Source organism: Chryseobacterium aurantiacum, from assembly GCF_003020585.1.
In the GTDB taxonomy this organism is placed as follows: Bacteria; Bacteroidota; Bacteroidia; order Flavobacteriales; family Weeksellaceae; genus Chryseobacterium; species Chryseobacterium aurantiacum.
This window is the reverse complement of sequence record NZ_PXUE01000002.1, coordinates 288,358-403,700: the sequence shown is the minus strand read 5'-3', so window position 1 is coordinate 403,700 and position 115,343 is coordinate 288,358. Positions and strand designations below refer to the sequence as shown.

The following is a 115,343-nucleotide window of genomic DNA, read 5'->3' as shown; positions in this document are numbered from 1 at the left end:
CAAAGCATACTGAGCAGGGGCATTTGCACTATAGGAAATATATTGCTGATGGCTCCTGAATAAGGTGGTCAATTCCTCAGAAGCAAGCATGTAACTTACTTTCCAGCCTGATGTATGAAACATTTTGCCAAAAGAAAAAACACAAAAAGTTCTTTTTCTAAGCTCAGGATGAATAAACGAACTGTAGTGTTCAGCTTGATCATAACAATAAGTGTCATAAATTTCTTCTGAAATTAAATAGATTTCCTGATCCTTAATTAGCTCATAAAGTTGATTCCAGTCTTCCTGTTTCCAAATTTTTCCGGTTGGATTTTGTGGAGAATTGACGATAATAGCCTTGGTTTTTTCAGAGATGCAGTTTTTAAAAAGGTCCCAGTTTATTGTAAAATCATCTTCAAGATCATAATAGACGGGAATTCCCTCATTCATTACTACTGAAGGCCCGTAGGTGTAGTAAGATGGTTGAATAATAATAACTTCATCATTCTGATTTAAAATAGATTTAAGGGCAGTATATAAAGCAAAGGTTGCACAAGGAACAATGGTGATTTCATGAGCTTTAAGTTGGATTTTATTTTCCCGTTTTGCATTAAAGGCCACAATTTTTTCGATCAGTAACGGGCTTCCGGCAAGAGGTTCATAGTTATGAGTATCGAGGTTGGCAGATTCTTTTAAAAATGATTTCAATCGCTCATCAATATCAAAATCCGGAAGTCCCAAAGAAAGATCAAAGCTCCCATGTTTGGAAGCCATCTCAGACATTTCCGTAAAAAAGGAATAATGGGTAAATCCATGAATTTTTTTCATTCATATTGTATTTTGTCAAATATAATGAAAAACAGATATTGTTTTGTTGGTATTTTTGAATATTCGCGTGTTGTTTGCTGTGTTTTTCTTGAATATATTTAAAAATCATCATTAAGTGAGCTTCAATTTGTAAGTTTTCCTTTAGATTCAATAAAAATTATTATTTTTAAGAAATTTATTCTTTATGAAAAAAATACTTATTCCGCTATTCTCGATAGCTGTAATGGCCAGTTGTGGAACAGCAAAGGTTTCTGATGGAGCTTCATCACACCCTGTCTCTACAAAACATAACAAGGCATTTACAGATGCTTACAATATGATTAAGGCTGATGATCTGAAGAAAAACCTGTATGTAATTGCTTCTGACGAAATGGAGGGCAGAGATACAGGAAGTAAAGGACAGAAAAAGGCGGGTGAGTATATTGTTAACTATTATAAGAGCTTGGGAGTTTCTCACCCAAAGGCACTAGGATCTTATTATCAGAAAGTTCCGTCAGAATTTATGAAGAAAAGAGGCGGTGGAAACCTTCCTGATTCTGAGAATATCCTGGCTTTCATAGAGGGAAGTGAGAAACCCGAGGAAATTGTTGTAGTTTCTGCGCATTATGACCACGTTGGAACAAAAAACGGAACGGTATACAATGGTGCTGATGATGACGGAAGCGGAACCGTTGCTGTAATGGAGATGGCAAAAGCGTTTCAGCAGGCTAAAAAGGCAGGCAAAGGTCCTAAAAGATCTGTTCTGTTCCTGCATGTTACAGGAGAAGAGCATGGCTTATTTGGTTCAGAATATTATACAGACAATCCGGTTTTCCCTTTAGCAAATACGGTTGTAGATCTTAATATTGATATGATTGGGCGCGATGATCCTGCCAATAGAGGAAAGCAATATGTATATGTAATAGGTTCAGACATGCTAAGTTCTCAGCTCAAAGTAATTAATGAAGCAGCTAACAAAAGAACCAATAACCTGGAGTTAAATTACAAATACGATGATCTTAATGATCCGGAACAATTATACTATCGTTCAGACCACTATAATTTTGCGAAAAACAATGTTCCTGTAGCATTTTTCTTTGACGGAATTCATGAAGATTATCACAAGCCTACAGATGATCCTGAAAAGATTGACTATAAACTTTTGGAAAAAAGAACCCAGCTTATTTTTACTACAGCCTGGGATATTGCTAATAGAGCAGACAGAATTGTAGTTGACAGAAAACAATAAGAATTTAAAATACTAGGGAAAACAAAGACATAAAGTTTGTAAGAAGAGCTTTTTGTCTTTGTATATCCCCCAAATAATGAATATAACCATTCGTGAAGCCAGAATAGAAGATATTCCTCAGATTCAGGTGATAAGAAATTCAGTAAAGGAAAATACATTATCTGATCCGGGCCTGGTTACAGACAAAGATTGTGAAGAGTTTTTGTTTGAAAGAGGAAAAGGATGGGTAGCTGAAGAAGCTGATCAGATTGTTGGTTTTTCAATAGTAGATTTGAAAGAAAATAATGTCTGGGCGCTATTTCTGCATCCTGATTTTGAAAAGAAAGGAATAGGAAGAAAGCTTCACAATATGATGATGGATTGGTATTTTGGACAGAAAAAAGACAATATCTGGCTTGGGACTTCACCAGGAACAAGAGCAGAAGCTTTTTATAGAAAATCCGGATGGACTGAGATTGGAAGCCATGGAAAAGGAGAAATTAAGTTTGAAATGACCTTTAAAGACTGGGAAACAAAAATATTATGACACCAAAACTGAAATCCATAAGACCCTTTATCGGGGCACAAGATTTTGATATCAGCAGACAATTTTACAAAGATCTGGGGTTTGAAGAAGTTGTTCTGGAGGCCAAATTATCACTGTTTATAAGAGAAGAAATCGGTTTTTACCTTCAGGACTATTATGCGAAAGACTGGGTTGATAATACCATGATTTTTATGGAAGTTGTCAATACAGATGAATTCTGGAATGAGCTTCAGTCTCTGGGGCTTACAGAAAAATATGAAAATGTAAGACTTACTCCTGTAAAAACGATGGATTGGGGAAAAGAATGTTTTGTACACGATCCCTCTGGAATATTGTGGCATTTTGGTGAATTTTTTAGAAGAGAAATATGATTTACGCTTTCGATACCTACTATTACGAGGATTATGCCAATACGGTGTGTATTGCGTTTAATGACTGGACCTCCGAAAGAGAAATAGAAACCTTTACTGAACAAACAGACATCAATTCCGGTTATGAAAGTGGTGCATTTTATAAAAGAGAACTCCCATGCATTCTAAGTTTGTTAAATAAGATCGTATTAAAAGATGGTGATGTGATCATTGTTGATGGCTATGTTACTCTTGATGATCATGGTAAGATTGGTTTGGGTGGGCATCTCTATGACGTTCTAAAAGAAAAATTTGCAGTGGTGGGAATCGCCAAAAATGAATTTACCACTCCCGATTCCCAAAGGAGAAATGTGTTTCGTGGTGAAAGCAAAACACCATTATTTATTACAGCTAAAGGCATTGACGTAGACCAGGTTAAGCGTCATGTGGAACAAATGCACGGAGCTTACAGGATGCCAACCTTATTGAAAAAGCTGGATCAGTTAAGCAGAGATTAAAGATTCAATATCTTACCGGAAAGAGAGAGGATTTTTTTTAAAGCGCCAATATACCGATTGGTATAATTTGCTTATATTTGTATTTCTCTCCAATCAAAGGAGATTTTTTTTAACCAAAAAAATACCGATCGGTATTTAAATAAGTGAAATATGAAAGACGCATTTATCATTGCATCAAAGCGAACTCCCATTGGAGGTTTTATGGGGAGTTTATCAGGGTTTACAGCTCCTCAACTGGGAGCTATAGCAATACAGAATACCTACAAGGACATATTGAAATCTCCCGAATATACAGACAGCGTTTATATGGGAAATGTTTTAGGAGCAGGAGTGGGACAGTCACCAGCGAGACAGGCCGCCATTTTTTCCAAAATTCCGGAAGATAAGGATGCTACTACGATCAATAAGGTTTGTGCCTCAGGAATGAAAGCCACGATAGCAGGGGCTCAACAAATCCAGCTTGGCCTGGAGAATATTGTAATGACTGGTGGTATGGAAAGCATGAGCAATGTTCCTCATTACAATTATCTGCGTAAAGGACAGAAACTAGGAAACGGAATCCTTATAGACGGGCTTATCAAGGATGGTTTGTGGGATGTTTACAATGATTTTCATATGGGAAGTGCTGCAGAATTAGGCGTGAAAAAATATGGACTGACAAGACAGCAATTAGATGATTATGCACTACTTTCCTATAAAAAAGCACAAGACGCAGCCTCTGGTAATAAATTTAGTAATGAGTTAATTAGTATATCAATTGAAGGAAAGAAAGGGACAACGGTTATAGATAGAGATGAAGATATAGACAAACTCATTCCTGAAAAAATATCACTTTTGAAGCCCGCTTTTGAAGACGATGGTACCTTAACAGCTGCTAATTCAAGTAACCTGAATGATGGAGCTGCTGCGTTACTGCTAGCGTCCTCAGAGGCAATAAAAGAACATGGATTTAAGCCGTTAGCAAGAATTGTTGCCTATGCAGATGCAGCCCAATCTCCGGAATGGTTTACCACTTCTCCGTCTATTGCCATTCAAAAAGTGCTGAAACAGTCTGGTCTCACCTTGTCGGATATCGACTATTTTGAAATTAATGAAGCCTATTCTTCCGTAATTTTATCCAATCAGCAAATTCTGGGATATGACTTAGATAGGGTAAATATCTATGGAGGAGCCGTAGCGTTGGGACATCCCATAGGGGCTTCAGGAGCCAGAATTATAGTAACTTTGGTAAACGTCTTACGTCAGGAAAGAGGGCGATATGGTATTGCAGCCATCTGTAATGGAGGTGGGGGAGCTTCAGCGATTCTTATTGAAAATATGAATTAAAAAAGAGCATTTTAGTACCGCTAAACAAAAATAGGGTATTGCAATAGAATGGATACAGGGAATAGATTAAAGCTGATGAAGTTAAAAATTCGGAAATTTATACTCCAAAAATGGTACTGGATAAGCAAAAACACAGTGAAACTATTTCCATTTAATTATTCCACGAAATATTTTTTTGATAAAGATTTAAACATAACTAATCCAAACTAATTGATAATTATATAATTAGTTTGGATTTTATTGATTGTTTAAAAATGAAATTATTGCAAATGTTAATAAACTGACAAATGTCATTACATTCTTATTTTTATTGATTCTAAATAAATATAAATTTGCCTCAATCAAATTAAGAACTTCATGAGAAAATTAACTACTCTTTCTGCTGTCATTTTATGCGGACTAATGGATGCGCAATATTGCACTCCTGCATTTCAATATGGTGCCAGCAGCAACATGATAAGCAATGTGACCTTTGGAAACATTAACAATGCATCAACTACGAATTCGTCCACAACTCCGGAATATGAGGATTTCACTTCAATTTCCACAGACCTGGTAGCAGGAAATTCATATCCTATATCTGTAAAAGGGCCGTCCAGTACGTTTCCAAGTGATGTAGTGGTATACATTGACTTTAATCAGAACGGAAACTTTGATGATGCTGGAGAAAGCTTTTTTATAGGGAGGCTGGCTGCTGCTAATCCGGCAAATGCTTTTACGATTGATAGTTCAATCACTATTCCATCCAATGTATCCGGTGGGAGCAAAAGAATGAGAATTCTTAAAAATACAAATGTATCAGCTTATTCTGATCCTAATGCTCAGAATTCAATCAATTCAGCTTGTGATCAGGGGCTAAGAGCAGGGCAGACTGAAGATTATACAGTGAATATTTCAGGAGGAAGCCCGGGATTCCCTGCGCCATACTGCGGTTCGGAAAACGTAACAACCCTTACAGTAAGCGAAATAAGCAGGGTAGAATTTGTAGGACTCACAAATGAAAGCCCTATTGATGGAAATTCATCGGTAATAGAAGACTTTACGGGAACCGTTTTCAATGTAAACCGTGGAAGTGGTTATCCAATAACAGTTACAGGAGGAACTCATGGGCAGGGCACAGTTTCTGCTTATGCCTACATCGATTTTAATCATAACAATCAGTTTGATGCAGATGAGAAGTTTAATCTGGGGTACTTGGATAATTCAGATCCTGTTTCCGGGCATCAATCGGGAGTAACTTCCGAAACGATTACCATTCCAGCCAATGCATTATTGGGAACAACTCGTTTCAGACTAGTAAAAGCTTATGAATCCAGTTCATGGATGGGAACTTTGGAAAATTTACCATGCCCGTCAGGTTGGTTTATTGGGCAGGCAGAGGATTATACCATCAATGTACAGCCGGAAAATCTTTCAACTACAGAGGTTTCAAAAGATTCATCAAAGAGTATTAAAATATATCCAAACCCTACTACAGGTTCTGTAACGATCAAAATCAAAGAGGGGTTGGAAAAGTATGAGGTCTACAATATTTCAGGGCAAAAACTTTCGGAAGGAACCTCTGAAATTGTGAACATGAACAATTTTGTTACAGGTACTTATCTCCTTAAAATCATTACAAAAAATAAAAATATAATCACTGAAAAGGTGATCAAAAAGTAAACACACATATCATATCTAATCATATCCATATCAATTTTTGTTTTTTTAACCGGCAGATTACATCTGTCGGTTTTGTTTGAATAATAGGGATGATTAATCAGATTCCAAAATATCAAGAAGATCCTGCTTAGATAAGCCTTGAAGCTTTTTTCCATCTGTTTTGAGTAGGTTCTGAGCCAATATCGTTTTCTTTTTCTGCAGCGTAAGAATCTTTTCTTCCACCGTATTTGAGCATATCATTCGAACAGCAATCACATTCTTGGTCTGTCCTATACGATAGCTTCGGTCAATAGCCTGATTTTCTGTAGCAGGATTCCACCACGGGTCTATTAGGTAAATATAGTCAGCTTGGGTAAGGTTAAGCCCAACACCACCGGCTTTTAGACTTATTAAAAACACCCTGATATCTTCATTTTCCTGAAAATTAGCTACCTTTTTGCCCCTGTCTTTGGTTTGGCCGGTAAGATATTCAAAAGGAATCCTATGGCGTTCCAGTTCAGGTTTTAGCAGGTCCAGCATTCCTACAAATTGTGAGAATACAAGGATTTTATGATCTTTCGACTTTCCAAGGATTTGTTCCATGAGAATCTCAATTTTAACGGCATGTTCACCGGAATAGCCCTCTTTAATAAGTATTGGGGAATTACAGATCTGTCTAAGCCTTGTAAGGCCTGTGAGCACATGCATGCTGTTTTTATTAAGATCATCGTCATCATTTGCTGCTATAAACTCACGAAGCTCCTTTTCATAGGCATCATAAATCCTACGCTGTTCGGCATTCATTTCACAGTAGATAACTGTTTCTGTTTTTTCCGGAAGTTCTTTTGCTACTTGTTTTTTGGTTCTTCGGAGAATAAATGGCTTGATCTTTTGCTGAAGCTCCAAGGCCCGTTTACTGTACTCAAACTTATCAATAGGAATGGCATAAATATCCTTAAAATACTGTTTGCTTCCCAATAATCCGGGACAGGCAAATGAAAGCTGGCTGTAAAGATCAAAAGTGCTGTTTTCAACAGGGGTACCCGTTAGTACAATCCTATTTCTGGATTGGAGTAGGCGCGCTGCCTTGTACCTTTCTGAATTAGGATTTTTAATGGTCTGAGACTCATCAAGGAAAGTGTAGTTAAAGGTAAAAGTCTTCAAAAATCGGATATCCGAAAGCAACATACCGTAGGAGGTGAGAATGATTTCATAATCTGGAAAATGCGCTGTGGATTTCTTTCTGTCGGGACCATAATGAATTAAAGTTTTTATAGATGGTGCAAACTTACTGATCTCATCCTGCCAGTTGAAAAGCAGTGAAGTAGGGACAACAACAAGATTGGTGGTGTGCCCGCGTTTTTCTCTCTGAGATAAGATGAATGCAATAATCTGAAGAGTTTTTCCCAGTCCCATATCATCGGCAAGGCATCCTCCGAAATTAAATCCGTCCAGGAAATTAAGCCAATTTAATCCGTCATGCTGATAATCCCTTAGTTCTGCATTTAATCCAGCAGGAATATCTATTTTGGGGATATCTTTAAGCGCTGAAAACTGAGAAGAATAGGAGGTAATTTCATCCCATGTCTCTGTACTCAGTACCTCTTTTTCAAAAAGTGAAGAAACTTCTGTAAAGTTGATTTTTGGAATTTTTAATAATTCTTCATCAATTTCTCCTGCCTGAAAATAAGCAGCAATCTTGTCCATCCATTCCTCAGGGAGAATTCCCAGGGTTCCATCATCCAGCTGAACAAATTTACTTTTATTACGAAGGGTTCTGTGAAGCTGTTTTAGAGTAGCTTCTTTTGGTCCAAATCCAACTTTTAGCTTCGCGTTAAACCAGTCTAATCCGCTTGTAATCTGTATGTTTATTTTTGCGCGATGTGGGTTTAACTTATTGTTTTTTAATTCGTTGAAGCCCAGTATGATGATTCCCTCATTTCTCCATGTTTCAAAAGCTTCAAGAAACCAGTTATCGTCCAGAAATTTATCTCTGTGGAGATAAAAATAATCATAGCCGTCCATCTGCTCCTCAAAATCAGGATGCTGTTGCATAATTAAAGAAGTAAAGCGCGCCTCGGCTGCCTCACTTCTGTCTATTTTAAAGATGTTTCCGTTTTGGTCGGTATCGAAAATCTGCTTTCTGGAATAGACAGGAACTTCAACCTGGCCATACTTCATTACAGGTGTTATTCCAATATAATTTTCCTGTTGACGGAGATAAACCACTCTTTCAGTCTGATAATTCTTGTCTTTAAGTTGTACTTTCGTTGCGGGCTGTATATAGCTATAATTGATATTGATACGTTCTTCTATATTGGATAAAATATTCTGCATGAAAGCTTTATATTTGGAAGAATGCACCAGTAAAATTTCATTGTTTGTCTTAAAAAACTTGATGATTCTGAGGATGTCCGGATGATCTACAAGACTGAAAATGTTGTTGTTATAAACAAAATACTCGTTTCTGATGATAACATTTTTGAAAGGTACAGAAATATCATTAAATAATAATTCTCCTGTAATTTCGTAAAATGGATCTTTCTTAAATACAGATAGTTGTACCTCTGCATCTAAAGTATTAAGTTTAATGGTTGTAAGCGACTTTGAGGAGACGGTTTCAGCAATATCCCTGTCATGATAATACACATCAAGACCCAACGGATTTTGTACAATCAGTTTTAAAGCTTCCAATTCGGCGGAATTATATTCCTCATTGTAGTTGTTATGAAAAGAAGCAATGGCTGTATAGAATTTAATCTCCAACGGTTTTTCTGCTTTCCATATCAGTTGCATGGCATCTACAGAACTTACAGGATTTTTAATTTTTCCTGTCTGGGTTATTTCGGCTTCCATTAACGAAAAGACGAGGTGATTGTAGTACCGGTGTTTTCCTATCACCAATATCTGTTTTTTACCGGTTTCAAAAAGCGCCAGTTCATCTAATTTGGAGGGTTGCTGAGGAAGAAGCTCTTTTTTGAAAAGGAGTTCATCCATGGGAAGCATTTCCTTAATTTTAGGCTGTATTTCAAGTTTCCCATCTATGTATTTCAACTGGAAATAAAGATCAAGATCCGGTTCATTTTCCAGACCATATCCTTTTGCTTTTGGAATCAGTGTTTTTCTTCGAAGAGTATCATCAAAGAAGATCCTGTAGTTTTTTTCCTCCAGAATACAATGGATAATTTCTGCCTGATGTAAACAGAGCTGATCTTTGGAATGGTTACAGGTACATGAACACAGCAATGAACTGCCTATGCGGCTTATAGTGACTATAGGGAAGTCCTCCAGAGAGGTATTCTTTGTAAATGTCCCAATATTATTTTCTATGGTCAAAGGATAGATCTCACGAAAATTCTTCATGCCAACAAAGGCACTTTCTGTGGTATGTTTCAAAAGATCATATACGGAAAGTGTACTGAGATTGGTGTTTTCAAGGATATATTCTGCCATAAAAATTGATAAAGGCAAACTTACAAAAAACAAATGAATGGAAATACTTCCGATGCTGTGGCTATTTTAGTCAATACATCAGGCTAATCTATTTTTGGACCGCTTTTTTTTGTATAAACTGGATGATTCTGCCCTGGTATTAATCCGATAATTTTGAATAATAAATTATACAATATGAACGAAAATAAATTAACGAACCGAACCGGAGCACCTGTGCCAGACAATCAGAATATTCAAACTGCCGGACGCCGTGGTCCCGCTTTATTACAAGACGTGTGGTTTTTAGAAAAAATGGCTCATTTTGACCGTGAAGTAATTCCGGAACGAAGAATGCATGCCAAAGGATCAGGTGCGTATGGGGTTTTCAGGGTAACCCATGATATTACCCGCTATACAAAAGCAAAGATCTTTTCTTTTATTGGAAAGGAAACTCCTTTATTTGTTCGCTTTTCTACTGTAGCTGGTGAGCGTGGGGCTGCTGATGCAGAAAGAGATATCCGTGGTTTTGCCATAAAATTCTATACAGAAGAAGGAAACTGGGATCTTGTAGGGAATAATACACCTGTTTTCTTTCTTCGTGATCCATTAAAGTTTCCGGACTTAAATCATGCTGTGAAAAGAGATCCCAGAACCAATCTCAGAAGTGCTGATAATAACTGGGATTTCTGGACTTTATTGCCGGAATCTCTTCATCAGGTTACCATAACCATGAGTGACCGCGGCATACCCAGATCTTACAGGCATATGGATGGTTTTGGCAGTCATACTTTTAGTTTTATTGATGATAAAAATAACCGGGTCTGGGTCAAGTTTCATTTTAAAACACAGCAGGGGATCCAAAATATGAGCAATGAAGAGGCAAAAGCAATCATTGGCAGTGATCGGGAAAGCCATCAGAAAGACTTGTATGAGAGTATTGAGGCTGTTCATTTTCCTAAGTGGACAATGTATGTTCAGATCATGGAGGAAAAAGATGCCAGTAGCTATCACATTAATCCGTTTGACTTAACAAAAGTTTGGCCTCATGGGGATTATCCTCTTATTCCTGTAGGAGAACTTGTATTGAATAGAAATCCATCCAATTATTTTGCTGAAGTTGAGCAAGCCGCTTTTAATCCTGCTTCTATAGTGCCGGGAATAAGCTTTTCGCCGGATAAAATGCTTCAGGGGCGTTTATTTTCTTATGGAGATACACAGCGGTACCGATTAGGGGTTAACCACCACCAGATTCCCGTTAATGCACCTAAATGTCCATACCACTCTTATCATAGGGATGGTGCCATGAGAACAGACGGGAATTTTGGAAGTACAGTAGGGTACGAGCCTAATAGCTTTAATCAGTGGCAGGAGCAAAATGATTTTAACGACCCTTTTTTACCCATTGATGGCGCTGCTGGACATTGGGATCATCGAGAAGATGCGGATTATTTTTCTCAACCGGGAAATCTTTTCAGGCTGATGTCTGATCAGCAAAAAAATATTTTATTTAAAAATACGGCAGAGGCAGTGGGAGGTGCACAAAAGTTTATACAAATTCGTCATATCAGAAACTGTTATCGGGCTGATCCTGCTTATGGAGAAGGGGTTAGCAAAGAACTTGGATTATCTATGTCAGAAATTTTTGATTATGAGGGGTATGATATGAAGAAGATGAATGCAGATACGATGTAAAGAAACGTTTATTAAATATTGATTTTTAGCTTCGGAAACAACCTTATGTATTTTCGGAGTGAAATCCTTTAGTTTGAATGAGCAACTAAAGGATTTTTTTGATTCCATACTTTTTATTTTGGATCCATCCATTTTGGCTACATGTTTATCCGTTTTGGCAACTTTTGTCGTTCTTAGGTTCCTGAACTTTGTCCTGTAATTTTAAACAAGAAAAAATGAAAACAATTTTTATAACAGGTGCTTCTACAGGATTAGGAAAAGCAGCTGCCAAATTATTTCAAAACAAAGGATGGAACGTCATTGCTACGATGAGAAATCCGGAAGCAGATACAGAATTAGCTTCCCTGGAAAATGTGACCTTGCTTCCTTTGGATGTGACCAACCCTGCACAAATTCAATCAACCATTAAAAAATCTCTTGAATTAGGAGATGTAGACGTAGTCTTCAATAATGCTGGATACGGGCTTATCGGGCCTTTGGAAGCACTTAGTGATGATCAGATCGTAAAACAACTGAACACGAATTTATTAGGTGTTATTCGTGTTACACAGGCATTTATTCCTTATTTCAGAGAAAGGGAAAACGGAACTTTTATCTCTACAACTTCAATAGGTGGCTTAATTGCTTTTCCGTTGGGATCAACTTATCATGCTACAAAATGGGCATTGGAAGGATGGAGTGAAAGCATGGCTTTTGAACTTAATAGGTTCGGAATAGAGATCAAAACTGTTTCTCCAGGAGGTATCAAAACCGATTTTGTAAGCCGTTCTCTGGATTCTGCAACCAGCCCTGCTTATGAAGAAATGATTAATTCTTTATTTTCAAGTATGGAAGGTATGATGGAGGCTGCTTCCACACCGGAACAGATTGCAGAGGTGGTATATGAGGCTGCTACAGATGGCAAAAAACAACTAAGGTATGTAGCGGGTGAGGATGCAAAGCTTCTTTATGCCCAAAGGCTGGAACTGGGAGATGAAGCTTTCAGAGATCAGTTGGGAAAACAGTTTATTTAACAATTTTCGTAAATATACGGTGTTGATTATGTGGTTTTTACATATTTTTTTTAATCGAAAAGTTTATACCTTTACAACATGGAAAAGAAAGAAAATAGTCCTATGAAAATTTCATCCATATCGGAATTGCACAATTTGTTGCAGCTTCCGGGTCCGCTTCATCCATTGGTAAGTCTTATGGATAATGAAAGGATGAGCATCAATAATGACTTGATGGGTAAAAGTTTTTTATTGAATTTTTATAAGATTTCCTACAAATTTTCCATGAACGGAAAGAAAATGGGCTATGGACAGGGATATTATGACTTTAATGAAGGAGGAATGATGTTCACGGCACCGGGGCAGATTCTCTCTCCGGAAGAAAATGCAGAATATTGTGGATATACACTTGTGGTACATCCGGATTTTATCAGAAACTATCCTTTGGGAAAGACGATTAAAAATTTAGGATTCTTTTCCTATGATACGAATGAAGCTCTGCATTTGTCTGACCACGAAAAAAGTATAATAACCGGACTTCTGGACAGCATCAAAAATGAACTGAACACTGCGATTGATGAAGTAAGTCAGGATGTAATAGTGTCTTATATTGAGGTTCTTCTTAATTACAGTAACCGTTTCTATAAAAGACAGTTTATTACAAGAAAAGCTGTAAATAGTGATTTTCTGACTAAAATGGAAACAATACTTGAAGGGTACTTTAATGAACAGAAAACTTTAACTCACGGACTTCCTACAGTTGACTTTCTGGCCTCAGAACTGCACCTTTCACCCCATTATCTGAGTGATATGCTGAGAAACCTTACCGGACAGAATGCCCAGCAGCATATTCATGAAAAATTGATTGAAAAAGCCAAGGAGTATCTTACAACAACAAACTTCTCTGTATCCGAAGTAGCTTATGCATTAGGATTTGAACATCCGCAATCCTTTAATAAGCTATTTAAAAGGAAAACAGAAAAAACACCGTTAAATTACAGACAGTCATTTAACTAAATATAAAAAATGCCCAGCTATTCTGCTGGGTGTTTTGTTGTAGAGCTGTTGGTAGAATAAAAAATGCCTTAGGTAGATGAAAATACTTTTTTAGGAGTACAGCTCCTTACATTCAATATAAAAAAAGCAATCACCAATCTTAAACAAAAAAAATATGAAAAAACTAACTCTTATCTTATTTCTTGCAAGCGGAATAATGGCTTATGCCCAACCATCCATAACAAGAGCAGGCGTTGATCGAATTAACAGCATCATTACCCTTAAATCTGAAGATGTAACGGGAACCACTATTACAGCAGGTCCGGCAGGAGCTAATGTTAACTGGGATTTCTCAGGATATACAGGTACTAATACTCTTACCATTACAACAAAAACATGCCCCGGACAGTCTAATTGTTTTAGATTTCCCACGGCTAACCGGATTACGGCACCTACCGGTATAGAAACTAATGACTTTAGTATTATGACAGATACTGAAGCAACGATGTTAGGGTCTCATTCAGGGCCTTCATTGGGAGATGTGACAACCACGTATGTCAATCCATTGATTGAATATAAGTTTCCGGTTACCTATCTACAGCAATTTGATGATACCTATGAATTTAACAGCGTCTCCGCTGCCATTGGAAATACCAATGAAACAGGACAGGTGAGCCAGACTGTGGATGCCTATGGAACCATAATAACTCCTACAGGAACCTATACGAATGTGTTGAGGATAAAAAGAATGAGAACAGCCACACAGATTATTGCCAGTACACCTGCTCCTATTACCGCCACCTATACCAATGAGTCCTATCAATGGGTGAGTCAGACAGCGGGAACGGTATTTAGTTTTGCCATCAACACTTTTGTTCTTTTAGGAAATACAAATATTGCAAAAACAGTATCCTATCTTGAGACAGAAGTATTGTCGACGATTGATCTGGATAGTAAAAAAGCTGAAATATTAGTATATCCGAACCCGAGTACCGATTTTATTACTCTGGGATCAAAAGAGGAGATTAAGAAGGTTAGCATTTCGTCCCTTGATGGTAAGGTAGCTTTAAAGGCTGAAAATCCAACGAATATTAACATTTCAAAGCTTCCGAAAGGAGTTTATATTCTTCATGGTGAATTCAAAAACGGGGCTTCTGTCTCCAAGAAAATCATTAAAAAATAAGAAGTAATTTTTATTGAGTTAAATAAAAACAGGAAAATCATACTTTCCTGTTTTTTTGTGCCTAAGTTCCTTTTAAAATTGATGAATAGGGAATGAATTATCTCTATTATAAAAAGTTGTATTTTAAAATGAATGAAACCATTTAGCTTATGTTTTTAATGGATTCTATTTTCCATTTATCCTTTTTGACAAGGGTATATCTATACGTCATCCCGCAGTTTTTCAAATGAAATTCTATGTTGCAGGATTGTTCATTGATTGGTTTTACCGTGAATGGTATGCTGTCAATATTTTCTAAATCAGATTGATAATCATCCTGTGTCATAAAGAAATAATCATAGTCGAAACCAAACGGAGGGCCGTCATTAGCCGGGTTTTGTTTGAAATATTCATTTCCATCCACATACCTTTTTTTATAAACAGATAGAAACTGTTGAGAAAATAAATCACTGCTTTCCAGAAACTTAATTTCTTTATCCACTTCATCAAAATCTATAGAATAATTGGATGGAGCGTCATTTTCATTCTGAGGTCCACCTTTTATGGAGTTGAAACTGTAGATTTTATTTTCGTTTTCTTTATACCATTTCAGAAAAGTCTTTACTGTTTCAGCCGGGGAATTATCCTGAACTTTTTGAATGGAAACGGCAGTATTTTGAGGCTTTATGGAATCTTGTACTACTGATTTTTTTATAGCATCTTCTTTTTTACAATGAGTAAACACCATTAAGACAGTAGATAGTAACAATGTTTTCCTTAGCATACCTATTTTTTAGACCTCAAAAATACGAAAATAAAAAAGCTGGGCAGAGGGACAAAATTATTTTTTAATTCTGTAATTTTCTCTGTAGGTATTAGCTGTAATTCCTGTACAACGTCTGAAATATCGACAAAAAAGTGAAGAATCTACAAACTGCAACTGATTGCTAATCTCCTTAATGGAAAGCGGGGTCGTTTTGAGGAGTTCTTTGGCCTGTTTTATCACCCTATAGCTAATCCATTGCTTAATGGGTTTTCCCGTTTCCTTTTTGATAAAACTGCTTAAATACTGTGGCGAAAGATGCAGCTGATTGGAATAAAATAAGACACTTCGTTCCAAATGCCCGTGTTTATTCAACAGTTCAAAAAAATGTTCTACAATATCCTGACTTCTGGTTTGCAAAAGGCTATTATTCCTGATAATGGGTAGGTAAAGCTTTGAAACCAGCTCGAGAAGTGCGTAGAGCAGATATTGTACAGATTCTACAGTGCTTTGTTCCTTTGTTTTGGAATGATAATCCTGTATTAAAGTAACGGTAGCCCAAATCAGCTTTCTTGTTTTGTTTTCTATTACCATCACAGGATGGAACTTGATTTCGTCACTGGCCAAAAGAACTGTCAGAAAGCTATAGGTACTGATGAAGTCCAGGGAAATATAAAATACGGATAATTCAAGATCATTACTGCATGAAATACCTGACAGATCCGTATCGGGTAAAAGCATAATGATGGAGCTGCTTTGTATATGAAACGGAAAAGTATTGATATGAAGATCCAGCTCTCCGGAAGATACAAAACAAAGCAGTAGTTTATTAAGCTTACTGGCTTTTTTGTAAAAGCTACAGAGGGTGTCTGCCTTATATTCTTCAATACATAATCCTTCAAATTTTGGTTTAATATCTATCATCATGCAGGTAGATTATTTCTTGGAATGGTTAATGCTTTTATCACTTGAATTACTGTGATCAAATGTAAGCAGTTAATTTTTCTTTTTAAATGTCTTGTTTAAAATGGAATATAAAATATCAAAAATGGAATATATTTTATTGGATGAGTGTGACTAACTTCGCCAACGGAAATTTTAATCAAAATTTGTTATAATGCACGATAGAGAAAACTCTGCCAAGAGAATGCCGACAGCCTGTTTTTTACTTTTCTTTGCCCATGGACTCGTTTTTTCTTCCTGGGCGAGCCGGATTCCCATTATTAAAAACGCTCTTTCCATTAATGAAGCTGAATTGGGAACTCTTTTGCTTTTAATGCCGATAGGGCAGCTTTCTACAATGGTTTTGGCGGGAAAACTAATCAGTAAATACGGAAGCAGTCAAATTATTAAAAGCTGCTTTTTATTATATCCCGCTTTTCTTTTGCTGATCGGGCTGGCTCCCTCTTATTGGGTTTTGGCTGCCATATTGTTCTTTTTTGGAGTTACCGGAAATATGTGCAATATCGCCATCAATACACAAGCCATAGAAATAGAATCCATCACCAAAAGAACATTGCTGTCATCCTATCATGGAGCATGGTGCTTTGCAGGATTAATTGGAGCGGTGGTTGGCCTATTGATGATTAACCTGAATGTAGGCACATTTTATCATTTTGTACTTACTTTTGTCCTTGTGTTTTCCATTTGGTTTTATAGTAAGGGACATTTAACGAATATTATTCATAAAGTAGAGCCTCAAAGGCAGTCAATTTTAAAATTTGTTAATCCAACATTAGTAGGATTAGGAGTCATTGGATTTTTGAGTATGGCTATTGAAGGGGCCATGTTTGACTGGAGTGGGGTATATTTTCAAACCATTGTAAAGGCACCGGAAAAATTGGTTATTCTTGGGTATACGAGTTTTATCCTGATGATGACTCTTGGGCGTTTTGTAGGAAACCGCGTAATTGAAAGGTATGGGAAGAAAATTGTTCTTCAATGCTGTGGTATTCTCATGAGTGGTGGTCTTTTTCTAAGTGTTTTCTTTCCGGAACTATGGATTTGTATTATTGCTTTTATGATTATAGGCCTAGGCAGTTCTCTAAGTGTACCTTCAGTTTACAGCACTGTAGGAAAAGTGAGCAAAGTGGCACCAAGTATCGCCTTATCCTTTGTGTCCAGTATTTCGTTCCTCGGATTTTTGATAGGACCGCCGTTAATTGGTTACATCGCTGAATGGTTTGATCTAAGATATTCTTACGGCCTTTTTGCCTGCTTCGGAATATTATTGGCCATCATGGCAGGACAGATGAAGGTGTTTAGAAATAAATAAGAAATAACTCTTAACGAAGAAAGAACAGCCTGCTTTCAGAATATCAATAATTTTGAAAGCAGGCTGTTTCTATTTTTATATCCAATTCTCTATCAGATGGAACCATAGCGCTTTCTCTTCGTTGATAAGAAAGACTGCTGATGATTTTCTTTTGTTTGTAATTCTTTCCGTAGTCTGAGTTTCGACGTATGTTGCCAGTCCGTGATGATCAGAGTGATGTACTTCTATATTTTCAACTTGTACTATACGTTCCGGAAATTTTCCAAAAACCGTTGGAAGCCAATCAGAAAATTGAGATAAAATAACAGGATTTCCATCTCCGTTACTCATTTTGAAATCTGGAGAAAATCCTGAAAGAAGTTGTTGATAGAGTATTTCCTGGTTCTCTGCTTTTCCCTGAAACCATTTTTCAATATTCTGATGAAACTCTTTTACTTCTAGGATGATTTTTTCTGTGTTGTTCATAGATTTAAATGTATAATTTTTAATTTTAAATAAAGCCTTTTATATTAAAGCTGATCCATGTATTTTCTTAACCTGATATTGCCCCATATTCCCATAATCTGAAAACCTCCGATCATCGCAATTGTCAAAGAGAATGCCTCAGAAAAGCCTATTACATTTATCATATTGAAAAAAAGAGTTCCTATTATGGCGCCTCCGCTTACACTGCCTATCTGTATCCCAATACTTATGAGACCTGAAGCCTGTCCGGCTTTATCTTTAGTGATAAGGGAAATGGCTGTCCGCATCATAACAGGCATAATGGTTCCATGTCCTAATCCCGCCATGAATAAGGTAATATTGGTGATAAAAGAAGGTTTTTGCTGAACGTAGAAAGCCAATGCACTGAGGATAAATCCTGCCATTAATAGTCCCAGCCCAATGTAGGTTATCTTCTGAGGAGTAAGTCTTAGTTTTGAAACCATAAAAGGTCCCAGGAAAAAAGCAATTCCATAAGGAACAATAGCAAGCCCTGTCTGCATAGAGTCTTGGTGCAAGAACTGTTGAAGATAGTAAGGATAACAAATAAATAAGCCCGCCGTAAAATTGTAAAAAAAGATGATGAGAAGGCTTAATGCAAAAGGTTTATGTAGTAAAAGTGTCGGATCTATAAGTACTGGTCTCGCTTTTTTCATTAAATATCTTTCGTATTTAAAAAAAACGGTCAATAGAGCGATACCTGCAAACAGAATACAGAAAATCCACCACGCCCAATGGTATTTTTGTCCGAAGATAAGAGGACATATAAGCATAAGTAAAGCAAGAATTAATAACAGTGAACCTGTAAAGTCAATTCCGGAATGGGTGGCTTTATGATTATTATCCATGCTAAAATGAATCCCTATAATGCAGATAACCGTAATAGGTACATTAACAAGAAATACCATTTCCCAGGAAAAGCTTTGCCAGTGCATACTGAGAAGAAACCCGCCAAGCAGTTGGCCAATTACAGAGGCTAATCCAAATACCGAACTGAAAAGACTTACAGCTTTTGGCTGTTCCTTATCACTGAATAAAACTTTTATAGAAGCTAAAACCTGAGGGGCAAGAAATGATGCACCAACTCCCTGAAATAATCGGGAAATAATTAACCAAGTCATGGTAGGTGAAAAAGCACAGGCAAGGGATGAAAATAAGAAGATGTACAAACCTGTCATAAAGATTTTTTTTCGTCCATAAAGATCACCCAACTTTCCTCCGCAGACAACTAAAGCAGCATAGGTAAGTCCATAGATCGCAATCATCATTTGCAACTGATGATCGCTGGCTTTCAGAGCATTTTTTATGGAGGGTAAAGCCATATTGACAATAAAGTAGTCCAATGGTGAAAGAAAAGCGCCTGCTATCAGAAAATTGAGCGCCTGCCATCTTTTCGGATATGTATTCATAATTTTTTTATGCAAAAATAACCTCTTGATGTTCTGTTAAAATTGTACTTTTGGAGGAAAATATAGTGCGCTATGAAAGGGTTACATCTCGAAAGTATTGAAGTGAGAGAAATAAAGCTTAAGGATGAAGAGATTATTCTGAAAACTAAATCTTTTCTTTCATTTGTGTATGTTGTAAAAGGAAAGGAAAGCTTTTCATTATTCCACAGCAGGAATCTTATCATTTTGAAAGTGAAAATGCAGCACTGATCAGTATTGAATGCCCCATTGAATTTATCGATAAAATACGTCTGGAAGCAGATCGTATTGAAAGTTGTGAAAACCTCTATAAACTACAATACATAAGCAATAATTACCATGCACGGGCAGGATGTGTATTTCGAAATAAAAATGATGAAAGTTTTGCCGAAGCTCTTATTTTGCAAATTGCAAGAGAGTTTAAGAATAATGCAGAAGATTACTTAATCATCCGTAACTGCATTTCAATTTTGCTTAACCTTATTGCCAGAAATATTATTCAGAGTGAGACTTCAGACCTGCAGGAGAACAAAAAGGCATTTTCTATTATGAAGATCATCGCTTATATTCAGCAGCATATAAAAGATAGAGACAAGACAGGAATTCAGGCGATTGCAGATCATTTTGGTATTTCCGGAAACTATTTTGGAGAATACTTTAAGCAGCAAACCGGAATTTCTTATCAGGATTACCTATTAGATTATCGTCTGAAGCTGGTTGAAACCTATTTGCAATACAGCAGTGTAAGATTGAGTGAAATAGCCTATGAACTTCAGTTCAGCGATGAGAGTCATCTTTCAAAAATTTTTAAAAAATACAGAGGAGTTACGCCAGGAGAGTATCGAAGGAATCATAGATGAATATTAACTAGAATATTTATTTTTTCTGAAACCATTGTATATCAGGATTTTATTTTAAATTTACGTAGTCAACTATATAGTTGACTGTGTTTTATATATTTACATCAAATTTTTTAAAATGGATTTTGATTTTATTAAGGAATTAGGGTACAAGGCATTGGACAGCAGGCTAAAAAGAATCAGTGATCGGATGTCTCATGATGTCAGAAAATTCTATAAAGAGTTTGGAATAGACGTAGAACCCAATTGGTATCTTATTTTTATGCTGCTTCAGAAAAAGGAAGAAATGTCTATTACAGATATTGCCGAACCTTTGGGATATTCTCATCCGTCAGTGGTTGTTATTATAAAGAAAATGACAGAAAAGGGTTATTTAATTATAAAAAAAGATAGCATTGATAAACGAAAGCAGCTTGTTTCATTATCCCCAAAAGCTATAGAAATGCTTCCTCAGTTGAGGCAAATCTGGGACAGTTGTGAAAAAGCTATTTTACAGCTTTTAGTAAATGATCTGTCCATTTTTTCTTACTTAGATACAATAGATCAGGAATTAAAAAATGATTCCTTTCATCATCGTTTTAAACAGGAATACTTAAAATCAATAGACTCATGAAAACACTTATCGTATTTACCGCATTATTATTTTCTAACCTCATGATTTCTGCTACAGAAACGAAGATAATGATAAGAGCAAAGGCTAGGGATGCTAAATTTATAGGAAGTTCCCTTGGGGGAGCCCATATCATTGTGAGAAATAAGCTGAATCAAATGATTTTAGCCGAAGGAAATACAACAGGAAGTACCGGAAATACGGATCTCATTATGAAGACTCCCAAAGTAAGAGGTAATTCCATTGCAGATGATCAGACAGGGGGATTTATGGCCACAATTGATATTGATGAACCCACATTTGTTAATATAGAAGTGATCTCACCACTCAACAGTAGACAGGCACAAGCAATAGTAAGCACAGAACTATGGCTGATTCCCGGAAAAAATATTTTAGGAGAAGGAATCACTCTTGAGATCCCCGGATATATTATTGATATTCTAAAACCCAGAACCCACCAATATATTGGACTGAAAACCATTAAGGATAAACCCTTTTTGTTTCAGGCAAATATTGTTATGATGTGTGGATGTGTAATAGAAAAAGGTGGCGTTTGGAACTCTGATGAGATTGAAGTGAAAGGAATACTTAAAAAAGACGGGAAATTTATAAAGAATATTGACCTGTCTTGGGTTTCTACTAACCTATTTGAGGGTAGTCATATCATCAATACCGCAGGAAACTATGAGCTTGTGCTGTATGCGTACCATGAGAAAACCGGAAATACAGGAGTAGATAAAGTGAACTATGTAGTTTTTGAATAGCCAATGAAATATCAATTATTTATGAGAATGGTTAAGGATAGATTAAGCTAGAAACCGTATACTTAAAGATTACTAAATACATTAATAATAGCAGCAATAAGCTCCTTTTCCACAGGAGGGTTGGAAGAGGCTTCCGGTACAATTGCCCTCAGATTACACTCGTCATCACGCTCGAAAACTACTTCACAGCCATTAACATCAACATAGAATTTGTAACCGTGAGAAAATGTTGCCAGTCGTACATTGAATGTGAGATCTTTGCCTTTATAAGTTACGGGTAATTCAAATTCTTCCATTAATTTCTTTTATATACACTTTTTACAGGGTGCAAAGATACAATGTTATTGCTTATTTATTGATACAGGTTGGAGCAGAAGAATCTTCATTGCATATATTTTCCAATGCAAATACAGTAATAGAATCAATAACCGCCGTTTACTTCCAATTACACTACTGAAAATGTTCTTCGTATAGAATAGTCTTTTTTTATTTCGTAAGCAGTTGACAATCAGTAAATCTTACTTTGTTGTTTGACGTTACAGATGATAATTTCGAATCTTAAAAGCCTTTTTACCGAAAAAAGGACTAGTATTTCCGAATTTATGATCAAGTAGATGAATAGAATGAAAACTAATTTTGCTATAGGAAATCAACAATAAAAACCCAACATTTTATATGGAAAGGAGGAATTTTTTTAAAATAGCAGGTTTGGCTACTATGGCCGGCCTTATAGATACTCATTTTAGCTGGGCTCAGAAAATAACTGAACATGGACAAAAATACATTAATGACGAAGAGAATGGCAGATTATTGATTAAAGGAGCTCAGATTATTACTATGGATCATAGAAATACAAGACTTTTGGGAGACATTCTCATTCAAAACGGAAAAATAGAAAAAATAGCCGAGCATATTCAGAGCGAAAATTGTAGGATTATTGAGGCTGACGGAAAATTTGTTCTTCCCGGATTTATTAATACACACAATCATATGTGGGAGGGTATTACCAGAGGTTTTTCTGCAACAATGACTATGCCAGAGTATATGGATTGGCTGATAAAGAAAATTGGTCCCGCATTAACTCCTGAAGACGTTTATCTTGGTACTTTGATTTCAGCACTCGAACAGGTTAATGCAGGAGTAACAACAGTATTGGATTGGGCACATGCCACTAATTCTCCGGAATATGCAGATGCAGGAGTAGATGCTTTGCAAGAGTCCGGAATAAGAGCTGTTTTTGCTTATGGCTTATTAGGTCCGGCTTTTCGTTATCCTTACTCAGAAAAACAAGGAGGAAAAAAATATCTTGAGGACGTCTACCGAATGAAAAAAGAAAGACTTACTTCCGGAGATGGATTAGTAACACTTGGTATAGCAACCACAGTACCGGAACACAAAGACATTAATAAACTAAAAACAGAAGCCCGGGCAGCAGAAGAATTAGATGCTTTGTTGACTATGCATATTGGGCCATTACCTTTCAGAGATATCGGTACAATGAGAATTGCGGATCTGCATGCAACAGGAGTCATCAATCACCGGTTCAATTTCGTGCATGGAAATGATATTACTGAAAGAGAATTTCATTACATAAAAGATAGTGGCGCTTCACTCTCTGTAACTCCTGAAGTAGAATGGCAAATGGGGCATGGAGTACCTCCTTTATTACAGTCATCACAAGCCGAGATTACTCTGGCCCTTGGTACTGATGTATCTGCAAGTGTAAGTAATGATATGTTTGCTCAAATGAGGTCTGCCTATTCCACAACACTTGGAATGGCTCATCAAAAAGCAGTTGGAGAAAATAAACTCTTTGAACAAAAGCTTCCCGTTACTTTAAATGATATTTTGGCAATGGGAACAATAGGTGGAGCGAAAGCCCTCGGTCTGGATCACATGACAGGAAGTTTGGAAGTTGGAAAGCAGGCAGATATTATCCTTATAGAAAATAAAGCAATGAATATGATACCTGCCACAGACCCCATTGCTACTATCGTTCTGCAGGCACACCCTGGTAATGTGGATACCGTAATTATAGGAGGAAGAGTGCTGAAAGAAAAAGGAAAACTTTTGCAACATCAGATTGATTCAGATGCTATGTTTAGTAAAATTCAGACTGCTTCTGACAGATTATACACTAAAAGTATAAAGTCACAATAAATCTTAATTTATTCGAATAAATTAAGTGTAAATTGTAATAAATATAATGCGTTGATGACAAAACCAATTATTCCACTTCTTACGATGCAAGAGGTACAAAAATTATTTGAACCTAATATAGTATCAAAACCAAAGTTGGACTCTGAAAAAGCTCTTGAGGAGCATTCATCCTTTTTGCTGTTAGAAGTTTCAGGAAATAATAAAGAATCCATTGTTTTCCGGGCTGAATATAATGCTTTGATATTATGCATTTCCGGAACCTGCGACAAAGAAGTTGGGATACATTCCTTTACCATGAAGCCCGAAAGTATTCATTTGGTGAGAGCAGGGCAGCTGCAGAGTTTTAGTAATCAGACAGAAGATGTACATTGTTTTATTCTTTGTTTTTACACCCATATTTGGAAAGATTTTCCAGTAGTTTACTCTACAATGGAAGAAATGCTGAATCTGGATAATGAACAAGCACCCAATTTTAACTTAGATAGCCATGCTTTTGAGCAGATTTTTCAACGATACAAGAAGATTGAAAGAGAGCAGGAGCAGAAAGATCCTTTCTACAGTGCTGTGTCAGGCTTAATTATTCTTGAGGTTTTATACCTTATTAAAAGATCAACTTTACTGAATCTTACAAAAGAAAAAGAAAAGAAACGTTCTGCGCAACAAGATAAATGGCTAGCTTTCAGAAAATTGGTAGAAGAGCATTTTCAGACTCATAAATCAGTTAAAGAATATGCCAGCCAGCTAAATATCAGCCCTAAATATTTAAACGAAATAGTGAACAGGGAAACCGGAAGTTCTCCCACAAAGCATATACAGCAGCGTATTCTTGCAGAAGCTCGGTACCTGTTAGCTTTTACTGATATGTCAGTTAAAGAGATTGCTTATTTACTGCAATTTGAATCTTCCACCTACTTTGGAAAATTTTTTAAGAGAAAAACAGGCAGCTCACCCTCTGCCTTTAGACAAAAGAAAAATAATTTTCCATATTAATAATCAATGAACTCTTTATGATGTTATTTAAGTCAATTACCATTACTTTAAAGCAAAAATAGAGGGCTAGATGAAAAAGTATAGTTCCAATACTGAATATTTTCAATAATAATGAATACCTTTATCTTTTGCATGCAAAGATTCTAGATATTACTACATTTTAAGCGTTCTAGACTTGTAAATGGATGCTAGAAACTTTATTGAATTTTTGATTATTGATGAACAAATCGGCTATATTTTTAATTTTCTTTTTAAATGGTTTTTTCTTTTTAAATGCACAGGAAAAAAAAGACTCACTTTATTACAAGATAGAAGAATTTTCGGATAAAAGAAAAGTTACCAAATTTATCCATCGTTTGATATTCCGAAGGGAGGCTGATTCTACTTCTGTTAAATCCAGAACAGAAAAAATGCTGCAGGAGACTTATAATAAAAAGTACATCCGAAAGATCAGGGTAGAAACCATTGATCCCTTTGGATATGACTCTAAAGACGAAAAGGAAAAATTAAAATGGTACGATTGGTTTAAAGATCATCTTCATGCTGCCACAAGAGCTTCTACAGTTAATAATTATTTACTTTTTAAGGAAGGTGAAGAATATAATGCACAGAAACTCTACGAATCTGAACGTTTACTGAGAGCAGCACCCTTTATCAACAGGGTTAATATCAGTGTTTCTGACAGTACCTCCGGTAAAGACTCTATAGACGTTGTGGTAAGAGTTCTTGATTCCTGGAGCTTAAAGCCAAGAATCAGTTACTCAGGAAGCAAAATTGGTTTAGGGGTCACTGAAGAAAATGTACTGGGATTAGGCCACACCCTTGATTTCCTTTATAGAAATGATTCCAAAGAAAAGCAGGATTATCTTTTGGGAAGCTATACCACCTACAATCTTTTCGGTTCATACATCAATGCCCAGATTTTGGGAGAAAGAGATTTTTTAAGAAATGAAAGGGTTAATTTTAATTTTAGGAGAGATTTCTTCTCACCTCTAACCAAATGGGCGGGTGGCTTTACATTCGAATACTTTAAACGAAATGTTTTACTTCCAACAGATACGGATACTAATAATTTCCCTGAAGTTCAGATTAAAGTTTATAGTCAGGATTTATGGGGTGGTTATCAAATTCCGATTTCATCTGATTCTAATGAAAAAGTTTCCAGTAATATTGCTGTGATAGGAAGGTTCCAGAATTATCAGTATAAAGACAGTCCGGGAATTGACCAGTATAAATACTTTAGCTCCTACAACAGTTTTCTGATGTCTATTGGATTTATCAACAGAAAATTTTCAGTGCAGAAGAATATTTTCCAATATGAGCTGCCGGAGGATATTGCCTATGGTAATTCATTGAATCTTACTGCCGGAGCTTTATCAAGAAGCAAAGAAGTAAATCCTTACGTAGGAATTTCTGCATCCTATGGTAATTTTACGAAACTAGGATATTTCACTATAAAAGCACAGTTTGGAAGATTTTTCAATGAAGATAATCAAAATCGTGAATCTTTTCGTCTGGACGGAACCTACTTTACAAATCTTATGGATTGGAAATTTGCGAAAGCAAGACACTTCTTTTCTCCCACTTTAGCGTTGGGAAATCCACAGCATAATTATTCCTATAAAGACAGAATCAATCTTACTTCTGCAGATGAATTTCCTATTTACAATTCAGACTATATCGGAACTAAAAAGTTGGTGTTGAGATATCAGCTTCAATTGTTTATTAATAAAACCTGGAAGAATTTTCATTTCAGTCCTTACCTCACAGCAGCAGCAGGCTGGTTGGGTATGCCAGACGATACACTGTTTAAAACAAAGACAAACACGAAAATAGGGATTGGTGTTTTAATTAATAACCCGTATCTGGTTTTCAACAGGATTCAAATTTCTTTCACGTATTATCCACGCGTTCCTTTTGATAATAATTCTGCTTTTGATTTTAACAGCAATCGAAATAATCTGCTTCCGCTAAATAGTTTCACAACAGATATCCCTCATTTTGTAAATTTTGGAAACTAATCATCTTCTTGCTGAGGTAATTTTTACTTCACTTTAGATTTTAATAATATGAGACTCAATGATACGTCTCATGCAAATGAAAAAATGACAGTTCGATTCAATCAAGGCCATAAGACCGAAAAGAATCGAACTGTCATTTAATATGGAGTGGATGCTCCCTGAGAAATTAATCTTAAACGATCTATTTCTTCGGATTTAGAGAGAGGTTATCCATGTAAACAGCTTGATGTACACCATTCAATAAAACCTTCAGTCCCAAATGTGAGTCTTTCTTTAAAGTAATAGTTACTACTTTTTTCTCTCCCGTTATTTTTGAAGGTTTAGCTATTGAAACATAGGATTTTGTATCAGAAGGATTGTTTATAGAGAAAAGCTCCAGTGTTGTTTCTCCTCCGTTATCAGAAAGATCAAGAGAAAGAGTATAGGTTCCTGCCTTAATTTTTGGGGTTACCAAATACATATTTTCTCCTGGGCTGTTCATTGAGTAAAAAGTAATCTTTTTATCATTGGCATAAAGCATTGCTTTTCCAGACTGAGCAGTCCAGCATTTGTTAATATCTTTCCATGTATCAAAATTTTCTACAAGGGTAGATACCGTTTTACACTGTGCATTGGCTGTTAGAAATCCGCCTAATACAGCTATTCCCGTTAATAAGAGTTTTTTCATGTATTAAAATATAAAATTGACAAGTAAAAATAGGTAAAAAGACTGTATGGGTAAGATCTTGTTTTTATGATTTAAGTTAGGTTTATAGGATTCTGAATTATATTTCTTTGTCAGCATGCATTGCCATAAAATATAGCTGATAATCGGGATTGTCTTATTCTTCAATTCTCTCTAATATTGGTTAATATGATGAATAATATTTCAGAGCATGAAAACAATAGCATTTAGTTTTCTTTTTATGTTGGTATCCGCTACGGCTTGTACCCAAAAAAAAGAGCATTCCCCATTAATTTCTCCAAGAATGAAGCCCATCAATAGTGTTCCTTTTTTAACGAAGCAAAATGATTTTATCTATGTAGATAAAACAAGTTTGAAACCAATTACTAATCAAAAGTTTAAAAGAGCATCGGTATATACGCCTACAGGTTTTGCAACAGTTGGAAATGAAAAAAATGAATATGCAGTTATAGATGAAAATGGAAAAATAATTTTGAATTTTTCAGAGGAGGACATTCACTTAAGTGTTGTAAATGGACTTACATTTTATAAAAAAGATATTGAATACGAAAAAAAAATGCCTGTCTGGAAATGGGATTGGAATATTATGGGCGGTGGTGTCAAAAAAGAACAAACCTATCATAAAATAGAGATTGGAGTTTTAGAAACAAAACAAATCCTATTGGATGAAAACATTCCTTATCAGGATAAAAGTTATTATCTGAATTTTGTTTCAGTAGATGAAAATCACATTTTTTGGAATGGAAATCTTTACGAAATTAGAAAAGGCCGTTTAAATAAAATAGAAAAAAACATTGCTGAGCTGTTAGAGAATAAACGTTCTATTAAAGCTTCAAATACAGATTTTTCAATATATGAATTGGGTCAGAAAAAAGCAATTCACAGCGGTATGAAAGGAATTGAAACCATTCAGCTTCAGTTTGGGAAAGAAACCATTACAATGACTGATATTAATAAAGAACGCTATCAACCGGAAATTCCTAAACTTTTAGTAGACAGTAAAAACAATGATATTTATCCTTTTCCACAATATGAAAAGGTATTTCCGAAAGAAATTATAAAGGCAACAGCTTCGCAGATCGACTTTATTAAAAAAACTTCCCTGGTGTATTCTATAACCAATTCTCCATATTTTTTATTGGGAGTTTTTAACTATGATCATGAGATCTGGGCGTTTGATTGGCTTTATATCGATACCAAAGGAAATGTTGTAGATACCATTGATAAATATAATTTTAAGGTTTTGGACCAGGTCGGGTATATGGTATGGCCAGACCGAAAAATGATTATACCCAATCAATTCATTAACAAAAATTGGAAATTCGGGAAAATAAACTCTTATCGTGGTATGAATGATCTGTATCTTATTCGAATTGAAGATGAAAAACGAGTAAGAACCATAGGCTTGTGGAATAGCGACAAAAATAGTTGGGAGATAAAGCCTGAATATCATAATATCTCAGTTTTGGATGTAAAAGAAGAGATCTATGCTCTTCAAAAAGAGGAAAATGGCTTGTACACTCTTTATGATAATAAGACCCAAAAAAAATTGGGATCCAAAGCTTATAAATCCATTAATTCTGATGGTTTGGTGAATGCCGGATTTAGTTCTCAGGAAAGTATCTATTATTATATTGATATCTATTCCGGGAAAGAATACAAAGAATAATATAAACAGGCCTACCATTACTTAAATAAATCCAACAACTAAATATTTGATTTGAATATGCTTTCATCCGCAGATTTACACCTTGAAAGAGCATTGGTTCTCATTGCCTTGATTCTTTTTTTTGGCGCAGGGTTTTCCTGTATGTTCATTATTTTTATTATTAATTCTGTAAAAAAGAAACAGAAAAATATACTCTATTATGTCTTTTCATTTCTAATTTCCGGAATTATTGTATTAGCTTTAGTCGCATTTTATTTTTATGTGATGTTAATGGGATAAACCGAAATCCATACATCTTGAATCATCTGCCAGAAACAAAATTCAGAATATATTAAACCTGATCTAGCACAAATTATATGTTTCTGGACAAGATATAAAGAAAATTAAATAAGAAATTTTAAATATGACAACTATGAATTTCAGAAAGCTATTACCCGTTATTGCTTGTGCTATAAGTGTATCATCTTTTGCACAGATAAGAACAGGAGTATATTTTTCTTCAGATAAAAAATACAATGAAATTATTGAAGATCTTGGAAATCCCTTACCAGGAAATCCGGTGATGATTGTACAGTCATTTGTGCCTAATCATGGAAGTTATGTTTGGTTTTTGAATGAAAGCAAGTCTGAGAAACCTGCTTATTTGGATGAAAGTCCAAAAGATTTGCATGCCGGGATTTTTCTGGAAGATCATGGCGGGCTCATTCCGCAGATCACCTTTAAAGGCTTTGCAGGAGGTCTGGCACAACCTAAGTATCTCATTAATTTCTGTGAAATTGGTGATGCAGACAATGATGGTTTTCCTGAGTTTTATCTTACTTATTTTGAAGAATCTGACGGTTTAGATGCCAAGCCCCTGAAAGTCATTGTCTATACCAATAAGGGTGAAAAAACATTTTCGAAATCAAAAATCACCGGATGGATTCCATTTCAGGAAGAAGATCAATATCGTGAAGAAAAAGATGCCCAATTCAAATTATTACCTAAAGCAATAAGGTTGAAAGCCGAAAAAATATTGAAAGACGCCAAAAACGGAATGAACTAGAATACTTATGAAACTACCCAACCAATGGCATCACTTTATCAAAACATTTCAGAAGAAATTTGATTCTGAAATAGTAGATGATATTGTACACATTTTTCAAGATGAAGAAACCATCAACGAACGTTTTACTACCCATGAGTTTGAAATATATTTACCTGATTATATTCCGGTAGCTGACGACTCTGGAGGTCAGCTAGCTGTAATTTCTAAGAATGATAGGGATACAAAGGTATATCTTACCTCATACGGAACATTGCAGGAAAAAGAGTTCCGAATATTGGATCGTGATCTATTGCATTGGATGCAGCAAAAATTTCCTTTTGATCAGAAAGAAAGTGAAATGACGGAAACGACAGCAGAAGAGCAAGCTGTATTTGAAAAAGAAAATGATTGTCTGTTGCAAAAAGTGAATCAATTTCCATTGCTCCTGAATTTCTGGAAGAAAACCTATTCAATCGAGAATTTATGTCTGCCGGAAAATTATCCGGTAATAGACAATATTTTGGCGTTCCAAGAGGGATATGCTTTTAGTTCTGTTGTAACGGATAAATTAATAGGAGAAAAGGCTGGAGACTTTAAAGAAAGCTGGTTAGTGATAGCTAGCAACTATTTTGCAGATCCTTTTTTTATTGATTTTAATGAGGTACAGAAGAAGTTTCCTGTATATTTTGCCTATCATGGTGCAGGAAAATGGACTCCTATACAAGTTGCGGATAATATCAGCGAATTTCAAGAAATACTAAGCAAGATTTTCGAAAATAGATTTGATAGAAACTATCTTGATTCTTTTCTAAAAGAGCTAACAATTTCAGGCAACGAGTTTTGGGATGAGGTGTACCAAAATGTATTAGATATGCCGGATCGTACAGAAGAAGAGCAAAACGAAAAGAGTGACGAGTCAGACTGGCGCGAAGCCGAAGTTTACATCATAGATATAGGTCCCAATAAAATGAAAATTATTTCTTTATTAAAGGAAGCATACAAATTATCAGGGACTGAAGCTCTTCAAATGAGTAAACAAAACCGAATATTATACCATAAAGGTCCTTACAAGTGGATACAATCAAGTGTCCGGGAATTAGAGAATTTAGGAGCAACAATAGAAATAGTCATGCTATAGATGTAAGGGTGATAATGTTGCTGCCCTGAAATTCTGTTTACCATAAAAACCACCGTTTTCAGGGATATTTTCATCTGGCATCTTTTGTTACTTTTAACTCACATATTTTTAAAAGTAAAGCGGTGAAATATTTCATAATTTTAACTTCATTTTTAGCATTGTCCGGCTGTAAAACCGGTGTGCAAAAACTGAAAATTTCTGCCATTTATACTGAACCCAAAAAAGTTACCAGAGAAATTCCTGGAACAGATTCAACACATATTTTTACCACTCGTACAGAAGTTACAGAGCGACTGGCTCCTATGATTTTTATGCTTTCTAAAAATGCTGAAATGCTCAAATTTCGTATCCAGGGAAATATCAGTTCCAGTGGGCATTCCATTCATCAGATAAGAAAAATTCGTTTTGAAAAAGGAGAACAAAATGGAAATTACATGACCCTGAGGTATTACGTGGAGATTAAAAAAATGCCCGGCAAAGAAAGTGCTAATGTACAAGGATATAACTATACCAAAGATGAGGCCTACAAAATACCAGATGATGTCAAATTAATAAAAATAGAATTGTACGAGGATAGGATCAATGAGATATCAGATACGAATCCCAAGCTTATAGCCGAACCAATCTTTAATTTTTTTGCAAAAATCTAAATACTTGAAAATGATAATACGTATTTCGGAACGTAAAGTAAGATGCCCATTCTAGGAAGCTCTACAACTATGGTATGGTTTCAAAAGCAGGAGTTCAAGATTGCGACTAATTTTAGAATTATTTTTAAACGGAATGAGGGCACTCTTATCGAAAAATATTAAGTTATGAGTAAAAACAATAATAAGATAAATCTTACTGAAGAAGAGGCTGTAAAAATAATTGTTGAGCTTGACCGGATTGTCGTTTCATTCGACAAAATAAAAAGTCATTTTGCAGAAGAAAAGGATATCCAGAAATATGATAAGACCCTCAGTGATTATATTGTTAACGAAAAAGTAAATCAGACACTGGCACAAATCAAAAGTTTATTATCTTCCAAATTTTCACTTACGATAGGTGAGGATGAAGCATGTAGCAGGAATCAATATTGGTCTCCGGAAGATAAAGAAATTCCGTCCCTTTCATCAAATTTTGAAAATTGGCATGAAGAGAATTTATCAACACTTACTTATTCTATAATTAATGATTTTAATTGTCTCTATCAGCTTTTAACCAAGAAAAAACAAAATATTTATGCCTTTGCTTTGGTATTGGATGATGATTGCATAACTGCTTATTCGGTAGTTTCTACAAAAGAAAGTCTAAAGAAACTTCATAAAAATAAAGAATGGGACGCTCCGGAATGGTGCTGGGGTGTAGGAGATGGCGATGTGAAAGAGGGAGTAAGCAGTTTTATTGAACAGCTTTTGAAGCATTATTGGAATAATATTGCACCATTATTTAAGCAAGGTTTTGATTATGCTCCGGAACGTCAAAAAAATCTACAGTTATTTACAGATGCCATGTGTAGGGCCAAGCATGAACTTGTGAAAAAATATGGCAATGAAGTTGAAAAGATGGCTTTTTACATAAGTATACCGGGAGAACCGATTGTAGAAAAAAACAGTGCACTAGCCATTAATAATAAAGATAATACGAAAGTAAAAGAGCTATTGGATAGCTTATACATTTAAAAACGGAGTACTTTCTGCAGATTAATTTGAAAACAAAATTCAACAAAGCGGAAATCAAATGTATTTTACTTTAAAAATATCCATTTTTATATGAATATGAAATTAATAGATTGTACCAACCATAATTTACAAACATTTGGAGTGGTTTGCGGACATCTTAAGACCAATGGAAAGAATTTAGGCTTCAATGAAGAAGAAGTTGAAGACCAAAGGAAACCCGATGCCTGGTGCAATGATTGTCATGAGCGTTGGCAATTCATGAATCAATCTGAAATAGAAAGAGAGCAATGGGAAGAGATATGCGATTTTAAAGTTGTATGTGGTGTTTGTTATGAAAAAATTAAAGAAGAAAATCAAACGGTCAATAATTTTGACGTAGAAGTTTTGCCTGTTGAAAAAATTGAAAATCAGCTTTCAAGACAAGAATATTCTACCATGGCAGCCGAATATTTCCCGGTGTGGGTGCCTGATTTGTATGTAGAGATGATTTCAACTCTTGATACACAAGTTATTTCTATAGAATCAAAACTATTGAATGTAGAAGAAGCATTGAAGATCAATTTATATAGAGAAAAAACAGATGAATGGATTTTTGCAACAAGCACAGGCGAAGATTATTGGACGTTTGATAGGGAGCAAAACATTATTTATTATGAAAGATTAGGTGATGAATTCGTTACAAAAAAAATGAATATTCATTTTGATCAATGGTTACAACTTTGTTTTGTTCTGCAAAAATTAGATCGTATTCAGGAGAAATATCTGGTTACCATTGCCCTTCAGAAAGCATTACAACAAAGCTTTTCTATCATCAATCCGGTATTGGCTGACCACTTTAAAAATATTATTTAACGATAAATGTCTGAGAAATACCGGAAATATTTAGAAAATCGGGTTAAAACATGCCTATGAATACTTTACAAGACTTAGAAAAGGAATTTAATTTTACTTACCCTGAGCTGTATAAACAATTATACGATGACGGGATGATCATTGACGATATAGGCTGGAATACTGATGTTCTTTTTTCTACGTTAAAGGAAAATCCTCCTTTGCTTTTATTTGGAAACGATATCGAAATTTGGGAACCCATCTCTTTTCGTGAAGGAATCAGGGAAATTATTCATCATGAGGTCTACGACATCGACCCCAAATACCGAATGGTTCCTTTTGCAAGCAATGGAGCGGGTGATATGTATGTTTTTCAATTGGATAAGCAGGTGAATGGAGAAGTTCCCATTACCTTTTTTCGGCACGACTCAGACGCTGAAATTGTAGCAAAAAACCTTCAGGACTTTATCTTTAGACAGCTTTTGGAATCTTTAACAGAAATAGATGAATATTCAATGTTCTATGAGGATTCTGAAGAGAAAATCAAACAAAATCTGGATAATCAGCTGAAGACACACCGTAAATATTTAACACCCGAACATGCTGAAATTCTGGAGAATGTTCACCAACGTGATATTTTTGAATATACCTACAAAAATAATGGTAGCGAGTTCAAAAGGAATGGTCTATTAACTTTTGATGAATTTGAGAAACTCATTAAGCAGGAAATTGCTTTTGAAAAATTAAATACAAAATTTGATTATTGGAAATAGAGTAGTTGACTCAATAATTATAAAAAACACAATGATGAAAAAGAATTTTGTCCTCCCGTTTTTGAGTGTCTTGTTGATTATCCTCTTCAGTTGTAAAAATCCGGAAAGAAAAAAAACAAATTTCCAGAATTATCTGAAAAACACCAACTGGATTGTTGATAGTGGTGGACTTATGACCCCAGATGGCGAGAAAACCTATGATTTATCCAAGAGAATAGATAATGCTATTATTTTCAACTTTCATGCTGTAAATTTTTTGGATGAAGAAAAATTCAAAAGTTATGACGCATGGCAATGTGGAAACGATTGCTTCACAGAGGTATATGGCAGATATTATTTTACGGAAGCCAACCAGATAAAAATGGAAGTAGATAGTATTAGAAAATCTGAATTCTGTGATGTACCTACCCAAATTTTTAAACCATCAAAAGAGATGTTTTTTAATCTTGTAAAAGAAAAAGAGAAATTACAATTAGTAAGAAAATAAAATGACGTTTCAAATGTCAAATTTCAGTATGATATGAAAGATATAAGAGAGGGATTTAACCACCATAAAGTTATTCTGAAAATAAAACAAAAAATTGAGAATCACTATTCTGATAAATTTACATATGCTATGCCTGATTGGGCTATGATGAGTGCTGCCCCTGATATTATATCCATTCTTACTATTCATAGTGAAGAGGGAGTACAGATAGCAAAACAAAAAGTTAATTTTCCAGTTGATTTTTATAACATTTCCTCTGTTGTAGACTATGTAGATTTTTTATCTCATCAAATGAATACTCAGAAAGAAATAATAGGATATGTAGTTTTTTATAATAAGAATACGCTCATTATAAAAGATCCCAATTATTTGCAGGATTTGACTGCATTTCAAGAAAATGAACTTAACAAGTATAACCAGGCTCAATCACAAGTTGATATTTCTCTCATGCTTACAGACCAAAATTGGGACGAAGTAAATGTACTTGATGATTTGTTAAGCTAGATGGAATAAATACACTTCAGTTAAAATTTAAAAGAAAATAGAATGACAGATTTAATAAGAATATTCCCTGCTTATGAAGCCGTATTTTATGATGACATTGAAAATCATAAAAAATATTTTCTTCCGATTTGTTCAATTAATTTAAAGATGATTGATCCATCAGAAGATCAATGGCTGCATATTGTTTCTGTAAAGGAAATTTATGACGGTTGTGTCGGGGAAGATAAGCCGGAATATCACACACAATTTACCAAAGCCGATATGTTTGGCTTTGATGTTATAGACGGCAAATACAAATTTGATGCAGATTGGAACTATTTTTCAGCACACACCGTTATTTCTCCGCAAGATTATGGAAACAATTATTCAGATTTGGAAATTGAATACAATATGAATGATGCGATGTATCAATTAAAGAAGGAATACTACCAAAAACATAATAAACTTTATGATAAAGATTTCAATCGGCCGGGTTTAGAAGTCTACGACATTCGCCGTTTAGAGCGTTTGCGTAAGCTTAGCGTTGAAGATTTGGAAGAAGACAAATACTCAGAATATGCAGAGGAACGGTTACAAAATAAGATTTTCGGTATTTTTGAAGAACTTAATATCAATGCGCTCCCCTTAGAAGAATGCAATTTCGGAGGTGAAAACCTCATTGAAAAACCCTTTAAAACCGATGGAACCCTGATGGATTATATTGCATGTCTGGAAGGCTATGATTTTCAACAAAATTCGGCAGACCAAGTGTTTTTATTTTATGACAAAGAGATTAAAAAGGCTGTAATTTGTTTAGAATACACTTAATCTGAAAGAAAATTCAACTTTGCAAAATATATAAGAGAAATAGTAAATGGAGAATAAAGAAACCTGGATAGACGGAAATACGCTTTTTTATAAAGATCATGGTAACATTGAAAATACAAATATTAATGCACTAAAATATGCTTATGTACAGATTTTAGGAGACGTACCCTTTCTGTTTATTTTTACAGATCATCAACACTATATCTCTACTGAACTGCATGGTTTTGAGGAAGTATATCACGAACTATCGGATCGTTTTCATTTTGATGACGAAACTTTTTTTGCCGTACGTAAGGCCAGAAAAGAAGATGATAAAGTGAAAATTTGGGCAAAAAAAATGCCTCAGAATTATAAAATCCTGAACGAGTATCTGAATGATGGTGATATTGGCTATGAAGTATATGCAGAGCCCAAACAGATGATTTCCTGGGATACTACCTATGAACAATTGGAAGCATTGGGTTGTGTAGAAGCTTATTTTACCGACTTCGGGGCTAAATATTTAAGATTCAAATATCCGGTTAGAATAGAAGGTATTCTTATTGATCAATTGGAAATATATACAGACAATGTCAGTACTAATCGCCCTGTACAGGAGTTTTTCGTAAATCTGTACGATGAAACCAATACCGATAAAAGCTACAAAAAACTACGCGAACTATGGATTGATGACGATATTGATATTAATAAGTACGGTTATGAAAGAGACGACCAATGTTACCTGCAATTTGCTTTGGTAGACGGTATAAGTGCTTCTATTTGCTATACTTATGATAAGGAATATGGGTATGATGATGGAAGTACATCGCTTCATTTTTATAACAAAAGACAATACAAGTATTTTTTAGAAAATAAAGAATATGAAGAAGTGATGGAAATTTCCGAATTAATATCATTCCCCAATAAATTAGAGTTAAGCGTTAAGTATATTGATAATGATGGAGTTAAACATATTCCACTTAAAGTAAAAGAACTGCTGCAAGAAAAAAGTGGTATCTGGCTGGACCGTGTTAATAATAAAATCGGATTTGCGGGAATAGATACTGCATTGATTTTAGATCTTGAAAACATTAAATATTTTACCTTTCAGAATGTTCTTCCCGCAAAAGGAGCAGGGTATGCAGATCTTATTGTTCATCTTAAAACAGAAAATTATTTGTATGTTTTTACAGAGGATACCTATTTCTTCGATCAGTTTGCTGCGCAATTGGAGCAAAGGACGAAAAGGGCGGTTGAAATCCCCAAAGCGTATTATAACTGTTAAATCATGTAATAGGAAGCACAGCTAAAGAAAGCCCCGATCACTTATCTTTCAGAGTGATGGGGTAGAGTCCTTACAAAGTTTAGCACGTCTTACCAGTCTGGAAGAACTAACTATTGAAAAGGCAAATTGGTGGATAAAAATATTTCTTTTCTCGATAAATCCCAAATCTGGAATACAGCATCGAAAATCGGAAGCTTTGGTGCAGGAAATAATAATTAAAAGTCTTGGAAAGTCTGTATTTTGATTTTCTTAAGCTTTAAAAACAGCCTTGCCATGGCTAATAAAATTAATTAATGATGGATAACTTTCAAGTCAATTTTCCTGTAACATACCAATTACTTTGCGCTTGGTTTAGCGACATAGATTATGAAGATATTACCTATGAAGAGGTGATTGGGAACTATAAAAAGGTAACAAAGAAACAGAACTTAGATTTATTAAAATTAGAATTACCAAAATTAAAAAAGGAACTAGATAAAAATAAGATTGATCATCAATACATATCTCATCTTTCGAATATTTATTTTGAAAATAATGATGATGTATTGAAATGGCTGAATGAGATATTGATCTATCTGGATGGAAATTAAATAGAAAATCTTTCGCTGTAGAGCAGGGTTTTCAAAATAGATTAGCGGGTATTTTGCCTATATTTACGTTCTTTAATTCAATACAATTTAATAGAGATAAGGGTTTGATGTACAGGTTATTATTTATATTTACTTTACTTATTTGTCCGTTTTTTGCTCATGCACAAGATGCATTAAGCAAATTAGAGAAAGAATATAACAATGCTTCAGACAATACAACAGAGCAGTTAAATCTGGCTCCCAAGTACGCTACAGCCTTATTTTTCCATAGCTTTAAATCCAGATCTTATCAGATTTTAGAAACCAATATTCGCACCGCAGTACAACAAACAGATGGAAAATACGCTACCATTTTATATGCTGTACAGGCCATGAATTATCGATTGGACAATAAAGAAACTGAATCTTTAAGAAGTCTGGAGACAGCAAAGAAATATAGCTTAAAGACCAGTAGTAATGAGGCTAAAGGCTATTTTCAATATGCAAAGGGTTGGATTCTAACGCGTAACAATAAAACCACAGAAGCCGTTGCTGCTTATCTAAAAGCTATTGACTATTACGAAAATTCGCCAACAACATCTACACTCTACGGAAGGTTTGGCAACGTAGCCAAAGAGCTGTCTGCCATTTATTCTAATCTGAATGAATACCAACTGGAAGAAAAATACAGCAAGCAGTTTTTGTTGCTGGCATCCAAACAAAACGATCCCAATCTTACTTTCGATGCGTATATGCGAATGGGTTATGTATACGAACAAAAATACGATCAAAATCCATCGAATATAGACTTAAGAAATAAAGTAGAGCAATATTACTTACAGGCCATTACGCTTTTCAACAAGCGTAAGGATGCCATGCTCAACAAAAGCAGTCTTTCCTATGCAGCCATTAATTTAGCCAATCTGTATACCGGTTTTGATCGGGATAAGGCCATGCAATATGCCCAGTTAGCCAATAATGTAAGCCTTGAAACCGGTGAGGCTATTCATATTGCTTCCTCATTTGGGATTATGGCTGAGCTGGCCATGCAAAATAAAAATTATGACCTTGCCAAGTCTTATTTTCTCAAAGCCTCCATGGAAATTGGAAAAAGTCCTGTTAGAGATCAGAATATAGAATTGTCTATTTTGGAATCTCTATCTCGAATTAGTGAAGAACAAGGGAACTACAAAGAAGCGCTGGCTTATTATAAAAGTTATGTAGATAAATATCAAAGTGTCTATAATCAGGAAAAACTGGATATTACCAAAAGACTGGAATCGCAGTTTGAGAAAGAGCGACAAGAACAAAAGTATATTAAACTTCAGTTGGAAAGTGATAAAAAAGCACAACAAATAAGTTTGATGAACATCCTTCGGAAACAACGTGAGCAGGTTTATAATAACTTAAAGCTGGTAGAAGAAAATCAGCGGGAACGCCTAAAGTTTTCTGAACTTGAATCCGAAAAAAGAGCACAGCAGCTTCGTTTATCAAAATTGGAAACAGAGCAGAAAAATAACGATATCAATACTATTAAAAAGCTTTTAGCCTACAAGGAAAAGATCAATACCTATTACGCCATTTTCATTTTTATCTTCATCATTTTGATTGTCTTATTGCTTTACGCTTACAGACAGCGTGCCCATTCTATGAAGCAAAGAGATGAACTGCATGCTTTGGCGCTTGAAAAAGAGAAACAGAATTTAAAAATATCCACCCTTACCGCATTGCTTGAAGGACAGGAACAGGAAAGGGGGCGTTTGGCCCGTGATCTTCATGACGGGCTGGGAGGTTTGCTCTCCGGAACCAAACTTCAGCTGTCTTATTTGGATCCTTATAAAACTGAAACCATACAAGACGGAATTTCAAAATCGATTGGCCAGATTGATGGCGCTGTAGAAGAGCTGAGACGTGTAGCCCACAATTTAATGCCTGATTTACTAATGAAATATGGTTTAGAAGTAGCCATTCAGGAGTTTGCTTCCCGGATGTCCAATGCTACGTTAAATATCCATACTGAGTTTATCAAATATAGCAATTCCATATCACAGGAAAAACAATTGCTGATTTACAGAATCATTCAGGAGTTGGTCAATAACGTTATAAAACATGCCGATGCTTCTGAAATTATTATTCAGATAAGTGAAGAAGAAAACGCCTTAAACGTAACAGTAGAGGATGATGGTAAAGGTTTTGACCATGCAGCCTTAGACATGAGAAAAATAGCAGGTTTTCATAATATAGAATCAAGAGTCCAATTTTTAAAAGGAACCATGAACATCATTTCCGAATTGAATATTGGGACCAGTATAGAACTTCAAATTCCTATTCATTAAACATGATAAAAGTAGCCATAACAGATGACCATCCCCTTCTATTGGAGGGACTGAAGAATATTTTAGGAAATAGTGATACAATAGATGTAGTAGATTGCTTCAGAAACGTTTCCGAAATGAATGCAGGTTTAGCAAAACAAGCTATCGATATTTTATTGCTAGACATTAATTTGGTAGATACCAATAGCATAGAACTCATAAAACCTTTAAAGAAAAAGTACGGAAACCTCCAGATCATTATGCTTAGCGTTCATAACGAGCTGCCGGTCATTAATAGTACATTGTCTGAGGGCGCCTTGGGATACATTCAGAAAAACGCTTCTGTTTCCGAAATTCTGGAGGGAATTAATACCGTCTATATTGGTAAACAATTCCTATGCTCACAAACCAAGCTTATTTTGGATAAAAAATCCTCAGACGGATTAAATCAGGTTCCGAAATTAACAAGAAGAGAAAAGGAAATTCTAGCAGAAGCAGCAAAAGGACTTACCACCAATCAAATGGCAGAAAAGCTCTTTATCAGCCCACACACCGTAGAAAGCCACCGAAAGAATCTTATCGAAAAATTTCAAACATCTAATCTTAGCTCAGCCATTAAACTGGCCATAGAATATGGCTTAATCATCACATAAAATAAAAAGGCCTGCTTTCGTAATGAAAGCAGACCTTTTCTTATATAATCAAATAATTAGGTGTGTAATAATTAATCTTTGAACCTCAAAGCAGCCTGGAATAGGTTTTTCTTTCCTATTAAATCATATTCTTCATTATATACAGGCTCATACATGAATAGAAAAACACTTCCGTCAAAATCTTTTAAATTAACAGCCTGATCTACCATAACATCATAAAATCTTGTAATGGTACGTGTAGCCGTCCATTGCTTTAAGTTCCCTTTTGGAGTTTTATCAAATCTATGATCTTTTGCATCCGTATAATACCAATATGAAGGTGCTGAATCCATCAAAAAAAGTTCTTTGTCCTTATTGTATAACTCTTCCGCCATCCCTGTATTCTGAAACCATGGTACCTCTTGATTGTAAAGACCTAAAGCTGCTGCATAAATATCCTTATTCGTAGTGGCTCCAATTAAAAAACCTTCCAGATTGGTCGCCGTAATTTCAAATACGAAAGCAGATTTTTTTAGTTTATAAACATCATTTACAGGTTCAATTACTTTTCCGTCCTGCTTAATCACCACTTTTAATGACTGTGCAAAAGCCATTAAGCTTAATAGAGAAAAAAGAATGGTTAAACTTATTTTTTTCATGGTATATCTTTAAAATAACTGGGGCAAAGATATTGTACTTTAACGCCATAAACACTGGCCGGTTTCAGGGGTTTTTTATTTTATTTTTAACCCAATCTCTCTCTGAATGTATCCAACTGCAATAGATGATCACAAGTTTCATTAATTGAAAAGATTAGCTTTCAGCTTAATTCTGATATAAGCTACCTTTTGCTTTTTGTCTTTCGATGGAGCTGAGTTGGTAGGATAAACTTCTGCATAAAAGGTGTCATTATCTACCCAAAAGGCTTTTGTTTCATCGCCTATTTTAAATTTAGTAAAATTTACATACAAAAGACTTTCCTGATTATTTTTTTGTTCAAGGTATTTACTCACTTCAAAATCACTTCCTACATCATTGTTGGAAGAGAAGTAAGAAATCCAACTTTTATTAGGAATAATCTGAGGATAGCCCCCAGTGAAAATTTGAAAGTTTGATCCGGATTTTATATTATAAAAAGAATAATACACATCTGAAACTTCAACCGAATTTTCTTTGAACACTTCCAGATGCAGAAAAGGTGATTTTCCTACATATTCATTGGATAATGTACCATCTTCTGTAGATACATTTTCGTGTTGAACAATGACGGTTTCTTTACCATTTTCGGTGTTTATCCAGTTACCGTCTTTCAGTTTTATATAAGGGTTTTTTACTAAAGCTTGATCAATCCGGTTTCTAGCAGCTGTCTTAAATTCCTGTTCAGAAACCTCCGATATCGTACCATACTTATTGAACGATTTATTTTTTAAATCCTGAACATTTTTAAAGGTGCTGCTTCTGATCTCGTATAAATCCACACCTTGTAAAGTCAAGTCAAATGCCGCTGTAAATTCGGATTTTAAAACGAAGGCTTCAATGCTATTCGAAATATTATTATTAATACTATAATGAATAGAGTAGAAGTCATCAAATTCTTCAAACCCATAATAGTTATCGAATTTATTGTAAGCAATTTTCATGTGAGCCGCATCCTTATTCGGAGCTACAAAAAAACGGATAGAATTAAGTTGAGTAGATAGTTCAAAAGGGACCTCTAATACATTATCTACCCCTTTTATTTTTTTGAAATCAGCAAATGTTATGGCCTTTTGAGGAGTTGCCACTTCTGTTTTTGTAGCTTCTGATGTTTTATTTTGTGGATTGCAACCTACAAAGGCAACCAACATAGATGAGATAAAAAACTGATATGAAATGTTCATGTGTTATATTTTTAATCAAATATATCAGCAATCAAATTAGCGAACAACAAAACCTTTCAATATGAGGGAAAATTGGCTGAAAACAGGGAGGTTTTGAGAGGTTTATCTACGACTTTCGCTTCAGAAAGTCAAACTTTGTGAGATCTATCACTTAATTCGGTATTCAGGGAATGTTTCCTGCTCATTCTATGTTTAATAAATAATGGGAAAGCTTAGTTTCCTTGTCAAGAATAATTTTGTTTTTTATTCTTGTTTTGTACACTCTTATTGTTCCCGTAGTTATATTTTCTAGAATGGAAATTTCCTTAGAAGATAAGCCCATCCTGAAATAAATACATAGTTTTAACTCTCTGTTAGTTAGCGTCGGATAGAGGGTTTTGAGTTTCATTAAAAATTCCTGGTTTTTAGTATCGCATTCAAAGCTGATATTTTGACTTTTTTTGTCAATATTCATGAAATTATTGGCTTTTACGAAAAGGTCTTTTAATGTTTCTTGCTGAGACTTTACACAATTTGTTTTTTTTATTTTTTTTAAGTCTTCCAAAATAGCTTTTTCAGTTTCTATTTTCAAGTTTAGTTTTTGTTGCAGCTCCTTTATTTTTTCTTTTTGAAAAAGTATATCCTCCTCAAGCGTATTTTTTTTGTTTTCCAGTACTATTTTTTCATTCATGATAATGCTTATTTCCTTTTTAAATTTATCCTGAGCTTTTAAGAAAGTTAAGGCTGATAGAATAAAAATGATAATCAATGGAAACTCCCATTTCCATTTAATCAGATATTTGGGTTTCTTCTTTTTTTCTTTATTAGAATGAGAACTATTTCCTGCATCATTTATATAGACTAGGATGCCTGTTTTGTTATCAACCTTTAAGGTTTTTTTCTTTTTTTCAAAGCCTGGCTTTTGAACCAAAAGACTTGGTGACGAGACTCTTAATAGATCATCGAGGTGAATAGGTGTCATCATCTTTTGATGATCAGTCAGAGGATTTTTGAGATAATGACCTTTTGATGTGCTAGGGAAAAAACTATCGGTGGATAAAAAATCTAGGTTGAAAAATAAACTACAAAAAATTACAAAAAGATTCATAGGATTAAACGGTTTCAAGAAAAAGCAATATTAAAAAAAACTTTTAAATAAATAAATTATAATTATAAATTGTTGTTTATATTTTGAATTGTAAATCGTTTTGTTTGTTTAATATGTAATGAATATTATTTATTAATATATAATGTGTATTGTTAATGTTTCTCTGATTTTAATCCGTTGATTTTTAATTTTTTAAATAATAAACTGATAACATTTTTTGACTGAAAAAATGATTTTTGCTAACAATGATTAACATCGAATTTGTCTAATAATCCATTTTTTCGAAATTATTTTACGAAAGAAAAAGTAGAAAACTAATCAATTATTTTATGGGAAATTTATACCAGAGTTGTTTAAAAATCAATTCAGAGTTAGTAATGCTAGCGCCTAGCAAATCCAAATGTTATGATCCTGTCAGCTACGATAGGTACTTTTTGGACAAAAGAGTCGGGGGAATTCAAAATTTCATATGGGTTAAAAATTGTATAATTTAAAATGGATGAAGTAAAATGTTGTCAAAACATAAAGAATGTGCCTACGACATTTGATATGTTATATTTAATACCTTATTTTGCTATACAAATGATAATGTACGATGAGAAAATTTAACTTATTAATCTTAATAAACACTTCCCGGTCTCGCAAATAGGTAAGGCATTGCTTCCTATGTTGTGATATTTAATGATTGTTAAAATGTAAAGTATGCAAATTTTATGTTGCGGTGATAATTGCTGTCAAATGATGCTTGAACACTGTTATTAATAAATGATACTCCATTTTAATCCTTTCTTACGGTCTTAAGGTAAAGGCCAAATAACGCCATTTTTTATAATGAAAATATATAGGAAGTAATATCTGTCTATAGCTTTACTGTGCGAACAAGTTAAATTATTGTCATAGAACTATGTTATTAATAACTTTTTAATTTTTTAAACAGTGGAAATATATAAAACAGTTAAGAATATTCGAGAAAATAGAAAAATTTCTCAAGATTATATTGCCTTTGAACTCAAGCTTAATCAATCTCAGTATAGCAGAAGAGAAAAAGGAGATATTCCTTTTAGTGCCATTGAGATAGAAAAAATAGCCTATATCCTAGGGATTAAAGTGTCTGAATTGTATGATGGAGAACAACTTATAGATAATATTGGAAAAAAAAATATACAAGAACAAAACGAAGTCTCTTATAAGATTATTGAAAAGTATGAAAAAATAATCGAGGAAAAACAGGTTATTATTTCATTGCTGAAAGAATTTATTGAAGAATTAACCAAACATAAGCATTAAATAACCATTGAAAATGAAAAAAGGAAATTTCAAAGAGATTCATATGGGAAACCTGATTAGTACACGTGTTTCCGAATGTAAAATTGAAATAGATCGTATTTGTAATTTTTTTAAAACCGATGTTAGGAAAATAGAGGACATGTATCAGGCAGAAAGCATGGATAGTGCACTTTTGTTAAAATGGTCCAAGTTACTGGAGTATGATTTTTTTAGAATCTATTCCATGCATCTTATTCTTTATTCTCCCTCTTCTTCTCTTCCCAATACCGAAAAGAAAAGCGGAAAGCTCCCTCAGTTCAGGAAAAATATTTATACACAAGAAATCATAGAATTTATCATTGAACTTATAAAAAAAGGAGAAAAAACAAGATCAGAAGTGATACAGGAATATAGAATTCCTAAATCTACCCTGCATAAATGGTTCAGTAAATATAATAACGAAGAATCTCAAGTGAAAATATCAGAGAATAAAGATATAGCATAAAGAAGCAGTCTACCTACACAATTATAATGTTACAAAATATATGATATGGAAAAATTTTTATCACCAGATTACAGAAGAATTTTTAATGATATCCTTGAAAAAAAATGTCCTGAAAAAAGAGATAGTTGCCAATCTGTATTGGGAAAAAAAGAGCTGTCAGTACTGGATGTTATCCGTCTTAATGAATTGATATTCGGGAGAGGGAATAAAGACAGCTTTATAATGAATCAGAAGCACAAATCTTATAATGAAACAGCGATTATTAAGATTTTAAATTATCAAAAACAAAACAGGCTCAACAATAAACAATTGAGTCTGCATTTTAACCTCAGCAGGAATACAGTCACAAAATGGAGGAAAATGTTTAAACTAGTATAAATAAGATAATAACAAAGAAGACATATACCTTAGTGAAGAAAATGTCTCCTCTTAAAAAAATTGAAGTACAAGGATGTAGCTCATATGTAAGAGATAGCATTCGGGTATTTTAATATACAACACAACACACATGATAAGAGAGAATGGTTTACCTTTAGTAGTTACCTCTCAAAAGGAAGCCGGCTTTATGCCGGTTTTTTTTTGAAGTACCATAGTATTATGTGGTATTGTGAATATTCGCTGAATGCTGTGTAGGTATTATATAATTGTTAATAAATAATCTTAAAAAATGTTAGTAAGACATAAATAATGTGTATTTGACATAGGATATGTTACGTTGAATTTAGTCCTTTGTGTTATTATTTAGCAATTGATTGGGTTGATTTCTGAATAAGATTATTTAGAATATGAAATGTAAGTGCAACCAATGAAACCTTGAAGATTTTTTAGATTAATGATAAGCATAATAGATAACATTTCATTTGTTGAAAACTGGAAGTAGGATTGAGGAGGTAGATTGATCTCATAATCTCCTCTCTTATTCCAGGCTAGGTTGATGATATAATATTGTAAATAATAGAACTGTAAAATAAAGGTAAAAACACAATAACTGATAAAATTATTTAATACAATAAACCATGAACTTAAGTAATATGAAATTTATGCAGATCTATAGAATTGTACTTATTGTGTTGTCATTGCTGCTAGTGATTACAATTGTTTTCTTAAATCTTTTTTTTGAAATAATAGGGTTATCCGCTTTTGGATTAATATTGTTGGCGCTGATTATTTTCACGCATATTACCATAAGACAGATATTCGAATATAATAGTGAGGGAGAGGTTTTGATTATTAGAAACAAAAATATTTTTACTGGAAATAATAGATATAGAGGGCTTGATGAATTTCCTAAAATACTTGTCCGTCAATATAAATTGCAAAAAACTTTCCTTAAAAAGAAACTATATATATCAATAAAAGGAAGATCACGGGTAATTATTTTGAATTACGATGTCACTTTTGTAAAGACACAAAAATTAAAAGAGTTAGAAGATGATCTTAAAAAGTTAATAGGCTATGAAGCAGCTTAAATTTAAATCCATATTGAGCTCTTTGTATAAACCATCTAAGAGATATGATTATCCTATTTTGTGATTTTTAGATTAAATAAGTAAATAATAAGGTTTTCATTCATGGTTTTTTAGAGTATAGGGAGAAATCTTTTTTCCCTATGCTTTTAAAAATTAAATGGCTGAAATGATGACAAGCTCTAAGTAACTTTTAAATAAAAATAAAAAGATATTAATTTTTTAAAATAACTCAAATTATGAATAAACAGGCTTAAAGGTATGGAGCCACAGAGTTTATACGAAAAGTGCTCTGTTTTTAATTAATAGGTTATAAAAAAATAATTCTAGATTCTGCAATAATTACAATTACTTATTGAATTACTTCTAATTTTCTATGTAGCATAAGGGATATCCATCTTCCCTTATGCTTTCCAAAAGCTAAAGAAAAATTGAAATAGATGTATTTTAAAATTCCTTTATGCCTTTCATAGAAAGTAATCTTTTTTAGATGGATATGGGCAGAATCTAAAATGATAAAATAAATGCAATTAACACAATGAAATATTTCTTTGAAGATAGAACGTAATAGTTTTTTGGGAATAGCAATACCATTATTGAGAATGTGAGCTATTAAGCCTAGGTGTCATTTAGGCAGAATGTGTAATAAATTTCTTTTTTTTTGATCAGTATAGGGGTTAATATTAATTTTCCCCCTATACTTTTAAAAATGGAAAGTTCAAATCTGATATAGAAATAGGATGTATGTACAAAGCAAGTATCCTGATTAATGGAGGAGAAATATTTTTGAAGGTTGAAGTTGGGCCTGCAGTTCATTTTAATTTGAAAAAACTCCAGGTTTTATAATGGGCTTTAGAAAATGTTTATAATATTAAAAAAGCAATAATGAATAGAAAATTTATTTTAGGTTTAGCCTTTCTGATGGCTCATACAAACCTCCTTTTTTCACAGGAACAAGGATTGTGCGGAGCAAGTGAGGTTAACAGACAACTGATGCTTAAAGATCCCTCCTTTAAAAAGCGAATCGAAGACTTTGATAATGAACTTTCAAGACGGATTAAATCAGGGAAAATGCATAGAACAATAACAACCCAGGAATATGAAATTCCTGTTGTTGTACATGTTATCACTCCTGGTGGAGCTTTGGGAACATCAAACAACCCCAGTGATGCACAAATTATCAGTTGGGTGAATAATTTAAATAGATTTAATGCAGGAGACACTACACTGCCATTGGTTCTTCCTGCAGGGTCGGCTGTAATTCCTGTAAAGTATACTCTTGCAAAAAGAGCACCCGACTGTACGGCAACCAATGGAATTGTAAGATATGATGCTTCTTCTAATCCTGCCTATGTAGCCTATGGAAATGATGATACAAATGGTGCCTCAACGGCAACAATCAATTCCTGGAGCAGATGGGATCCTGTTAATTATTTAAATTTATATTTAGTTCATAAAATGTCAGGAGGGAAATCAGGATGGGCAACCTATGCGGGAACAGCTCCTGCACAGGATAATGTCTTTATGACTTTATCGGATGTTGTGAATGGCAATGTCTATGTATTCAGCCATGAGCTGGGACATTCTATGGGGCTTGATCATACATGGGAGGGGCATTCAAGTGCCTGTACTTCTGTGTCAATCGAAAGCGATTGTACCACACAGGGAGATAAGGTTTGTGATACGGAGGTGAGCTCTGCTTCTACTACCAATCCGTGTATAACCAATTCAGATATAAATCCTTGTACCGGAGTTAATTATCAGGGGGTGCAGTATAATATCATGAACTATCATGGTTGGTCATGTACCTACACTTCTAATAAAAAGTTCACCCAGGGTCAGAGTGATCGTGCTGTAGCAAAAGTTTTAGAATTTAGACAATCCTTATTAAATTCAAAAGGAGCAACAGCTCCTGATCCTAATATTACCCTGACATCCGCCTGTATTCCGCCGGATGCAACGAATCCTGGTACCGGAGCAGGTGTGGGAGTACAAAATGTGAAATTTGGCAGTATTGATTATACCACAGGAGGTCGCTCCTCTGCTAATGGATATAATGATTACACTATGCTTTTTTGCAAAACGAAGTTAATTCATACGGATTTAACCGCAGGATCATCTACACCGTTAAATGTAAAGTTTAATAATGGCTTTCTTACAGGCAATAAGGTAAGAGTTTATATTGATTATAATAACAATGGAGTATTTGATACTGCAACAGAAACCGTATTGTCTTCTAATGCAGTTAATTATTATTCAGTAGTGACGGCTAATATTATTCCTCCCGCCTCGGCTGTTCTTCCTAATACTCCCTATGTAAGGATGAGAGTGATAGGGGATCTTGGTAATGCCAGTAATGCTGCTATGGCACCATGTAATGCACGATACAACGGTGAAGTTGAAGATTATATGGTCAGAATATTACCCGCTGTTACACTCAGTACTGCTGACACTACTAAAGATAAAGAGGCTATAGACATATATCCTAATCCTGTAGCCGATAAGTTAACAGTGTCAGCTCCAAAAAATACAATTCAGAAAATAGAAATTATAGATGTTTCCGGGCGGTTGATAAAAACAGTCTCTTCCAAAAACAGCGAAGAGGTAATAGACACAAGTTTTCTCTCACAAGGAAATTATGTATTGCGGATATCAACTGATAAAGGAGTGTTTTATAGAAATGTAATTAAAAGATAGGTATTGCAGAGTATTCATGGAATAGGGATGATGATAGATGCAATCATGATATCCTGCCCAACAATCAGGCAGATATAGAACAGTATGTAACATTCAGATATTTTTTTAATGCCCAATAAATGATGAAAAACAGTTCCCATTAATTGACAATAAGCAGAGTGAAGTTTATTGGGCATAGTTTGGAAAAGATCCTTGATTGGATGCCATGACATTTTGATATCCTGTGCAAAGTTTCAGAAGCATATCCTTTTCAAGTATCCATATTTTTCTTCATAAGTTTTTGGGGTTATAGATGAATGTCTATTTCCCCTTTCTTTGGAGAATGTCCATTGTTTTATTTGAATCTTATAAGTCTGTATTTACCTAAGAAAACGAAAGTAGAAATCACATATGTAGAAAAGAAATAATGGTATTAACACAAATGAAAGAATTAAATTATCAGTATTTGCTGGGAAAAAAAAAGAAAGAAATCCTGCAAGAACTAGGAGACGAACTTAACTATCACTCTTCAGATGTTTGGTCTTATATTCTTAAAACGTCCCTTTTTGGAAAGAAAACAATTTTACATCTCTATTTTGAAGATGGGATGGTTGTAAAGTGGGATATTATAAAAACCTACAAATAGGAATAGGCAAGAAACAACTAACGAATGATAAAGTTGATTTTTTGAATTAATAAAACGAAAATGTAAGGGTTACCACTGAAGTAAAATCACAAAAATCCATAGTCATTATTTTATAGATATACTGCATGATAATGCGAAAGTCTATAATGCTTCTAATGCTCAAGTAAATAAATGACCATTATAATTATTAATTAAGAATATGAAAAAAACTATACTGCTATTATCTGTATGGGTCATTCAAGAGGTACACTGCCAGGTAGGCATTAATACAGTGACTCCCTATACTACCTTAGATGTTACAGCAAAAACTACCGATGGCAGCCGTGCTGAGGGAGTTATTGCACCACGATTGACTGGGGATCAGATAAAAGCGGGTGATGCTCAGTATACCGCAAATCTGAGAGGAAATATAATCTATGCCACCAGTGCTGTGGGCACCGCCTCTCCAAAGACCGTGAACATTACAGCAGCAGGGTATTATTTCTTTGATGGAAGTGTCTGGCAAAAACTGAATGACGGAAGTTTAACGTCTAATATTTATAATAATAATGGAACTTTAACGGCCAATCGTACGGTAACGATGGCTGATAAAACCCTATCCTTTACAACTGCTCCTACTGCAGGAACCAGCCATTTTAATGTAAATGGAGGGATCTTCAGCATAGATGCTCTTAACAAAAGAGTGGGAATAGGAACCGCAGCACCGGCGGCAGCATTAAACATAGTGGGTGGAACCGGAAGTACAACCAACCTTCTGTCTGTTGGGATTGATAACTGTGGGGCTCCTTGTGCGCAAGGTACAGCCAGAAATATTGTTTTGTATAATGCAGATATTCAAAACCCTCAGTTTGCAAGCATAGATTTTTTACCTGGCGGTTCTCCTAACGGGCTTTCCGGAGCCTCTATGCAAGGAATAGACAGAGATCCGGTGAATGACTATGCAGGATTTCAGTTCCTAACCCGAAATGCTACAGATTATGCTCCACGAATGACAATCCGGTCCTCCGGTTTGGTAGGGATTAATACAACAACACCTGGCTCAAGGCTTGAGGTAAATGGTTCCATTACCAATACCGTGGCCTTTAACGCTGGTGCTGCTACCACAATAGACTTTTCCAGAAGCAACCTTGCGTATACCACAGCTTCGCCTGGAGCGTTTACCCTTACCAACATTAAAGACGGAGGAAACTACACGCTGGCTGTACGTGGTGCTGTAATTGGGATATCCACTTTCACTGCAGCCGGATTTACCGTAAGATATGCCAATAATACCATTACCATTTTGAATGCTCATACCTTGTATAATTTTATTGTACAGGGAAGCGTAGTATACGTTTATACCACAGCCGGATTTTTATAATTCTGAAAAATTAGAAAAATGAAAACAAATGTATACTATTCATTGCTGTCAATGTTTATTTCCATATATACATTTTCACAGTTGGGCATCAATAAAGTAGGTTCAGATGTCACTCTAGATATTGCAGCAAAAACGATTAACGGGACAAACCCTGAGGGGCTTATAGTACCAAGGCTTACAGGAGATCAAATTCAAGGGGCAGATTCCCAATATACCCTTTCTCATAGGGGGACTGTTATATATGCGTTATCCGCAGTTACATTGCCTTCGGTAAAAACGGCAAATATGAATAAGGAAGGGCTTTATTTCTTTGATGGAAATATCTGGCAGAAACTGAATGATGGGCAAGGTTCCAATATTTATACTGTAGATGGGACGCTTACGGGTAGCAGAACAGTAGATATAGGAAATCGGGTTTTATCTTTTTCATCCGCACCTTCTTCGGGAAATAGCCATTTTCAGGTCGCAGGAAATACCTTTAATGTAAATACCCGTCTTGGTTTTGTAGGAATGGGGATGAATAATCCTGTTACAAGACTACAAGTAATAAATTCACTTAATAATACAGTAGATGGACTTGCTGGAGGAATCAATAATTGTGGAACCCCATGCGGCCAATCAACTCCTTCGAATCTAAGATTGTATAATATAAATGGGTCTAATACATCCTTTGTCCTGTTTGATTTTTCAGCAACCAATTCACCTTTAGCAACAAGCCCGGGAGTTGCAATCAGAGGAATTGACAGAAGTGGTAACAACGCAGGATTACAATTCTTTTCAAAAAATTCGGCAGGATACATAAGTGGTCTTGCCATAAGATCTTTAGGAGTTATTGGAATTAATAGCGGAGGAAGTGCCATAGCAGCATTGGATGTCAATGGTTCCATTACCAATACGGCGACTTATAATGCCGGAACTGCGACAACAATAGATTTCTTCAATAGCAATCTGGCCACTACCTCAGCAAATCCTGGTGCATTTACTTTAACCAATATTAAAGATGGGGGAGCGTATACGCTAGCGGTCCAGGGAACGGTGAGTGGGATCTCAACTTTTGCGGCCAGTGGCTTCACAGTAAGGTATGTGAATAATATTCCAACCATACCAGGAACCCATACCCTGTATAAATTGCTGGTGATGGGAACCGAGATTTATGTAATGACAATAGCAGGATTTTAATGGTCCCCCTAAAACGGTTAATAAAAAATAATGAATGGTATTTGCCATGAAAATGATAAAAAATTGAAATATCAGAATTGGCCTGATCAAGAATAAAAGATTCAGCCGGAATTGGAAAAAAAAACTCATTACTGTTCTTCAAACTCATTTATCAAAAAACAATTATATCATGAAAGAAATTTTTACTAAATCTATTGTTTTTCTCAAAAGCATCACAGCTTTACTATTGGTATCCCAAGGTGGGAAAGCTTTTGCACAAGCCCCTGGTGGTATCAGTACGGGACTCGTATCCTGGAACAAACAGAACATAGGGAATACCGGTACTGTCTGGAAAAACAATGTAGGAGCCAATGACGCTGCCGGAACGGGAACCATTGTCTACAATTCTACTACCGATCTGGTCAATTTTAACAGATCCTATACCTTTAATACCTCTGGTATATTCACCCTGCCTGCAGCTCTGGACCTCAGTGGAAGCTACTCTGTATTCGGGGTATCTACGTTAAAGACTATTGGTGTAAACGGGCGGGTATTTGGTTCTGCTTTATCAAATGTTTTATTAGGATATTGGACCAATAGAATGAATACGGTGTTTTATGACGGAACTCCCAATAGCCTTGTCACAGGGGTGAACGGGGTGATAGATTCCAAAAGAGACTTGACGCAATATACCTACATTCGAAGTGCCGGTCCTTTCTCTTTTTCCGGTAATGGGTCCACAATCCTTTCAGGAGCAGCCTCTGGAGCTATAGCCTTTAGGGGGACAATAGGAGGAAGTAGTGGAGAAAACTCCAATGTGGTCGTTCCGGAGTATATTACCTATAATACAGCCCTAAGCAATGCTGACAAAAATAAAGTGGAGTCCTATCTGGCTCTTAAATATGGATATACAAAGTCTGGAGATTATATAAACTCTGCCGGAGGAACATATTGGACCTCTGGGACAGGATATGACAAGAATGTTGCAGGAATCGGTAGGGATGATGCTTCTGCATTGGAACAGAAAGTTTCCAAATCTCAAAATACGGATGCTACATTAACGTTGTCTACCAATTCGGATTTCAGCTTACCCAATGAGGATGCAGGCAGAGTGACCATAAGTGGAAATCTTGGTTTTCTGATGATTGGCAATGATAATGCGTCTGCAAATACCAGGCAAGCAACAGATGTAGCGCCCGGTTTCAATACAAGAATTTCCCGCGAATGGAGGATTCAGAATACAAACTTTACCCAAAATGTAGGATTGAAGTTCTCATCAATAGACATTTATCCTTCTGCCTGGAATTTGATTTGGGATGCAGACGGAAACTTCACCTCCGGTGCTGTAAACTTAGGGCTTCTTAGTGCCAGTGCCAGTTCGGAAGGAATGTTTACTGGAAGCCAGCTGGCTAGCGGATACCTGGCCTTGATGACCAACACTACGGATAGTGATGGTGACGGGATTACAGATATTATTAATGATTTGGATGCGGATAATGATGGAATTCCTGATGCCATAGAATGTCCTAAACAGTTTTATTGGACGGGACCTATTACGATCTCTGGAGCTACTGCCAGCGGAGTTGTCAATGGAGTACCTTATACCTATGTATCAGACAAGCTAATAGGAGCCACTGCGGGGGTAGTTGGTCATAGCACGTTTCCTGCATCCTATGGGGTTCCCAATAATAATCCTACCATACAAAATACTCAGGTGTCCCATAATGTGCTCACGTTTGCCGAACCTATGCCGAACCCTCTTTTTGTATTTGCTTCTGTTGGAAATGCGGGCTTAGCAGTTCCTGTAGTCTTTGATCGCCCTGTTCAGATTGTTTGGTCTACAGGAGTTGTCGTAAATTCTCCAACCCAGTTTACGGGAACAGAAGGCTTTGCTATTGTAAAAATTCCGGGGGTGCATACTGCTATTTCGTTTGATTATACAGCCCCTGAATTCTATGCTAATTTTACTTTTGGGGCAGAACAATTCCAAAACTGCGATTTTGATAACGACGGAGTAGACAACTATTTGGATCTGGATTCTGATAATGATGGATGCCTAGATGCCATTGAAGGAGACGAGAATGCTACGATTGGCCAGCTATCTGTATCCGGTGGAACCGTAGGGGTTGGAACCGGTTCCTGGGCTCCCAAGAAAAATCTGTGCCCCAATTTTTCCTGCATTGATGCCCAGGGGGTTCCTATTTTGGTAAACACTGGCGGTGCTGCTGATATTGGAAATGATCAGGGTCAGGGCCTAGGTAGCTCTCAAAACGGCGCTGTAAGACCATCAGGCTGTAATACCTGTAGTAAACCTCCTGTAACAGGCATTGGGCTTGATACACAATATGGAATTACTTCCTTGGGAAGAGCCGGAAGCGCCGGAGACAACTGGCCTATGGTAAGAAAGGGAGCTTGGACTGCTCTTGAATCCAAGACCAAGGGGTTTGTAGTTAACAGGTTGACGACCGCAGAAATTAACCTGATTCCGGCTGCCAACCTGGTAGAAGGTATGATGGTGTATGATACCACGCTCAACTGTCTCAAGGTATACACCACTACAGACAATGGGACCACCTATGGCTGGAACTGCATGAATACCCAAACTTGTCCCTAATTAAACAGATATTATCCATTAAAAACAAAAAACATGAAAAAACTAAGTATCATAATGGCCTTTTCTCTTTGGGGAATATCCTTTTCCCAGGTGGCCATTGGAAAAGCATCGGTTAGCAATGCCTCCGTATCCCTTGAATTTGGGAACGATAACAAGGGGATGATTCTGCCTTGGGTTACCAATGGCTCTTCGGTAACAGGAGCCGTAAATGGAACCATTGTCTATGACATTTCTGATCATAAGGTCAAATACCTAAAGTCAGGATCCTGGTCTGACCTGAATGGAGAAACGGAATTGAATCCCGAAACCATGGGAGCAGCAGATACCACACTTCAGGATTCAAAAGTTGAATCTTCCAATACAAAAGTTATCATAGGAGGGAATGCTGCAACGGATACAACCCCGGGAATTCTGGTACTTACCGATACCAACAAAGCCATGATTCTTCCCAAGGTAGCCAACCCTCACTTGAATATTATTAATCCTGCTCCGGGAATGTTGGCTTATGATACCAATCTTCATATGCTGGCCATATTCAATGGAACAGTTTGGTCTTTTTGGAAGCCATAGCTGTTTATTGCATATAAAGAGAACATGGAATTGTGAAAGCTACCCCCTATAATGACATGAAAAGAAATATAATCTTTCTTCAAAAACTTTTTATTCAGTCCTTTATTTTCATTGGGGCCTTTACTTTTGCACAGGCCCCAGGGGGAGTGAGCGCTGGATTGGTGTCCTGGAACAAGCAAAACGTTGGAAATACAGGTACTGTATGGAAAAACAATGTGGGAGGAAATGATGCTTCCGGAACGGGAACAATTGTCTACAATTCCACTACAGATCTGGTCAATTTTAACAGATCCTATACCTTTAATACCTCCGGGATTTTCACTCTGCCAGCGGCTCTGGATCTAAGCGGAAGTTACTCCGTTTTCGGGGTAGCCAGGTTAAAGACCATTGGGGTGAACGGGCGGGTATTTGGCTCTGCCTTATCGAATGTTTTGTTCGGATATTGGAGTAACAGGATGAATACGGTATATTATGATGGAGCTCCCAATAGCCTTACCACGGGTGTGAACGGGGTGATAGATTCCAGAAGAGACCTGATGCAATATACCTACATACGAAGCACCGGACCTTTCTCCTTTTCCGGTAATGGTTCCGCTATCCTCTCAGGAGCTGCCTCTGGGGCTACCACTTTAAGGGGGACTATAGGTGGAAGTTTTGGAGAAAATTCTAACGTTATTGTTCCGGAATACATTACCTATAATACAGCCCTAAACAATACAGAGAAAAATAAAGTGGAGTCTTATCTGGCTCTCAAATATGGATATACCAAATCGGGGAACTATACTTATTCTTCGGGAGGTGTATTCTGGACAGCAGCAGCAGGGTATACCAATGATATTATAGGCATCGGCAGGGATGATGGCTCTGGGCTGGAACAGAAAGTTTCCAAGTCTTCCAATACGGATGAAATAATAACGATATCAACCAGTATGAACTTCAGCCTGCCCAATGACGATATGAGTAGGACCGCAATAGGAAATAATCTCAGTTTTTTAATGATTGGTAATGACAATGCTTCTACAAGTACCAGGAGAGCAACGGATCTTATGCCTGGATTCAACACAAGGCTGTCCCGTGAATGGAGAATTCAGAATACAGGCTTCACCCAAAATGTAGGACTGTTGTTCTCATTATTGGATAACTATATTCCCACCTGGAATTTGGTTTGGGATGCTGACGGAGATTTTACCTCGGGAGCTGTAAATCTGGGACCTCTTACGGGAGGGCAAGGACAGTTTACAGGAAGTCAGCTCAGCAGCGGATATCTTGCTTTGATGGCAAATTATGCTGATGCTGATGGGGATGGACTCATAGATGGTGATGACCTTGATGCAGATAATGATGGAATTCCTGATACGGTAGAATGTCCCGGGCAGCTTTATTGGACGGGGCCGGTAGCCATCTCAGGAAATAGCGCTACAGGAACCATCAATGGAGTGCCCTATACATTTACCTCCAGCAATCCGTTGAATGCTACCTCAGCGGTTTTTGGACACAGTACGTTCCCTTCATCATATGGGGTTCCCAATAATAATCCTACCATCCGTAATGACTTTGCATCCCATAATGTGCTGACTTTTGGTACAGCGATGGTAAACCCTGTTTTAGTATTTGCTTCTCTGGGAAACGCAGGCTTAGCAGTTCCTGTGGTCTTTGATCGGCCTGTGGAGATCATATGGTCAGGATTTCAGGCAGGAGGAAGTTTTACCATAAATTCCCCAACCCAGTTTACAGGAAGAGAAGCCTTCGTTATTGTGAAAGTTCCGGGAACTCATACTTCGCTTTCGTTTGATTATACGGTCCCTGAATTCTATGTTAATTTTACCTTTGGTGCCGAGCAACTGCAATCATGCGATTTTGATGGAGACGGTATCCAGAACAGGTTTGATTTGGATTCCGATAATGATGGTTGTCTGGATGCGGTTGAGGGAGACGAAAATGCTACTATTGGTCAATTATCTGCATCGGGTGGAACAGTAGGGGTAGGCACAGGTTCCTGGGCCCCTAAAAAAAATCTGTGTTCTAATTCATCTTGCATTGACGTGCTAGGAGTTCCTGTGTTGGTAAACAGTGGCGGTGCTGCTGATATTGGAAATGACCGTGGGCAAGGGATAGGCACCTCTCAAAACAATACTGTAAAGCCACTGATAGGATGTAATGTTTGCAGCAAGCCGCCGGCAATAGGTATTGGCCTTGATACAAAATATGGGATCACCTCCCTAGGAAGAGCCGGAAGCGATGGAGACAACTGGCCTATGGTAAGAAAAGGAGCATGGACCGCCCTTGAATCCAAAACCAAGGGATTTGTTGTCAACAGGTTGACGACCGCAGAAATTAACCTGATTCCGGCTGCCAATTTGGTAGAGGGAATGATGGTGTATGATACCACACTCAATTGTCTCAAGGTATATACCACTACAGACAATGGGACCACCTACGGCTGGAACTGTATGAATACCCAAACATGTCCGTAATTAAAAATTTCCCATCCCTTAAAACTAAAAAGACAAAGTATCCTAATCTATGAAATCATCTCAAAACTGCTTAAAATCATTATGAATTGATCAATGCCATCTTATAGCAAATACATTTTAGATTAAAACAAAAAATATTTATATGAAAACAAAATTTACAATACTCTTTTTTTTATTTTCACTTATTCTTATATCTGCCCAGACAGAAATTTGCGGGAATGGGATTGATGATGATGGTGATGGATACATTGATAGCTATGACAGTGACTGCTTCACCGGGCCGGCTCCGACCTGCTTTACACCGGCCCCATCCAACTCGTTTGGGATTCAATTAAATGTTCAGGGGGCAGCCAACGCACTGGATGTTTCCATGGCACCTACTCTTGGTGACATTGACAATGACGGGAAAGTAGAAATTATTGCCCCATTAAATAACAGCACCCAAGGCTTTATTGTGTATGAGGTAAATGGTACTACACTCACCCAGGAATCTTACACCTATAATATTTCATTGTATGCACCGGTGAATGGATCAATATCTCAACCGGCCATTGCGGATATTGATAAGAATGGTACAGCGGAAGTTGTCTGTGTAGGCGCCAACGGTTTTATTTATGTCTTCAACTATACAGGAGGGACTTCAACAACATTTAAATGGAGATCAAATCTGGCTACCGATACCGCAGGAGGATCACCGAGAATTGCAGATATTGATGAGGATGGGGTTCCTGAAATTATTGTAGGGAATGATGTATTTAGATTTTCTGCAGGACTTGGTGCTTTAAACAGGGTGGTATTAGGCAGTAATACCAATCCTTTTGGTATTGACAACCAAGCTTGGGGGGTTGATTTTGCAGTAGTTGATATCCTTTCATCCAATCCGGGTAAAGAGATTGTAGCAGGATCTGTTGTGTACGGAGTGAATTTTACAACCAATACGCTTACCATTCTTAAAAACCTAAGTACCATTGCAGGAGCTGCGGTAGTTCCCAATAATTCCGATGGTCCTACTGCAGTAGCGGATCTTGACGGGGATGGTGATTTGGATATAGTATATACCAGCAGAACAACCGGTAGGGTGTATGCATGGGATCCCCAGAATAATTTGCTGTTACTGAATGTACAAGGAGGGGGAACTAATGGATTGGCTGGGGGACCCACCATTGCCTATGTATATGATGAAACAACGAAAGGACTAGGATATACCACGGATTTACCGGAAATTATTATAACAAACGCTTCGATTGTAGTTGCCTATAATCTTCAGTTTCCGGGGAATAAAAGAGTATGGTCCTTTGCCACCACGGATACTTCTGGCGAGACCGGAATTACCGCCTTTGACTTTAATGGAGACAGTATCATGGAGATGGTCTATAATGATGAGACCAGAATAAGAATCATGAACGGAAATGTGAACCCTCCGGTAAACCTTTCTACCTTTAATTCCGGTACGGCTACCTGGATGGAGCATCCTGTAGTAGCAGATGTAGATGGTGATGATCAGGCAGAGATGATAGCCTTTTCAGGGGATACCAATACGGCTCTCAACGGAAGATTGAACATATTTAATCCAACTCCTGGAAATGTGTGGCAGCCGGCCAGAAAAGTCTGGAACCAAAGAGGGTATCATATAGTCAATATCAATGATGACCTTACGGTACCTACTGTGGAATCATCAAGTGTTAAGTTTATGCCTGCTGCTTCCCCGAAATTCAAAACCTTAAATCAATATAACGTACAGTTTAACCCCAATAACCTACGTTTAGAACCCGGAACGGTAGCTGCTACCGATGCCAGGCTTGCTACATTGATATTCTTAAATGGGGCCACTAATACATTGCAGGCAGAGATCTCCGTTTTGGGGGATTCTGATCTTCCTGCTGGTACACCGATTACAATTTATAGAGGTAATCCTACTACTTCTTCAGCTTCTGTAGTTGCGCAGACCGTATATACCACTGCAACAATCTCTGTAGGAACTACCACTACTGTCAATATTCCGGGGGTATTTATTTTAGGATACGATTATTATGCCATCATCAATGATAATGGCTCCAAGCCAAGGCCTTTCAATCTTTCTACAGATTTTCCTTCTACGGGAACTACAGAATGCAACTATACCAACAATATGAAACGCATTACTCCCGCTGAAATTGATACAGATGGGGATGGTTCAGATGATGATGCCGATCTGGATATTGATAACGACGGCATTCTGAACACAGTAGAAAACCAAGGGTATGCAGCCTTTGGGGATGAAGACAATGACGGGATTCTCAATTGTCAGGATGTAGTAGATAATGGGACAGGAGATGGCTCTTCCACAGTGTATACCGATGCAGACGGGAATGGTGTGCCTGATGTTTATGACTTGGATGGTGACCGCATTCTTAATATGAATGATCTGGATTCTGATAATGATGGTATTTTAGATATTCATGAGTCTGGGCAGACCACTGGTGTGGATGCTAATGGAGATGGGATATTGGATGGAGCAGTGGGAACAGACGGGGTGCCGGATTCTGTACAACCCACCCCTAATGGAGGTACTGTAAACTACACAATGCTTAATACTGATGGAATTGGCCAGCCCAATTATCTGGATTGGGATAGTGATGAAGACGGCTGTTTTGATGCCATAGAAGGAGACGAAACCGTATACCTGTCTCAAATTAATGCCAATGGAAGTATCAATATTACAGCCAATGGCGGGATTGATGAAAATGGGGTGCCTCAATTGGTAAATACCGGAGGTACAGCCGATATTGGAGGAGATTATGGTCAGGGAGTAGGAGGTTCTGCTAATGTAGCCATCTACGCATGTATTTGTTACAATAATCCCAATACTTCAGGCCCCGGCATAGATACAAATTTTGGAATAACACTTCTTCAGCGGGCAGGATCAACCAATGGAAACTGGCCAATGGTAAGAAAATCAGCGCATATTGCTTTAGAATCAAATACAAAAGGTTTTGTAATCACCAGAATAGCAACTACAGCCTTGGCAGCCATAACCAATCCTGTAGAAGGGATGCTGGTGTATGATACTACGGAGAAATGTCTTAAGATCTACGATGGTGTATCATGGAAGTGCTTCAATATACCGTCTTGTCAAAATTAAAATATAGTAGATATGAAAAAATTATCAATTACTCTATCACTTTGGGTTATAACATTGGTGATATTGCCAATACAAATCTCTGCCCAGTTAATCATTGGTGATCAGGTGGGTACAGCAGCCAATAAAACCTCAGTTCTTCTGGAATTTGCCAATACCAATAACAAGGGCATTATTGTTCCCTATGTAAGAACGCTCCCTTCTTCTCCCACACCAGGTACCTTACTATTGGATGTTAGTGATCCAGTGCAGGCCCGCTTTAAAGTATACAATCAAAATCCCATCTCCGGAACTAACGGCTGGTTTGATTTAAGTGGTCAGAATGGTTCGGTTACCCCTTCACTAGCTGTGCAACCAGTAGGAATAGCAGAAACAGGAGCCAAAACCATTATTGGTGATTCTTCAAGTTCTGTAGAGGGAGTTCTGGTGCTGGAATCACCCAATAAAGCGATGGTATTGCCCATTGTTACCGATGTCAGCAATATCTTAAATCCTTCGCCGGGTATGATGGTGTATGTGAGTGTTTCACCAACCTCAAAAAGGCTTGCATTTTTTAATGGTTCTAAATGGAGTTTTTGGCAGGCTCAGTAGTTTCCTACCTCTGCACAAGTTTTTAATAGGAAAAACAAACACCCATAGAATGATGATCCCAAGGGAGTAGACTTCACCAGAATACTTAAGGGGTAATGCAATATTCAAAGGGACGGTTGGGTCCTTTTTGAAACCCTGAGCTACGTTTTTTTAATTATTTATTTATGGAGGGAAATGGCCTTCAGTCATTTCCCATTTTTTAAATGAAACCTAAAGATCAGCGCGCAATGAATGGGGCTATTTTGATCAGGAAATACCATTCAGAATCGTAAGTATTCAAAACCAATCTGAATATAAATAGGTAAACAAAAAAGAAACTTTAAATTAAAATACATTATGAAAGCAGAAGAAATAATAATGCTTCTTATTATTTTAATAATAACAATCATTACTCAGACCCAGATAAAATAAGAACCTGTGAAAGGTAAAGCTTCAATAAGATGTGAAAAAATAGGTAAACAAAAACAACAACTTTAAATTAAAATTTATTATGAAAGCAAAAAAAGTAATTATGCTATTTGTTATATTATTAACAACAACTGTTATTAACGCCCAGATAAAAAAAGTACCAGAGAAGTATAAGGCTGCTGTGGAAACAATATTCAAAGCCTTTAAAAACCATGATTATAACTTATTAAAACCGTTGTTAGACTCTAACGTAAAAGTAGGAACCCTTCCAACAGGTATGAATGATAAGGTAGTTGCACAAGTGGTTGAGAAATTCCCTGTGCCGGAATTATACTCGGTGGTAGGAATGGTTACAGAAGGTGAAAATGAAAGGGTAAAAACTTTGTATAAATTTAGTGATGCTCCTGAAAATAGGAGTCTTAGAAATAAATCTGTAAACCGAAGCTTTTTGTTTAATAAGGATGGTAAAATAATTGACCTGGATGTTTTTGAGGGGATAACGGCTACTAGCGTAAGAAAGCAATAGTATTATTTCAAACACAATATAAAATACGAAAAACTGAAACAGTCTAAATTCAGGGCCCTCCAAATAATAAACTAAGAATTTACGAAAGAATAAATAATATAGGAAAAACATCGGTAAAGATCAGTTAGAATGGTTAAATAGTTTTTTTAATATTTTTTGTGTAGGAGGAACAGCTTTATGTTGTTTCTCCTTTTTATAGGATGAAAGTTGATAAAATGGGCTCAAGACATTAATAATGTGTATATGACATTTGATATGTTGTCTAGGATGAGTTATTTTGAATAAGGATATAATAGTTTAGATGTAGGAGTGTCATATCATCACTTCTGTATCTAGTAAGTAGGAAATATTTTTATTTTTTTGTTGGGTTTATATAATTTTTGTTGGGGTATTCAAGAGAACAAATTGTTTTCTGAAATCTTAAATAAAGAATATTTTTTCATTTTGTTTGAGGAAAATACTTTCTAATTTTTTCCTTAATTATTTTAATGAGGGCCTCTGGTCTTCTGACATTATTTGCATAGGAGGAACAACTTCAGTTGTTCCTCCTTTTTTATAGGATCTGATGCTCTATAGGGTGAAATTAAAATTCCTTCAATCTGATGAAATAGATTTCCATAAGAGTTGAAGGAATATAATAACATTCTATGAGCGCTATATCTAATACTGCTGTAATAAATATTTTAAAATATCTGTAGTAGTCACAATACCTTTTAGTTCTCCATTTTCTACCACAGGAACGGAATGAAAGCTATGCTCCGATAAAATTTCTACAACCTCTTTAATGGTGGTCTCGGGATCTACAATAACGGGAGCTTTGGTCATCACCTGAGAAATACTGAATACATCATATACGACTGCCGATACGGGAACATCTTCAGAATCATCAGAGTCTTCTACATCTGCATAGCTTATTTTTAGTAAATCAGAATAGCTTAGTACCCCTAATAACTTGTCATTTTCCACCACGGGGATATGCCTTATTTTATTCTTTTTAAATAAATTTTCAGCTTCATACAATGACTGTTTAAGATTAACTGTAACCAGTTCTTTGGTCATAATCTGGGAAATTGGAACTCTTTGTTTCATAACATTTTTGTTTAGTTTTATTTTTGAGAAATCTTCATGAAAAACAGTTGATAGATTCATTTTTCATACTCAAAGTTAGTAAAGAAATCTCTGCGTCATTGTACACTTGTACCTGATATTTGTCAATTTTTGGGTTTATATAATGCTTTAAAATATGTCAAATGTCAGTCTTTAGTTTTTGCGATTTTTTCAAGCATTCCCTAACTTTAATAGATAATTATTAAAAACAGATTATGATGAAAATTTTCGATTTTCAGGACCTTCATGAAAGAAAAGACCTGATTGGTTTTCTGCATTCAAACAAAGCAGAAAACGCCGTTTATAATGATGTTTTAGAAAAATATCTTTATGAGGAAGAACTCCGCTTTCTTCAGGCAGAACTTGTGAATCTCCAGAACTGGATCAAAGAAACCGGTAAAAAAGTAGCCATTATTTTTGAAGGGAGGGATGCTTCCGGAAAGGGGGGAACCATCAAGCGTTTTGCTGAGCATCTTAACCCGAGGGCCATGCGTCTGGTAGCGCTCAATAAACCTACCGATATTGAACGCGAGCAATGGTATTTTCGTCGTTATGTAAAGGAGCTTCCCAATGCAGGGGAAATGGTTTTCTTTGACCGTAGCTGGTATAACCGCGCTGTTGTAGAGCCTGTAATGGGATTTTGTACACCGGAACAGTATGAATCTTTTATGGTACAGGTTCCTGAGTTTGAACATATGATGTATGAGGCAGGAACCATCATTATCAAATTTTGGTTTTCTGTAAGCAAGGATCAGCAACTTTACAGGTTTAACAGGAGGCTGAAAAATCCGCTTAAAATGTGGAAATACAGTCCCGTAGACGAGAAAGGACAGGAGCTGTGGGATGACTTTACGTATTACAAAGATCAAATGTTCAGCAGAACGCACAATGCATTTTCACCGTGGATTATTGTGAGGTCTGATAATAAGCAGAAAGCAAGGCTGGAGGCCATCCGCTATGTTCTTTCACAATTTAATTATACCGGGAAAGATAAGGCAGCGGTCAATATCAATCCGGATCCTAATGTGATACAACGCTATTTCAGAATGATCAAGCAAATAGATCTTTAATACAATCAATACTACAAAATATGGAAATTTCACAAGAACAATATAAAAGATTAAATACAAAAAAAGGGATTTATGCCCTTCTTCAAAATTCAACTTTAGATGCCGGAAAAGCTGAAAATTTTTTGAAATATGAACAGCGCGTAGCCAAACTGCAGGAAGAACTTATCAAAATGCAGAACTGGGTGGCAGAGCATCAAAAAAGAGTTATTATCCTATTTGAGGGACGGGATGCCGCTGGTAAAGGAGGGGCTATCCGAAGGATCACCGAAAATCTTAACCCCCGCCAGCACAGGATTGTAGCATTGCCCAAACCTGATGAAATAGAGCAGGGGCAGTGGTATTTTCAACGGTACATCAACCAGCTGCCCAAAACCGGTGAAATTGTTTTTTTCGACAGAAGCTGGTATAACCGTGCGGTAGTAGAGCCCGTGAACGGTTTCTGCACAGAGGAAGAGTATGAGGTGTTTATGGCACAGGTCAACGAATTTGAGAAGATGATCATTAACTCCGGAATCTATGTTTTGAAACTCTATTTTTCCATTTCCAAGGAAGAGCAGGAAAAGCGGTTTAATGAAATCATCAACAACCCGCTCAAAAAGTGGAAATACAGCAATGTAGACCAAAAAGCTCTTGAACTCTGGGATCAATATACCCTCTATAAAGAAAGGATGTTCAAGGATACCTGTACAGAATTTGCACCATGGAAGATTTTTAAGGCCAATAAAAAGTCAAAAGCAAGGATAGAATCCCTAGAATATATTCTGGAAAATATTCCCTACCAAATTAAGGATGAACAGGTTTTACAGCATCAGGAACTGGAGTAGGAGTTTACTCCTGCTTTCTATGCATTCCTATACAATAATTATAAGAATAGACTGTCTGCTGGGGCAGTCTATTGTATTTTTATGTTTCCTTTCACAGGGCTGGTACCCCGTTTCATAACCCCCTTTACCCCCTTACCCAAGGGGGTATACCCCGTTCAGAAGACCCTGTAGGGGGTATGATAAGGGGCTGTAGGTACTTGTATAACGGTCTTTACCCCCTTACCTAAGTGTCCCGAGGTGGTTCCTTAAGTGGCTATGGGCCGTTCGGAAGCCCCTATAGGTACTTGTATAACGGTCTTTACCCCCTTACCCAAGTGTCTGGAGGCGGTTCCTTAAGTGTCTATTGGCCGTTTGGAAGTACCTGGAGACCGTTTCTTAAATGTCTTTAACCACTTATATAAGTATCCGGAGACATCTACTAAAGTAGATAAAGGCAATTTAGAAATGCCTGACGACAGTTTTATAACCGATTTTTCTTACTTAAGTGATTGTTTGGAAGTAGTTTGGAAGATCTTAAAGAGGTTCTGGAAATACCTATAGCCCCTTTGAAAGCATCTACAGGCTTTGTATTTGGGGGGGCAATATTGTTTTTGGTTGCTTGATATAAAATTTCCGAAGCAGGATGGCTTTGGGAAATGGTATTTGATAGAGACAATCTTTAATAAAAAATAGGAGAGAGATCTCTCTCCTATATAGGACAATTATGAAAATTTATAATCTCTTCAGACTATTATCGGTGGGATTACATAATCTTACCACAATTTTATACAGGCATGTACTTTTTATTGAGCAATTTTATATATAGTCAAAATAAGATTACAATTATTGTGTTTGATGATCTCCGTGCTTCAAAGAACAAAAAGCCCTAAAGCATTTGAAGATTTCATCAGAATATTTACTCTGTATAGCGGGTGCTTTTAACCGACTATTTGTCATTTAAATATTTATTCCTCTCTCTCTCTCTAAAAAAATATAGGAGAGAATAACTCTCCTATATACAAAAAATGAAAAAATGAAATAATCTCTTTGGTCTATTTCAGGTAGGATTATATAATCTTACTCCAAGTGGATATACAGGCATGTATTTTTTAATTGTGTAATTTTATATAATAGCCAAAATAAGATTATAATTAATTTATTGTAGGCAAAGATAACATTGGCTTTATCTATTCTTGTTCTTAAATAATAAGTTTTTCACATACTAATAGTAACAATGCTGTAATTATTTTCATTTTATTTTACTTGAAATAATATAATAATGGTAACCGTACTTTGGAGTTATATACAATAATATATATACAGTAAGAATATTAATACTGATTACCATTACATTATTATAAGGTAGTTATGTCAAAAAATTTAATTATACTAATTTCAAAAGTTATTGAAGATGGATAAATCCATAACTGCCAGTTCCAGCAGTAACAGTAATTGGACCACTACTTGGCAAAACAGTATAACAATAAAACTTTCCTGGTTCGAGATATACTGGCGTTTCATTAAGGAAGAAATTAGATGCAGGAGCATATATTGATGAAACCATACTAATTCTACTCACAAGGGTTCCTGTAGCTGTACATTCCCACAAATGGACATATAATATATTGGGACTTGTACCTGTCCAGGAAAGGCTGCCAGAAGTTTTAAACAGTCCAATTTTAGTAACGCTAAAAATTGTAGAAATTCTAGTATAAGTGGAAGCAGCAGCAGAAACACCACTAGGGTTAGTAACAAATCTATTTAAGGCGGCATTAGGTGCTTGTACGTTTGGAATCCAAGTAGCCACCCCGTTAGCATCACTTCCAAGTATTTTATCTACACCCTGATTACCATCTAAATATTTTAGTCCACCTGTTGCAGGCCCGCTGATGGTAAGCTGATTGGTTGCTGTTGTCACAATAGTGGTTGGCTGTATTAAATTACCTCCTAACTGTATGTTTGATCCTGTTAAAGTAAGACCGTTATCAGCGGTATTGCTTCCACCGCCACCGCCGCCAGTACCTGAAGCTACTTTTTGCCATACATTTCCATCGAAATAATAATAACCAGTTCCTGTAATATTGATTCTAGGTCCTACATTATCTCCTCCGGAAATGTCTGTAATATAAATCAATGCTCCGGTTTGGGCTGTTGTATACAAAGTTCCTTTTGTGGTAATCTCCCCGCGGGTAAGTCTAGGTGCCTGCAGACCGTCTGCATCAGTTGCTCCCAGTTTTCCGGTAACATCTAAAGTGGTATTGGGAGTAGAGGTGTTAATACCCACTCTTCCGCTTTGTGCATTTGCTGCAAGGGAACAAGTCAATGCCGTGATTGTCATTACTTTTGTAATTTTGTTTTTCATCTTAAGTAATTTTTAATTAAGTTAATTATTTTAGTTGTGTTGTATTCTTGTGTTTTTATAAGGTATTCATGAACAAATATCAAAATGCACCAAGCGACAAATAAGGGTGAAGATTGTATTAACATTGTTACCAATATGGTGTTTTTGATATTTTTTTATTAGTTAATATTTTATAAGGGTGGAGAGCGTACAGGTCTCTCATCATATTTATTCATTGTATTTAAAATTTGATTGATTATCAATACTATTTTTTAGTTAATAATTTTTTCTATCTTAAGGAAAGGAAAAGCTCAAGCTGAAAAATAAATAGGCTTTATACAATTAATGACAATGTAATAATTAGATGAAAACAAAAGGATAATTACTATACTGTTGAAATATATATAAAGCCTTTATAATGCTATTAAATTTGAAATACTTTATTTACGATCTGATACATACTCTTTGTTCTTATATTAGAAATACATTTTTTCCTCATAATTGGTAAATAATTTATGTTTTAAAAGGTAGTCCTAGTTAGACTATGGTGTAACTTATTGAATTATAAACCACTTGATTGTATTTTTATTTTTTTTAGATAATATGTGAAATTGACATAGGATATGTTTGAATGCTGTTTTACATTTGCACATATAAATGATTAAAGGGTAATTGATTAAGCATTTAAGTCTATGAAAAAGGCATAATTAATTCGTTTAAAAAATAGTCTAACTAGGACTACTTTTGCCATTAAATCAAATGATAATCAGTGTTAAAAGTAATAATCTTGGATTTTTTTTTACAAAAAAAAAATCCAAGATTATTACTTTTATGTTATCAAACCATATATTTATATATCATTATCTCTTTTACATCGTCTTATAATGAAGCTACAGAGCAAAAAGCCATGCATTATGCATGGCTTTTTGTTTAATTTTTATGTAAACCTATTTTAGGACAACTTAATATAATAAATCTTTATTCTTATTGCAGATAATTAAGAATAATCTATCACAATATTAAAAATCAATTCTTTGATAATAGGTATCATCAGATTTTTAAATGAATTTAGTAAAGGCTTTGGAACTAATATCAATAAAAATAGGAGAGATCTCTCTCTCCTATATAGGACAATTATGAAAAGTTATAATCTCTTCTAACTATTATCGGTGGGATTACATAATCTTACCACAATTTTATACAGGCATGTATTTTTTATTGAGCAATTTTATATATAGCCAAAATAAGATTACAATTATTGTGTTTGATGATCTCCATGCATCAAAGAGCAAAAAGCCCTAAAGCATTTGAAGATTTCATCAGAATATTTACTCTGTATAGCGGGTGCTTTTAACCGACTATTTGTCATTTAAATATTTATTCCTCTCTCTCTCTAAAAATATAGGAGAGAATCACTCTCCTATATGCAAAAAATGAAAAAATGAAATAATCTCTTTTGGTCTATTTCAGGTAGGATTAAGGATTATATAATCTTACTCCAATTGTATATACCCGCGTGTATACTTTAATTGTGTAATTTTATATATAGCCAAAATAAGATTATAATTAATTTATTGTAAGCTTCTTGAAGCCTATCAATTAGTTTTTATAATAACTGAAAGAAGCCGACTGAATCCCCCAATTCTGCAAATAATCAGCAGGTGCATTCGGTGGTACATTGGCTGTTCTTGAAGATAAATGTTCAATGCCATACAATAGCTCTACTTTATATTCAGAATCCGGAGTAGCTGAATCCATACTATAATTAGCGGAAAGAAAGTATCGGAAATTATAGTTTGAACCACCACCAATAGGACCACCAGTTTCATTATACTTTATGGCCTCATCAAAGTAAGGAGACATCTGTGAAGTTTGCATAACTACTGACACTACATTCATTACTGTCCAAATAGGACTAGCAGCAGTACCTGTATTTTTAGACAATCTTGCATATGCTCTGCTGTGGAAGTATATAGGTCCTCTAATAGTTCCTGCTGATCCTCCGGAAGGTATTAAAGGGAAAGCGTTACTAGGAGGATTCGTAGTAGCAGGATACTTCATCTCAAACCACATCCCCCAAGATGCTGTTCCCCTTCTTATTGAACCACCAGTAGGAAATTTAAACCTAACTTCAGAATTAGGAACTAGCCAACATTCTGTATCCAGTACCTGGCCGGCAGTCATTTGAGACACATTTAGGATAGAAGAGAGAGGAACGGTTCGGGAATCATTTTGTCTGACATTACTATCAACATGATACAGAGTAAAGTCGTTATTAGTTGGATCTACTGGCCTAAATATCCCTACATTACCATTTGCATCAGAAACCAAAGGGGTTCCGCCTGGCATTATGGGTAATGTTCTGACTCTTAAATCCCCATTAATATCCAAATTCTTTGTGGGACCAGTGGTATTAATCCCTACGTTTCCTGTTTGTGCATAGGAAAATGCAGATAGTGTAATGAGGGTTAATAATGTAATTGTTTTTGTTTTCATCTTTTAAAAAATTAACTTGTTGTTTTTAATTGCTTAATCATGCGTTCACAGAGACAAGCTGTCAAAAAATTAAGATATCTTCTGAATCAGAAAATTCTTAAGTTAAATAGGAAATGTCCTGTGATCAATTGTGTTTATTTTATACAAGTAGTCCTACAAGGACTAGCTTTTAACTTATTGATTTACAAGTTAATGAGTTAGTGTTTAGCCTTTTTGTAAATAATAATAACATTATGTGAAATGGGCATAGGATATGTGCAAAGGCTGTTCTAAATTTGCCCCGTACAAATGATTAAAGGATAATTGATTAGGCTTTTCTGTCAAGAAAGTTTTATAATGAATTTGCCTAGAAAACTAGTCCTTGTAGGACTAATTTTTTATTCTAAATTAGCCGATCAAAACAATAACAATGACCTTTAATTTCTTCTTATTAAAAAATAATCAGCAAAATTTTTCATGTTCTCATGACATATATATAAAAATTACTGCTGCGGAATTCAAAATTGATTATTCTATTCAAACCCCTTTCAAAATTAATCCTGAAGAATGGGATGCTGAAAAACAGAGGCCCGGCAATATCTATTTCAAGAAGTATAAAGCCCTGAATGTAAAGCTTAATCATTTGAAGATTTCCCTTACTGAAGTACTAAAGGAAAATATTCTTCTGAAAAAAATCACTTCTCAAAGCTCTGTTTCAAAAGAGGTCAGAAGAATTTGTGAGGTAAAAGAAAATAATCTTCCCGAAAATTCACTTTTAAATATCATTAGCACATACATTGCTCTGAAAAAGGACTTTATTTCCCCTTCTACCTATAAAAGGTATATGGTTTTTTTTAAACTGGTAGAACGCTTCGAAGGGCATATGGCAAAGCGGTTCTCTATAGAATCTGTAGATATGGAATTTGTGAAAGGCTTTTTGGCCTTCGGAAGCATAGAAGAATATAGCGAGAATACCATATACAGGACTATACACTTCATAAAGACCATTCTTAATTTTGCTGAAAAAAAGGGAATCCGTACCCAGGTATGGCAGATAGAAATAAGGAGAGAAAGGCAGCATAAAGAAATGGTAACCCTTGATGAAAAGGAGATTGACAGCATTAGCAAGACTATGGTTCCGGAAGAATTGCAGGCTGCCAAGGACTGGCTTATGATTAGCTGCTATACAGGACAAAGGATTTCTGATTTTATGAATTTTTCTTCTGAACAATTGGAAATGATAGATGGAAAAACCTGCATTGCCTTTACTCAAAAAAAGACCAAAAAGAAAATTACCCTCCCGCTACATCCTGCCGTACATCAGATTATAAGCCGATATAAAAACGAGTTTCCCGAAAAGATGAGCTGTACAGAATATAACCGCAAGATTAAATTAATTGCAAAAAAAGCTGATCTAAAGGAAACGATATACACCAGTAAACGTATTGGCTACCGAATAAAAAAACTATCCCTAGAAAAATGGGAAGTCCTTACAAGCCATATCGGGAGAAGAAGTTTTGCCTCCAATTTTTATGGGAAAATTCCTACACCATTGCTTATGGAAGCAACCGGGCATACTACCGAACAAATGTTTCAAAAATATATTAACCCTGTAGACAAGAGCCGAATATTATCCCTAAATAATTATTTTGAACAAATTTACTATGGTCTGAAGCTATAAGTGGTCTCAAAAAGCTTTCATTATGCCCAGCTGATAAACTTTTAATTAGACGTATATTTTTTTACGACTTTCTGTAAACATAGAAAATTCTAACTTTCGTCAGGATTTTTAATCAATTTTGAAGTTTAATAACTCTTTTGGCGGCACATTTAGGCCACGGGCTAAATCTATTAATGTAGTAAATGCAAAGTTTCTTTTTCCATTTTCTATGTCACTTACTGTACCCTTGGTAATTTTTGAACTGTTTAGAACAATATCATCCTGAGTAAGTCCAGATTTAAGTCTTAAATCTTTGATATGTTCTCCAAACTTTTTTAGTATTTCATCTTGTGAAGTGTCCATTTATTAGTACTTTATACAAAGGGCGGGAATTTTTTTACAAATTTTGTTACAAGTACTTGTAACAAAATGGAAATTTCTTATATTTGGAAAAGATTACTTATTAAAGTAATTTTGCGATACTTCAACGAATAATAGAAGCTATTGCTTAGAATCTCGGCTTGAAAACTGGTAATTTTTAGTACACGAGAGGATAAGTAAAAAGCTCACGACCTAGGCGTGGGCTCTCTTATCTGTGTACAGGTATACCAGTACCTCAAGTCGGATATTGTAGAGTCTCATGCCGTTTTATTTTCATGCTGTTCATCTCTTCTACAATTGTATTTCTCTAAGCCGCTTTATAACATACAGTATCATGATACGGTACAATGGAGTGTACAATCCATTGCGGCTTTCGGGCTTTCACGGGATAACAATTTCTATCAGATATAAACCATTAAGGAATATTAAGAATATAAGATGAGGTAAGAACCTTAACATAAACACACAAACACACAAACACATGAAAAAAATGGCAACACCCTTTGAAACCTGCTTGAGAGCAGGGGACAGGAAGCATTCAGGATTACAACTGATGGAGGCTTTCTTTCAGTTTCATGACCTTGCAGCCTCTAAGGAAAGACTTAACAGCATTATAAACTACGCGGTAAAAAGGAATAGCTGGATCCATGAGGAACCGTCTGCTCTCTTTCAGTTTCACCAATCTATGCGGTCGTTTGTACGGGCAAGCTACCTTATCCATTTGAAAGAAAAGAAGCAGAAGACAAGTGCTTCGTTGGAAAATGTTTCTCCCTTGCTATTCGGCCTGCTTACGAAGAAAGAGTATCAAGACCCTCTTCGGGTCTTCAAAAAGGCATTTCGGGAGTACAGCATCAAGGAGTTTGATTATTTTATGTCCGGTATCGTTTATTTCTCAATGGGAGTGTGTGATCACCTGCCGGAAAGTAACATTGTGAGCCCCTATATTCACCTGACTAAAATGCTGGATGCCGCACACCTTATTTTGGAAAGGAGAGCAAAGAAGATAGGAGAGTAGCTAGAAATGTAGGGATGGTTCTTAGTTTCTACAATATTGTTATAAAAAATCCCAACGCTCGTCAGGATCTTACTTTTCTATATTTTCAAAAAACTCTTTTAAAGTAATTTCTTTCTTTCTACAAATTTTTGCGAGTGTTTTCATAGACATATTGTATTCTGTTTTGGCTGTTCCCAATGCGATATTTTTAATTTTTCTAACGGTGCTTTCTTCTATTTCACATTTGGATGCAAAGTCTCTCTGGGATTTTGCTTTTGAAATCCAGTTGGTGTAAATGTACTTACAGATTGCAATAGTTACTTCGTTTTCGTCGTCCATTGAAACAAATAACGAGAAAGGCTAAAAAAATAGTGCGGTTTTCTGTGCGCAATGATCGGATTTTTCCTACATTTGCAAAATAAGTTCAATAAAGACTTTGCTATTCTTCCAAGAATAAAGTTTAGATGCTGTACAACTTATTGCGGAAAAGGGAGGTAAGAAGATGCGGATGTCGATTTTTTTGTAGATGATCAGTCTTTATAAAAAAATATAGGAGAGTACACATCTCTCCTATATATTAACACAATTATGAAAAAGAAAATAGAATCTTTTTTGGCTGCTATATAATTTTACCCCGTTTGGTCTACAGGCAAGTATGCTTTAATGGGGTCATTGTATATACAGCTCAAAAAGATTAAAATTAATTTATTTGATGGTCTCCCTCCCAAAATGAAGCCCTAGGAGGCTTGGAAGATTTTATTTTAATCATTCTGGTGTGACAAATGTAGAATAGTCTCAAAACATATCCTATGCTTGCCAAACATAATGTTAAAATTGGACTAAATAAGAAACTGAGTTTAGTGGGGCTGTAAATCGGTTGAAAATATCAGCTAATGGCAGGTTGCCGAAACAATAAATCACTTTGAAGTGGGTTTGTGATGAAAATTTTGGTTTAAGGAATCATGTTTTCAAAACATATTTTTGTGTCTAACCGCCATAATGCAATAAATGAGTCATTTTTTAGTGAAAAAAGGATGAAGAATGGGGCGTAGAAAAATATCTACTTTGGATATTAAAAAAGTCAGGCAATACACCTGACTCTCTGATCTGATTACATTAGATTGGCTATCTATTATAAAATGATATTTTAGCGTAAATCTCTGGAATGCTTTCTTTTCAAACTATTGATAGATAGTTTTTGTTAGAGAACTGTTATTTTCAATACTATATTATTTATTGTTTTACCCTGATTATTCTTAAAGATTTGTTTATATCAGCGGGATTATTAGTTACTAACCCTGAGTTGGAGGTATAATTATTGGCAAACGTAGGTTTAATAATAACCACTCTTAAAAATTCATTTGCTGAAAAGTGATGAACAAATTCCGGGATACTAATACCTTGTGACTTCCCTGTAGATAGGCTCTCAAATGGCATACTTCTCCCAAAAATATCACTCCATGTTGTTCCATCAGGAGAAGATTGCAGTACAATCATAACGTGAGAAGTGTCTCCAATGGTAGCCACATTGGCTATAAAGGTTATCATCCCTGAAAGTTCGTAAAAAGCATCTGTGATAAATTTTATATTGTTTCCCACAAGCTGCATATCGGTAGGGTTTGCCACCTGAATATCTCCTGGTAGCCATGAAACAACAACAGGTGTACTTAGATTAGCTGTTGTTAGCTCTCCGGTGGTGGTAAAGTTTTGCTCATTTCTTGATACTGCCACATATTCTACAGCGGGTTTTAATATCCGGATTTCGGGTAAATTCGTAAAAACCATCCAACTCGATGATTTCCATGCAACCATAGAGTTAGCCGGTATGGCATTGCCTGGACTTCCGGCTGCTAATTGGTTAAAAGCCATTAAGCCATTAACAGGACTCGGGATAGTAGAATTGTCGATATTATTGGTCAAGTTTACTCTGGGAAGCAAAAAACCTTTTTTGGGTGAAATCCCACTTACATCAATATCCAGTAGTGCTGATGAGTGGGGAGTGGTGGTACCTATGCCCACCTGCCCTTTATATGCGTATGAATAAAAGACAAATAAGAATGATAGTATAATGTTTTTCATTTTTAATCTAATTTATGTATTTTAAGAACTTTTGAATTACCTAATCCTGTTGGGGTAGTTATTTGGGCAGTTGCACCATGATCTGTACCCACCGTTTTATATACCATGCATCTTATTAAATCATTCTGATTCAGGTTTACTGTTGTGGGAGGGATGCCATTTGTTCTGCTATTACCGCCAGTGGATTGGCCCCAGACGCCTATCGTTCTATTAATGTCTGTCCAGCTGGTGCCATTATCAACAGATACCTGAATGATAAATTCAATATTAGTACTTGCGGATAGAGATATTGCAGGATTATAATTAATATACCCTGAGATTTCATAGACACCAGTATTATTTATTTTAAAGTAGCTTTGAGGCAGAACAGTGATGTTGTTACCTGTATTTAGCATCTCAGAAGCAGTTGAATAAAGGACCTGTACCGGAGCAGTATTTATATTATCGGCTCCTGCAATGGTGTTTTGTACAGTTGTTTCTTTAATAACAAAAACTTGGGGGAAAAGCTCTCTTTTTACTTCGGTAATGCTTGAAAGATTGGTCCAGTTTGTTCCATTCCAATAATAATAGGTGTTTGCTTCTACGGCAGATGTACCGGAACCATTATTCGTGGTATTGTATACTAAAAGACCAGCGGCGGGGTTGGGAATCGTCACAATATCAGTGTTGTTCTGTAATGCTAACCTGGGTAGAAGAAACCCTTTTTTACCATTTACCGGAAAACTGGCAGCATCTAAATCCAGAGCAGAAGAAGAGTTGGGTGTATTTGTACCAATTCCTACCTGGCTATAAAGGCACTGAAATGCAAGTAATACTATAAGTGCGATACTATTTTTTTTCATCATTTAATCTATTTTGTTATAATCTAATAATTTTAATAATAAGCCTTTAGAAACCGGCAGACTATTAGCAGGGTCTGCACTTATAGAGCAGTCTCCGCCTCCGCAATGATTATTATTTGACGAAGAATCAAACGGATTGGCAACAACTACTCTAATTCTTTCTCCCTGATTTAGTTGTACCGGAGTACCCAATAAAGCTGCTGTTTTTAAAGTACCTGCCGCATTTTCTCCCCAAGCAGTCCTGGATCCTATCATATTAGCCCATGTAACTCCGTTATTTACAGATTTTTGTATTTTTACGTTTAGGAACGCTCTAGTATTGTAGCTAATATTCGGGATGCCGACTGTAGTAGCCATAGGATTATAATTTACAAAAGAAGAAATATCATAAATTCCTGATATATTGATGGTAAATGAAGAATCAGGATTCGCTGTAATTATATTCCCATTGTTTATGATGGGGGCTGTTGTAAAAGTTACCAGATTATTGGGAGGGGGAGTTGCAGCAGGAGAATTCATGTCGGAGTCGGTAAATATTTGGGTATCTGTCCCGCTGATGTAAAATATTCTTGTTTTTACAACCTCTAATACAGTACTTGTATAGACCATTCATTCCCAGTTAGTTCCATTCCAATAATAAAACCTGTCAGCAATTACTTCATTGGGAAAACTTCCTGCATTGGCAGTATTATAAACAAAAAGGCCTGGGGCGGGAGACGGTATTGTTGTCACATCATTAATATCCATTAAAGCGACTCTGGGTGGCAGAAAGCCTTTTTTGCTTGTAATGGAAGATCCGGGTGCAGAGTTGGCACTTACCTCGAGAATAGCAGAGGGATCGGGTACGGGGGTATTAATCCCTACATTTTGCGCATAGCAAAAATTTATTGCAAGAGTAGCAATTGAGAAAAAAATTGTTTTCATAATGTCCTATTTTTGTCCTTTTTTTGAATTATTTTATCATGAGTTCTGTTTTTTAGTAATGAAACATTATCAAATGAGGAGATTTTCTGAACAGCATTGTATTGCACATCTCCGGACTTGCTCTCTTGTAAGTTTTGAAGCCATTAAATTTCCGGATCTGGTTCGGTCTGTTATTTTAGCGGTTACATCCAAATTGGATTGAGGATTGTGGGTATTAGCACCCAAATGAAAATAGACCTGCCCTGATGGGAGGATTGTAATAAAGCATTTTTTCATTTTTTATGTATTAAAAGGTTCGTTTTTTATAAGGTGATTAAGAATGCGCCTGACTACCTGAATGGTACATTTTGTTTTAACAAAATCTTTAATCAACTTACAGTGACAAATCTAAAGGAGTGTTAAAACATATCCTATGCTGTCTGCACATAGTTTAAGAATTGTGAGAGAGAGTGAAATTAAAGGGACTTGGGGTGAAATCCATTAAAAAAATAAATAGATGATGGGTGGTTTTAAGCATAGATTACGGCTATGTTTTCTTTTTTGAATTGAAAATTTCTACAAAAAAGAATCATGCTTTCAAAACATATTTTTGAAAATGCCTGACATATACACGGATTTTTTCACGAGCATCTGCTTAATTTGCACAATCTGCGTGATGTTAAAAATAAACTCTGATCAATTTTATCACCGATAAAATCTCTGCGCTTTTGCAATTCTAACTATAAAGTTTTTTTCTCGCGGATTTAGCTGATCACGCGGATTTTTTCACAAGTATCTGCTTAATTTGGAAAATCTGCATGATGTTAAAAAAATAGACACTATCCAATTTTATCACCGATAAAATCTTTGCGCCTTAAAACAACTTCTTTATTTTTATTTTTGCGTCTTTGAGCTTCCAACTATAAAAGATGTAGAAAGACGAAGAGGCTAAAGTAATGAGTCATTTACTTTCTTTGTTAGAAAATCGCAGGGACGCAAAGATTTTTATCTTGAAACATTGCTTTAAGGCGCAAGAAAATCATTGATTTTCGGCAAGTAAGATGTGTGCTTTATTTTCTCGCGGATTTAGGTGATCATGCGGATTTTTTCACAAGCATCTGCTTAATTTGGAAAATCTGCGTGGTGTTAAAAAAATAGACACTATCCAATTTTATCACCGATAAAATCTCTGCGTTTCAAACAATACAAAAAAGAAAGAGACCGTTTCAAAATGAAACAGTCTCTTTTCCTGAATTGTGAAAATTTCTTTACTTTTTCAATTGTTCCATATCTTTCTGCAGCTGCTGAATAATTTTTTGTTGTTCTTTTACCGCTTCAATCAAAACAGGAATCATACCCTGATAGTTAACGCTCTTATAGCCATCCTCGTTAGTAGTTACCAGTTCCGGCAATACTTTTTCTATCTCTTGCGCAATAACACCATATTGTTTACCGTCTGCAAAATGACGCTCAGGAAATGCAGCCTTGTTCATTTGGTAAGTGGTACCTCTTAAGCTGGTGATAATAGGTAAGGCATTTTTAATGGTTGCAATATCGGTCTTAAAACGGGCATCAGATGATAATGTTACCCCATGTGATTGTACAGATCCAATAACATTAAATGTACCCGCCTGGTTCAATGTAGCACGAATTGTGTTATTGACAGCTAATACTAAACTTCCATTGGTGTTAGTACCATTACCTGTATATTGATAACCAATAGAGCCTACTTCCTGTTCTGAACCTCCAATTTCTCCACGGAATCTAAATAAACCAATAAAATCATCAGCTTGAAGATTTTGTGGGCTGGCTTCAGTTCCTCTTGCTCGGGTGAAAAAGAAACTTGGTTGGTCTCCACCATTTTTATATGAACTTAGTCTAATATCATTATCAGAAACTGTAGCATTATCTTTAGCAACAATATGAAGCCTTGATAATGGGGTGTCTGTACCTATTCCAACAAAACCCTTTCCATCTATTCGAACCTGTTCTTTATTAGATGTCAAAAATTCTAAAGATGATGAAGTTCCGGACGCTTCCACAGTACTATATATACCAGATTTGACTGAAGCGAGACCTTGACCTTGAAACTGAAATGAACCAAGAGTTTCCCCAGCAGTAGGAGTGGTCTGTATATTCACGAAAGCCGGATTCCTAGGAGAACTGATAGCTATATTGTCTCTGCTCTGATCCGTTGTCGATGTACTTACTAAATGTATTCCATGTGCTGGATCGTTAGTGCCTACCCCTAACAATCCCTCTTTTGTTAATCTCGCCTTTTCAGTATTATTGGTAACAAATGGCAAGTCATAGTTATTATTTGTCCCTAAAGTTTTTTCTGAACTTTCTGTATTCCCTCCAGGTTTCCAAGCAGACACATCTGTTACAAGCTTGATCCATATACTAGTGGCAGCATCATAATAATAGTACCCGGGACTTGTTACATTAACTGTTTTGCCTGTGGGAGCCGTATCTGCTGTAGTAACATAGACCAAAGTACCATTCTGAGCAGCAAGATAAAGAGCATTTTTTGCCTTTAGTGCATTACCTGTAATACGGGGAGCAATAATCCCTTCCGGTAGATTAGCAGTGGCCGGACGTAGCGTTACATCCAATGTGGCTTGTGGAGTTTGTGTGTTAATACCAAAAGAGCCACTGGTAGTTAATCTTGCCTTTTCAGTACCATTGGTAACAAACGGCAAGTCAAAGTTATTATTGGTTCCTAAGGTTTTTTCGGAACTTTCTGTATTTCCTCCAGGATACCAAGCAGCAGGAGTAGGTCCAGCAGGAACAGAAGTACCCCCTGTGCCAAGCTTGATCCACGTGTTGGTAACAGCAGCATCAAAATAATAGTATCCGGGAGATGTCACATTAATTGTTTTGCCGGCAGGAGCGGTGTCTGCTAAAGTAACGTATACTAAGGCTGCATTTTGGTCTGTAGTATACAATAAGTCTCTACTCCTAAGTGCATCGCCTGTCATGCGAGGAGCAATAATCCCTTCTGGTTTTGAACCCGTAGGATTTACCATTACATCTAGTGTTGATTTTGGGGTTTGCGTATTAATACCCACCTGAGAATAAGCCAGCCCGGAAACGAGCATAGCTACTAAACATTTTTTCATAATTGTCGTGTTTTAAAAAAATTGTGTTATATCTAAATAGGAAGAATGATGATTGAGTTGTTCCAAAAGAATCAAAATTTTCGCTAAGAGATTTTATAAATCAGAATAACTGATGAGGAATTAGACTGTGTAATTGTCTGTCTGTTTTTTATCTTGAATTAAAGGTTCAACATATTGCCTGGTAATCACTTGTGGCTGCAAAATTAGAACTGTATTTGCACATATCCTATGTTGATTTCACATAATTCGAAATAGAAGTTTTTAGTATACTTTATAATATAATCTACTAGGTTTATGAGACATTAGTAAATACTTTTGTCTGTACAAAACAATACTCCCACACTGTATTTGTTTTGCAAAAACACTAAACGATGAAAAAAAAATGAGACTATATAAAAGGATTCATTCCAATTAATAAACACAGACTTTGGTTATTGATCTATATAATTAACTTTTGAGTTTTTTATTACTATTTAATATATCATTGACAGACTAATATTATATAGATAGCAACAGTTTTTACTTAGAATGTTTTTCGATGATCCCACGTATCTTTTTTTTCTGGTGCAAAATAGCCAAGGTCTGACTTTATTAATTAAAAAATAACTCTGATAAAACACACAGTGATGAAAATAGAACAGATTTATACAAAGTGTTTGGCCCATGCAGCCTATTATATTACCTCCAACGGCGAAGCTGCTATTATTGATCCTTTAAGGGAAATAGATGCCTATTTAGATAAATTGACGAATGATAATGTAAAACTGAAATATATTTTTGAAACTCATTTCCATGCAGACTTTGTAAGCGGACATTTGGATTTGAGTGGAAAAACATGTGCTCCCATTGTATATGGGCCTACCGCTGTACCTGATTTTAAAGCTGTCATTGGGGAAGAAGGGCAGATCTTTGAATTGGGGGATGTGAAGATTAAATTGATTCATACTCCTGGGCATACAATGGAGAGTGCATGTTTTTTATTAATAGATAAGGATGGCAAAGAAACCGCCCTGTTTAGCGGAGATACACTCTTCTTAGGCGATGTAGGGAGACCGGATCTTGCACAGAAAGCGACTCATATGACTACGGAAGAGCTGGCAGGAGTACTGTATGAAAGTCTTTACAATAAAATTTTGCCTTTGCCGGATGATGTAGTGGTATATCCTGGACACGGGGAGGGATCTGCCTGTGGGAAAAAGATGATGAGCGAAACAGTAGATACATTAGGAAATCAAAAAAGAATCAATTACGCTTTAAACCAACCGGATAAAGAGTCTTTTGTGAAAGCTGTTACCGATGGTTTGATGCCTCCACCCGGTTATTTTGGAGCCAATGCTGCCATGAATAAACAGGGATATGAAAATTTTGATAATGTTTTTCGTCGTGAAATGAAGGCTTTATCCATAGAAGATTTCAAAGCGAAAACAACATTTGATCCAGTTTTGATTCTGGACACCAGAAGTAATCTTGACTTTGCAAAAGGCTATATACCCGGGTCTGTAAATATTGGGCTGGATGGTAATTTTGCACAATGGGTCGGGATTATTATTGCGGATGTAAGGAGACCTGTTTTATTGGTTACTGAAGCGGGTAAAGAAAAAGAAACGGTAATAAGGCTGGGACGTATTGGTTTTGATAATGTATTGGGATATCTGGACGGCGGATTTGCTGCGTGGGAAAATGCAGGAAATGAAGTAAATATCATTAACAGAATATCTCCGGAAGATTTTGTTTCGATAACATCTGTTTCTTCGAATCATGAAATTATTGATGTCCGCCGTGAAACTGAATACGAAAGCGTACATGTAAATGGAGCTGTTAATAAACCGTTGGATCAGCTTAATAGTTGGATGCACGACATTGATAATGAAACCCATTTTTATGTATACTGCCAGGGAGGGTATCGAAGTATGATAGCAGCCAGTATCATGATGCTGAATGGTCACTGTAATTTTACAGAAGTTCAGGGAGGCATCAATGAAATAAATAGAGTTCAAGACTAATCTGTTTTGTATTGAAGCTAAGTTAGTTTTTGCTTTATTCAGGCTATTTTTGAAGAATTAAAAATTAATTCTTGCGGACAATTCAGAAAAGTTTTATAAAATTAATATTGTTTTAAAATCATTCATAAAATGTGGGAAACAGAGGTTTTCAATTCATTTTCTAATGTTAGATTGTGATTTGGAAAACCCTAAAAACCCTGCTTATTATTTAGCATTGGAACATCACGTTTCGTGTTTGAATATCTCTACATGCAATTCTTTGCAACTATATCCTCTATTACCTGTTTACAAGAGCAGGGTTGATTTCCCCAATTGAACAAATGATGAATGAACAAGCTTTTCTCTTTTATTTCCTAAATACACAACAAGTAAATGATTACATTTTTCTGACTGTAATGATTCGGTAGGTTAATTTATTGCCTGTAGGGATCTGGTTTAATATTCTTTTGTGATAGAAATAAAGCCCCCGAAGTTCAATCTTTCAACTTTACTATAAGCAGAGAGTGGTCAGAAAATAATTATACAAAAAAATAGAAATTCATGAGAATTTTTAGCAATAATAGAAAACTTTTGATACCGTCTCTTGTAGGAGTTTTGATAGGGCTTACAGGCTATGTTTTCTATATTTCAAAGGCTTATTCTTACCTGTCTGATAATCCAAAAGCATGCGTTAACTGTCATATTATGGCCCCTGAATATGCAACATGGTTCCATTCTTCACATGGAAGAGTAACCAATTGCAATGACTGCCATGTTCCTCATGATAATATAGCAAGAAAATATTACTTCAAAGCAATGGACGGTATGAGGCATGCCTCTATGTTTGCTCTTAGAATGGAACCTCAGGTTATCACAATAAAAGAAGCAGGAGAAACAGTGGTGCAGGAAAACTGTATCAGATGTCATAGTACATTAAACAGTGTGGTTTCTACCGGAAATGTTACTGCAGAAATAGCCCACGAAAATAACGGAAAATTATGCTGGGATTGCCATAGAGAGATCCCTCACAGTACAGTAAGAGGATTAAATTCATCTCCCAACGCCAGAGTACCGCTTACAGACCAGCCTGTACCGGACTGGCTGGATAAGATGACCAAAACGAATAAAATAAATAATAAATAAAGACTATAAAGATGAAAAAGAAAAACTGGCTTATAATAGTATTATTGTCTGTTGTTATTTTTGCTTTAGGAATGCTTGCCAATTCTATCATGCAAAGAAAAGCTGAAGCACAGCATCTTTCTTTAGCTGATAACAACATAAAACCATTTGAGTCGAGAAATGAAGTATGGGGGAAAGTGTATGAAAGAGAATATCAGTCCTGGAAACAGACATCAGATACCACTTTCAAGTCAAAGTATATGGGAAGCGGCTTGGTGGATGCTCTAAAAAACAGACCGGAAATGGTAATTCTTTGGGCAGGATATGCTTTTTCTAAAGATTATAACGAACCGAGAGGGCACTATTATGCTGTAAATGACGTAAGAAACAGCCTTAGAACAGGAGCTCCTTCTGCCACGGATCCCGGGCCTCAGCCAAGTACCTGCTGGACTTGTAAATCACCTGATGTTCCTAGAATGATGAATAAAATGGGCGTTGCAGAATTTTACAAAACCAAACTTTCTGCATTAGGGCATGAGGTTACCAACAGTATAGGCTGTGCAGACTGCCACGATCCTAAAACCATGAACCTTACAATTACCAGACCTGCCTTGGTGGAAGCTTTTACCAGAACAGGAAAGGATATAAAACAGGCTACCCATCAGGAAATGCGCTCATTGGTATGTGCACAGTGCCATGTTGAATATTATTTTAAAGGTGACGGCAAATATCTTACGTTCCCTTGGGATCAGGGTAAAACCGTAGAAAAAATGGAAAAGTATTATGATGAGGTAAAGCATGTAGATTTTGAACACAAACTTAGTAAAACCCCTATATTAAAGGCACAGCATCCCGATTATGAAATTTATGAACTGGGAATTCATGCCCAAAGAGGAGTTTCTTGCGCAGATTGCCATATGCCTTACAAGTCTCAGGGAGGCATAAAATATACAGACCACCATGTTAGCAGTCCATTGGCCAATATCAATAATACTTGCCAGGTTTGTCACAGGGAAAGTGAAGGTACACTGACACAAAATATTTATGAAAGACAGGATATGGTGTATTCTTTAAGAGACAGATTAGAAAAACAATTGGTAAAAGTACATCTTAAAGCAAAGTTCCTATGGGATAATCAAGCTACAGAAGCTGAGATGAAACCCGTTTTAGCTCTTATAAGAAAATCACAATGGAGATGGGATTATATTACAGCATCGCATGGGGCAGCTTTCCATGCACCTCTTGAAGCTCAACGAGTATTGGCAGATGGTATGTATAATGCTATGGAGGCTGATAATACGATGAATTTACTGATCGACAGAAAGAAAATCACAGGAAAATTTATCATGCCAGACATTAATACAAAAGAAAAAGCACAGAAATTCATTGGGTTAGATATCGCTAAAGAAAAGGCTGCAAAAGAACAGTTTAAAAGAACTGTTGTTCCTGAATGGATTAAAAAAGCAAAAGCACAAGGTACACTGGTGTCCAATAGTTAATTTTCTTTTATTCTAAATTTTATAGATGACTTTTAAAAGTTCTTTTCATAAAAGTAACCATTATAAGGTAAGCATTACGGTTTCTGCAATACTCTTATGTTTAGGTTTTTTCTTACAATGTTTTTTAGGTTCTATACCCAAAGAATGGTTTACGTTTCCTTTTAATCTATATATTGGAATTAGCTTTATCATTATTACTACAACCCTCTTTTTATTCTTTAAACAGAAAGATTGGGTCAATTTACTATCCAGTGTTCCGTTTGCCCTATGTATGATTGTGGTAACCGGAGTATTAACAATTGGTCTGGGAAGCTTTAATTTAAAACCTCTTCCTATTGAAATGCAAAAACCCGGCAATGAGTTTTTATATAAAATGGGACTGGATAATATTACTGCCACTTGGTATTTTGGGTTCTTTTATCTTGGATTATTAATTAATTTATGGTTTGCAATTCTTAAAAGGTCTTTAATTTATCAACGTAAAAACATCACTTTTTTACTCAATCATTTTGGGTTGTGGCTCATCCTTTTTTCGGGGGTATTGGGGCAGGGAGATATTTTGAGGCTAAAGATGACTTTACAAAATGATATACCGGAATGGAGAGGAGTAGATGATAAAGGCCATGTTATAGAGCTGCCTATTGCATTAGAACTCAAAAAATTTAAAATGGATATCTATCCTAATAAAATTTTTGTGATTGACGAAAAAGGAGAGTCTTTACCCAAAGCAAAACCAGAGGGTTTTCTTCTTGAAAAACCTAATACAGTCCATCAGTTTGACAAATGGGAAGTTACTCTGCTGGAATATATTGAAAATGCAGTACCCACCGGTGAAAAAAAATATTCTAAGAATCCTATGTGGGGCTCTACCAATGCTGCCAAAATATCCATAAGAGATAAAGAAACCGGTAAGAAAAAAATAGAATGGATCTCATCCGGTAATTTTCAGTTACCACCAAAGGCTGTAAGCCTTAGTAAAAACAGAACCTTAGTAATGGCACCTCCGGAAGCCAAAAAGTTTGAATCGGAGCTGCTGGTTTATCAGAAAGAATCAGATAAAATAGAAAAACATTCCATTTATGTAAACCAACCTTTATCTGTAGATGGCTGGAAAATTTATCAAACCAGTTATGATGAAAAAATGGGAAGATGGTCAGACATCAGTATTGTAGAGTTAGTACATGATCCTTGGCTTCCATTGGTTTATTTGGGGATTTTTATTCTAATGGCAGGAACTTTTAGTTTTTTAATCAAAAATAGTAAACCGTAATGTGGTATTTATTTGATATTGTTTTCTATGCAATTTGCTTACTTTCCATCCTTACCAATGTTTTTTTATACCTAAAAAAATACAATTTTTTTTCGCTGATCTTCTTTTCTTTATCTACTATTGTTATAGCTGTTTTTATTGCTTTGCTCTGGATAAATTTAGAGAGGCCGCCGTTAAGAACCCTGGCAGAAACCAGACTATGGTACTCGTTTTTTATTGGAGTGATTGGTATCAGCCTCTATGTTCTCTACCGATATAAATGGATTCTGTCTTATGCAGCAATAATGATGCTGACTTTTTTAGGAATTACATATTTCAATCCTGATACTTTTAATAAATCATTAATGCCAGCCTTACACAGTATCTGGTTTATTCCTCATGTGGTAGTCTATATATTTGCTTATGCCATGTTCGGGATGGCTACACTTCTGGCAGTATTCGGAATTTTCAAGCTCAAAAAAAAGCAATCGATAGATCGTGAATTAGAAATGGTAAATAAACTTATTAATATAGGGTATACATTTCTTACACTGGGTTTATTGTTCGGAGCATTGTGGGCAAAAGAAGCATGGGGACATTATTGGACCTGGGATCCTAAGGAAACATGGGCTTTTATTACCTGGATAGGATATTTGCTCTATATTCATATAAGATATAAATATAAAAATGATGCCCCTGAGAGAGATTTTTACATTCTCATACTTGCATTTACTTTACTGTTAATTTGCTGGTTTGGGGTGAATTATCTACCCTCTGCATCAAACAGTGTACATACTTACAGCGGATAATAATTGCTGTTAACAATAAAACTGAAAGATTGGATTTTAGTAATGATCACTTCCCTTGATTATTTATCTATATCCGGCATTTTTATCCTGTTTCTATGGGATGTATTTACGAAATATTCTGGATGTTTACCTATCAATGTGAAAGCATAATATAGCTCTAAAAACTATTCGGAATAGGTATGAAAACATATCGATTATCATTCTTTTCTATCTGAACTTTCATGAGGGTAGAAACATGATAAATTCATTATAAAAGAATTTGGAATATACTGATATTCCTGAATAATATTATAGTATTAACTAAAAACACAAACTTATGTATTCCCAGTTTACTGCATTTCAAATGCGGCTATTTCTTATTGGTGCATCATGTTTTACGCAACTCAATGCACAACAGTTACAACCCCAACCTTTAGTTAAAAAAGATACCATTAAAAAAACGGTTTCTTTTGTCAAGAATATTAAGGCAGGAGCCTTGCTTGTTTCAGAATACAGGTCCTCATTAACCGAGAATGTGGATATGTATGGAAAACACAGCAGTACAGGTACCGATGCCCGAGATGGTCTTTTTTTAAGGTATGTACGTCTTTCCGGTAATTATCAGATTAGTGATAAGATGAGTGCTTCTGTTCTTGTGAATCTGGCAGATTTTAAAAACAATCCACAGACGAGGGTTCTGGAAAATGCTTTTATAAAGTATACTTTCAATAAATATGCTGTATTATATATAGGTCAGTTCCGTCCTTTTTTTGGAATAGAAGATATGTATCCCTATGAGGTACGCCATTCGTATGTATGGTCAAATCAGTATGAAGAGTTTGGCAGAAACGGTTGGCAAAGCTTTCAGTTGGGGCTAGGATTATCGGGTTCCTTAGCAGACAAAGGAATTCCGATCACTTATTATGTTTCTGCGGTTAATGGAAACGGCAAGAATATGACTGGGGATAATGACCGGAATAAAGATCTTACCGGAAGAGTAGAGTATCAGGTAAATAAACACTTGAAGGTTGGGATTAATGGGGGTACTGGTCGTTATGACCATCAGACGGGTACCGCTTACGGTATTGATATACAGGGAGAAATGCCATTGGCTTCTAAATGGATTTTAGCAATGGATGCTGAATACAAGAACGGAACCAATTTTAATGAATATATAGCATCCAAAGTAGTTGATAAAAAATTAGGTGACTATCGTATGGGTGGTGTTTATTTTACTCCCTCGGTGAAATACAATATTGGTCTTTCAAGGGTAAAAGCACTGGAATTTTCTACACGATATGAATATTTTGAGCAGTTGATTCCCAACGGAAATCCACGAACAACCATTACACCATTCTTTGGAGTTCTTCTAGATGATAATTATGCCGCCAGACTATCTTTTGGGATGGTGTTCGACAGATATAAACGCCAAGTGGAGAATAGCAACCAATGGGACGCGAATTTTTTCTTCACCCAGTTTCAATTTAAGTTTTAATACATAAATATCGATTTATGAAAGAAATTAATTTTAAAAGTATCCTCGCAGTTCTTGCGATGGGAGTAGTCTTGTGGTTTATACCGGCACCAGAAACCGTAAAACCTGAAGCCTGGCACTTGTTTGCTATTTTTATCTGTTCAATTATGGGAATTATCCTGAAAGCTGCTCCTATGGGGACAATATGTATGGCTGCTGTCAGTCTTACTGCTGCTACTCAGATTCTTGCTCCCGGAGATGCAGGGAAATCTATCACTCTTGCTCTTCAGGGTTTTGGTGATAAAGTGATTTGGCTCATCGGTATTTCGTTCTTCATTGCCAGAGGCTTTATAAAAACGGGACTGGGAAGACGTATTGCTTTTATATTTATCAAAATATTTGGTAAGAGTACATTAGGCCTGGCTTATGGTTTGGGACTGGCAGATTTGTGTCTGGCTCCTGCTATTCCGAGCAATACTGCACGCGGTGGTGGTATTATTTTTCCTATTATGAAATCTATGGCTGTGAATTTTGATTCTGTGCCGGATAAACCGGAAACACACCGTAAAATGGGATCTTTCCTTACTCTTAGCAGTTATTATATGAACCTTATTACCTCTTCCATGTTTTTGACAGGTACGGCAAGCAATCCTATGTGCCAGAAATTTGCAGCCGGATTTGGGGTTGATATCACCTGGATGTCATGGGCTGCAGCCGGTTTGGTTCCAGGGTTTGCTGCATTTTTAATAGTTCCCGTAGTACTGTACAAACTATATCCTCCTGAACTGAAAAAAACACCTGATGCACCCCTCATTGCAAAAGAAAAGCTTAAAGAGATGGGACCGATATCAAGAAATGAAAAATTGATGCTCGCTGCCTTTTTTATCCTGCTAATTTTATGGATTTTTGGGAGTAAACTTCATATAGACGCTGCTTCAGCTGCTTTCATTGGCCTTACTCTGTTGTTGCTGACTTCAGTATTGAGCTGGGAAGATGTAAAGAGTGAAAAAGGAGCGTGGGATACCATTGTTTGGTTTGCTGTATTGGTAATGATGGCAGGTTCATTAAATGAGCTTGGTTTTATTGACTGGTTTAGCGATTTAATTAAAATGAAAATCGGTGGATTAGGTTGGCAGACTGCTTTTCCTGTTATTATTGCATTATACTTTTTCAGTCATTATATTTTTGCCAGTGCTACTGCGCATGTGGCGGCTATGTATGCTGCTTTATTGGGGGTTGGTGTATCTTTAGGAGTACCTCCAATGTTATTGGCTATGATGCTTGGTTTTATGGGTTCTATATACGGCGTACTTACCCATTATGGGCATGGGCCGGCTCCTGTATTCTTTGGAAGTGGCTATGTGGATCTAAAATCCTGGTGGTTGATGGGATTACAGATAGGTTTGGTATTATTAATCATTTATCTGGTGATAGGAAGCGGATGGATGAAATTGATTGGGTATTATTAGTTATCTGTGAGTGATATGGATATACAAGCTCTAAAAATCAATTCAAAAATTTCTCATTACAAATGCTTAAAGAATTTTCATTATCCGAGGTTGTCCACTTAAGGTAATAGGAAGATCAAAATGCTTATAAATAATAATGAGATGGGAATGATTTGAATCCCTCATTCTCTACAAATACAAATGGTATCATTGAAAGTTCAGTGATACCATTTTGTTTTCTAATTTATACCCTATAGTTATTGCGAACTGAAGGTATATCAATTTCAATAATGATTGGTAGCCGCACCAGGGATCGAACCTGGATCTAAAGTTTAGGAAACTTTTGTTCTATCCATTGAACTATGTGGCCTTTTAAAAGAATAAAAATAATAAATTAATTAAGGATTTTATTAAAATTATCTCTTGTTATCATGAGGCTTGCGAAGAACTAATTATAAAAGAATCTGCTCTTTAGGAGCAGATTCAGTAGATAATACATCTCATTTTTTTAATTAGACAACAATAAAAAGCACAGCCGACAATGCTGTGCTTAAATTTTTATTTCAAATTTAATTGCAATTTCAATAGTAGTAAGAAAAGCAAATAAAGTTTCCACTTCGATTATTATTACATAGTAAATGTACTACTATTTTTAATACGAAATGTGAATTTAATGTTAAAATTCACAAGTTATCCACATTTTTTTGTGGATAAGTCTAGCTTGACTCCACAACAACAATTAATTTAGGATACATTCTGTGTATGGATATCTGCAATTCAGAATGCTTCATCTTTCGTAGAAATTCCCGTTATAGCTAAAAAAAACAGAGAACAATTGCTCTCTGTTTATATTTAATTTTAAAGTTTTTCCTTGATGTATTTTGCTGTATAAGACTTTTTATTTTTTATCAAGTCCTCTGGCGTCCCGGCAAATACTACTTCTCCACCATGTTTTCCTGCTTCCGGACCGATATCGATGATATAATCTGCACACTTAATGATATCCGGTTGATGTTCAATCACAATAACTGAGTGACCAAGGTCAATCAATGCCTGTAGTGATTTTAAAAGCTTCTGAATATCATGGAAGTGAAGCCCCGTGGAAGGTTCATCAAAGATAAATAAAGTTTTATCCGTAGTTACTCCTTTTACAAGGAATGAAGCCAGTTTTACACGCTGTGCCTCACCACCGGAAAGGGTAGAAGAGCTTTGACCCAACTGTAAATAACCTAAACCAACTTCCTGTAAAGGTCTTAGTTTGGTAACAATTTTCTCTTCCTTATTATCCTTGAAGAATTCCAATGCTTCATCAACGGTCATGTGAAGAATATCTGAAATGCTTTTTTCGTCAAATTTAACCTCAAGGATTTCATTTTTGAATCGTGTTCCTTTGCAAACTTCACATTCCAGTTCAATATCAGCCATAAACTGCATGGAAACATTAATTACCCCTTCTCCTTTACATTCATCACACCTTCCACCATCTACATTGAAAGAGAAGTGTTTAGGTTTATAACCCATCATTTTTGAGATTTTCTGCTTGGCAAAAAGATCTCGGATATCGTCATAGGCTTTAAGATAAGTAACAGGATTTGAACGGGATGATTTTCCAATTGGGTTTTGGTCAATCAATTCAATATTCTTGATTAGTTTCTTTGGGAATTCTACTGAGTCATAGTCTCCTTTTTTGCCACCCATTCCCAGCTGGATCTGAATGTCATTGGTTAGAATTTCCCTCATCAGGGTAGATTTTCCACTTCCGGAAACTCCTGAAATTACGACCAGACTTTCCAGAGGAACGTCTACATCTATATTTTTAAGGTTATTCTGACGGGCACCTTTGATATGAATCCATTCTTTTCCTTTTCTACGTTTCTTTGGAACCTCTATTTCAAGTCTTCCAGTAAGATATTCTGAGGTAAGAGTGTTGGCTTTTTTAAGATCATTATAGTCTCCTGCAAATACCAATTCACCACCTAGATAACCTGCTTCAGGGCCAATGTCAATAATATAATCGGCAGCGCGCATTACATCTTCATCATGTTCTACTACAATCACGGTATTTCCAAGGTTACGAAGATTCTTTAGTACTCCAATAAGGTTTTCCGTATCCTTGGAATGCAGCCCAATGGATGGTTCATCTAATATATAGATAGAACCCACCAGCGAACTTCCCAAGCTTGTTGCCAGGTTAATTCTCTGGCTTTCCCCTCCTGAAAGGGTATTGGAGGTTCTGTTTAAGGTAAGGTAACCTAAACCCACTTTCAATAAAAACTCAAGACGGGTTGTAATCTCATATAGAAGCCTTTTGGCAACTTCTTTATCATGATCCGAAAGTTGAAGACTATTGATTAATGGAGCAAGTTCATCCAATGGAAGTTCAATCATGGATTGAATGTTATGCCCATCTACTTTTACCCAGCTGGTTTCTTCACGAAGTCTCAATCCTTCACAAGTAGGACACAGGGTTTTTCCTCTGTAACGGGAAAGCATAACCCGGTATTGAATTTTATAAAGATTTTCTTCAAGCATCTTGAAGAAGTTATTAATGCATGGAAAATTGCCTTTCCCGTCACCTTTCCAAAGGAAGTTCTTCTGTTCCTTTGTTAATTGATGATAAGGCTTATGGATCGGAAAGTCGCCTGCTTTTTTTATGAAATCTTTTTTCCATTCGCTCATGGTTTCTCCTCTCCAGCAGACCACGGCATCTTCATAGATGGATAAAGTTTTGTTGGGAACAACAAGGTCTTCATCAATTCCGATGACTTTTCCATATCCCTCACAAGCGGGGCATGCTCCGTATGGATTATTGAAACTGAAAAAGTGAACATTGGGTTCAAGAAATTCCATTCCGTCCAGTTCAAACTTATTGGAGAATTCCTTTACTTTTTCGGTATCTGTATTTTTTAAAGAACAATGACCACGGCCTTCATAAAAAGCCATCTGAATAGAGTCTGCCAATCTTTGTAAAAAACTCTCATCTTCTTCGTAGGCAAAACGGTCAATAACAAGATTGATGATCATTCCTTTTTCCGGAGTAAATCCAAAGCTTTCAAGATCTTCAATTCCGGCAAGATTTCCATTGATCTCAAGCCTGGTAAAACCTGCAAGTTTTAAGATATTAAGGGTTTCCTTAAAGTTATCTGCGTCATACTCCAAAGGGGCAGTTAATAAAAAGGAAGTATCTTTTTTAGAAGCCTTAATAAAATCCACGACATCAGAAACCGAATCTTTCTTCACTTCCTCACCAGAAACAGGAGAAAATGTTTTTCCAATTCTGGCAAATAAAAGCTTCATATAATCGTAGATCTCAGTGGATGTTCCTACTGTAGAACGTGGATTGGAAGAAATTACTTTCTGCTGGATGGCAATGGAAGGGGCAAGACCTTTAATGTCATCAACTTTAGGTTTTTCAAGTTTTCCTAAAAACTGACGGGCATAAGAACTTAAGCTTTCAACATATCTTCTCTGTCCTTCTGCATAAATTGTATCGAAAGCCAATGAAGATTTACCGCTTCCTGAGACTCCCGTAATGACAATCAATTTGTTTTTGGGAATCAGGACATCTATATGTTTCAGATTGTTAAGATGTGCATTCTTAACGTAGATCTGTTTCTTTATGTCTATTTCTGTAGTATTAGCCATATTTTGTTTATTCATAAAAGTAACTGCACAGCATCATGTCTGCCAGTATAATGGTGTTCTGCCTTAGAATATTCTAGGGCTGTCATCAATTGAACTCTTGAATTTCTTTCCAAACTCATCTGATCATGAGACAGTCTGTTTGTATAATGCTGTCCAGAAATACATTTGAAAAAGAATGATTTAATTGTAAAATTAAGACCCACAAAATTACGAATTTTTTGGCGAAAATTTACGATTGCTCTATTTCTAAAATAATATATTTTGAATCCAAAAAGGATGTTGGAAGATGAAAAAGGAGACCCTAAAAAAGAAAATTGAAAAGTGTTTTGTGGACTTATTCAGTTTTTCCAATTTATTTTTATCGTATTATAAATGGTTTATGGATCTTAAGTGTGTTTTTTCATTAAGGTATTGTTTTATGTTTTAAAATTATTTAAAATTGTATTCATAAATATGTAATATAGAAATGAGAAAATTATTCAGAGATCTAGTTACACATTTAATGAGAAAAAGATAGAAAACCACTCCCTCGGACACACAAAATGCAGCACACTATGCTGCATTTTTTATGACAAGTATCATTTGCCTGTCTACACGAACTCCCTTACTTTTGAATCTGTTAAAAGAAACTACGGAAACGATTATGATCAAAAAGATAGGAAGTGCTTTTTTTCTTGGATCTTTGCTTTGGGTAAACGCACAGGAAAAGACAACGGATATAGAAAATATTGAATTTCAGGGTAAATTTATTTCTACACCTTATAAAAGTGCCAATCAGAATATTACTGTCATTACAAAGGAAGATATTGCTAATTCTCCCTCCAAAAGTATTGACGAGATTCTTCAACAGGTTCCGGGTATGGATATCCGAAGAAGAGGAGCGAACGGAGTGCAGAGTGATATAGGCTTCCGTGGAAGTTCTTTTGAACAGGTATTATTGCTATTGAACGGAATCCGAATGAATGATTCCCAGACGGGTCATAACTCCATGAATCTTCCTGTAGACCTGGAGGATGTAGAAAAAATAGAGATCATAAAAGGTCCTGCAGCCCGACGTTTTGGACAGAATGCCTATGCGGGTGTTATCAATGTTATTACAAAGACAACTCCTGGGAAGCGTGTTAAGATAAGTGCCGAAGGAGGGGATAATGCATCCTATGGTTTAGGCTTTAATGCGCAGATGGGAAATGAAAAATTCTCAAATACACTTCAGGCTAATTCTTCCGCTTCACAAGGGTATATGTACAATACTGATTACGAAATCAGGAATGTATTTTATCAGGGAAAATTGAATATTAAAAATGGTGATCTAAGGCTTCAGGCTGGCTTTGCAGAGAAAAAATTTGGAGCAAATGGATTTTATGCCTCCAAGAAAGCAAGAGATCAGTATGAAGAAATGCAGGCTTCCATTGTAAGTGTAGCGCATCAGCAAACTTTCGGGAAATTAAAGCTTAATTCTAATGTATACTGGAGGAGAGGGCAGGACATGTACCTTTATACCAGACAAAATCCTAATGGATACAGAAATATGCATATTGGAAACAATGTAGGTGGAGAAGTGAACTCCAGCTACCAATGGGGATTGGGAACAACCGGAGTTGGTTTTGAGTTAAGAAAGGAACTTTTGGTGAGCAGTAACCTGGGAAATCCAAATCGTTTTGTATCGCAGGTATTCTTTGAGCATCACTTTTCTTTATTGGATAAAAAACTGAATATAAGTCCCGGAATTTCATGGGCAAATTATTCCAAGGAAGGGAACTTTTTCTATCCGGGATTAGACGTAGGGTATAACTTTACCCCTAACAGTAAGATCTATGGAAATATTGCAAAAGTACATCGTATTCCGACTTTTACAGAACTTTATTATATAAGCCCGACTGAGCTTGGAAACCCCAATTTACAGCCTGAAAATGCTATTTCATCCGAAGTTGGATATCAGTATCAGAACAAAAATATTTTAGCAAAAGTAAGTGGGTTTTTAAGGGATTCCAAAAATTCTATCGATTGGGTTAAAAAAGACATTAATGATGATGCTTGGGCTGCCGGAAATGTGGGAGATATTAAGATTAAAGGAATAGAAGCCGAGCTTAATCATAGAGTAGCAGATTGGTTAAAATATACAGTAGGATATACTTATATTGACAGTAAGTACAAAGAACCCAATGAGCTTGTTTCAAGATATATTCTGGATAATCTGAAACATCAGTTTATTGCTAAATTGGAAACCAAGTTTCTTAAAAGCTTTACGAATGAACTAGCGTACCGATATAATGAAAGAGTAAATCTGGGGACTTACAATCTTTTGGATGAAAAATTGAGCTTTACCCAAAAGGACTATTCTGTGTATGTTTTAATTAATAATGTAACCAATACAAAATATACGGAAGCATTTGGTGTAGACATGCCTCAAAGATGGTTCCATATTGGTTTTTCATACACAATTAACATTAAGTAGGTGTTAATTGTATATTAATGAAAGTTAATATTAACAAATTGTTAAAAAAATTACATTTGCAAAAATTTTTTATGAAACGTTTTTTAGGTTTAAGCTTACTTCTTAGTTTATCATTCTTCAAAGCACAGGAACATATTTCCAGCTTCAATGCAGTGACTTTAACCTACAAGTTTCATCCAAAGTTTTTCCTTTATGCTGAAGGACAGTTGCGTGGCAATGAAGATTACACCTACCCGGACTATTATGAAATAAAAGGAGGGGTGGGATATAATCTTACGAAGAACCATAAGCCCTTCATAGGATTGGGAAGATATGTTAACTATAAAGAGCATAGCCTAAGCAGAGAAGAGTTTAGGGTATGGCTTCAGGATGTTATCGATTTCAAAAAAGGTATTGTGAAGTTTGAAAACCGTTTTCGTGCTGAAAAAAGCTGGTTTTATGAGCCTCAGATAGATAAAACTTCTCAGAGAATGCGTTACCGTTACCGCTTGAACATCAGTGTTCCTCTTAACGCTCCCACCATTAAAAAAGGAACCATCTTTGCCAATGCCTACGATGAAATCTTCTTTGTAACCCCGATGAAGCCTACTTTTGCCAGAAACAGAGTCTATGGCGGTTTCGGCTACCAGATCGATGATTACTTTGGAATTTTGACAGGTTATTTATGGCAGCGAGAGTTTGAAGCCAAAGGAAACAAGAACCTACATTTTATTTATCTTGCCCTGAACATCAATATTGATGGTACAGATCATCACGTGAAAACGTATGATTTCCCTGGTGCAGATTAATATTTTTCTATCAGATAACGATAAGCTTTAAGATATTTATTAAACCTTTTAATGTCCTTAGGAGTAAGCTCACGGTTTACTCTTCTAAGGTCCATATTATCACGAAGATCATTAAGCTTTACAGCGACTGCTAATGGGGATCTCTCCGTTCTTTTAACAAACTCATCATAATCTTCCTCCGGATCAAACTTGGTAAGGCAGCTTACTGCAAAAATGATGTATTCAGGAAAGCCTTCGGTTCTTAGATAATCAAGGCTGAACTCTAATGGATGGTCTTCTACAACGTCATGCAGTACCCCTACAATTTTTTCATCCATTGTTTTACCATATTCCATTACACGCATTACGTGTGCTATGTAAGGGGCATGGTATTTATCAGTTTGTCCTTTATGAGCCTTATCGGCAATTTTTATAGCTCTATTTAGTAATTCTTCTTTTGTCATTTTTCGATGAAAATAGAATACAAAAATAAAAAATGCCTTAAAAAATAAGACATTTTTATCAAGATTATTTTAGATGAATTTACGAATTTGTTTCATCCTCTACAGAAGCATGTGGAGCGTTGTTTTTTACAGATTCTATTCCGTTTTCCATGCCATTATCAGATTCATACATCTGGCTCGTTCCTATGATCTGCCCATTTCCGGCTTTAAGATTAAAATAACATCTGCCATCTTTAGCGGTATTTCTTTCAAATTTGGAATCTTCCTGCGAATTGGTTTTCACAGAGCTGATGCCGTTTTCGCATGATGGTTTTGTGCTGTATCCCTGACTTGTTAGAATGACCTGACCATTTCCGGCTTTAAGGTTGAACTGAAATTCTCCATTCGTTCTTTTTGAAACAATGAATTTTCCCATAGTAATAGTTTTTAGAATTGTTTTTTGGTTATTGTTTAAATAGTAATACTATTTCTTTTCAATTAAAGATAAAAAAAATATTGGAAACTGCTGTTATTCAGTGGTCAATTGATTTATTGAAGATGATTCATGGGTACCTGTTTCTATAATGAAAACTTTATCAGAGGTAATACCCAAATTTAAAATAATCAATAAAAAAGAGGTATTTAATCGTACAATTAAAAAAGGGGAATGTTCTCGGGTAAATCCGTTATTGGCATAAAAAAAGCGCCCCAAATAGGACGCCTTTGAATCAAATTTATGTTATAAAAGACTAATAATTTCCTTTTTCAATATAATGAGCAGCTACTTTTTCAGTTAATGCCACTACATTTGGATTGTTGGTATATTTAGTGAATCTTCTTAACCCAGAAAGCATCATTCTCTGCTCATCTCCTTCAGCGAAAGAAATAATTCCTTCCTTAGCTGCTACAGTAATTTTCTCAACCGCTTTGTAAAGGTTCAATTGAGCCATTGCTGCTTCTACAGAATCAGGAGAGAAGTGTTTTTCAGCTCTTAGTACAGCAGATTCTGCCATATAGATCTGGTTTAGGATCTCAGAAGCATTCAATAATAAATGCTGTTGTTTTTCAATATCCATCATATATTTTTGAAGAGCAGCTCCAGAAACCATTAGAAATACTTTCTTAAGGTTAGCGATAATTGCTTTTTCTTCACTCATGAATTCTGAATAATCAGGAACTTCAAATGAAGGGATACCCATCAATTCTTTGCTGATAGCCATTGCAGGAGATAAAAGATCTAATTCACCTTTCATTGCTCTCTTAATAAGCATTCCTACAGCTAATAATCTGTTGATTTCGTTTGTTCCTTCGTAGATTCTTGAAATTCTTGAATCTCTCCATGCAGCTTCCATTGGAGTATCTTCAGAGAATCCCATACCTCCGTATACCTGAATTCCTTCATCTGCAGTGTGTTGTGCAAGATCAGAAACGAATACTTTAAGGATTGAACATTCTACAGCAAATTCTTCAACTCCTTTTAGCTCTGCAGCCTGGTGATCCATTCCACCTGCTACCAATTCATCAATTTTATCCTGAACATCTTTGGCAGCTCTGTAAGAACCAGCCTCACTTACGAAAACTCCGGTAGCCATTTCAGCAATTTTCTTTCTGATTGCTCCGAAAGTAGAGATAGAAACATTAAACTGCTTTCTCTCGTTAGAGTACTGGATAGAGTGATTTAGGATTCTTCTTTGTGCGTCCAAACAAGCAGCTGCCAACTTGATACGACCTACGTTCAATGCATTCAAAGCGATTTTGAAACCATTGTTTCTTTCTCCTAAAAGATTTTCTACAGGAACTTTCATATCATTGAAGAAAACCTGACGAGTAGAGGATGCACGGATTCCTAGTTTGTGCTCTTCCTCACCGAAAGTTAAGCTTTCAGGATTTTCAAGTTCAGAACGGTTAATAACGAAACCTGTGATGTTTTTATCATCATCAATTTTAGCGAATAAAGTGAATGTATCTGCAAATCCAGCGTTGGAGATCCACATTTTCTGACCATTGATGATATAGTGCTTTCCGTCTTCGGAAAGTTTTGCTCTTGTTTTTCCAGAGTTTGCATCGGAACCTGCATCAGGCTCAGTTAAGCAATAAGCTCCGAATTTAGTACCTGTTGCCAGGTCCGGAAGATATTTTTTCTTTTGTTCTTCAGTTCCATAAAGTACGATAGGTAGGGTACCGATTCCGGTGTGTGCTCCATAAGCTGTGGCCAATGAACCTGTAGTTCCTGAAATATAGTCACAAGCAAGCATTGTTGTTACAAAGCCCATCCCAAGGCCTCCGTACTCTTCTGGTACAGCAATTCCTAACATTCCCATGTCTCCAAGCTTACGCATTGTTTCTTCAGTGAAGGCATAGTCTTTCTTTTCGAAACGCTCTCTTTGAGGAACAACCTCTCTGTCTATAAATTCCTTTGCAGAATCACGAAGCATTTTTTGTTCTTCATTTAGTTCTTCAATACTGAAAATTTCGTTTGCAGGAATTTGTTTGATTAGGAATTCACCTCCTTTTAGTGTAGCCATATTTATCTTTTTATTTTTAATTATAATATTCAGTGTTTGTTGCAAGATCAAGCCAGCCTTGCTGATTTTTTTCGTTTGTTATTTCCAAAAAGTTATCTTTTCGGATTCCTGTTTTTTTGTATTTCGGTTCTTTGTTGAGTTTATAAACTCCGTATTTTTTGTCTTTGTAAAAAATGATTAATTCATCTCTGAAAATAATGTCATCATATTGCATGGGTAGCAGGGTAATGGCATCAAATTCATAATTGAAGTCATAAAACCTAAATTTATGATCATCTTCATCCTCCATCTCATTCTTAAATCTTCTAAATTGGGCCTTTTGCGTGATCTCAGAATATTGTTTTTCAAATTCTTTATCTCTAATTTTTATTTTCGCATCACTTACAAAATTTCTTTTTTCCTTATCAAAAGAGAAAAGTCCTTTTTTGCCCTGATACTCTGCTGTTATGAAAAATTCTTCAATATCATAAGCATCATATTTAAAATATTTTAGAATATCCTTTCTGCCAGCTTTTATATCATTATAGATATAATTTAGTTTTGCTTTTTGAGGGATATCTTTTAGAGCATATGATTCTGTTTCAGAAGAATTCCATCTGTTTTTTATTCTTGCAATTACATTTCGTTTAGAATTCTTATCATAAGCCGGTGAAAACTTATAATAGGTATTCGGATCCTGGCTGCATGTCATATAAAAGTATTTCTTGGGCAAAGTCTCTTCCAATAATGAATTGAGGTTTCTTACCTTTCCATCATATAAAACATTGACATAGTCACCTTTTAGATAAACACTTTTTATATTGTTGATATTTAGCTTGTTAAAAAATGGATCATAAATAGAATAATCAGAACCCTTTTTAGTGACAACAAAATAATCATTCATTAGAATTTCATCATAACTGTCAGGAATCACCTGATTTCCAAATATTGAATACAATTTCTTTTTGCCATTTTCTTCTATAATTGTATAATGTTTCAGAACATCGAGATTATGATTAATCTTGCTGTCCGATCTATCTTCTGTTTTTACCTTGACATTATTCAATAAGTATCCGTCTTCAAGAGGTATCAAGAAATTATCTGACGAATCTTTAAAAGATATAATTGGTCTATTGCCTTGAAGGTTAAATAGGAAAGCTGTGAAAGATTCAGAATAATAGAGTCTCCATTTTTTTTCACCATCATCCTTATTGGACTCATGATATCCAAATCCATTGCCCTCGTTATCTTCAAACTTATAGACTTGTTTGCTGATTACTTCAGGTGTAGGAAAGAAATATTTATACAATAATTCTTCTTTCTTATCATAATAGGTGAAGACTTTCTTAGTTATCTCATTTTTTAAATTCTCAATAGTTTGGTTTTTAATTTCATGAACGTCTAAAAGAAAGTTTTGTTCACCCAGATAGCTCTGTATATTTTTGAATTTAAAAATTCTATCATCATCTCCCAGTTCTGTATACGCCCTATTTTTCCTGTGATCATCAGAAATCCAGCTTTTATAGTTATAAAAAACATAGTCATCTCCATTTTTTTGAAGAATATCTGAATATTTACCATGCACTATAAAATGAGCATCGGGAAAATCAATTACCTGGTTTATAGAAATTTTATCATTAAATGAAAGCTTTTCAGAAGCAATGGCAAAGTTATTAAGGGTGTCATATCTAAAATATTCATGATTGATTACGTATCCATCAATAATATGATCAGCATTTATTTCACTGATCAAACTTCCGTCTTGCTTGTAATTCTTAATTTTAACTAACTGACTTCCAGTATTGTAAAATTCCTCATAAGCGAGGTTGTTACTATTGTTCCAATATATTTTTTTTAATCCTGTATTTCTTGAATTTGAGTTATAATCTACAGAATCAATACTTTTTAGGCTTCCATTTTCAAAATAAATTTCTTCCTGTACTTTTTTTCCATTCGGTTTCTGAATTTTCCAGAGTTTTCCGCTAGGGTAGTAGAATTTAAGTTCTAAATCTTTGATATCGCTCTGAGAATAGTTTGAACTTTTGTCAAGGCCATTTTCGTCATACCAATATTCTGAACCAATATTATTATTTTTTTTCTTCAAAGAATATCCTTGATATTGGAGCTTTCCATTAATAAAGTAATCCCGGGTAAATTCTATTGAATCATTTAATACAACAGGAGTGGGTCTATAAAAAACTGCTTTATCTTTTGTTGTTTCTTTCCATTCTTTGTCAAAATATGTCATTTTTTTCTGCTGAGAATTCACCAGAATGACTACAAAAAGAGGAAAAAAAGATAATTTGTTTGTCATAAAAAATTAAAATTTGGGAAGAAAGAAAACCCAGTCTTCCCAATTTATTTTATAGAAGTTCAAAAATACTTGCTGCTCCTTGCCCTGTTCCTACACACATGGAAACCATTCCGTATTTGTTTCCACGTCTTCTCATCTCGTCTAAAAGTTGAACAGTTAACTTCGTTCCTGTACATCCCAGTGGGTGTCCAAGAGCGATGGCTCCTCCGTTTACGTTTAAGATATCAGGGTTTAAACCTAGTTCTTTCTTAATGGCAACCGACTGAGACGCGAAAGCTTCATTAAGCTCGATCAAATCGATGTCTTTTAATTCAAGACCAGCTTGTTTTAAAGCCTTTGGAATAGCATAGATTGGTCCCATTCCCATGATTCTTGGTTCAAGTCCGGCTGCTGCATAAGCTACTAATCTAGCTTCTGGCTCAAGGCCTAATTCTTTTACCATTTCCTCACTCATTACCATCACGAAAGCAGCTCCGTCACTCATTTGAGAAGAGTTTCCGGCAGTTACGCTTCCTCCGTTGGCAAATACAGGTCTTAGTTTTGATAACCCCTCAAAAGAAGTATCTTTTCTAGGGCCCTCATCTATAGAGAAATCAAATTTTTTAGTCTGCATTTTCTGGTTTTCATCCAGAAAGTTATATTCTACAGGGATTGGAACAATTTGGTTTGTAAATTTTCCCTCCTGATTTGCTTTTAAAGCTTTCATATGAGATTCAAAAGCAAACTGATCCTGTTCTTCTCTTGTAATGTTATATTGTTTTGCTACCTCTTCTGCAGTGTAGCCCATTCCCCAATAGTAATCAGGGTTTGTTTTTGCAATATCCGTTTCAGGAACCGGTTTGTAACCTCCCATAGGAATGTAAGACATCGATTCTGTACCACCAGCGATGATACAATCTGCCATACCCGCCTGGATTTTTGCAGAAGCAATAGCAATCGCCTCACTTCCAGAAGCACAGTATCTGTTTACGGTTACCCCCGGAACTTTATCTGTATTTAACCCCATTAGAGAGATCAGACGAGCTACGTTTAATCCTTGCTCAGCCTCTGGCATTGCATTTCCTACGATAAGGTCATCTATTCTGTTTTTATCTAATTGTGGAAGTTCAGCCATTAATTTTTCAATAACTGTAGCGGCCATTACATCGGGTCTTGTAAATCTTAGACTTCCTTTTGGTGCTTTTCCAACGGCAGTTCTGAAACCCTTTACTATATATGCTGTTTTCATTTTTTTTTGTATTAAAGTATTTATGTAAAATGTATTTATGATTAAAATGTTTAAGTATTAAATTTCTGCTTCAACTTTGCCAACATATTTTGTATATGTTTAATTTCTGAATAAATAATATTAAAATCATCACCTTTAAAGAAACCTAAATCATTTGCAATTAATATCTGGGTTTCAAATTCAAATGAAGAGCCTAGAGCTATATTTAAGAAATGTGAAAATTGAGCGTTAGTATCTCTACCTGCCCCCTCAGCGATATTAGATGGAATAGAATATAAACTTCTTCTTGATTGTGATGTCAGTCCGAAAATTTCATCTTTTGGAAAATTATTTGAAGCCAGATAAAATATTTTACAAAGCTTCATGGATTTTATCCAAACTTCTAAATCTCTGAAATTATGCATCGTGAATACATTAATACTTTTTACATTTTACAAAAAATTCTAGTTTCTTAACGGTTTTCCATTTTGCAACATGTACTGAATTCTTTCCAATGTTTTTCTTTCTCCACAAAGTTGTAAGAATGTTTCTCTTTCAAGATTCAATAGATATTGTTCGGTAACAACAGTTGGTTCAGATAAGTTTCCACCTACCATTACGTTGGCTAGCTTGTCTGCAATTTTCTTGTCGTGTGCGGAGATATAGTTTCCGGTAAGCATTTGATCTGTTCCTACGTAGAACATTCCTAAAGCGTCTTTACCAAGAACTTTTACTTTCTGCTCAATAGGTTGAGTATAGCCTTGTTCTGCTAATAGTTTTGCGACTTTTTTAGCTTCTGCAATCTGTCTGTTTTTGCTTACTGAAACAATGTCTTTACCTTTTTCAAGGATTCCCATGTCGTAGGCTTCATAGGCAGAAGTAGCTACTTTACCCATTGCGATATTCATGAATGCCTCACGAAGTCTGTTATTTTTAACATCATCACTGTGGAATTCTCTGGAAGTTCTTAAGGTAAGCTCTTTGGTACCACCACCACCAGGAATTACACCCACTCCGGTTTCTACCAGTCCGATGTAAGTTTCTGCTGCGGCAACCACTCTGTCTGCATGCATTGTCATTTCGCATCCTCCACCTAAAGTCATTCCGTGAGGAGCAACTACAACAGGAATGGAAGAGTAACGAACTCTCATCATTGATTTCTGGAAGTAAGCAATAGCCATATTTAAATCATCCCAATCCTGCTCAATAGCCATCATAAGAATCATTGCAAGGTTAGCTCCTACAGAGAAGTTAGAACCTTGGTTACCTACTACCAGTCCATCGTATTCTTTTTCAGCTAAATCAATTGCTCTGTTTAATCCATCAAGAACTTCGCCTCCAAGAGAGTTCATTTTTGAACGGATCTCGAAGTTGATGATACCATCACCTAAATCTTCAATAGCAGCTCCGGAATTGCTCCAAAGTGTTTTGTTTTTTCTGATATTATCAAGAATAATGAATGCATCCTGACCAGGGATTTTGTTGTACTCTCCAGAGTTTTTATCAACATAAATGCTTTGTCCCTCATCATTCACTTTATAGAAGGTTTCTACATTTTTTACCCAGTCTGAAACTTCATAACCTGCATCTTTAGCCAATTCAATACCTTTTTGAACCCCTACGGCATCCCAAATCTCAAATGGACCATTTTCCCATCCGAAACCGGCTCTCATGGCATCATCAATTTTATAAACCTCGTCAGAAATTTCAGGAACTTTATGAGAAACATAAGCGAATAATGCTCCTAATGATTTTCTGTATAATTCACCTGCTTTATCTTTTCCTCCGATTAATACCTTGAATCTGTCAATTGGTTTATCGATGGCTTTCGTTAATTCTAGAGTAGGGAATGATGATTTTCCCTGAAGTTCATATTCTAAAGTATCAAGATTCAATCCGTGAATTTCAGATTTTCCTTCTGCATTCTTCACTTTTTTATAGAAACCTTGCTCAGTTTTTGAACCCAGCCATTTGTTATCCATCATTTTCTGGATATATGGAGGAAGAGCAAATACATCATTAAAGTCATTGGCTTCTGCACCGCTCTGGCGAACTCCATTGGCTACCATTACTAAGGTATCAAGACCTACAACGTCAGCTGTTCTGAATGTTGCAGATTTTGGACGTCCTATTACAGGACCTGTTAATTTATCTACATCAGAAACGGTAAGTCCTAATTTTTGTACATTATGAAGAAGATCCATCATAGAGAATACCCCGATTCTATTAGCGATGAAAGCAGGAGTATCCTTTGCTAAAACGGTAGTTTTGCCTAAGAATTTAGCTCCATAATTCATGTAGAAATCAATGATTTCAGGATCTGTATCGTTTGTAGGGATAATTTCTAGAAGAGGAAGATATCTTACCGGATTGAAGAAGTGCGTACCCGCAAAGTATTTTTTGAAGTCATCGCTTCTTCCTTCCGTCAAAAATTGGATTGGAATTCCGGATGTATTTGAAGAAATTAATGTTCCCGGTTTTCTGAATTGCTCAATCTTTTCATATACTGACTTTTTAATATCAAGTCTTTCTACTACTACTTCAATGATCCAATCTGTATTTTTTATTTTTTGCAAATCATCATCGAAGTTTCCTACCTTGATTCTGTCTGCAAACTTTGGAGAATAAAGAAGTGCAGGGCTGGCTTTTTTAAGCTTTTCAAAGTTTTCGGTAGCAATTCTGTTTCTTACTACCTTATCATCTTTGGTCAAACCTTTTTTCTGTTCAGCTTCGGTCAATTCAAAAGGGACAATATCCAAAAGTGACACTTCCACACCGATGTTGGCGAAGTGAGCTGCGATACCGCTACCCATAATTCCTGAACCAAGAACCGTTACATGTTTGATTCTTCTTTTCATATGTAAATTTTTATTTTTTATAAGGTCGTATGTAACCATACGGTTTCATTATAATTTATTTTCTGTTATTTAAAAGTTCATTGGCTATTTTCATGATCTCCGTCATCACATCCTTAAATGTTTCCAATCTCTCGGGAGCAATCTTTTCCATCACCTTTTTGTTAAAGTTGACGACTACTTCCTTAGACATGTTTCTGGAGTTTAGGCCCTTATCTGTAAGTTTAATGATCACCTCTCTTTTATCAGTGGTGGTCTTCTCCTTATAAATATATCCGTTGTCTTCAAGAAGTTTGATAATTCTCGTTAAGGAAGTAGGCTCTATGGCCATCTTGGGTCCAAGATTGGTACTTCGTGTTCCTTCCTTGGGATCAATTTTAAGAAGGGTGAGGGCTTGTACAGCTGTGGAATCATGTTCCTGAGCCAGTTCTGTGTACATTTTTGAAACAGCCAACCAGGTCTGCTTCAAAATTAAATCTACGTTTTCTATTTTTTCCTTATTATTATCCATCATTTTTGCGCTAATGGTTTTACCCAAATTTAGTAAATATTATGCATGCATAGTATTTATTAACGTTAAATTTTGTTAATAAGCTGATAATAAATAGATTAAATTATATGACTAGCATAATACTATGCATGCATAGTATGTGAAATAATCAAAGAAAACTACAGATTAATAAATGTTTACAACGAAATTGATGATTTCTTCAAAAGATTCACATTGGTGTTTTGTAGAATCATTAGTAATTACCCAAAAGTTGTGCTGAAACTCAAAATTCAGGAAAGAAAGGTCCTTTTTAAAGTTTTTTTGAAGCAAAGAATAGAGCATTTCTTTCTGAACCTGGGGTGCGGAGATGTGTGGCGGTATAAAATTCTCGTGTATTTGAAATAATGAAGCGTTAGTAAGTTCATCATGTTGTAGTAAAATATCCTCAACAATCCCTGTATGCAACTCTGTATTTTTTACATACCAGATTTTGTCTGCAAATTCCTTGGCCAGTCGCCAGTCATGGGAAGAAAATAGAATCAGCTTATTTTGTTCCTTTGCTAATCTTCTCAACGTTTTAAGGATGATGATTTTATTTTTTTCATCAAGATGGGTTGTTGGCTCGTCCAGAATAATAATGGAAGAGTTCTGGGTAATGGCCCGTCCTATAAAGGCCTTTTGAAGATTTCCATCCGAAAGGTTTTTAAGCAATGTATATCTGTATTGATTCAAATCCAGTTCCTCAATAATATGCGCCACTTCATCACGATCTCCTTTTTTCAGTTCGAAATAAAAAGGGTAGTAGATATATTTTCCCAATGAGATAAGGTCTTCAACCGTATAATGCTGGGGAATGACTGATTTTGAAAAGACAATGGCAATATTTTCTGCAATTTCTTTTACAGAAAGTTTTTTTACATTTTTACCATTAATCAAAATTTCACCATCCAATAGAGGAATCTGATGAAGAATCGATTTAATTAAAGTTGTTTTTCCGACACCGTTATTTCCAATCAATAGGCATACATCTCCAAGTTTCAGACCTGCATTAGCATTTGAAATTAAAGTTTTATTGTAACCGATATTTGCTTGTTTGATTTGTAAGTGCATATTGAGAGTTTGTTAGACACAATAGGTGCAAAATGTTTTACAAAAATACTGTTTTTAGTACTCACAGAATTTGAGTTTATCAAATTTTTATGTGTTTTGAATTTATAGGCCATTTACCACCCTTGTAACTCCATTTTTGAAGACATCAGCTTGAAAGTTAAGTAGCAGCCCTAGCTTACAGCCGGTCATTTTTAAATAAGTTAAAAGTTGTGCCTTGTGGGTTGGAGCTATATAATCAACGGTTTTTATTTCTAAAATCAATTTATTTTCTAAAATCATATCAAGTCTGAAAGCGTTTTCAATCCTTAATTCTTCGTAAATGATAGGAAGTAGTTTTTGCTTTTCTACTGAAAGTCCTGATTTTGTTAGTTCATAAAAAAGACATTCTTCATAAACATACTCAAATAAACCTGCTCTAAGTTTTTTATGAATTTTTAGTCCTGTTTCAAAAACGATTTTTGATAATTCATTTTCTGTCATTTGTGTGTTTTTTATAAATATATGATTTTTGGGTAAACGCAAGGGCGCAAAGGTTTCTATATGTTGTGTATATATTTAAGGCGCAAGAAAATCGAAGATTTTCAGCAAGGGGGAAATCTGTCTTGGGGTGTAATATTTAATTGGGGGATACGTTATTTACACTATACATTCTTAAATTTTATCGAAGATAAAATTCTTGCGTCTTAAAAAGTTAGAATTCAAAAAATGACCTTGTGTCATTGCATTTTCCAACAAAAGATTACACTTTATTCTGTCTCAAAAGCATCACAAGAATCACAGGGATTCCAAATACAGAGCTTATTACATTCAATGGGATCTGTGTTTTTTCAGCAATTACTGAGAAAAACAGCATGATTAACATTCCCAGAAACATATTAAGGATCCACTGTTGCCACAACTTTGAGGGATTGTAGATCAATCGGCAGAAATGAGGGACAATAATCCCGATAAATAGGATAGGTCCTAAAAATGCTGTAATAGAGGCTGAAAGTAGGGAAGAAGCTACTATGATCAGTAGTTTTAATTGTTTTAAGTTAACTCCTAAACTCTGTGCATAAGAGGTTCCCAGAGAGTTTCCAATTAGAGGTTTTATAGATTTAAAGCAGAAAAATAATCCTATCAATAACAAGGCGGATAAAACATAGATCTGATTTCTGGTGACCATATTGTTAGCACCAAATGACCATAAAATATAATTTTTAAGACTTTGATTTTCAGCGTAAAATTGTAATAGAGAAACTATTGCCCCCGCAAAGGCAGATACCAAAAATCCAAAAATAATAAGGTAGGACTTATCCTGAAATTTGTTGGATATTGATAAGAGAATCAACATCAGACCTAAGCCTCCTCCAACAGCGGATAAGCTAAGGAAGCTATTCTGTAGAAATTCAGGAAGAAGAATATTATGCGAGAAAAAGATGTAGAATGCTACCGATAAACTAGCTACAGATGTAATCCCCAAAATATCTGGTCCTGCCAATGGATTTTGGAAATATTCCTGCATCAGAAACCCCGAAGTAGGAATTGAAATTCCAGCCAGCAGCATTACTAAAACACGATTAATGCGGATTTCAGCAATCTGACTTTGTGCGGAATCCTGAAAGAAATCTTGTAAGCTTAAACTCAAAAATCCTGTGTTCAGATTAATGACTGCACTTCCAATAATTGCAATTATTAATAATAAACACAGGATTTTAAATCTTTTTGACATTATTCAGAAAGAGTTCTGTATGTTTTTACTTTAAAAAAGCATCAATTTTAGAATTCAATACTTCTTCCGTCATCATTCCCAGATATTCATCTGTCTGATTTCCTTTTCTCATAAAGGTAAACGGAATTGAGCCACCATCCCATTGTTTGAAGTTCTTGGAGAAGAAGTCCTGATCCAGTTTTTGACCATCCAACAAAATAACATTCGCGCCAAGATTATTTTCTACAACGAAGTTTTTAACCGCAGTATCCCAGTCGTTTTTATCATCTAGGTTTACAAAGGTGAACTTTACAGGTTTATCTTTTAATTCCTGCATTTTATTTTTGAAACTTGGGATTTCTTTCATACATGGGCCACACCATGTTGCAAAAAAGTTGGTTACATATAAGGTATCGTTACTTTTAGCTAAGTGCTGACCTACATTTTCAGGAGAAAGTTCTTTGGGAATATATGTACTTCCTTGTGCTGTTGTATTTTGAGTTACAGAAAGAGAGTCTGTAGTGGCAGTGCCATCAGTATTTGGGCTTTCTTTTTTGCAACTGTAAACTGCAGTCAGGATTAACATGGATAAAATTATCTTCTTCATAAATTATTTTTTATCTATTTTTGAATTGAAGTTATGGAACAACAAATCTATAAAGGGAAACTTATACAGTTTCATCCGTTAAAAATAGCGAAAAAGGTAGAGCTGACCAAAAATACTTTTTCTCTGGAGTTTGATATTCCGGAGAATTTGAAAGAAAACTTTAAGTTTGAAGCAGGGCAGTTTGTAAGTGTTAAATTTCAATCCAATGGTAAAGAGGTTATTAATGATTATTCAATGACTTCAGCTCCCAATGAGGGAAAGATAAGTCTGGGAATAAAGGTGAACTCTACCAAAGGAGACACTTTTCAGCTGTTTCAGAATTATAATGTAGGGGATGAACTTCAGATAAGTGAACCATCCGGAAGATTTACCCTGGTATCTAAACCCAGTGAATTCCGAACAATTGTAGCCTTTGCTGCGGGAATTGGAATAACTCCTATTTTAAGCCATTTTAAAAATATTCTTCATAACGAACAGAGAACAAGGTTGTTTTTATTTTTTGGGAATAAAAGCTCAGATGACCTGATCTATCGGGATCAATTGGATAATCTTGCGAGAACTTGTGGGGACCGGCTACAGATTTTTTACTTTTTTTCACAGGAAAAAACAGCTGATCAGTTTTTCTATGGCAGATTGGATGAAAAGAAATTAAATCTAATTATCAATCAAATTCTCCATTTGGATGATACGGATGAGGAATCTACGATATGGGATGCTGTGGATGAAGTGCTTATCTGTGGAAAGGGAGAGATGATTAAGACGCTGGCAAATGCCTGTTACCATCATGGTATTCCGAAAAGGAACATTCATTTTGAACTTTTTGAAGAATATAATGATGATATTTATCCTGTAGAAAAAGAATTTCCACTTATTGAAAATATAGAGGTGGAATTTACTATGCTTGGAAAAAAATATACAGCTCAACTTCCTGATAATAAGGATAGAATTCTGCAACAGCTGTTGCTTCAAAAGTTTCCTGTTCCTTATTCATGCAAGTCCGGAATCTGTGGAAGTTGTGAATGCTCTTTAGAAGAGGGAGAAGTGGAACTGTTGGAAAATGAGTATCTTACAGAAAAGGAGGAAAATCAGGGGCATATACTGGCTTGTATGTCAATTGTGAAAAGTAAAAAAATAAAGCTTAACTTTGATCTTAGTTGAGAATTATTAGGAACATATTTAATCTAGGTTTTATATCATTAGAAATGGGAATTTTAATGATATGTTTCTGTAATGTGTGGGTTTTTGGACTTACCAATGGACGTACCTATACTAAGATTTCCAAAATTCCTCCCAGAGAAATCGCTTTGGTATTGGGAACTTCCCCAAAGATGAGATCCGGAGTTTCCAATCCTTATTTTACGAAAAGAATGGATGCCGCATCTCTTCTCTATCATCACGGGAAAATAAAAAAAATCATTGTAAGTGGCGAGAAAAGCAAAGGGTATAATGAACCTGCTGCCATGAAAAATTATCTGATCTATCAGGAAGGAGTTCCTGAAGATATTATCATTGAAGATCCCAAAGGTTTCAATACCTATAAAAGTATTCTTCGTTGCAAGGATGTGTATAAAAAGAAAAATGTGATTATCGTTTCGCAGGGATATCATAATCTTCGTGCCTTATTTTTTGCAAGAAATAATGATATGAATGCACTAGGATTTGATGCGCAGGATGTCACAAAACCGGAAAGTTTCTACAGAAATCAGGCGAGAGAAATTCTCGCCCGTGTCATTGCTGTAGTTTATTTTATTCTTGGAGTTTCTCCAGATTAGAAAGGATACCCGAATGCAAAGTTAACTGTAGGCTTGAAAGGCTGGAAAGTCTTAAATCTCCATCTGTCACCTTCAGGTTTATTCGGGTCATATATTTTATAGGCAAAGTCTAATCTGAAAGTAATATAGGCCACGTTTATTCTTAATCCGAATCCACTACCAACCCCCATTTGTCCTAAGAATTTATTGAACTTGAATTCATCATTGTAACCATCATTGTAGTTACGAAGACTCCATGTGTTACCAATATCTGTAAATAATGCTCCCTCGTACATTTTGTTGAATGGAATCCTGTATTCAATATTGGTTGTAAGTTTTACGTTGTCTGTCATGTAGGTACGTACTCTTTCATCTACCTGAGAATCTGCAGGACCTAGCCCCCCAAATGCTACCCAAGCTCTGATATCATTGGATCCCCCGTTGAAATAAGACTTGATGATAGGCATATCTTCAGAATTTCCATAAGGAATACCTACTCCCACAAACTGACGAAGAACCAAGGTCTGATTGCCATTGAATTTAAAGTATTTTCGGGTATCAATATCAAACTTCACAAATTGTGCATAGGGAATTCCAAAAATAGTTCTCTGAGGAGAGGTAACAAGTCCTCCGCCGTCATCTTTTTTATTGAATAAACTTAAGATATTACCTGCAAGTTCAACCTTTCCGTTAAAGTAAAAAGCATTAGGATATTCTTTTTTTCCAATTTCATTATAAACGAAATTATAAATCATGGAAGAGATTAAAACATCTTGTGTTTGCCTGTCCTTATTGACAAGAGTTCCCCTGAACGCAGTTAAAAGATCAGTCCCTTGTTGATTAAGTGAATTACGGTAGGTTTCATTCCCAACAATTTCCTTAGAAACTTCATCAATACTTAATAATCCGGCTTTGTATTTGTTGTAGGTATCAGTATTAGAAATAAAGTAATTATCAAAAATATCAGCCCTTATTTTTTCATCATTAGGGAAATAATCATAATAAGCATCCTTATTCTTTGTTAAGCTGACCTGTGTATTAAATAAAGTAAGTTTATGATAAACCTGTTCATTAACGTTCGCCTGATAATTTAATCCGGTATTAAAGTTAACTCTCCCCAAGCCTATATTATTTTGAATGGAAGCTCCCAGCAAAATGGAGGATGTAGGGGTATACCTTTTAGGCATAAACTTATAATAATTAAAAGGTAGCAGCAGTCTTGGGAAATTAAGGGATGCCTGAGCAGATATTTCGTAGGCTGTCGTTCTTTTATCAATGTCTTTTGTACTTCTGATAGATCCAAATGTACCCGAGATACTGGTGAAAAGGTTTTCTGCTCCCCTGAATACGTTTCTGGTGGTGAGATCCACAGATGGTGACACCCCAAGATTCAATATCTGAGAATAATTAACATCTGTACCCACTTTAAGCTCATACTTTGGAAGTGGTTTTAAAACATATAAAACGTCCACAATACTGTCATTAGGAGAAGACATTCCTCCTTGTCTTAGAGAGTCTCTTGCCTTTACAATACTAAAATTGTTCATAGACATAAGATTCCTTTTGGTAACATCCAGTTTCTTTTGGTCAAAAACCTGTTTACTGTCAGCAATAATTGCCCTCCATAAAGATGATGTTTTGTATTTATTGTTCATCTTATGGAATCTAATTCTTCTTAAGCTGTCTTTAACCGTATTTTTAGGATAATCACCAGGCTCATCTACAATGGCAACATCTATGTTTCCAAAAGTAGCAACCTTATATGGCGTGTCCAAAGAATCTTTATGGATTTCCAGAGTAAGAGGAACCTGCTTTTTGCTTTTCAAAGAGTCGGCCACAAAATAGACCTCATCATTGGATGCATTAAATTTATAATATCCAAATTCCCTCATCAGGTCGGTAATTCTCGTTACCTCTCTTTCAAGGGTAGTCTGATCGAGAATCTGGCCAGACCTTATAAAACTTCTATTGAGGTTGTGGGTATAATATCCTTTAATTCCCAGATCCGGAATATTGTAATAATAATCCTTAATGCGGGTAGGTTCATTATGCTTTACAAAATAGTTTACTGTCGCCTTTTTAGAAGCAGAATCCAGATCATGTCTGTATTTTACCTCAGCATCCCAAAAACCCCTGTAGGTTAATCTTTTTTTGATGGACTCTGCGCTTTTTTCACTTCTGGTTTGATCCAGTATGGATGGGGGAGATCCCCAACTATGCAACAGACGGTCAAAGAAAAGATTTTTACCTACACTATTTTTCATGTTATATTTGATGAATAGTGAATCCCTTAGTTTCTGATTTCTCATTTCACCAGGGTAGGTCATATATTCATTAAGGATAGTGTCGTATTTAGGATTGGCCATATTGTAAAACATTAGGCCTAATGGCATAAAAAGAACTTGCTTTTTATTGGGCTTTTGCTGAACGTAA

The 115,343-nt window shown here is 35.7% G+C and carries 97 protein-coding genes and 1 tRNA gene (2 of these 98 only partly in view); 61 read left to right on the top strand and 37 right to left on the bottom strand.

Going from position 1 to position 115,343, the window contains the following annotated elements:
- Positions 1–807, bottom strand: partial view of an aminotransferase class I/II-fold pyridoxal phosphate-dependent enzyme gene (locus C7D53_RS08250; protein ID WP_106915909.1) — the 5' portion only. The gene continues 333 nt to the left of window position 1, outside the view; 807 of the gene's 1,140 nt are visible here — the first part of the coding sequence; its start codon is at positions 805–807; its stop codon lies off the left edge, out of view.
- 184 nt (positions 808–991) lie between these two features.
- Here C7D53_RS08250 and C7D53_RS08245 point away from each other — a divergent pair, with 184 nt between their 5' ends.
- From C7D53_RS08245 to C7D53_RS08220, 6 genes are all read left to right on the top strand, one after another.
- Complete coding sequence (locus C7D53_RS08245; protein WP_106915908.1) at positions 992–2,035, top strand: M28 family metallopeptidase; 1,044 nt, start codon at positions 992–994, stop codon at positions 2,033–2,035.
- Positions 2,036–2,111: 76 nt separating this feature from the next.
- Positions 2,112–2,561 carry a GNAT family N-acetyltransferase gene (locus C7D53_RS08240; protein WP_228422255.1) on the top strand — a complete coding sequence of 150 codons (450 nt, stop codon included), beginning with the start codon at positions 2,112–2,114 and terminating at the stop codon, positions 2,559–2,561.
- The gene (locus C7D53_RS08235; RefSeq protein ID WP_106915907.1) at positions 2,558–2,932 is read left to right on the top strand and encodes a VOC family protein; all 375 of its coding nucleotides are present in this window, start codon (positions 2,558–2,560) and stop codon (positions 2,930–2,932) included. The genes C7D53_RS08240 and C7D53_RS08235 overlap by 4 nt, the downstream gene beginning before the upstream one ends.
- Positions 2,929–3,429: an endonuclease V gene (locus tag C7D53_RS08230; protein WP_106915906.1), complete on the top strand. Its 501-nt coding sequence runs from the start codon at positions 2,929–2,931 to the stop codon at positions 3,427–3,429. Before C7D53_RS08235 ends, C7D53_RS08230 begins: the two co-directional genes overlap by 4 nt.
- 150 nt (positions 3,430–3,579) lie before the next feature.
- The gene (locus C7D53_RS08225) at positions 3,580–4,755 is read left to right on the top strand and encodes an acetyl-CoA C-acyltransferase (RefSeq protein ID WP_106915905.1); all 1,176 of its coding nucleotides are present in this window, start codon (positions 3,580–3,582) and stop codon (positions 4,753–4,755) included.
- A gap of 357 nt (positions 4,756–5,112) precedes the next feature.
- Positions 5,113–6,417, top strand: a complete 1,305-nt coding sequence (locus C7D53_RS08220; RefSeq protein WP_106915904.1) for a T9SS type A sorting domain-containing protein — start codon at positions 5,113–5,115, stop codon at positions 6,415–6,417.
- A 93-nt stretch (positions 6,418–6,510) separates the two neighbouring features.
- On the opposite strand, the gene C7D53_RS08215 is transcribed toward C7D53_RS08220, so the two are convergent.
- On the bottom strand, positions 6,511–9,849 hold the full coding sequence (locus C7D53_RS08215) for a DEAD/DEAH box helicase (protein WP_106915903.1): 3,339 nt from the start codon (positions 9,847–9,849) through the stop codon (positions 6,511–6,513).
- A gap of 174 nt (positions 9,850–10,023) precedes the next feature.
- Between C7D53_RS08215 and C7D53_RS08210 the strand changes: the two genes are divergently transcribed.
- The 4 genes from C7D53_RS08210 to C7D53_RS08195 all read left to right on the top strand — a co-directional run bounded on the left by C7D53_RS08210 (position 10,024) and on the right by C7D53_RS08195 (position 14,691).
- Positions 10,024–11,520 (top strand): catalase, encoded by a 1,497-nt coding sequence (locus tag C7D53_RS08210; RefSeq protein WP_106915902.1) that lies wholly within the window; start codon positions 10,024–10,026, stop codon positions 11,518–11,520.
- 215 nt (positions 11,521–11,735) lie between these two features.
- Complete coding sequence (locus tag C7D53_RS08205; RefSeq protein ID WP_106915901.1) at positions 11,736–12,533, top strand: SDR family oxidoreductase; 798 nt, start codon at positions 11,736–11,738, stop codon at positions 12,531–12,533.
- A gap of 78 nt (positions 12,534–12,611) precedes the next feature.
- The gene (locus C7D53_RS08200) at positions 12,612–13,529 is read left to right on the top strand and encodes a helix-turn-helix domain-containing protein (protein ID WP_106915900.1); all 918 of its coding nucleotides are present in this window, start codon (positions 12,612–12,614) and stop codon (positions 13,527–13,529) included.
- Positions 13,530–13,683: 154 nt separating this feature from the next.
- Positions 13,684–14,691, top strand: coding sequence for a T9SS type A sorting domain-containing protein (locus C7D53_RS08195; protein ID WP_106915899.1), 1,008 nt, complete (start codon positions 13,684–13,686; stop codon positions 14,689–14,691).
- Between the two features lie 142 nt (positions 14,692–14,833).
- Here the strand turns inward: C7D53_RS08195 and C7D53_RS08190 are convergent, their stop codons facing one another.
- The gene (locus C7D53_RS08190) at positions 14,834–15,454 is read right to left on the bottom strand and encodes a hypothetical protein (protein WP_162926131.1); all 621 of its coding nucleotides are present in this window, start codon (positions 15,452–15,454) and stop codon (positions 14,834–14,836) included.
- Positions 15,455–15,511: 57 nt separating this feature from the next.
- A complete protein-coding gene (locus C7D53_RS08185) occupies positions 15,512–16,360 on the bottom strand; it encodes a helix-turn-helix domain-containing protein (protein WP_228422254.1) in 849 nt (282 codons plus the stop codon).
- A gap of 190 nt (positions 16,361–16,550) precedes the next feature.
- Between C7D53_RS08185 and C7D53_RS08180 the strand changes: the two genes are divergently transcribed.
- Positions 16,551–17,708, top strand: a complete 1,158-nt coding sequence (locus C7D53_RS08180) for an MFS transporter (protein WP_106915897.1) — start codon at positions 16,551–16,553, stop codon at positions 17,706–17,708.
- A gap of 75 nt (positions 17,709–17,783) precedes the next feature.
- On the opposite strand, the gene C7D53_RS08175 is transcribed toward C7D53_RS08180, so the two are convergent.
- Both C7D53_RS08175 and C7D53_RS08170 read right to left on the bottom strand, forming a co-directional pair.
- Positions 17,784–18,173 carry a hypothetical protein gene (locus C7D53_RS08175; protein ID WP_106915896.1) on the bottom strand — a complete coding sequence of 130 codons (390 nt, stop codon included), beginning with the start codon at positions 18,171–18,173 and terminating at the stop codon, positions 17,784–17,786.
- A 44-nt stretch (positions 18,174–18,217) separates the two neighbouring features.
- On the bottom strand, positions 18,218–19,600 hold the full coding sequence (locus tag C7D53_RS08170; protein ID WP_106915895.1) for an MFS transporter: 1,383 nt from the start codon (positions 19,598–19,600) through the stop codon (positions 18,218–18,220).
- A gap of 72 nt (positions 19,601–19,672) precedes the next feature.
- Here C7D53_RS08170 and C7D53_RS21150 point away from each other — a divergent pair, with 72 nt between their 5' ends.
- The 4 genes from C7D53_RS21150 to C7D53_RS08155 all read left to right on the top strand — a co-directional run bounded on the left by C7D53_RS21150 (position 19,673) and on the right by C7D53_RS08155 (position 21,852).
- Positions 19,673–19,849 carry a hypothetical protein gene (locus tag C7D53_RS21150; RefSeq protein WP_228422252.1) on the top strand — a complete coding sequence of 59 codons (177 nt, stop codon included), beginning with the start codon at positions 19,673–19,675 and terminating at the stop codon, positions 19,847–19,849.
- Positions 19,850–20,019: 170 nt separating this feature from the next.
- A complete protein-coding gene (locus C7D53_RS21145) occupies positions 20,020–20,478 on the top strand; it encodes a helix-turn-helix domain-containing protein (protein ID WP_228422250.1) in 459 nt (152 codons plus the stop codon).
- 118 nt (positions 20,479–20,596) lie between these two features.
- Entirely contained in the window at positions 20,597–21,091 is a 495-nt protein-coding gene (locus C7D53_RS08160; protein ID WP_106915894.1) for a MarR family winged helix-turn-helix transcriptional regulator, read from the top strand.
- Positions 21,088–21,852: a hypothetical protein gene (locus tag C7D53_RS08155; RefSeq protein ID WP_106915893.1), complete on the top strand. Its 765-nt coding sequence runs from the start codon at positions 21,088–21,090 to the stop codon at positions 21,850–21,852. The genes C7D53_RS08160 and C7D53_RS08155 overlap by 4 nt, the downstream gene beginning before the upstream one ends.
- A 62-nt stretch (positions 21,853–21,914) precedes the next feature.
- Here the strand turns inward: C7D53_RS08155 and C7D53_RS08150 are convergent, their stop codons facing one another.
- Positions 21,915–22,148, bottom strand: a complete 234-nt coding sequence (locus C7D53_RS08150; RefSeq protein WP_106915892.1) for a hypothetical protein — start codon at positions 22,146–22,148, stop codon at positions 21,915–21,917.
- 379 nt (positions 22,149–22,527) lie between these two features.
- On the opposite strand from C7D53_RS08150, the gene C7D53_RS08145 reads away from it, so the two are divergent.
- The 3 genes from C7D53_RS08145 to C7D53_RS08135 all read left to right on the top strand — a co-directional run bounded on the left by C7D53_RS08145 (position 22,528) and on the right by C7D53_RS08135 (position 27,023).
- The gene (locus C7D53_RS08145) at positions 22,528–24,012 is read left to right on the top strand and encodes an amidohydrolase family protein (protein ID WP_106915891.1); all 1,485 of its coding nucleotides are present in this window, start codon (positions 22,528–22,530) and stop codon (positions 24,010–24,012) included.
- 54 nt (positions 24,013–24,066) lie between these two features.
- Positions 24,067–25,002: a helix-turn-helix domain-containing protein gene (locus C7D53_RS08140; RefSeq protein WP_106915890.1), complete on the top strand. Its 936-nt coding sequence runs from the start codon at positions 24,067–24,069 to the stop codon at positions 25,000–25,002.
- A 218-nt stretch (positions 25,003–25,220) separates the two neighbouring features.
- Positions 25,221–27,023 carry a BamA/TamA family outer membrane protein gene (locus C7D53_RS08135; protein WP_106915889.1) on the top strand — a complete coding sequence of 601 codons (1,803 nt, stop codon included), beginning with the start codon at positions 25,221–25,223 and terminating at the stop codon, positions 27,021–27,023.
- A 181-nt stretch (positions 27,024–27,204) separates the two neighbouring features.
- Here the strand turns inward: C7D53_RS08135 and C7D53_RS08130 are convergent, their stop codons facing one another.
- Positions 27,205–27,690, bottom strand: a complete 486-nt coding sequence (locus C7D53_RS08130; RefSeq protein WP_106915888.1) for a hypothetical protein — start codon at positions 27,688–27,690, stop codon at positions 27,205–27,207.
- 208 nt (positions 27,691–27,898) lie between these two features.
- On the opposite strand from C7D53_RS08130, the gene C7D53_RS08125 reads away from it, so the two are divergent.
- From C7D53_RS08125 to C7D53_RS08055, 14 genes are all read left to right on the top strand, one after another.
- The gene (locus C7D53_RS08125) at positions 27,899–29,377 is read left to right on the top strand and encodes a hypothetical protein (protein WP_106915887.1); all 1,479 of its coding nucleotides are present in this window, start codon (positions 27,899–27,901) and stop codon (positions 29,375–29,377) included.
- A 412-nt stretch (positions 29,378–29,789) separates the two neighbouring features.
- Complete coding sequence (locus C7D53_RS08115) at positions 29,790–30,422, top strand: hypothetical protein (RefSeq protein WP_106916709.1); 633 nt, start codon at positions 29,790–29,792, stop codon at positions 30,420–30,422.
- Positions 30,423–30,429: 7 nt separating this feature from the next.
- Positions 30,430–31,542 carry an SMI1/KNR4 family protein gene (locus tag C7D53_RS08110; RefSeq protein WP_106915885.1) on the top strand — a complete coding sequence of 371 codons (1,113 nt, stop codon included), beginning with the start codon at positions 30,430–30,432 and terminating at the stop codon, positions 31,540–31,542.
- Positions 31,543–31,664: 122 nt separating this feature from the next.
- The gene (locus C7D53_RS08105) at positions 31,665–32,192 is read left to right on the top strand and encodes a hypothetical protein (RefSeq protein ID WP_228422248.1); all 528 of its coding nucleotides are present in this window, start codon (positions 31,665–31,667) and stop codon (positions 32,190–32,192) included.
- A 165-nt stretch (positions 32,193–32,357) separates the two neighbouring features.
- Positions 32,358–33,206, top strand: a complete 849-nt coding sequence (locus C7D53_RS08100; protein ID WP_106915884.1) for a DUF4303 domain-containing protein — start codon at positions 32,358–32,360, stop codon at positions 33,204–33,206.
- Positions 33,207–33,296: 90 nt separating this feature from the next.
- Positions 33,297–34,058: a hypothetical protein gene (locus C7D53_RS08095; protein WP_106915883.1), complete on the top strand. Its 762-nt coding sequence runs from the start codon at positions 33,297–33,299 to the stop codon at positions 34,056–34,058.
- Positions 34,059–34,114: 56 nt separating this feature from the next.
- Positions 34,115–34,810, top strand: a complete 696-nt coding sequence (locus C7D53_RS08090) for an SMI1/KNR4 family protein (RefSeq protein WP_106916706.1) — start codon at positions 34,115–34,117, stop codon at positions 34,808–34,810.
- 34 nt (positions 34,811–34,844) lie between these two features.
- A complete protein-coding gene (locus C7D53_RS08085) occupies positions 34,845–35,297 on the top strand; it encodes a hypothetical protein (RefSeq protein ID WP_228422246.1) in 453 nt (150 codons plus the stop codon).
- Between the two features lie 33 nt (positions 35,298–35,330).
- Positions 35,331–35,801 carry a hypothetical protein gene (locus C7D53_RS08080; RefSeq protein ID WP_076355552.1) on the top strand — a complete coding sequence of 157 codons (471 nt, stop codon included), beginning with the start codon at positions 35,331–35,333 and terminating at the stop codon, positions 35,799–35,801.
- A 42-nt stretch (positions 35,802–35,843) separates the two neighbouring features.
- Positions 35,844–36,608, top strand: coding sequence for a hypothetical protein (locus tag C7D53_RS08075; RefSeq protein ID WP_106915882.1), 765 nt, complete (start codon positions 35,844–35,846; stop codon positions 36,606–36,608).
- 46 nt (positions 36,609–36,654) lie between these two features.
- Entirely contained in the window at positions 36,655–37,872 is a 1,218-nt protein-coding gene (locus C7D53_RS08070) for a hypothetical protein (protein WP_106915881.1), read from the top strand.
- Positions 37,873–38,168: 296 nt separating this feature from the next.
- A complete protein-coding gene (locus tag C7D53_RS20885) occupies positions 38,169–38,462 on the top strand; it encodes a contact-dependent growth inhibition system immunity protein (protein WP_162926130.1) in 294 nt (97 codons plus the stop codon).
- A 107-nt stretch (positions 38,463–38,569) separates the two neighbouring features.
- Positions 38,570–40,777, top strand: coding sequence for a tetratricopeptide repeat-containing sensor histidine kinase (locus tag C7D53_RS08060; protein WP_106915879.1), 2,208 nt, complete (start codon positions 38,570–38,572; stop codon positions 40,775–40,777).
- A gap of 2 nt (positions 40,778–40,779) precedes the next feature.
- Positions 40,780–41,409 carry a response regulator transcription factor gene (locus C7D53_RS08055; protein WP_106915878.1) on the top strand — a complete coding sequence of 210 codons (630 nt, stop codon included), beginning with the start codon at positions 40,780–40,782 and terminating at the stop codon, positions 41,407–41,409.
- A 71-nt stretch (positions 41,410–41,480) separates the two neighbouring features.
- On the opposite strand, the gene C7D53_RS08050 is transcribed toward C7D53_RS08055, so the two are convergent.
- The 3 genes from C7D53_RS08050 to C7D53_RS20880 form a co-directional block, all read right to left on the bottom strand.
- Positions 41,481–42,047 carry a hypothetical protein gene (locus C7D53_RS08050; protein WP_106915877.1) on the bottom strand — a complete coding sequence of 189 codons (567 nt, stop codon included), beginning with the start codon at positions 42,045–42,047 and terminating at the stop codon, positions 41,481–41,483.
- 141 nt (positions 42,048–42,188) lie between these two features.
- Positions 42,189–43,268, bottom strand: coding sequence for a resolvase (locus C7D53_RS08045; protein WP_106915876.1), 1,080 nt, complete (start codon positions 43,266–43,268; stop codon positions 42,189–42,191).
- Between the two features lie 181 nt (positions 43,269–43,449).
- Positions 43,450–43,938 carry a helix-turn-helix transcriptional regulator gene (locus tag C7D53_RS20880; protein ID WP_162926129.1) on the bottom strand — a complete coding sequence of 163 codons (489 nt, stop codon included), beginning with the start codon at positions 43,936–43,938 and terminating at the stop codon, positions 43,450–43,452.
- Between the two features lie 1,353 nt (positions 43,939–45,291).
- Between C7D53_RS20880 and C7D53_RS08035 the strand changes: the two genes are divergently transcribed.
- The 14 genes from C7D53_RS08035 (at position 45,292) to C7D53_RS07960 (ending at position 63,733) form a co-directional block, all read left to right on the top strand.
- Positions 45,292–45,642, top strand: a complete 351-nt coding sequence (locus C7D53_RS08035; RefSeq protein WP_106915874.1) for a helix-turn-helix domain-containing protein — start codon at positions 45,292–45,294, stop codon at positions 45,640–45,642.
- A 13-nt stretch (positions 45,643–45,655) separates the two neighbouring features.
- Positions 45,656–46,126, top strand: coding sequence for a transposase (locus tag C7D53_RS08030; protein WP_106915873.1), 471 nt, complete (start codon positions 45,656–45,658; stop codon positions 46,124–46,126).
- 45 nt (positions 46,127–46,171) lie between these two features.
- Entirely contained in the window at positions 46,172–46,504 is a 333-nt protein-coding gene (locus C7D53_RS08025) for a transposase (RefSeq protein ID WP_106915872.1), read from the top strand.
- A 638-nt stretch (positions 46,505–47,142) separates the two neighbouring features.
- Positions 47,143–47,595, top strand: a complete 453-nt coding sequence (locus C7D53_RS08020) for a hypothetical protein (protein ID WP_162926128.1) — start codon at positions 47,143–47,145, stop codon at positions 47,593–47,595.
- An 882-nt stretch (positions 47,596–48,477) separates the two neighbouring features.
- A complete protein-coding gene (locus C7D53_RS08010) occupies positions 48,478–50,289 on the top strand; it encodes a GEVED domain-containing protein (RefSeq protein ID WP_106915869.1) in 1,812 nt (603 codons plus the stop codon).
- A gap of 421 nt (positions 50,290–50,710) precedes the next feature.
- Entirely contained in the window at positions 50,711–50,914 is a 204-nt protein-coding gene (locus C7D53_RS08000; RefSeq protein WP_106915867.1) for a hypothetical protein, read from the top strand.
- A 199-nt stretch (positions 50,915–51,113) separates the two neighbouring features.
- On the top strand, positions 51,114–52,274 hold the full coding sequence (locus C7D53_RS07995) for a hypothetical protein (protein WP_106915866.1): 1,161 nt from the start codon (positions 51,114–51,116) through the stop codon (positions 52,272–52,274).
- Between the two features lie 18 nt (positions 52,275–52,292).
- On the top strand, positions 52,293–53,453 hold the full coding sequence (locus C7D53_RS07990; RefSeq protein ID WP_106915865.1) for a hypothetical protein: 1,161 nt from the start codon (positions 52,293–52,295) through the stop codon (positions 53,451–53,453).
- A 169-nt stretch (positions 53,454–53,622) separates the two neighbouring features.
- Positions 53,623–56,046, top strand: coding sequence for a thrombospondin type 3 repeat-containing protein (locus C7D53_RS07985; protein ID WP_106915864.1), 2,424 nt, complete (start codon positions 53,623–53,625; stop codon positions 56,044–56,046).
- Between the two features lie 33 nt (positions 56,047–56,079).
- Positions 56,080–56,616 carry a hypothetical protein gene (locus tag C7D53_RS07980; RefSeq protein WP_106915863.1) on the top strand — a complete coding sequence of 179 codons (537 nt, stop codon included), beginning with the start codon at positions 56,080–56,082 and terminating at the stop codon, positions 56,614–56,616.
- Positions 56,617–56,672: 56 nt separating this feature from the next.
- A complete protein-coding gene (locus tag C7D53_RS07975) occupies positions 56,673–59,090 on the top strand; it encodes a hypothetical protein (RefSeq protein WP_162926112.1) in 2,418 nt (805 codons plus the stop codon).
- Between the two features lie 142 nt (positions 59,091–59,232).
- Positions 59,233–62,211: an FG-GAP repeat domain-containing protein gene (locus C7D53_RS07970; protein ID WP_106915861.1), complete on the top strand. Its 2,979-nt coding sequence runs from the start codon at positions 59,233–59,235 to the stop codon at positions 62,209–62,211.
- A gap of 12 nt (positions 62,212–62,223) precedes the next feature.
- The gene (locus tag C7D53_RS07965; RefSeq protein WP_106915860.1) at positions 62,224–62,799 is read left to right on the top strand and encodes a hypothetical protein; all 576 of its coding nucleotides are present in this window, start codon (positions 62,224–62,226) and stop codon (positions 62,797–62,799) included.
- Between the two features lie 511 nt (positions 62,800–63,310).
- Positions 63,311–63,733 carry a hypothetical protein gene (locus C7D53_RS07960; protein ID WP_162926127.1) on the top strand — a complete coding sequence of 141 codons (423 nt, stop codon included), beginning with the start codon at positions 63,311–63,313 and terminating at the stop codon, positions 63,731–63,733.
- Positions 63,734–64,393: 660 nt separating this feature from the next.
- On the opposite strand, the gene C7D53_RS07955 is transcribed toward C7D53_RS07960, so the two are convergent.
- Positions 64,394–64,822 (bottom strand): CBS domain-containing protein, encoded by a 429-nt coding sequence (locus tag C7D53_RS07955; RefSeq protein ID WP_106916705.1) that lies wholly within the window; start codon positions 64,820–64,822, stop codon positions 64,394–64,396.
- Between the two features lie 233 nt (positions 64,823–65,055).
- Between C7D53_RS07955 and ppk2 (C7D53_RS07950) the strand changes: the two genes are divergently transcribed.
- Complete coding sequence (gene ppk2, locus C7D53_RS07950; RefSeq protein WP_106915858.1) at positions 65,056–65,910, top strand: polyphosphate kinase 2; 855 nt, start codon at positions 65,056–65,058, stop codon at positions 65,908–65,910.
- Positions 65,911–65,930: 20 nt separating this feature from the next.
- A complete protein-coding gene (gene ppk2, locus C7D53_RS07945) occupies positions 65,931–66,734 on the top strand; it encodes a polyphosphate kinase 2 (protein ID WP_106915857.1) in 804 nt (267 codons plus the stop codon).
- A 1,381-nt stretch (positions 66,735–68,115) separates the two neighbouring features.
- Here the strand turns inward: ppk2 (C7D53_RS07945) and C7D53_RS07935 are convergent.
- Together C7D53_RS07935 and C7D53_RS07930 are read right to left on the bottom strand one after the other, a co-directional pair.
- Positions 68,116–69,075, bottom strand: coding sequence for a hypothetical protein (locus C7D53_RS07935; protein ID WP_106915855.1), 960 nt, complete (start codon positions 69,073–69,075; stop codon positions 68,116–68,118).
- Between the two features lie 1,578 nt (positions 69,076–70,653).
- Entirely contained in the window at positions 70,654–71,550 is an 897-nt protein-coding gene (locus tag C7D53_RS07930; RefSeq protein WP_106915854.1) for a hypothetical protein, read from the bottom strand.
- 409 nt (positions 71,551–71,959) lie between these two features.
- On the opposite strand from C7D53_RS07930, the gene C7D53_RS07925 reads away from it, so the two are divergent.
- Positions 71,960–73,210 (top strand): tyrosine-type recombinase/integrase, encoded by a 1,251-nt coding sequence (locus tag C7D53_RS07925; RefSeq protein WP_106915853.1) that lies wholly within the window; start codon positions 71,960–71,962, stop codon positions 73,208–73,210.
- 108 nt (positions 73,211–73,318) lie between these two features.
- On the opposite strand, the gene C7D53_RS07920 is transcribed toward C7D53_RS07925, so the two are convergent.
- Positions 73,319–73,552 carry a helix-turn-helix domain-containing protein gene (locus C7D53_RS07920; protein WP_106915852.1) on the bottom strand — a complete coding sequence of 78 codons (234 nt, stop codon included), beginning with the start codon at positions 73,550–73,552 and terminating at the stop codon, positions 73,319–73,321.
- Between the two features lie 508 nt (positions 73,553–74,060).
- Between C7D53_RS07920 and C7D53_RS07915 the strand changes: the two genes are divergently transcribed.
- Positions 74,061–74,585 (top strand): hypothetical protein, encoded by a 525-nt coding sequence (locus tag C7D53_RS07915; protein WP_162926126.1) that lies wholly within the window; start codon positions 74,061–74,063, stop codon positions 74,583–74,585.
- Positions 74,586–74,654: 69 nt separating this feature from the next.
- Here C7D53_RS07915 and C7D53_RS07910 read toward each other — a convergent pair whose 3' ends face one another.
- The 7 genes from C7D53_RS07910 to C7D53_RS07885 form a co-directional block, all read right to left on the bottom strand.
- Positions 74,655–74,903: a transcriptional regulator gene (locus C7D53_RS07910; protein WP_106915850.1), complete on the bottom strand. Its 249-nt coding sequence runs from the start codon at positions 74,901–74,903 to the stop codon at positions 74,655–74,657.
- An 894-nt stretch (positions 74,904–75,797) separates the two neighbouring features.
- Positions 75,798–76,643, bottom strand: a complete 846-nt coding sequence (locus C7D53_RS07905) for a hypothetical protein (protein ID WP_106915849.1) — start codon at positions 76,641–76,643, stop codon at positions 75,798–75,800.
- Positions 76,644–76,645: 2 nt separating this feature from the next.
- The gene (locus tag C7D53_RS07900; protein WP_106915848.1) at positions 76,646–77,488 is read right to left on the bottom strand and encodes a hypothetical protein; all 843 of its coding nucleotides are present in this window, start codon (positions 77,486–77,488) and stop codon (positions 76,646–76,648) included.
- Positions 77,489–78,094 carry a hypothetical protein gene (locus C7D53_RS07895; protein ID WP_106915847.1) on the bottom strand — a complete coding sequence of 202 codons (606 nt, stop codon included), beginning with the start codon at positions 78,092–78,094 and terminating at the stop codon, positions 77,489–77,491.
- The gene (locus C7D53_RS07890) at positions 78,095–78,409 is read right to left on the bottom strand and encodes a hypothetical protein (RefSeq protein ID WP_106915846.1); all 315 of its coding nucleotides are present in this window, start codon (positions 78,407–78,409) and stop codon (positions 78,095–78,097) included.
- Positions 78,410–78,478: 69 nt separating this feature from the next.
- Entirely contained in the window at positions 78,479–78,685 is a 207-nt protein-coding gene (locus C7D53_RS20875; protein WP_162926125.1) for a hypothetical protein, read from the bottom strand.
- Between the two features lie 971 nt (positions 78,686–79,656).
- Complete coding sequence (locus C7D53_RS07885; RefSeq protein ID WP_106915845.1) at positions 79,657–81,510, bottom strand: tail fiber domain-containing protein; 1,854 nt, start codon at positions 81,508–81,510, stop codon at positions 79,657–79,659.
- 626 nt (positions 81,511–82,136) lie between these two features.
- Here C7D53_RS07885 and C7D53_RS07880 point away from each other — a divergent pair.
- The 7 genes from C7D53_RS07880 to C7D53_RS07850 all read left to right on the top strand — a co-directional run bounded on the left by C7D53_RS07880 (position 82,137) and on the right by C7D53_RS07850 (position 91,093).
- Positions 82,137–83,513 (top strand): MBL fold metallo-hydrolase, encoded by a 1,377-nt coding sequence (locus C7D53_RS07880; protein ID WP_106915844.1) that lies wholly within the window; start codon positions 82,137–82,139, stop codon positions 83,511–83,513.
- 540 nt (positions 83,514–84,053) lie between these two features.
- Positions 84,054–84,635 (top strand): cytochrome c nitrite reductase small subunit, encoded by a 582-nt coding sequence (nrfH, locus tag C7D53_RS07875; RefSeq protein ID WP_106915843.1) that lies wholly within the window; start codon positions 84,054–84,056, stop codon positions 84,633–84,635.
- 11 nt (positions 84,636–84,646) lie between these two features.
- Positions 84,647–86,113, top strand: coding sequence for an ammonia-forming cytochrome c nitrite reductase (gene nrfA, locus C7D53_RS07870; protein ID WP_106915842.1), 1,467 nt, complete (start codon positions 84,647–84,649; stop codon positions 86,111–86,113).
- 25 nt (positions 86,114–86,138) lie between these two features.
- A complete protein-coding gene (locus C7D53_RS07865) occupies positions 86,139–87,383 on the top strand; it encodes a cytochrome c biogenesis protein ResB (RefSeq protein WP_106915841.1) in 1,245 nt (414 codons plus the stop codon).
- Positions 87,383–88,171 (top strand): cytochrome c biogenesis protein CcsA, encoded by a 789-nt coding sequence (gene ccsA / locus C7D53_RS07860; RefSeq protein WP_106915840.1) that lies wholly within the window; start codon positions 87,383–87,385, stop codon positions 88,169–88,171. The genes C7D53_RS07865 and ccsA overlap by 1 nt, the downstream gene beginning before the upstream one ends.
- Positions 88,172–88,487: 316 nt before the next feature.
- Positions 88,488–89,645: a porin gene (locus tag C7D53_RS07855; RefSeq protein WP_106915839.1), complete on the top strand. Its 1,158-nt coding sequence runs from the start codon at positions 88,488–88,490 to the stop codon at positions 89,643–89,645.
- Between the two features lie 17 nt (positions 89,646–89,662).
- A complete protein-coding gene (locus C7D53_RS07850) occupies positions 89,663–91,093 on the top strand; it encodes an anion permease (RefSeq protein WP_106915838.1) in 1,431 nt (476 codons plus the stop codon).
- Positions 91,094–91,367: 274 nt separating this feature from the next.
- Here the strand turns inward: C7D53_RS07850 and C7D53_RS07845 are convergent.
- Both C7D53_RS07845 and uvrA read right to left on the bottom strand, forming a co-directional pair.
- Positions 91,368–91,442: transfer RNA gene (locus tag C7D53_RS07845), tRNA-Arg, on the bottom strand.
- 488 nt (positions 91,443–91,930) lie between these two features.
- Positions 91,931–94,717 carry an excinuclease ABC subunit UvrA gene (gene uvrA / locus C7D53_RS07840; protein WP_106916704.1) on the bottom strand — a complete coding sequence of 929 codons (2,787 nt, stop codon included), beginning with the start codon at positions 94,715–94,717 and terminating at the stop codon, positions 91,931–91,933.
- A 610-nt stretch (positions 94,718–95,327) separates the two neighbouring features.
- Here uvrA and C7D53_RS07830 point away from each other — a divergent pair.
- Positions 95,328–97,172: a TonB-dependent receptor plug domain-containing protein gene (locus tag C7D53_RS07830; RefSeq protein ID WP_228422244.1), complete on the top strand. Its 1,845-nt coding sequence runs from the start codon at positions 95,328–95,330 to the stop codon at positions 97,170–97,172.
- Positions 97,173–97,243: 71 nt separating this feature from the next.
- Positions 97,244–97,960, top strand: coding sequence for a DUF2490 domain-containing protein (locus C7D53_RS07825; RefSeq protein ID WP_106915835.1), 717 nt, complete (start codon positions 97,244–97,246; stop codon positions 97,958–97,960).
- Here the strand turns inward: C7D53_RS07825 and C7D53_RS07820 are convergent.
- The 12 genes from C7D53_RS07820 to C7D53_RS07765 all read right to left on the bottom strand — a co-directional run bounded on the left by C7D53_RS07820 (position 97,957) and on the right by C7D53_RS07765 (position 111,159).
- The gene (locus C7D53_RS07820; protein WP_106915834.1) at positions 97,957–98,403 is read right to left on the bottom strand and encodes a phosphohydrolase; all 447 of its coding nucleotides are present in this window, start codon (positions 98,401–98,403) and stop codon (positions 97,957–97,959) included. The two genes, C7D53_RS07825 and C7D53_RS07820, sit on opposite strands and share 4 nt — an antisense overlap.
- A gap of 79 nt (positions 98,404–98,482) precedes the next feature.
- On the bottom strand, positions 98,483–98,818 hold the full coding sequence (locus C7D53_RS07815; RefSeq protein ID WP_106915833.1) for a YegP family protein: 336 nt from the start codon (positions 98,816–98,818) through the stop codon (positions 98,483–98,485).
- 313 nt (positions 98,819–99,131) lie between these two features.
- Complete coding sequence (locus C7D53_RS07810) at positions 99,132–100,907, bottom strand: acyl-CoA dehydrogenase family protein (protein WP_106916703.1); 1,776 nt, start codon at positions 100,905–100,907, stop codon at positions 99,132–99,134.
- Positions 100,908–100,923: 16 nt separating this feature from the next.
- Positions 100,924–103,200: a hypothetical protein gene (locus C7D53_RS07805; RefSeq protein ID WP_106915832.1), complete on the bottom strand. Its 2,277-nt coding sequence runs from the start codon at positions 103,198–103,200 to the stop codon at positions 100,924–100,926.
- A 49-nt stretch (positions 103,201–103,249) separates the two neighbouring features.
- Positions 103,250–104,428 (bottom strand): thiolase family protein, encoded by a 1,179-nt coding sequence (locus C7D53_RS07800; protein WP_076355502.1) that lies wholly within the window; start codon positions 104,426–104,428, stop codon positions 103,250–103,252.
- A gap of 50 nt (positions 104,429–104,478) precedes the next feature.
- Positions 104,479–104,832: a four helix bundle protein gene (locus C7D53_RS07795; protein WP_106915831.1), complete on the bottom strand. Its 354-nt coding sequence runs from the start codon at positions 104,830–104,832 to the stop codon at positions 104,479–104,481.
- 39 nt (positions 104,833–104,871) lie between these two features.
- A complete protein-coding gene (locus C7D53_RS07790; protein WP_106916702.1) occupies positions 104,872–107,265 on the bottom strand; it encodes a 3-hydroxyacyl-CoA dehydrogenase/enoyl-CoA hydratase family protein in 2,394 nt (797 codons plus the stop codon).
- A gap of 55 nt (positions 107,266–107,320) precedes the next feature.
- Complete coding sequence (locus C7D53_RS07785) at positions 107,321–107,773, bottom strand: MarR family winged helix-turn-helix transcriptional regulator (protein ID WP_106916701.1); 453 nt, start codon at positions 107,771–107,773, stop codon at positions 107,321–107,323.
- Between the two features lie 165 nt (positions 107,774–107,938).
- Entirely contained in the window at positions 107,939–108,862 is a 924-nt protein-coding gene (locus tag C7D53_RS07780) for an ABC transporter ATP-binding protein (protein ID WP_106915830.1), read from the bottom strand.
- 102 nt (positions 108,863–108,964) lie between these two features.
- Positions 108,965–109,342 (bottom strand): GxxExxY protein, encoded by a 378-nt coding sequence (locus C7D53_RS07775; protein WP_106915829.1) that lies wholly within the window; start codon positions 109,340–109,342, stop codon positions 108,965–108,967.
- 259 nt (positions 109,343–109,601) lie between these two features.
- Positions 109,602–110,573, bottom strand: coding sequence for a FecCD family ABC transporter permease (locus C7D53_RS07770; RefSeq protein ID WP_185126686.1), 972 nt, complete (start codon positions 110,571–110,573; stop codon positions 109,602–109,604).
- A gap of 25 nt (positions 110,574–110,598) precedes the next feature.
- Positions 110,599–111,159: a TlpA family protein disulfide reductase gene (locus C7D53_RS07765; protein WP_106915827.1), complete on the bottom strand. Its 561-nt coding sequence runs from the start codon at positions 111,157–111,159 to the stop codon at positions 110,599–110,601.
- A gap of 33 nt (positions 111,160–111,192) precedes the next feature.
- On the opposite strand from C7D53_RS07765, the gene C7D53_RS07760 reads away from it, so the two are divergent.
- A complete protein-coding gene (locus tag C7D53_RS07760; protein ID WP_106915826.1) occupies positions 111,193–112,317 on the top strand; it encodes a ferredoxin--NADP reductase in 1,125 nt (374 codons plus the stop codon).
- Between the two features lie 56 nt (positions 112,318–112,373).
- Positions 112,374–112,931, top strand: a complete 558-nt coding sequence (locus tag C7D53_RS07755) for a SanA/YdcF family protein (protein ID WP_394337078.1) — start codon at positions 112,374–112,376, stop codon at positions 112,929–112,931.
- Here C7D53_RS07755 and tamL read toward each other — a convergent pair.
- On the bottom strand, positions 112,928–115,343 hold the 3' portion of the coding sequence (tamL, locus tag C7D53_RS07750; protein WP_106915824.1) for a translocation and assembly module lipoprotein TamL. The gene runs 185 nt beyond the window's last position; 2,416 of the gene's 2,601 nt are visible here — the last part of the coding sequence; its start codon lies off the right edge, out of view — the gene reads right to left on this strand; its stop codon occupies positions 112,928–112,930. The two genes, C7D53_RS07755 and tamL, sit on opposite strands and share 4 nt — an antisense overlap.

Excerpts from the sequence above, each read along its gene's own strand:
- C7D53_RS08130 (WP_106915888.1), bottom strand. The coding sequence starts at position 27,690 with ATGAAAAAACTCTTATTAACGGGAATAGCTGTATTAGGCGGATTTCTA.
- C7D53_RS07905 (WP_106915849.1), bottom strand. The coding sequence starts at position 76,643 with ATGAAAAACATTATACTATCATTCTTATTTGTCTTTTATTCATACGCA.
- C7D53_RS20880 (WP_162926129.1), bottom strand. The coding sequence starts at position 43,938 with ATGAATGAAAAAATAGTACTGGAAAACAAAAAAAATACGCTTGAGGAG.
- C7D53_RS08190 (WP_162926131.1), bottom strand. The coding sequence starts at position 15,454 with ATGCTAAGGAAAACATTGTTACTATCTACTGTCTTAATGGTGTTTACT.
- C7D53_RS07910 (WP_106915850.1), bottom strand. The coding sequence starts at position 74,903 with ATGGACGACGAAAACGAAGTAACTATTGCAATCTGTAAGTACATTTAC.
- C7D53_RS08145 (WP_106915891.1), top strand. The coding sequence starts at position 22,528 with ATGGAAAGGAGGAATTTTTTTAAAATAGCAGGTTTGGCTACTATGGCC.
- C7D53_RS08030 (WP_106915873.1), top strand. The coding sequence starts at position 45,656 with ATGAAAAAAGGAAATTTCAAAGAGATTCATATGGGAAACCTGATTAGT.
- C7D53_RS07755 (WP_394337078.1), top strand. The coding sequence starts at position 112,374 with ATGATATGTTTCTGTAATGTGTGGGTTTTTGGACTTACCAATGGACGT.
- C7D53_RS07900 (WP_106915848.1), bottom strand. The coding sequence starts at position 77,488 with ATGATGAAAAAAAATAGTATCGCACTTATAGTATTACTTGCATTTCAG.
- C7D53_RS08090 (WP_106916706.1), top strand. The coding sequence starts at position 34,115 with ATGAATACTTTACAAGACTTAGAAAAGGAATTTAATTTTACTTACCCT.
- C7D53_RS08025 (WP_106915872.1), top strand. The coding sequence starts at position 46,172 with ATGGAAAAATTTTTATCACCAGATTACAGAAGAATTTTTAATGATATC.
- uvrA (WP_106916704.1), bottom strand. The coding sequence starts at position 94,717 with ATGGCTAATACTACAGAAATAGACATAAAGAAACAGATCTACGTTAAG.
- C7D53_RS08210 (WP_106915902.1), top strand. The coding sequence starts at position 10,024 with ATGAACGAAAATAAATTAACGAACCGAACCGGAGCACCTGTGCCAGAC.
- C7D53_RS07975 (WP_162926112.1), top strand. The coding sequence starts at position 56,673 with ATGAAAAGAAATATAATCTTTCTTCAAAAACTTTTTATTCAGTCCTTT.
- C7D53_RS07960 (WP_162926127.1), top strand. The coding sequence starts at position 63,311 with ATGCTATTTGTTATATTATTAACAACAACTGTTATTAACGCCCAGATA.
- C7D53_RS07855 (WP_106915839.1), top strand. The coding sequence starts at position 88,488 with ATGTATTCCCAGTTTACTGCATTTCAAATGCGGCTATTTCTTATTGGT.
- C7D53_RS08240 (WP_228422255.1), top strand. The coding sequence starts at position 2,112 with ATGAATATAACCATTCGTGAAGCCAGAATAGAAGATATTCCTCAGATT.
- C7D53_RS07820 (WP_106915834.1), bottom strand. The coding sequence starts at position 98,403 with ATGACAAAAGAAGAATTACTAAATAGAGCTATAAAAATTGCCGATAAG.
- C7D53_RS07990 (WP_106915865.1), top strand. The coding sequence starts at position 52,293 with ATGAAAACAAATGTATACTATTCATTGCTGTCAATGTTTATTTCCATA.
- C7D53_RS08220 (WP_106915904.1), top strand. The coding sequence starts at position 5,113 with ATGAGAAAATTAACTACTCTTTCTGCTGTCATTTTATGCGGACTAATG.
- C7D53_RS08135 (WP_106915889.1), top strand. The coding sequence starts at position 25,221 with ATGAACAAATCGGCTATATTTTTAATTTTCTTTTTAAATGGTTTTTTC.
- nrfA (WP_106915842.1), top strand. The coding sequence starts at position 84,647 with ATGAAAAAGAAAAACTGGCTTATAATAGTATTATTGTCTGTTGTTATT.
- C7D53_RS07880 (WP_106915844.1), top strand. The coding sequence starts at position 82,137 with ATGAAAATAGAACAGATTTATACAAAGTGTTTGGCCCATGCAGCCTAT.
- C7D53_RS07925 (WP_106915853.1), top strand. The coding sequence starts at position 71,960 with ATGACCTTTAATTTCTTCTTATTAAAAAATAATCAGCAAAATTTTTCA.
- C7D53_RS07970 (WP_106915861.1), top strand. The coding sequence starts at position 59,233 with ATGAAAACAAAATTTACAATACTCTTTTTTTTATTTTCACTTATTCTT.
- C7D53_RS08170 (WP_106915895.1), bottom strand. The coding sequence starts at position 19,600 with ATGAATACATATCCGAAAAGATGGCAGGCGCTCAATTTTCTGATAGCA.
- C7D53_RS07985 (WP_106915864.1), top strand. The coding sequence starts at position 53,623 with ATGAAAGAAATTTTTACTAAATCTATTGTTTTTCTCAAAAGCATCACA.
- C7D53_RS20885 (WP_162926130.1), top strand. The coding sequence starts at position 38,169 with ATGGATAACTTTCAAGTCAATTTTCCTGTAACATACCAATTACTTTGC.
- C7D53_RS08200 (WP_106915900.1), top strand. The coding sequence starts at position 12,612 with ATGGAAAAGAAAGAAAATAGTCCTATGAAAATTTCATCCATATCGGAA.
- C7D53_RS08045 (WP_106915876.1), bottom strand. The coding sequence starts at position 43,268 with ATGAACATTTCATATCAGTTTTTTATCTCATCTATGTTGGTTGCCTTT.
- C7D53_RS08185 (WP_228422254.1), bottom strand. The coding sequence starts at position 16,360 with ATGATGATAGATATTAAACCAAAATTTGAAGGATTATGTATTGAAGAA.
- C7D53_RS08050 (WP_106915877.1), bottom strand. The coding sequence starts at position 42,047 with ATGAAAAAAATAAGTTTAACCATTCTTTTTTCTCTATTAAGCTTAATG.
- C7D53_RS08215 (WP_106915903.1), bottom strand. The coding sequence starts at position 9,849 with ATGGCAGAATATATCCTTGAAAACACCAATCTCAGTACACTTTCCGTA.
- C7D53_RS08235 (WP_106915907.1), top strand. The coding sequence starts at position 2,558 with ATGACACCAAAACTGAAATCCATAAGACCCTTTATCGGGGCACAAGAT.
- C7D53_RS08115 (WP_106916709.1), top strand. The coding sequence starts at position 29,790 with ATGAATTTCAGAAAGCTATTACCCGTTATTGCTTGTGCTATAAGTGTA.
- ppk2 (WP_106915858.1), top strand. The coding sequence starts at position 65,056 with ATGATGAAAATTTTCGATTTTCAGGACCTTCATGAAAGAAAAGACCTG.
- C7D53_RS07790 (WP_106916702.1), bottom strand. The coding sequence starts at position 107,265 with ATGAAAAGAAGAATCAAACATGTAACGGTTCTTGGTTCAGGAATTATG.
- C7D53_RS08080 (WP_076355552.1), top strand. The coding sequence starts at position 35,331 with ATGAAAGATATAAGAGAGGGATTTAACCACCATAAAGTTATTCTGAAA.
- C7D53_RS08125 (WP_106915887.1), top strand. The coding sequence starts at position 27,899 with ATGAAAACAATAGCATTTAGTTTTCTTTTTATGTTGGTATCCGCTACG.
- ccsA (WP_106915840.1), top strand. The coding sequence starts at position 87,383 with ATGTGGTATTTATTTGATATTGTTTTCTATGCAATTTGCTTACTTTCC.
- C7D53_RS08070 (WP_106915881.1), top strand. The coding sequence starts at position 36,655 with ATGGAGAATAAAGAAACCTGGATAGACGGAAATACGCTTTTTTATAAA.
- C7D53_RS08000 (WP_106915867.1), top strand. The coding sequence starts at position 50,711 with ATGAAAGAATTAAATTATCAGTATTTGCTGGGAAAAAAAAAGAAAGAA.
- C7D53_RS07815 (WP_106915833.1), bottom strand. The coding sequence starts at position 98,818 with ATGGGAAAATTCATTGTTTCAAAAAGAACGAATGGAGAATTTCAGTTC.
- C7D53_RS07890 (WP_106915846.1), bottom strand. The coding sequence starts at position 78,409 with ATGAAAACAATTTTTTTCTCAATTGCTACTCTTGCAATAAATTTTTGC.
- C7D53_RS08140 (WP_106915890.1), top strand. The coding sequence starts at position 24,067 with ATGACAAAACCAATTATTCCACTTCTTACGATGCAAGAGGTACAAAAA.
- C7D53_RS21150 (WP_228422252.1), top strand. The coding sequence starts at position 19,673 with ATGAAAGGGTTACATCTCGAAAGTATTGAAGTGAGAGAAATAAAGCTT.
- C7D53_RS08110 (WP_106915885.1), top strand. The coding sequence starts at position 30,430 with ATGAAACTACCCAACCAATGGCATCACTTTATCAAAACATTTCAGAAG.
- ppk2 (WP_106915857.1), top strand. The coding sequence starts at position 65,931 with ATGGAAATTTCACAAGAACAATATAAAAGATTAAATACAAAAAAAGGG.
- C7D53_RS08060 (WP_106915879.1), top strand. The coding sequence starts at position 38,570 with ATGTACAGGTTATTATTTATATTTACTTTACTTATTTGTCCGTTTTTT.
- C7D53_RS07930 (WP_106915854.1), bottom strand. The coding sequence starts at position 71,550 with ATGAAAACAAAAACAATTACATTATTAACCCTCATTACACTATCTGCA.
- C7D53_RS08075 (WP_106915882.1), top strand. The coding sequence starts at position 35,844 with ATGACAGATTTAATAAGAATATTCCCTGCTTATGAAGCCGTATTTTAT.
- C7D53_RS07785 (WP_106916701.1), bottom strand. The coding sequence starts at position 107,773 with ATGGATAATAATAAGGAAAAAATAGAAAACGTAGATTTAATTTTGAAG.
- C7D53_RS08100 (WP_106915884.1), top strand. The coding sequence starts at position 32,358 with ATGAGTAAAAACAATAATAAGATAAATCTTACTGAAGAAGAGGCTGTA.
- C7D53_RS07850 (WP_106915838.1), top strand. The coding sequence starts at position 89,663 with ATGAAAGAAATTAATTTTAAAAGTATCCTCGCAGTTCTTGCGATGGGA.
- C7D53_RS07885 (WP_106915845.1), bottom strand. The coding sequence starts at position 81,510 with ATGAAAAAATGTTTAGTAGCTATGCTCGTTTCCGGGCTGGCTTATTCT.
- C7D53_RS07765 (WP_106915827.1), bottom strand. The coding sequence starts at position 111,159 with ATGAAGAAGATAATTTTATCCATGTTAATCCTGACTGCAGTTTACAGT.
- C7D53_RS07895 (WP_106915847.1), bottom strand. The coding sequence starts at position 78,094 with ATGGTCTATACAAGTACTGTATTAGAGGTTGTAAAAACAAGAATATTT.
- C7D53_RS08010 (WP_106915869.1), top strand. The coding sequence starts at position 48,478 with ATGAATAGAAAATTTATTTTAGGTTTAGCCTTTCTGATGGCTCATACA.
- C7D53_RS08230 (WP_106915906.1), top strand. The coding sequence starts at position 2,929 with ATGATTTACGCTTTCGATACCTACTATTACGAGGATTATGCCAATACG.
- C7D53_RS07955 (WP_106916705.1), bottom strand. The coding sequence starts at position 64,822 with ATGAAACAAAGAGTTCCAATTTCCCAGATTATGACCAAAGAACTGGTT.
- C7D53_RS08195 (WP_106915899.1), top strand. The coding sequence starts at position 13,684 with ATGAAAAAACTAACTCTTATCTTATTTCTTGCAAGCGGAATAATGGCT.
- C7D53_RS07965 (WP_106915860.1), top strand. The coding sequence starts at position 62,224 with ATGAAAAAATTATCAATTACTCTATCACTTTGGGTTATAACATTGGTG.
- C7D53_RS08155 (WP_106915893.1), top strand. The coding sequence starts at position 21,088 with ATGAAAACACTTATCGTATTTACCGCATTATTATTTTCTAACCTCATG.
- C7D53_RS08205 (WP_106915901.1), top strand. The coding sequence starts at position 11,736 with ATGAAAACAATTTTTATAACAGGTGCTTCTACAGGATTAGGAAAAGCA.
- C7D53_RS07775 (WP_106915829.1), bottom strand. The coding sequence starts at position 109,342 with ATGACAGAAAATGAATTATCAAAAATCGTTTTTGAAACAGGACTAAAA.
- C7D53_RS07825 (WP_106915835.1), top strand. The coding sequence starts at position 97,244 with ATGAAACGTTTTTTAGGTTTAAGCTTACTTCTTAGTTTATCATTCTTC.
- C7D53_RS07800 (WP_076355502.1), bottom strand. The coding sequence starts at position 104,428 with ATGAAAACAGCATATATAGTAAAGGGTTTCAGAACTGCCGTTGGAAAA.
- C7D53_RS07865 (WP_106915841.1), top strand. The coding sequence starts at position 86,139 with ATGACTTTTAAAAGTTCTTTTCATAAAAGTAACCATTATAAGGTAAGC.
- C7D53_RS07980 (WP_106915863.1), top strand. The coding sequence starts at position 56,080 with ATGAAAAAACTAAGTATCATAATGGCCTTTTCTCTTTGGGGAATATCC.
- C7D53_RS08095 (WP_106915883.1), top strand. The coding sequence starts at position 33,297 with ATGAATATGAAATTAATAGATTGTACCAACCATAATTTACAAACATTT.
- C7D53_RS08180 (WP_106915897.1), top strand. The coding sequence starts at position 16,551 with ATGCACGATAGAGAAAACTCTGCCAAGAGAATGCCGACAGCCTGTTTT.
- C7D53_RS20875 (WP_162926125.1), bottom strand. The coding sequence starts at position 78,685 with ATGAAAAAATGCTTTATTACAATCCTCCCATCAGGGCAGGTCTATTTT.
- C7D53_RS08225 (WP_106915905.1), top strand. The coding sequence starts at position 3,580 with ATGAAAGACGCATTTATCATTGCATCAAAGCGAACTCCCATTGGAGGT.
- C7D53_RS07995 (WP_106915866.1), top strand. The coding sequence starts at position 51,114 with ATGAAAAAAACTATACTGCTATTATCTGTATGGGTCATTCAAGAGGTA.
- C7D53_RS08245 (WP_106915908.1), top strand. The coding sequence starts at position 992 with ATGAAAAAAATACTTATTCCGCTATTCTCGATAGCTGTAATGGCCAGT.
- C7D53_RS07915 (WP_162926126.1), top strand. The coding sequence starts at position 74,061 with ATGGCAACACCCTTTGAAACCTGCTTGAGAGCAGGGGACAGGAAGCAT.
- nrfH (WP_106915843.1), top strand. The coding sequence starts at position 84,054 with ATGAGAATTTTTAGCAATAATAGAAAACTTTTGATACCGTCTCTTGTA.
- C7D53_RS07780 (WP_106915830.1), bottom strand. The coding sequence starts at position 108,862 with ATGCACTTACAAATCAAACAAGCAAATATCGGTTACAATAAAACTTTA.
- C7D53_RS08055 (WP_106915878.1), top strand. The coding sequence starts at position 40,780 with ATGATAAAAGTAGCCATAACAGATGACCATCCCCTTCTATTGGAGGGA.
- C7D53_RS07810 (WP_106916703.1), bottom strand. The coding sequence starts at position 100,907 with ATGGCTACACTAAAAGGAGGTGAATTCCTAATCAAACAAATTCCTGCA.
- C7D53_RS08175 (WP_106915896.1), bottom strand. The coding sequence starts at position 18,173 with ATGAACAACACAGAAAAAATCATCCTAGAAGTAAAAGAGTTTCATCAG.
- C7D53_RS07805 (WP_106915832.1), bottom strand. The coding sequence starts at position 103,200 with ATGACAAACAAATTATCTTTTTTTCCTCTTTTTGTAGTCATTCTGGTG.
- C7D53_RS08160 (WP_106915894.1), top strand. The coding sequence starts at position 20,597 with ATGGATTTTGATTTTATTAAGGAATTAGGGTACAAGGCATTGGACAGC.
- C7D53_RS08020 (WP_162926128.1), top strand. The coding sequence starts at position 47,143 with ATGAACTTAAGTAATATGAAATTTATGCAGATCTATAGAATTGTACTT.
- C7D53_RS08150 (WP_106915892.1), bottom strand. The coding sequence starts at position 22,148 with ATGGAAGAATTTGAATTACCCGTAACTTATAAAGGCAAAGATCTCACA.
- C7D53_RS07795 (WP_106915831.1), bottom strand. The coding sequence starts at position 104,832 with ATGCATAATTTCAGAGATTTAGAAGTTTGGATAAAATCCATGAAGCTT.
- C7D53_RS07760 (WP_106915826.1), top strand. The coding sequence starts at position 111,193 with ATGGAACAACAAATCTATAAAGGGAAACTTATACAGTTTCATCCGTTA.
- C7D53_RS08085 (WP_228422246.1), top strand. The coding sequence starts at position 34,845 with ATGAAAAAGAATTTTGTCCTCCCGTTTTTGAGTGTCTTGTTGATTATC.
- C7D53_RS07935 (WP_106915855.1), bottom strand. The coding sequence starts at position 69,075 with ATGAAAAACAAAATTACAAAAGTAATGACAATCACGGCATTGACTTGT.
- C7D53_RS07770 (WP_185126686.1), bottom strand. The coding sequence starts at position 110,573 with ATGTCAAAAAGATTTAAAATCCTGTGTTTATTATTAATAATTGCAATT.
- C7D53_RS07920 (WP_106915852.1), bottom strand. The coding sequence starts at position 73,552 with ATGGACACTTCACAAGATGAAATACTAAAAAAGTTTGGAGAACATATC.